This window comes from Thalassotalea ganghwensis (genome assembly GCF_053485795.1).
Genome location: NZ_JBQRUM010000005.1, coordinates 1 through 115343, shown reverse-complemented (window position 1 = coordinate 115343; position 115343 = coordinate 1). Strand labels below are relative to the sequence as shown.

Below are 115343 nucleotides of genomic sequence, written 5' to 3'. Positions count from 1 at the left end.
ATAGGGTATTTAACCCCCGTGTTTCGGTGTTGACAGGCGATGCCCAAGCCCACTCATAGTCACCAATAACAACATAATCGTCTTCAGTTAAATCACTATAGATCAAGCCAGCTTTGGCCTGCGTAGTTATAAGAAAACAGATTGCAATCAAAGATTTGAAAATAAACTTAACCACTAAATACCTCATATAATGATAGACTTCATTATTTTTAATTTAACAAAGCAAAAATCAAACCAAAAATAAAATACCAAATAAAAACAATAAGATAAGTTAAAACGAAAGTTTTAGAATTGTATAGATGTAAAATAACTCGACATTAGAGGCCTTTAGCTTCGACCGCTATTTTTCTAGAGGTGATCACACCAGCTATTTGGCATTGGCCTTCGCTGGTTAACTGATAATAAGGCACCTCATTAACTACATCTTGATTGCATGTTACAAAAGCTTGGCAATTGGTGAGTCCTCGCCCTTGCGCGTTTGTAGCAGCGAAGCTAAACGTTTGTGCCGGAGCAAGGCAAGCTCGAGCAGGACTGCTCAGCGGAAAGACTTGTTGAAGTTGACGTTGCATCCCCGATTGTGCCGCCTGAAACGCCCTAGTACCCATCACTTCATAGGCGATGCTTTCCGCTTCGGTTGATAACATTTTTATCAGTGCTACACCTAAGAGACTGATGACAATAATGACAAAAATAGCCACCACTAACGCACTACCATTTGCAAAAGATTTTCTAGTGAGTTTCTGTCTAGGGAACATTGGCCACCTGTATATCATTACTAAAACTGATCTCTTCATCTTTTAATACAAAGTGAAAATACACCTGAACCTGACCATTGCGATATTGACTAGGATTCGACACACGAAAGAAGCTTCGCCCATCCAGATATTCAGCCATCAATACTGCCGTACCATCCGGAACCTCTGCATTGTAATCATAATAGTTTTGATAACGCACCAATTGTTTCCCTTCTAATCCGTCTTGAAAACAAAACGCCACGGGGTCGTCAATAAAGTATATTCGTTGAGTTGGAGAATCTTGTTCAAATAAATGCCGCTCACTTAAGGTAATTGTCCATTGCTTGTTGACTTTTTTTTCTAATCTATCGACACCCTTTATTTTTTTTGACAACACGCCATAGGTTTCAGTGTCATCAAGTGGATAGACGGCTGCGGTTAAATCCGTAGAAAACTCGCTATCATCAAATCGTACCACTGTGACTTCATCACTGGCTGGCTCTGGCGCTACCGGAATGTCGAGATAACTGGCACTGGCTTTTATGGGTCTAAACTCTAAGCATTGATCGTCTGCAATTATTCTTGGGCTATTAGGCAAGGCTAATCTAAGCTCACGATTTAAACGTTCTATCGCAAAACGCGCATTGCTGATTAACTGATCTCTATCGCTACTTTGTACATAAATTTTTGTACCAATATTGAGAAAACGGCTTAAACTAACAGATAACACCCCAAGGATAATTATCACCATTATCATTTCTACTAAAGTAAACCCTTTGGCATTTGGCAACTTATTCATTAAAAATTCGCCCGGTAAGTAGAAAAATCGATAGCAAATCCTGTTGGTGTGATCACGGTAACGCGAATTAGTTTAGCGGTATAATTATTGGCATTAGTTGCGCAATCACCATCGTAATCACTGTCGTTACACACCTCTATCTCGACTGAATAACCCAAATATAAACTAAGATCGTCATTTTGTGAGTTTTTAAAAAAGCCGCTACTACCAGCGTTGCTAATCCCAATGCCGTTAAAATCATCGACATCGTCGAGTATCGTGCGGTCAGTGCCATCACCTTCGCCTGATTCTCTGCCCATAACATTCGAGCATTGTTCGCTACTCTCGACAACTCCACTGTCATCAGCATCTTCATTGCAACGATATCTGCCGCCGGCACGATCTGAGTTTTCATCAAATGCATAAGCGCTGATTTCATTAAGTAATGATTGCCCCAATTCTGCCGCGCGTATTTGATGCACTTGGTCGCCGCTTTGCTCTATCGCTGGATACAAAAGATTGGTGAGTATCGCAAATGAAATCGACAGCATCACGATACCAACGATGGTTTCTAAGAGAGTAAACCCTGAAACATGATAAGGCGATCTACAGCGCATGGATATAACCTTCTGATTCAATTTGAATATGCAAACTCTGTTCACCGCTTACCGTTATCCGGCAAGGATTTATATCAGTGCAAGGTACGCGATTGCCTGCCGCATCTATTAAGCGACCCAAGTGATCAAAAGAGACATTGTTTAAAAAACCACTGAATGCAAAGGTAACATTGTGGTTATCGTCGATAAACACACTGGTATTGCTTTGAAAATCATCATTGCCTTGATCTGCCAACACGCCTGCATTGCAATTATTGGCTTGAGCGGTATCGGTTTGTGATAACCCTATTGCCTTAACTGAAAAAAATACCTGCTTACACACTGGAACTCCAGATTGCTGCATCACTCTTAATTGAATTGCGCGTAAAGTAGTTATTACTTCGTTTCGATAGGTATATTCCTCAAAGCCATTGGATGAGAAAAACTTGGGTATGACGGTAACCATCATTATCCCCATAATAATAATTACAGTGACCAGTTCGATCAAGGAAAACCCATGTTGGGTTTTCTGGTGATGATGACAATAAGTTCTACTCATAGTGAGTTATTATACGCAAGGATTGACCTTTATTATCGGGCGCTCACCTTGCACTAAAGGCGCCTGATAATAAACGATGCAATCATCATTAATAGAAGTAGGCACAGGCCTACCATCATCAAAATAAATCACAAAAGTGGTAAAGTTAGTGCCGATATCAACGCCTTTATAGCGTTCATCCCAACCAGCTAACTCCTTAAAAACATGCGGAAAACCAAGAGGGTAACCGTAGCCAATTAGAACCTCCAACCCTTCAACAGTAACAAATGTTTTATTATTTGGATCAAAATTCTTAGCGATATTATGGTTTCCTTTCACCAATGACTTACCATAGATTAATGCGGCAACCCCTTCTAAGGAGGCTTTTATGGCTTCTAAAGTCGCCGTTTCAGCCTCAGGTTTTAAATTAATATACCTTGGCAAGGCGGTTGCCGCCAAAATACCTAGGATGACAATCACCACTATTAGTTCGATTAACGTAAAACCTTTAGCTTTCACTGTAAAACCTACAAAATCTCTAGTCTAAAAACAAACAAGGAGGGCTGAGCCCTCCCTGAATTCATCCTTATCATCTGTGTAACCGACGACTAACAATCATCCAAAACTGTTTCAACCACAGGCGTTGCACCAGCACCTGCTTCAGTATAAGTCACATGACAATTATCTGCATCGGTTGCTTCACTGTGTTGGAATTCACCAGTGGCCGCATCGTAAGTAATTGCTGATTCTGCATCAAATTGAATTAAATCTTCAATACCACACCCCTGAGTTGCTATAGTTCCACATGGGTCATCGCCACCACTTCTTCTTGAAACCGTGCCATCTTGAGGAGCTCTTGTTGGGTAACCATTAACCGTTGCGTAAAATACGCCGTTAACTTGAACTGCTCCATCTAATTCATTGGTAACAAGTGCTTTAGCGTTAATCATATTCGCGGCACTGTTAACACTACCTTTTACCCCTTCAACAACAGCGGCTCTCGCATCGCCAGTCAAATCGATAAAGCGCGGTGCTGCCGTTGCTGCTAGAATGCCAAGAATGACAATAACGACGATAAGTTCAATTAAGGTAAAACCTTTTTGTTTTGATAAATTTTTCATAATACACCCGTTAACATTTTTTATTGGCTTCAGTATTCACTGAAGCAGTCTACTCAATTAAGTAACAAAAAGGTTACTTCTACTGCTATTTTTTATTATTATCCGTTCAATGCTCGCCATTAACATCCATAACAACGGCGGGTCTACTTTATTTTTACGATTAGTTATTAATCGTTATTGCTACTGCACTGGTTGCAGGAAAGTAACTAAAAAAGTTAGTTTGATTTTCGGCATCACCTGGAGTCTCATAGGCGCCATTATCACTTTTATTTAGCGTTTCTTTTAAGTGATAACGACATTCTGTATCTGCACCTGTCTCATGCTTGGTAACAAAATATTGAAAATCATCAATATCATCGCTATCGTCAGTTAATGTCGGTGGCTGCTGCAAAATGGTATTCCAAACATCAATACAATTAGCTTCATTGAAATCATTACCTAAGGTATTACCGTCGTTTTGACCACCAACCGAGGCTACAATATACCCTGCTCGAATGCCTGCATCATTATCAGCGGTCGTTAATAAGACATTGGTACCGTCGTAATTAACAACATTGCGTCCGCCCGAGGTTGGACGACCTTCAGCTTCCCATTGCGCACGCGCTAGCGATACCCCAGTGGCAAAGCCCCCCGCCATACCTTCGATATTAGCTTGTTTGGCTTGATCGGTTAAATCAATAAACTTTGGGATCGCAGTAACGGCTAAAAAGCCCAAGATAACCACGACAATAACTAGCTCAATTAAGGTAAAACCCGACTGTTTTTTCATAACAACCTCAAACTCTTCTAATTATTTTAATTCTAACAACGTTTTACAAAAAAAGTCACTTATTTACCGGACAATTTTTATAAATTGATAAACTTACTTTTCAAAGCGTTCAAAAGCCAAAAATTATAAAATATAATCAACAACTTAAGAAAAGGTTAACTTTTTACCACTTCACCTTTTTTTGGATAATATTGAAAATATTCACCATTGTTGATGACATAACGACAGTACCTTAATCGTTCTTGACTGTTCTCATGCACTTCAATGGCAGCAATGGGTTTATTCATAAACACTAAGGGTGTATTCATCACCATTCGCCATATTGCAACGCAACTTCCATTATTTTCATCACTATCCACCCAACCTAGCGCGTTGACTGTTACTTTCCTTTTGCTGGTTGGCTTTTCGCCCTCTTTTAGCCATACCTCTTTAGGGTTTTTATCCATGTACCATTGCGCTCTAATCGCTGATACTTGGCTCAAAAACTGATTAGCAATTGCGCTAAACCCTGCTTTAGCAATCGGCTCTTCTTGTCGTACGAAGTAATACCAAAAACTTGCCATCATTAACCCGAGCATAACAACAATAACAATTTGCTCGGCTAGCGACTTCTCCCTTTTGGCAATAACAGCTCTTTGCGACATTTTACTCCGCCTTAAATGACTACCCTTTAAAGGCTGACATCATATCCCACATAGGGGTAAATATACCCAGTGCTAATACTAACACCATCGCAGCAACGATAGCGATTAAGATCGGCTCAATACGCGCAGTTAACGTTCCTAACTCGTAATCAACCTCTCGTTCATAATAATCACCCACTTCTTCGAGTAACTCATCAACCCGACCCGTTTCTTCACCAACAGCTATCATTTGCAATACTAACGGTGTGAACAAAGTACTTGCCACAGCAGAGCGTAATAAGCTTTCGCCACTTTCAATGCCAGTGCGCATAGCGACAATTTTCTGTTGCATAAAGGTATTGTCTACCGCTTCAGACACTAAGGTTAAACCATTAGTCATCGGCACGCCTGCCTTTAAGACAATAGCGAAACTATGAGAAAAACGCGCCAGAATTGAGCGTTCGATAATTGAACCGACAATCGGTAGGCGTGTTTTAAGCCTATCCCAAGTGAAACGCCCTTTGGTGGTCTTTAAATAATAACGGGTACCAAAGTAGCAGCCAATGACCATCACTAACATGATTGGCCAATAATCAAGGAAAAAATTGGAGCTGGTGATCAAGGCCCTTGTTGCCCAAGGCAATTCAGCGCCGAGTTTAGAAAACATATCGGCAAAGGTTGGGATCACCCAAATATTTAAGATCACAATAGCAATGGCTAATGCTATTAAAACAAATGACGGGTAGCGCAACGCAGTTTTAATACGTTTTCGTGTCTCTTGTTCACGTTCAAAGTAACTGGCTAACTTGGCAAAGGCGTCATCAAGCTTACCGGTATTTTCGCCAACGTGAATTAACGAAACAAATAAAGGAGAAAAAAGCTGCGGGTGGCGGTTCAATGCCGATGATAGCGCGTATCCCCCTTCTAGCTGCAAAGCAATTTCTGATAATGCTTGTCTAAGTTTTGGTGAACTGCTGGACTCAGCCATACCATGTATTGCTCTAAGTATTGGAACCCCTGATCGAACCAGAGCATACATCTGGCGACAAAAAACAATCAAATCATCAAGCTTAATCGCTTCAAAGCCAAGTAGTTCACCAATATCGATTTGACCAATATTTCCCGCACCACCCACAGAGGTTGTTTCGGTGATCATAATAGGAATAATGCGCTGACGTGTTAACTGCTCAGCCACCGAGCTGCTACTAGTCGCTTCCATCGACCCTTTAACTTGTTCGCCATTGGCATTTCGCCCTGTATAGTTAAATGCGGCCATAATAACGCTATCCAGTTACCTCAACAGTTTCCACCAATCGTAATACTTCTTCTACTGACGTTACGCCCTCGGCAGCATAATCAAAAGCTGCCAAAGATATCGGTTTAAAGGTTGGGTTCGCCTTTGACAATTTGGTGAACTCTTCAGCGTCGTCACGTTTTAACGCAGCCATCATCGCTTCGTTCATCTCAAGTAACTCGAAAACACCAATTCGGCCCTTATAACCCGTATACTGACATGACTGGCAACCTTTCCCTTGTTTAAAGTGCGTCTGCTTTGCTTGATCACCGGCAAGATGAGTCAGCCATAGCAACTCTTGCGCTGTTGGTTGATAATCAATCGTACAATGCTCACAAATTCGGCGCACTAATCGTTGAGCGATGATGGCGCGCAATGAGCTACCGACCAAAAATCCGGCCGCGCCCATATCAATCAAACGCAGCGCACTGGTGATCGCATCGTTAGTATGTAAGGTTGATAACACGAGGTGACCCGTTAACGCTCCACGCAAGCCAATTTCGACGGTTTCATGATCACGCATCTCACCGACCATAATGATATCAGGATCTTGTCGAAGCGAAGTTCTTAATACACTAGAAAAAGTTAAGCCAATTTTGCTATTAACCTGTACTTGATTGACTCTCGGTAATCGGTATTCGACTGGATCTTCAACCGTAATAATTTTCTTGGATGCCTGATTTAATTCACTCAGTGCGCCATACAATGTCGTGGTTTTACCACTACCTGTTGGTCCTGTGACTAACACCATGCCATGTGGTCGACTAATTTGGTGACGCACTCTGGCAACTAAGTCAGCGGGCATCCCAGTTTCATCTAAAGAGAGCAGCCCTGCTGATTGATCGAGCAAACGCATAACCACTGACTCACCGTGCTGCACCGGCATGGTAGACATCCGCACGTCGATATTATGGCCCTTAATGGTCAAATTAAATCGACCATCTTGAGGTAGGCGCTTTTCTGAAATATCTAAACCAGCCATTAATTTAAGTCGAAGCACCATGGCGGCGGCAATTTTGCTTTCTTTTAAAACGTTTTCTTGCAGTACACCATCGATACGTTGTCGAATGCGTAATTGTTTTTCATCTGGCTCAATGTGAATATCTGAAGCACGCATTTGTACCGCATCTTCAAATACCGATTGCAACAGCTTCCCGACAGTTGCATCGCCGCCTTCATCAATAAAGGATGTTGACACATCAAAATCAGAGCTTTGATCGTATTCTTCTTCTAATTGACTGGCGAAGTTTTCAATCTCTGCGGTACGACGGTATAAACCATCAAAAGCTTCAAAAAGCTGGGATTCCATCACCACCGCAAGCTTTAATTTTTTTGGTGATAGCATTTGTTCGAGTTGATCTAGACCACTCAAATCAGCGGGATCACTCATACCAATTAATACCGCGTCGCCTTGGTCTTCAATAATCAACGCTCTTAATCGTCTAGCGTGAACCTCTGGTAATAATTTCGCGACGTCAGCAGGAATACGACGTTGACTAATATCTAGAAATGGAACATCAAGCTGCTGCGCTAAAAATTCAAGGAGTTGTTTTTCTGTTAAATATCCTAATTCAATCAGGGTATCACCAAGCTTACGACCGGTCGTTTTTTGGCTGTTGAGCGCCTGCATCAATTGCTCATTGGAAATAATATGTTCGTGAACGAGCAAATCGCCCAAACGCATTTTTAATTTAGGGGCTGCCATGCTTACTCTCCTAACTCGTTAAGACGAGATTTTATAAACTCGACACTACTGACCGACAAGTCATCATACTGCAGGGCGTTTTGATAACTTTCTCTTGCTTGGTTAAATTTGCCATCGCTGTCATAGGCGACAGCTAATCCCAACCACCATCGCCCTACTTCAGGTGCCAATCTTGTTAGCCGCTGATATGCTTGTTGGGCACTCGCAAAATTTGCCAATTGTTGGGATATCGAAGCGAGCATCGTCTGGTATTCAATATCATTAATATCGCTTGCCCCATTAAGCACATCATAGGCTTGTTGATTCAACCCTTGACTTAAGTATATACGTGCCATCATCAATCTAAAATCAGCATTGCGATTGTCGCGCGCTAAACCCTGAGCAAGTAGATTGATGGCCGCATTATAATCTTGACGACCAAACCACAATGCAGCCAATTGTTTGCGTGCCTGATGCTGATTCTCATCGAGTAATAATACTTCTTCAAACAATGCTTCAGCTTTGTTTATTTGTTGTTGATCTATAGCTTGCTGCGCTTGCTTAAGTTTAACGTCGATCAGTTCCTGCGCTGACAATTGCTTACTCGAGATAGATAGCGTTCCTTTAGATGCGGACGAATTGATGACATTGTCTTTTGAAGCGCTTCCACCTGCTATAAGATTAGTCGACTCATTGCTGGTAGGGTCTGCTTTTTCGTTAGTCGGTTTGCTTTGCTGATGCGAAAAGCTTTCATTGTCATTAATTGGTTTAATTTGTTGTCGCTGACTATTCTTAGGTTTCTCGCTATCCAAGCGAGATAATGGTGAAGAATTTTGCGGCTCTGTTTTCACGACCTTTGCGACGTTTTCAGCACTGTTATTCGTGGTGCTTGTCGTGTCAATTTCAGTTTCTCTTTGAGCAGTATTTACATTCTCACTAGGCTGCTCAACATTGTTAACATTAGCCGTTGATAACGAAATATCTTTTTTACTAACTTGCTTTTCAGTATCAGCCTTTGTTGGTTGACTCACAGTCGCTTGGTTTGGTGATGAAACATAACCACTTAGGTACTGCCATCCAATAACAGCTATTGCGATAGACAACAAGAACGCTAAGATGATCACCAGCCATTTATTGGTCGAGCTATGGGCAATAACCACCTGAGGAGCGTTTGCTTGACCTTGTCCTTGCTCATACTGTCGTTTATCAAGATCTTTAAGCATTTGATTGATGACACTCATGAAGCTTTTCCCCACCACAAAATAACAGCAAGGACAGTCAAAGCAAGAACAGCTGAAGCGACAATAAAAATGTGATTTAACCTAAGTTTTCTTTGCGTCCCTTCGGTATCTTTAACCGCTGCCACTAGATGTGCCCGTGTTATTTGATACTGACCTTGGCCAAAGCTTAACATCAACATTTTATGACATAAAATATTAACCAAACGTGGTATGCCCTCACTGTATTTTGCAATCTTTCGACATATATCTCGGGTAAACAAGGCTGCTCCTTTATAACCGGCAACTTGTAATCGGTGACTGATGTAGTGCTCAACTTCGTCACTGGTCATCGGGCGCAATTGATAAGAAAAGGAAATACGTTGCTTCAATTGCCTAAACGCCTTTTCATTTAAACGTTGATCTAACTCTGGTTGAGCAAATAAGACCACCTGTAATAGCTTACGCGTTTCTGTCTCTAAGTTAGTAAATAATCGCAACGCTTCCAAGCTTTCACTAGGCAGAGCTTGGGCTTCATCTAATATCAGCACCACGGAACGTCCTTCATTATGTAATTCAAGTAAGCGAGATTGAATTCTTTGAGTTAATAACTGCACAGACATTCGTTGTGCTTGTTTAACCCCTAATTCCACCGCAACCGCACGTCTTAACTCATCAGGTTTTAAATAGGGGTTGGGAATATAAGCCGTTACAAAATGTTCAGGAATTTCATTAAGTAACTTTCGACACAATAATGTCTTACCGGTACCAACCTCGCCGACAACTTTAATAAAACCTTCGCCACTTTTTAACGCGGTTAATAATACGGCAAACGCCTCATCATGAGGCGCTAAACCCAAGTAGAAGCTGGTATTCGGGGTTAGTGTAAATGGTAATTCATTGAGACCGAAGTGATACAAGTACATAAGATACTTAACCAAGAACTCGCATACGATTTACTTACTTTGCTCTGGAAACCACTGCTTCAATAACGCCCGGGCATCTTCAAGTTGGTTACTCCATGTGTCTTGACCAACGACCACAGGTTTTAACATAATCACCAACTCTTTTTTAAGTGTCGCCTTACTCTTACTTTTAAACAGTTCCCCTACTAATGGGATATCGCCAAGCAAAGGTGTTTTCGAATTCAAATCTGCCGTTTGCGTTTCAATTAAGCCACCGATGACAATAATCTCACCAGATTTGGCTCGTACCACGGTATCAGATTCTCGGACACTACTTTGCGCTAACGGCAACTGATAATCTTGACCATCCAAACGAATCGATTTGTTTTTTTCTTTTACAGTAGTGACTGACGGGTGAACATGCAAAATAACTTCACCATTGGCATCAATCTGCGGGGTAACATCTAAAGCAATACCAGAAAAGAAAGGTGTAAGCTCTATTTCAGGTGTCGTCGTAGTGGCAGTGCCTGTTGTTGTCGTGCTGGAGACTTCGGTGACAAAAAATTCATCATCACCGACTTTAATCACCGCTTTTTGATTATTGGTTGCTGTTATCCGAGGGCTAGAGAGAACCTGTACATTACCCTGCGTTGACAACAGCTGTAATACACCTGAAAAATCAGCGTTTTTAAAGAAACTGATCCCAGTAACACCACCAATAGCGTTAGAGATCAGGTTGCCTTCTATCGTGCCATCGGTTTGAAAAGAAAGTTCTGTGCGATTATCACCACGATGCAAACTTCCTAGTATGCCATCCCAGCGCACCCCTTGTTGGTAATCGTCATTAAGCGTAACCTCTAAAATCTTTGCTTCGATGATCACTTGGCGGCGCAACAGCTTTTGTGCACCGAAAATAAAATCTTTAACAGATTTTATTTCATCCGGATAAGCTTTGACGGTAATTAATCCTGATTGCGGCGAGACAATAACAGAACGTCCAGACTCTGGCGTTGCGCCAATCAAATCTTCTAAGTTTTGTTCAAGCTCTTTCCAAAAATCAGAATTATTAGCCGTAAAAACATTGGTGCCATTAACATTCATTTGGCCCATTTGACTGTTCTGGCCATTTCCACCATTCGAGTTATTACTGCCATTATTACTATTGTTGTTATTTTGGTTACGGTTATTGCCGTTTTGACCACCATTACCATTGTCAACATTGGCAACACCACCTGAGTTAACACTCATTGTCGAGTAACCGCTTCGCGTAATAAACAGGTAATCTAATGGAATAGTTTCGGTGCGTATGCCCGCTGGATAAACCTGAATAACTTTGCCATTGGCCCGAATATCATAGCCATATAACTGCTCAACGACTTCTAATACTTCATTTAAAGTAACGTCTTTTAAATTCAGAGTAATATTGCCTGACACTCCAGGATGAAGCGCAATACTAAGATTGGAGTCTTCAACCAAGGCAGCAAAGAATTGTTTAGCGTCGACTTGACTTGCTGCAATCTCCAGTCTTTTTTCCGATAACAAACCTTGTTTAGCTTGCGACAAGTTTTGCGCGATCAACTCTTGCTGAACTGAACTCGGTAACTGTTGCAATGGCTTAGGTTGCTGCTTAACTTGCGACTCTTGAATCGCCTTATCTAATTCAGCATTTACTTGCTTCGGTGGTTTAGGCGTGCTTTGGCAACCAGCAACGACTAATGCAATCGCAGTGATTGCGATACCTGATTTGACGTTTTTTAGATTCATAATTCTTTTCATTGAGGACTCGCCACGACTTGTCTAAACAGCGACAATTCAATTTGATTTTCAGCTGTTGCTAAAATAACTTTATTTTGATTAATTTCTTTTATTCGGTACTGAGCGATAACATCACCTACTTTGAGCAGTCTACCATTGATAATCGCTATTTTTTGCTGACCTTGATTAATAATAGACTCTAATTTCAGTGTCTTTTTTTGCTGGGTCAATTTACTCGTTAGGCTCTTTGACAATGGTTGAGTTGGATCCCTTTCTTGAGCAGAAAAAGCGATAAAGCTAACGAAAACAACGACTATGCAGACTAACCTATACACCAACAAACTCCTGCTTGGTACTCAAGCTATATAACTCAATTTCAACCTCACTGAGTGGATACTCAACCAATTGATAATCAAATCGTTGCCAAAAAAAGCGATACTGCATTTGCTCTAATTGCTTTAAATAGTCTCGCAATTGAAAATATCGTCCAGAAAGCTTTATTCTTAAACCATGTTTATAAAGCACTAATGGCTCCAACGCACTTTCTATTGGTAACACCTTATCATTTGATTGATGACTTGATTCATTAGGTTGATTTTCTGCATTACCTTTTTCCCCTGATACAGGTAATGCCATCGGCTCTGCCCCAATAACCTCAAACGATAATAACTTGACACCTTTTTGCAAAGCTAACAATTGTGTTAAAGCAAATCTCATTTGGACAGGATCAATGAGATCAGAGGTCAACGTTAAGAGCGCAATATCGACTTGTTGCAGGTCACGCTCATAATCGTGAATGGTTCGGGTAATCTTTTCATTCGGATCTTCTTGTAACGCTTGTTCAAAAACACCAATGGTTTGCTGTTTCGTCGCGATAGATGTTGTCAGTCGTTTAATTTCTTTTTGATGAGCACTAATACGTTGCTGGTTTTCATCTATTAGTAACGTATGCGTAATAAAAACTATCGCAATCAACCCGGTAATTAAGATTAATAATTGCTCACGCAGGGTTATTGATAAAAAGCGCTGGCTATAACTTTGCCACAAAGCCTTCATCGTGCCCCCCCTTGAGTTCGTGTTTTTGAGCTAACTTGAAAGCTTGTTAACCCAAGCTCATTTTCATTTAGAGAAAAAGTAGAAAACGTTTTACCTGCAAGAAAGTTAGACTCTTTAAAGCCTGCGAGCCACTGTGGAACAGCGTCTGGGGTTTTAGCCATGCCACTGAAACTCAATTGTTCTTGGAATATAAATACTTGCTCTAAACTCACGTCTTTATGATGATGTTCTGCTAATTCACTCATCGCAGAAGAAAAACCGCTAACGAAAACTTTGCTTTGATCTGTGAGTTGTTTATGTAATGCCTGTTTGTTCGCGATGACAACTTTGAGATTTTCTAAACGCGCCAATAACTTGGGATCGGCTCGATTTTCACTCACCTGTTGCTGCAAGTTGTCAAGCAATTGCTGTTGCTGGTTATGTTGTTTAGTCAAAGTACTTCGTTTATTACTATGATCATTGACCTTTACTTGACTAAAAATCGCCCAAAAAACAAAAGCTAGAAGAACGATACCCCAGATGAGAAACACACGAGTTAACGTTAATGGTGGCTTTTTGGGTAAGAGGTCTGGTTGTAGTAAGTTAATCGTTAATTTAGCCATCTAATGCTCCCGTTGCTTCAGAGCTAACTAACGCGCCATAACAAGCACTATAGGCTTTATTATCAATAACCTGCTCTGAAAGCGCAAAAATGTTAACGGGGAGATGAGTGTTTTCTGCTAGCTTTCTGGCAATCAATGCCTCTTGCTCTGCAGGAATTAACACCTGTATTTCTCTAATCGGGGCTTGTTTTAATTGTCGCTCGTAATAATCTACTGAACGTTGGATCTCCAAGCTTAATGCGTCAATGATGCCTGAATCTAACTCTTCAGCGCTTTTTTCACCAATTTTAGCCATCCCCCTAAGGCGACGATAAAAATATAAACGCCCTTGTTTAACAATTAACACCAGCATTTCTTCGTCAGGTTGTTGACACACTAACAAGCAAGCATTTTCACTTTCTGGAATTAAACTAGCAAACGCAAATTCTTCTATCGATATAGATTTTACGACAATGTCTTGCTTATCAAGAGTTTCAACAATGGGTACTAAATCAGATTTCGCTGCGCAAACCACATGAAGTTTTTCTATCCCACCCGCCATTGTTGGGCCGTCAAAATAATCTAGCACCATATCATCTGGCGCAATAGAAACTAGGTCTTTAATTTGCCACTTCAATGCCTCTAGAAGTTCTTGTTCAGGAATCTTTGGCTTATCGACTTGCACGATCTGACTTTGTTGTGCTTGTAAAACCAAGTGGCATTGATGAGGAGAAGAAAGGGAAGTCGATAAGACCTTTAACGTATTGACATAATTTTTATCAATCGCTTCTAATACGGCAAAAGTCGCTTTGTCCTGCGCATTTAGCGCACAATACGCTATCGCATGTTGACGAAGGCACAGCCCTAGTAAGTTATGTGCATCGCTTTTTGAAAATATCGAGCTTAATCGCATTATCTTGTATCGTTGTTAATAATTATTGTTAAAGTAAACGAACTCGCTAACTTTCATTATCGCTGATTGTGTGCCTTGCGCAAGTATTTTCCTTATAATAGCGCTAAATATATCAGTAAAATCATTCACTTTTATGCAAAAACTGTCGCCATTACAGCCACTTTTACATCCATTTTTTGACCACCATAACTTAAAGGTGTCAATTAAACGTGATGACTTAATTCACCCTGTCATATCGGGAAATAAATGGCGAAAGCTAAAATATAATATAAATCATGCGATTAACACCGGCTATAAGGGTATTTTAAGTTTTGGTGGCAGCTATTCTAATCACATTCATGCACTTGCCTTTGCTGGCAAAAAATATGCTTTACGCACGCACGGTATCATCCGCGGCGAACAAGCTCACCAAGATAATTTTACGTTAGCATCGGCAAAGCGTTGGGGAATGGAGCTGACATTTGTCGATCGAAAGACCTATCGAAAACGCTCTGAATATGAATATTTACAATTACTTAAAGAGCGTCATTCTGAATTATTTATTGTTCCTGAAGGTGGTAGTAATCAGTTAGCGTTAACAGGTGTTGGCGAAGTTATCACAGAACTCGATCAGCAATGTAGTTACGATACATTAATAACGCCTATTGGCAGTGGCGGGACTTTAGCTGGCCTTATCAATCAAGATGACAATCGTCACCAACTACTAGGGATTGCTGTGCTTAAACAGCAAAATTATTTAGTTGAAGAAGTTAATACGCTTTTGGGTAATGATAATCACAAAGACAATTGGCAGATACTGAATGAGTTTCATTGTGGCGGCTACGCCAAGTTCTCAAATCAAGATTTAACGCTCATTCAGGAATTTAGTCAGCTGACAAAAGTTCCGTTTGAGCCCATTTATTCCGGCAAGATGATCCTTGCGCTTTTATCACTTATTGAGCGAGGCTACTTTAAAAAACGTCAACATATCGTATTACTGCATACTGGAGGTCTTCAAGGCTTAGCTGGCCTTAAAGAACAAGGGAGAATTAGCGAACAAGGTTGGCAAATTCCGCCTGCTCTAGAGGGTGAGTAAAAAAGTGCCCTTGGCCTCCATCCACCCCCAATCTTAACAGTGTTTGCCATTCTTGCTCTGATTCAACCCCTAGCGCAAAAATCGCGATACCTAACGGCTCTGTGATCACTTTAAGGCTTTGAACAATGATCTGATTTTCTGGCTTTTCATGAATATTTCCAATCAGGCTTGAATGCAATTTAATAAACGAAACAGGACAACTTTTAAGGTATTGAGTACTCACCACGTACTGGCCGACTTTATCAACTAATAATTTAACGCCAAACTGCGTTAACTTAACCAAGATAGGTTTCAATGATGATAAACAACTCATCAATCGATATTCACTCACTTCAATAATCAGCTTTTCAGCTATATCTGGATTTTCAATGATCACGGCATACAACTTTTCTTGGAACTCAACGTTTAGCAATGATTCAACTGACAAGTTTAAACTGCATGACTGTTGCTGGCTTTCATAACGTATAAGTTTGCAAACTTGCTTAACAATCAGCAAATCCACTTGTTCTGTTAACCCACACTTATGCACCATGGGCATAAATATTCGCGCACTGATCAACTTACCTTGATTATCTCTTAGCTTAGCCAATACTTCATAATGGATAGTCGCACTGTTTCTAGCTGAAATTACAGGCTGAAAGAAAATCACAAAAGCATTCCGAGTGATAACTTTGGTTAAAAAAGTACGCCATTTTAAAGACCCCTGCGCTTGAATAATTTCACCAGGCTCGTACATAAACCATTGTGCAGGCCCTTGTAGTTGTGCCGATCTTAGTGCCATATCCGCCTCAGACATCACCTGATAAGGCATATCTAAACTTTGGTAGCAGCTCAAACCTAAGTGAATAAACTCTTCATGATTGATACCAACCGGTAAAGAAATCGTCATAAAGTTTTTTAACAACCTTTCTGCCAATTTCTCTCCTTGCTCGACGGTCAGTTCAGGTAAAATCAACGCAATTTCATAAGGCTGTCTTCGAGCAATATAATATTTGGGGAATGATTGTAATCGATATTTTATGATCGAAATAATACTTGAGAGTAATGTTAACGCCTGCCCTCGACCATACATGGTTTGAACAACTTCTCCCTCTTTAAACTGAATGAAACAAATAATGCCATAGCTATCTTCTTCTTTTAGCAAGGCTTCTAAACGCGCATTAAAAAACTCGCGATTACCTATGCCGGTATCTTTATCAAGCAAAGCTTTTTCACGAAAGATTTGGTAAAAGGTCGTTTTATCTTCATTTTCCACCAGTAATTGTTGCTGAAGTTTAGCAATGGTCACGCCAACCGGATTGACGACATCTATTGGGTTAATAACATTATTTCGATAATTGCTTTCTGCCCATTGTTCTAGTCGAGTAACAAAACTTAATTCGTCAAATACTTTGTTTAAAAGCCAATAACGTATTAAAGCCAATAAGACAGTTGTCCCCGTCATCACCATGGCGATATATATCAATGAGCTAGAATCAAGTCTTAGTTGATCATCAAAGGTTAACGCTGCCAAGACTATGAGCAAAGCTGTCACAATGTTCAAGAGTGCAAATACGGCATAAAATGCTCTGCTAATTAATGTTTCAATTTTTTGCGCTGTTATCGCCATCCCACGAAAAGCCTTTCCTTTTGCTATACTGATTAAACAGTGTACTAGCTGATGAATAAATAAAGCTTGTTTAAACAAAGTGTAGTCGTAAATAACACAACTGAGATTAAATTTTAACCACGGAAAAGAAAAAACGGGACATCAAGACTTTATGAGCGACCTAATTAGTTTAACATCGAAGTTAACCAATCCCACTCTTGTTAAAGATGAAAAGTTGAGAGCCATCTGTACGCAAGCAGCGTCACGAATAACCGGTGCAGATCGCGTTAGCCTCTGGGTGTTTGATAACGACTTTAACGAAATGCATTCGATAATGTGCTTTGACACTAGGTTAAAAGAATTTTCTAATGGCCACACCATTTATAGAAACGATTGTCGTGCCTACTTTAAAGGGATTTTAAATAATGAAATCATTCGAGCACCAGATGCTCGCAACCATCGCCTAACATCATGCTTTAACGAGTTATATTTTAAACCGCTCAATATATATTCTTTGCTTGATTACATCTTGCATCAAGACTTTGAACCGGTAGGGGTAATCTGTTGTGAAAGTGTAGATAAAATTACCCAATGGACAGATCAAGATGAAGAAGTACTTAGAAAAATTGCTAGAGCTAGCTCAATGCACTTCTCGCTTACTTAATTCTCGTACTCCATGGAAATTTTAGACAAAAAAAACGCCACCATAAAGGCAGCGTTTTTTCATTAAATATAATAATTAAGCTTCAGCAATAACAATTACTTTAATGTTAGTATCTACATCGCTGTGTAAGTGAAGTGCGATATCGTACTCACCTGTTTCACGAATAGTACCTAAAGGCATACGTACTTCAGCTTTAGCAACTTCAATACCGGCTTCAGTGATAGCATCAGCAATATCTTTAGTTCCGATAGAACCAAATAACTTACCTTCTTCACCAGCAGTTGAAGCGATAGTCACTTCTGCTAACTCAGCAATTTTTGCTGCTTTAGCTTGTGCTGCACTTAGATCTTCTGCTAATTTTTTCTCTAACTCAGCACGACGAGCTTCAAAGTGCTCAACGTTTGCTTTAGAGGCAAATACTGCTTTACCTTTTGGTAATAAGTAGTTACGAGCGTAACCAGACTTAACAGTTACCTTGTCACCAAGGCCGCCTAATTTGGCGATTTTATCAAGAAGAATTACTTCCATTTTCAAAACCCCTTATTAGGTTACTTATGTAAATCTGTATATGGTAATAATGCTAAGTAACGAGCACGCTTGATCGCACGACCAAGTTGACGTTGGTATTTAGCACTTGTACCAGTAATACGGCTAGGGACAATTTTACCACTTTCAGTGATATAGTTTTTCAACGTAGCGATATCTTTGTAATCGATTTCGCTAGCGCCTTCCGCTGAAAAGCGGCAGAACTTACGACGTCTAAAAAAACGAGACATGGATTTCTCCTAATTAATCATTTCAATTTGTTGAGCATGTAATACTAATAATGGGTTACCATTTCTAGATTCGTGTCGATTTAAAAAACCGGTCACTTTAACCTTACTGCCCGACATTAACTCACGTGTTAATAGTGATAATTCGCTTGTAGCCACAACTTGTATTCTGACAAACGCTTGTCGATTAAACCCTGCTTCTTGTTGAATTGACTTGTGGTCAATTGAAAATTGGCAATGTTCGATACCTGCTGGGCTAGTTGAAAATTTTGGTGTTTTAACCACCTCTCCAACTAATACTAAGCAATTACTTATCACAGATTACTTATTCTTCGCTTGCCGCTTCTTCTTTTTCAGCAACAGCTTCTTGAGTAACCTCTTTCTTAACTTCGCGACGGTCTTCTTTAGCAGCAGCCATAGGAGATGCTTCAGTTACCGCGCTCTTTGTGCGCATGATCATGTTACGAATAACAACGTCGTTATAACGGAAAGAAGTTTCTAATTCATCAATAACAGACTGAGGCGCTTCAACGTTCATTAAAACGTAGTGTGCTTTGTGCAATTTATTGATTGGGTATGCTAATTGGCGACGACCCCAGTCTTCAAGACGGTGGATCTTACCTTCAGCAGCATTGATCAAGTCACTATAGCGCTGGATCATGCCTGGTACTTGTTCACTCTGATCAGGGTGAACCATAAATACGATTTCGTAATGACGCATTACGAGCTCCTTACGGTTGTAGTCTCTTATCTGGCTCAGCCATCACCAGTATTGAGACAAGGAACAAAAACAATAGGGCTGAATTAAGGCCGCGTATTGTAGATAAAATCACCGATGAAAACAAGCAGTATTTGAAATGATGTTGCTAATATCTCTCAGCAAGAGCAAGACTGCTCATTTTTGCTATGAGCCGCGTTTGCTTTGGGTGTTTGAGAGGGTGTGATAAATTTTTTCATGTCCTTGATGGTCATCCTCACTAAACGCTACCTCGAAACCGAGTAAATTACCTTTAAATTGATTAAGTTCGGCGATGAAGCACGTTTGAGAAAGCTTATCTTTACATCGTTTAGCGACTTCAGTAAATAATATCGCATTGAGGTACCCTTCAAAGGTGACCTGATCTATTGAATCTATCGCCGCCTGCTTAGCATCGACAATAAACTGTTTACATGCCGCCAATTGACATGAGCTTGGCTCGGGAAAGACTTCGGTAACCAAAACACTAGCGGGTACTTTTATCCATTTAAAAAGATCTTTGCTTGAAATAAAAGAAACACTGACATAGAACGGGTTGAAATTCTGTTGGGCTGCAAGGTTTATGAAATGAGCAAGCGGTCGATATGTCCCAACAAACGCTACCGCATCAATATCATAGTTCTGCATAATATCTAACGACAACTCAATATCTTCCGTGTTGCGACGATAACGGGTGGTCACCACGGGTTTTAAGCCATAACGCTGTAACTCTTTCAAATAACCTTCTTCAACCGCCAAGCCAAATTCATCAGCTTGAACCATCAGTGCAATTTTCTTTCGTTTAACGGTATTAATCAAATAATCTATTTGACTGGCGGCTTCTTGCTGATAGCTGGCACGAAGGTTGATGATATTTTGACTTACCGGCGTTCTTAAAAAATCAGCTCCTGTAAAAGGGGTAATGTAAGGAATTTGATGTTTTTGCAACAATGGCATAATCGCACTTGAGGTTGGTGTTCCGACAAAATTAAACAAGGCAAATACATCACGGTCTTCAATAAACTTTTGCGTATTACTAAAGGTTTTGTATGGTTCATAGCCATCATCTAAGCTTCTTAGCTCAATCTTGCGACCAAAGATGCCACCCTGTTGATTTATTTTATCAAAATAGAGTTGAGCTCCTAAGTTTAACTTTTTCCCTAAGCTTGCCGCGGGGCCAGTCAAAGCATTGGAGCTGGCTAATACGATTGGTGGTTTTTCAAGAGCAGCAATCGGCGCACTCACCATGAGCATCATCAATGCATATATCGCTACTACAATGTTTTGCTGCATTACGGCTACTAACCCTCTATTACGTTAAAAACCAATGCTATATCAGATTAAAGCACATAATGACGAAAAAGTAATGGTTCGTTGATATCAAGCAACGTTAGCAGGTCAGGAGCTTGCTGACATACTTCGTTGTCGAACAATTTCGAATAAACAAATACCGGTAGCAACTGAGACATTTAGACTCGAAACACTTCCGGCCATCGGTAGTTTAACTAACTGGTCGCATCGCTCGCGCGTTAGTCGCCTCATCCCTTTACCTTCTGCTCCCATCACCAATGCCATCGGCCCATTGAGTGATACTTCATACAAGGATTGCTCTGCTTCACCTGCTGTGCCGACGATCCAAACCCCCATATCTTGTAATTGTGTCATCGTCCGCGCTAAGTTAGTTACTTGTACTAACGGTACAGTTTCTGCTGCACCAACGGCAACTTTTCTCACCGTAGCCGTTAGCCTTGCGGCATTATCCTTAGGCACTATTATCGCCTGTACACCGGCGGCATCGGCATTTCGCAAACAAGCCCCTAAATTATGAGGATCGGTAACGCCATCTAAAATCAGTAGAAAAGGATCGTTTTGTTTTGCTTGTGCACTCGCTAAAATACTTTCCAAATCATTTTCAGTATAAAGCTTGCCTGGTGTCACACGGGCAAGCACACCTTGATGTTGCTCACCGTTACTTTTATCGTCGAGTACTTTACGATTAACCACTTGGGTATTAATTTTATATTTACGCGATAAATTTATAATCGAGTGTAATCGTTCATCTTCTCGCCCTTTTAATAAGAACAACTCAATAAAACGTTCAGGTGAACGCTTTATTAACTCATTTACCGCATGAATACCAAACACTAATTCTTCATTTTTTGCCATACTATTTTTGAGCTACCTAAACTTAATTAATACCTACGTAACATGTGTGGTAAGTTACCTACGTTTTTTCTTTGCCTTACGGGCGTTTTTACCCGGCCGACTCTTGCTTGTTTTACTACTTTTGGTTTTCTTGTGTTTTTTGCGATCATCAGACGCCTTGCCTTTAGCATGGGCACGACCTTTTCCTGAACCTGGCCTGTCATCTCGAGCAGAATTTTTACGAAGTTTCTTGGTGGTATTTTCGGCAACACGCTTTAGAGGCTTAGCTCGACTAATGACAGCATTTTCGCCAGATAAAACAAGATCTATTTTTTTCTCATCAAGATTCACTGCCGCCACTTGCACTTCCAAAACATCACCCACGTGATATTTAGCTTTCGATTTTTCACCAGTTAAACACATGCGAACATCATCAAAATGATAGTAATCATGTGGCATAGAAGTCAGATGCACCAAGCCTTCAATATGCAAATCAGCAAGACGAACAAACATACCAAAATTGGTAACGGTAGAGATAACACCAGTAAAAGTATCGCCGACATGATCTTGCATAAATTCACATTTAAGCCAATCAGAAACATCTCTAGTAGCGTCATCAGCTCTACGTTCAGTCATTGAACAGTGCTCACCCAGTTCAATCACGGCCTCTTTACTGTAGTGATGAAAGCCTTGGTTCGCCGGCGTTGATTGTTGTTGCTCTAGAATATATTTGATAACTCGGTGAATTACCAAATCGGGATATCGACGAATCGGCGAAGTAAAGTGACTATATGATGCTAGCGCCAATCCAAAATGGCCAATATTATCACTTTGATAAAAGGCTTGTTTCATTGAACGAAGCAACATGGTTTGAATAAGCTCTTGATCGGGGCGCTCTTCAATTTGTGCTAAAATAGCACAGTAATCCTTAGGTTCGGGCAAGCCATCTTCACTATCACTGTGTGGCATCGCAATGCCAAGCTCAGCTAAATAAGAAACAAAATTATTAAATTTTTCCTCACTAGGTTTGTCGTGAACACGAAATAATCCCGGCTGGTTGTGCTGTTCAACGAATTGCGCTGTAGCAACGTTAGCGATGATCATGCACTCTTCGATAATTTTATGAGCATCATTGCGAATTAATGGCTCGATTGATTCTATTTTTCGATTGTCATTAAAAATAAACTTTGATTCATTCGTTTCAAATGCAATAGCGCCACGTTCAACCCTAGCGGTCATCAATGCCAAATATAGTTGATAAAGATTTCGTAAATCATCAACTAATGGCTGATGTTCATCGATGAGCGATTGGTCACCGTCTAAAATTGCTGCGACTGACGTATAAGTAAAACGCGCTTTAGATTGCATGACTGCAGGATAAAAACGACTTTCGACAAGCTGACCTTGTGCATTGATTTCCATTTCACAAGTCATACATAAACGGTCAACGTTGGGATTGAGAGAGCACAAACCATTCGAGAGCTTCTCTGGTAACATTGGGATCACTTGGCTGGGAAAATAAACCGAGTTTCCGCGCGCGATCGCTTCGTCATCTAACGCAGTATCTGGACGAACATAATAGCTAACATCTGCAATCGCTACCCATAAACGCCAACCACCAGAAGGAAGAGGGCGACAATAAACGGCATCATCAAAATCACGCGCATCTTCACCATCGATGGTCACTAAATTCAATGCGCGTAAATCTTCACGATGTTCTTTTGCCGACGCTTCTACCTCATCAGGGATTTTAGCGACTTCTTCATCAATTTCTGCCGACCATTTATAAGGTAAATCGTGCTCACGTAAGGCAATTTCAATTTCCATCCCAGGCGCCATGTGCTCACCTAAAACTTCCACGACCTTGCCGACAGCGTTGGCTCTTTTCGACGGACGCTGAACTATCTCAACAACAACAATTTGTCCTTGGCGAGCACCAAGTTTTGCTTCAGCGGGAATTAAGATATCCTGCTGAATACGCGCATCATCGGGAACAACAAACGCAATATTATGATCTAGGTAGAAACGACCAACAATGGGGGCTTTTCTTGGCTCAATAATGTCAACTATCTTGATCTCTTGCCGACCTTTTCTATCAGAACGGTCAACAAGAATCGCCTCAACAATATCTCCATGAAGCACTTTTTGCATTTCATGAGATGAGATAAATAAATCTTTTGGTTTAGCTTCATCAGACTTGCGATCAGGCTCGAAAAAACCAAACCCTTCTCGGTGACCAATTACTTTACCTGTTAATAAATGACTGTGCGGAGCGATAATATATTGTTTGAATTTATTAAAGATAATTTGCCCTGCATTTTCCATCGCTCGAAGTCGTCTTTTTAAGGCAATGTGCTGCTCTTCGTCATGGTAATTTAACGCCTTACAAATCGCCTTAAAATTAGGAGGGGTGTGCGCTTGTTCTATTATCGATAGCAATAACTCTCTACTGGCAATCGGTTTATCGTATTTTTGTGCTTCGCGCGCTGAATTTGGGTCTTTGATAGTTGTTCTGCTTGTTTTTCGGTTCATGCCGCTAAGTATATCTTAGTTAACCAAAATCGCATCAAAATAATTAGGTTGTATTGACGGAATTTACCCTATCACCATCTCATTACTAGAATTTCCGTTTTTTGGCTTGTTCTACCACCCGATCGGGCAGTTTTTCGGCTAATTGTGTCAACAACATGGTAATTTTTTGATGTGTTTTTTTATCATCTGTGACCGAATGATGCAGCAACGAATAAAGTTCAGGGTAATCTAATGGACTACCATCTCCTTGACTATAAATTTCAGCTAGGCGAATTTGTGCCTTAAGGTTATTGAGCACTGCCGCTTCTTTGAGGAAAAGTATTGCCTTATTTAAATCTGGCTGCATAAACTTACCAATGTGATAGTAACGGCCTATTTGTTCAAGAGCTTCCGGTAAACCTTGATCTGCAGAGAGACGCATATAGTAAAGCCCTAGTTCAATGTCTTTTTTTACACAGACACCATAAGCCAGCATATCGCCCCATAAAAACTGATAAGAAGGCATTTCTGCCTTCACCGCCCGCGCTTCAATATCTTGAACAAGTTGACAATCATCAAGTACTACCTGACTGAGGTGTTTATTTTCTTTAATGAGTTCCAAAAGCTGATTGTCACTATATATCTGCACCGCTTCGAGCTGTTCGGCTTTGGCAAAATTCACAACGCTTATTAATAAAATACTTAACAAAAAAGTTTGTCGAAAAGCTAACATAAAACCTCAATATTCTGATAAGTGGCTTGACAATATTCCGCTAAAAGCGCGCACATCTTCTCGATGCAACACCAAAAATAGGCTTGATAACCGTATTTAGGCGCTAATTCCATGCCAATAATTTTAGAGATAGACCAATGACACTACTGCAAGATAATTATAGCGCTAACCTGACTTAACTCGTTATCGGCTATAACTGCCATATGTTTAATAAAATCTGGTCCGATACTCAATACAACATTACTAGCAACAACAATACCACAATGATGAAATTTTAAAGGATTCTCAATAGCGGGTTATGCGCCGCGGAAATTAAAGTATTTTCAGTACTTGACTTAACTGATGAAATGCTCAGAATAAAACCAAGTTGTCTGGAATCTAGGATAAGTATGTCAGAGCTCCAAGAGTTAATTGCTATTTCAAAAGCAAATGAAGATATATCGCGAAAACTATTTCATATTGAGACGCAAATACTTAGTTGCCAATCCAGTCAAGAGTTACTTAAAAAACTATTTTCCTTGTTACTAGACACATTCAAACTTGATGACATTATCCTACTGATGGCCGATCCAATGCCAATCAGTTATTTACTAACTAGCAAGGTGCAATCACAGTGGCATCAGGAAAATACCAAGCTTATTGCAAGCTCAACGCTGAAGAATTTTCACGAAAATAACTTACCTTACCTTACCAATGATCTCAGCCAACTAAATAGTGTTCTTCCGAGTAAATGGCATGCTCAAGCAGGTTCAATCGCTTTAGTTCCATTGACCTTAGAAGGTAAATTATTCGCTAGCCTATTGTTTATTGATAAATCTCCAGAGCGTTATACACCAACACTCGGTACGTTTCACTTAGAGCAATTGGCAGTAAAGCTAAGCCTGTGTTTGTCGAATGTTCTAATAAGAGAGCAGCTCGAATATATGGCGCATTACGATCGCTTAACAGGGATCGCTAATCGTCGATTAATGGAAAAATGCATAGAAGAAGAGTTAATTCGACAAAAACGCTATCAAGTACCATTTTCTGTGTTATTTATCGACTGTAATAAGTTTAAACAAATTAATGATACCTACGGTCATGATTGTGGTGATAAAGTGTTGTCTTATGTTGCTACTCAACTACAAGAATTGATTCGCGAAAATGATAAGTGTTTTCGTTATGCAGGCGATGAATTTGTTGTTGTTCTTGCGAGCCAGTCCTATCAGGATGCAATAAAGGCCAGTAAGCGTTTATGTGAGTTTTTTATCAACAACCCGATGCCTTATGAAAATCAAAGCTTGGCGATAACGATTAGTTGCGGTGTTGCTGCTAGCGACGGTAAATTGTCGATGGATCAATTATTAAAGAAAGCCGATGAACAGCTATATTTACATAAAAAAGTTGCCTCGTTATCAAAGATATAAAAATGTTTGGATGAGATAAAGGCTAAATAGAATGTTAGAAACCATTGATATTAATGAGCTTTGTCCCGGACATTTTGTTGTAAACATAGTTAATCAGACAGGAAACTACAAACTCACCAAAGCCGGACATATTAAAAATGAACTTGTTGTTAAAAACTTAGTTCATAAAGGCGTCTTACAAGTTCAAATAGACACCAGTAAAACTAAAACGTTTTCGATCGGGCAATTAGATTACGAAAGTCAAACCTTTGTACCCGATATCAGTAAAACCAGCGCTGTATTTGAAATTGATAAAGCAAAAGCGATATTCAACCAGTCAAAAAAAATTCAACGTAAAGTCTTTAACGATGCCTTTTCAGGAAAACCCATCGACATAAAACCGGTACATAATGTTACCGAGCAAACCATTGACGCTATCTTTAAAAATCCTGACGCACTTGCTTGCATTATTAACTTACGCAATAAAGATGAGTACTTGCTTGAGCACTCAGTCTCTGTTTCGGTGCTAATGACGATATTCGCCAAGTACCTCAAAATAGAAAAGTCGATTATCCAAGATTTAGCCATTGGCGCGTTTTTACATGATGTCGGGAAAATCATGGTTCCAGAAGAGATACTCAACAAACCTGGTAAATTGACCGAGGAAGAATTTACCGTAATGAAAACGCACGTGAATCACTCAATTGATATCATTGAAGCCACAGAGGGTATATCCCCGTTAAGCTTAGAAGTTGCGAGGCTACACCATGAAAAACTTGATGGCAGCGGTTATCCATTTAGTGTCCCTGGCAAGGATATTTCAACATATGGGCGCATGATCACCATTTGCGATATCTTTGACGCATTAACCGCACACCGGTGCTACAAAGATGGCTACAGTCATATGAAAGCCTTTAGTATCTTAAAGAACCTTGCCGACAGTGGTCATTTGGATACGCGTTTAGTGAACTTATTTATCAACTGCATGGGCATCTTTCCGGTCGGCTCTTTGGTTGAATTAAAATCGAATAAACTCGCTATTGTAGAAAAACGCAATGTTGACGTACCAACCAAACCGAAAGTAAAGGTGTTTTACAGCCCTAAACACCATCATTATGTTGAAGCCAAACAAATAGATCTCGCCAAAAGTAACGACACTATTATCAAAGGGGTAAGAGCCGATGAATTTGATCTCGATATGAACAAAATCATCGACTTTTTATTAACAGAAGCGTAAAGCTTAAACTTTAAACAAGCTCAACCTCTCTAGCGCCTACTGACGAAAATCGACACCACTATTGGCAGCAAAGTGCGCGAACATAGTATAAATAGCAGTTGCTTGTTTGAGCGCTTTCGGCTCGACTTTATCTAGTGTGTCATTTGCCGTGTGGTGATAGTCGAAATATTTGCTGCCATCTGGAGAAAAATTCATACTTGGCATGCCCGCTTCACTTAATAACCTCATATCTGATTGTGCTTTCGCGTCATTTTCTTGAGCCAACGCTACACCCAATGGCGCGAGATATCCCGCTAACTCACGAACTGCATTAAGACTAGAAGCACCAACTCCTGGCGTCATTTTGTAGATATGGCCGACACCAAAGTCCCACTCTGCTCCCATAACGTGTCGACTCATTTCCTCTTTATGATCAATCATATATTGTTTAGCACCCAACAGCCCGACTTCCTCAGCAGCGAATAGAATTACACGAATGGTGCGTTTTGGTCGCTCAGGTAACTGAGCAATATGATAAGCGGCTGCCATCACCATACCGACACCCATACCATCGTCCAGCGCACCAGTGCCAACATCCCAGCTATCAAGGTGAGCACCAATAGCAACGATCTCATCTGGTGATTCACTGCCAGTGATTTCACCAATCACATTTGCAGATTTCGCGATTTGTTTTTCATCAATCCGCGCAGTCAGTTTTAAAAATAGACTGACCGGTTTATCGCGCTTTAAAAGGTTAACAAGTAAATCAGCATCTGGATTAGAAACACTCGCTGCTGGAATTTTATTAATCCCGTCTTGATAACGCATAATGCCAGTGTGGGCTAAGCGGTTATTATCGGTGCCAACTGAACGGATAATCAAAGCAGAAGCACCTTTTTGTGCTGCAACGACTGCACCACGAACCCGAGCACCAACAGCTTTATCATAACCGTCGCCATCGATATGCGCCTTCATACGATAAGAAATAAACGCAATTTTACCATTTAAAGCGTTATCTTCAGCCGCTTCTAATGCCGCTAAAGTCTCAAAGTGAACAATGTCTTTAGTGATACCATTAGCTGAAGTACCTACACTGCCGCCAAGTGCTATTGCAGAAAGCGTATGAGGATAAGGTGCCGTGACCTTTGCCTCAACGTCACCTCGATGCCAAAGTGTACCGGTAACTGGCTCTTGCCACACCTTATCAAAGCCTAATGACTTCATTTTATTCATCGCCCATTGGATCGACTTTTTGTCCCCTTCCGAGCCCATAAGACGATGACCAACCTCAGTCGTTAACGATTCGATCAATTGATAAGATAGTTCTGAATTGAGCGCCGTTTGCTTAAGGGACTCTAGCTCCTTTTGTTGAGTTGAATTCAGTGTTTGAGCATTGGTATGCACGGCTACTAAGGCAACTAAACTCACTAACCCTGTTGTTATTATTTTTGGTAGTAATTTCATTAATATTTCCTATTGCTAAATTATTAAATGCTTATTTAAGCCGCTGACTTTAATTGTTTTATTTTTTTCATGAATGAAAAAGTGCCATGTTGGCTACGCTGCTCTCGACGTAAATCTCGAACGGCGATCAAACAAGGTGTTAAGACTAACGTCAGTACGGTCGCAAATGCTAAGCCTCCGGCAACAGCTGTCGCTAGTTGCGTCCACCACTGTGTAGATGGCGCTCCAAAGACAACACTACGACTAAAAAAGTCGATGTTTATTTGCATGACCATTGGTAACAACCCTAGTATCGTGGTAATCGTCGTTAACATCACAGGACGAAGACGCTGAGCACCAGTTCGTAATATAGCATCAAGCACGTCATGTCCTTCGTCTCTCAAGGTATTATAAGTATCAATTAGTACGATATTGTTATTGACAACAATACCTGCCAAGGAGATAACGCCAATGCCCCCCATGACAATACCAAAAGGCTTCTGCACTAAAATTAGCGCTAAAAACACGCCGACGGTGGAAAAAACGACGGCACTCAGTATTAAAAATGCTTGGTAAAAACTATTAAATTGGGTAACCAAAATAATCGCCATAACAAAGAGTGCAACACCAAAAGCATTAACCAAAAACGCCTCTGACTCCTGCTGATCTTCGTTTTGTCCTTTAACCACTAATTCAACAGACGGATCAATTCCCAATGCAGGGAACTGTGCTTTTAGTTTCGGCAGCTCTTTAATCAATTGAGCTCCACTCACTAAGTTTGCTTGAATGGTCACCACGCGTTTACCATCGACTCGACGTATCGTGTCAACTTTTGGCGCGGCCCTTCGCTCAACGAAGCTGCTTACCGGTACCAAGCCTTGATTGGTTTTTAAGCGAATAGTATCTAGGCGGCCAATATCTCGTTCATCCACAGGAAATCGAACACGAATATCAAGTTCATCATCAACATCATCAGGTCGATACTCGCCCAATTTTAAACCATTAGTGACCATTTGTACTGTCGCGCCAACGAGTGCCGCATCTGCTCCATAAGTCGCGGCAAGAGAGCGGTCAACTTTCAGTTGCCATTCAATCCCCGGCTTGGGAGAAGTATCCTCTAAATCTGTAAAATTACCATTTGCTATCAGTGCATTACGGATAGTTTTAACGGCTTCAGAAAGTTGTTCAGGAAAACGTGAGCTCAACTCAATGACTAAGTCTTTACCACTTTGAGGGCCTTCTTCATTTTTACGTACTTCTATTTCAACCCCAGCCAAATCGTCAGTACGCTGGTGAATTTCCGCGATGGTTTGATCAGCTGGACCACGATATTGCCAGTTGATGAAGTTAACCTGAAAAGTGCCAACAATATCATTGCCACCGGTTCGCGTATAAAGTGTTTCTATTTCCTCTAAACCTAATACCCGAGCTTCAATTTGCTTCATGATATCGTCTTTTTCGACTATCGATAAATCACCATGAGAGCGCACAACCATAGTGGCACTATTAGGTTCTATATCAGGAAAAAATACTGCGCCAAGCCCCGACGCTCCGTAGACAAACATCACAGATATAGCAATAAGAATTGTCGCGATAATCACCTTCCAAGGATGAACAATCGCTTTACGAAGCAGAGCAATATATTTACCGGTAAAACCAGATAGCTGGTCAAGTTCACCTTCTTCTGCTTGCAGCACCTGCGCTTTTTCTTCGGCACTAATCACGCGAGGTCTACCAAACACCGTACCTAACGTCGGCACAAAAATTAACGCCATCGCTAAAGATGCGGTTAATACGGCAATCAAGGTGATTGGCAAATACTTCATAAATTCGCCCATCATACCAGGCCAAAACATTAACGGCGCGAATGCTGCTAAAGTCGTTGCTGTTGAAGCAATAATTGGCCATGCCATTCGTTTCGACGCATGAGCATAGGCTATTTTTCTCGGCTTACCTTCACTCATCTCGCGGTCGGCAAATTCCGTAACGACTATCGCACCATCAACGAGCATCCCAACCGCCATTATTAAACCAAATAACACAACAATGTTTACGGTTAATCCGGAGATCGCTAGCACTAAGATCCCCGTTAAGAAAGCGCCAGGAATTGCTAAACCTACCAAAAGCGCAGTGCGCGTGCCAAGGGCTGCAATAACCACAATCACCACCAACAAGACAGCAGATAATACGTTATTTTGCAGATCGGATAAGGTATCTTTTACGTCAATTGACTGATCACCAACATAATCTACCGATACTTGATTAGGCCATCGTTGTTTCTCTTGATTAATTAGAGCTTTAACATTGTCAACGGTATGAATAATATTCTCGCCCGAGCGCTTTTTAACTTCTAACGAAATTGAGCGATTACCATTGAGTCGAGCAAAACTAGACGGATCTTTATACGAGCGTCTGACGGTAGAAACATCTTGAAAAGTGATCACTCGTTCGCCTTTGACTTTTACAGGAAGTTCCAGTAAATCCTGAACAGACTCAAACACCGATGGTACTTTTACCGCAAAGCGACCTTTGCCGGTATCCATCGTACCTGCTGGTACCAGACGATTGTTGCGCTCTACTAAGTTATAAATATCGTTTTGGTCAAGACCATAGCTTTCCATCAACAGTGGATCGACGACGATTTCAACCATATCCTCTCGATCACCACCAATGTCAACTTCAAGTACCTCCTGCAGGCCTTCAATTTTATCTTTTAAGTCTCGCGCCAACGTTAAAAGGCCCCGTTCTGAAACCGGTCCTGATAAAATAACGGTTACTGCAGGCACTTGATTAGCCATGGTCACTTCATTCACCACAGGCTCTTCTGATTCTGACGGTAGCTTAGCTTTGGCTAAGGTGACTTTATCACGGACATCAGCAAGTGCTTCTTTAGGATCAAAGCCAGCGACAAACTCTAGGGTCACTGAAGCATGACCTTCACTCGCACTAGACTTCATTTCTTTAACGCCAGCCAGTGACTTTAATTCTTTTTCCATTGGCCTAACAAGCATACGCTCTGCGTCTTCAGGCGAGATACCATCATGAACCATTGACACATAAATAATCGGAATGGTGACATCAGGGTTCGCTTCTTTAGCGATATTTTGGTAAGTGATCGCACCTGAGATTAATAACAAAATAAATATCAAGAGTATCGAGCGAGTCCGCGATAGCGCACCATCTATAATGCCTAACATAACCTATCCTTATTCTGTTAAGTTTGCGCTATTAAAGATCGCCTCAACACGATCACCATGCCTAACAAAACCTTGCCCTAAGGTAATGATATCCGCTTGTTCACCTAAGCCCGTTAACCAAATTCCGTCACTACTGCTTTTAACGATGTTGATCGGTGTAAATACAACATGCTGGTCAACTACGGTTTTAACGCCGATATTACCTTGCTCATCTAAGGCTAATAGCGCCGGTGATATTTTTATTGCATTTACCTGTTTTAGTGGCAATAAGACTTCACTGCTAATACCTGCCACTAAATTTTGTTGATTGTTTTCTAAAGCAATTTCAATCTTAAACGTGTTAGTACTTTCTTCGGCAACACTCGATATATACCGAACGTTTCCGTCTATTTCCCCTCGATTCAACAGACGGACTTGCGCCTTTTGACCAATGGAAATATCAGGAACTTGTTTCTCGGTAACGTAAGCCCTAACTATCAAAGGATTTAGATCGGCAATTAATGCGAGCTGATCGCCGCTTTTAACATAATCACCTTGTTCGACATAACGATTATTAAGTATCCCATCGTAAGGTGCGCTTACCGTTGTTTTATCAATCATCAGGGTTAAGCGTTTAATTTCAGCATGAATTGCCGCTAGGTTAGCTTGTGCTTCGGTAAACTGCGCTTGTCCCTGAAAGCCATTCGCAGCTAGTTTTTTCGCCCCTTCAAATTCTATTTCGCGTTGCTTTAATAGTGCTTGTGCTTTGGCTAACTGGTCGGGTAAATCATTCAATTCCAGGCGGAGTATGTCATCGCCCTTATTTAAAAATTGCCCCCGCTTAGCAATCACTTGTTCAACCCTACCAGCGATCTCAGCTTTAAGTGTCGTTACTCTGCTTGGCTCAGTGCGACCATAAAGTTCAATGGTGTCATTAACCAATTCTGCCGAAAGTGATTCAACTTTAACTTGGGGAATAATTTCAGTTACTGTAGCTTCTTCTGTTGTATTTTCCTGTGCTTGCATGCTTCCCGAAGCCATCCAAAGAATTAGTGTCAGTGTAATAAAAATCGCAATAAGATAAGGGCGCTGAGCTAACCATTGCTGGTTTATTTTTGGTTGAGTCATGATACATTCCGTTATATGAGAGGTAAGGCAGTTGCCTAATAATGATACTGTAAAACCCATTGATAAAACTAGTACAGCAATGCAACAAAATGTGACTAATTAGGTGTCTAGGATTTATCGATATTATTATACTTTAAGTATAAAAAAACCGGCATAAGCCGGCTTTAGAATTATTAATAATAAACGAGCATTATATTGAGAAAGAAGCGCCACAGCCACAGGTTGTAGAGGCGTTAGGATTATTAACAAGGAATCGGCTCCCCTCAAGACCTTCAACATAATCTACTTCACCGTCAACCAAGTACTGTAGGCTCATCGGGTCAACGACCATAGTCACGCCTTTTTTCTCAATGGTCATGTCACCTTCGTTTACCTTTTCATCAAAGGTAAACCCATATTGAAAGCCCGAACACCCGCCCCCAGTCACATAGACTCGCAGTTTCAAATTAGGGTTTTCTTCTTCTGTGATCAAAGCAAGCACTTTACTTGCGGCAGCATCAGAAAATTTAATCGGTAATTCGGTTGTCGACATATCACTCTACTAAAATTAGGGTCAATCAAAGTGCTAATTATCTTAAACTTGACCTATTTAATCAAGTATTAGCGCCGAGCTTTGTGGACTATTTTGTAATAAGCTAGCCCATTGATGACTGACATTAACTTTTTGGTACGCCTGCCATGAGGTTTTGTTGAGAATCGTCGCTAATTCTACCTGTTCAGCATTAAACCCTTCAGGTAAGGTAAATTCGCCCTCAAAAATTTGAAAATATTTAAAACTAAATGCCAACGACTTATCGGTTAAATCAGAAATATCCGTGAGTAAGTAACTAACTGGTTGCTGGTTTTGGTTTCCTTTAAAACGCACCTCTAAACTGCCTTTCGCAAATCGTTTTTTTACTTGCTGCTGAACTAAAACGATTTGAAAGCGATAGTGATTTAAACTGCCTGTCGGCTCTATGGTAAAACTATCAACAACAACACCATCAACCTGCTTTTCTGGCGCCATCACCTTTTCGTAAAACGCCAGTTCTTTTTTAACGTTAAAGTGCTCTCGTTCAGTATCGGTGAGTAACTGCTGCATACGTTGACTCGCCATTCGTTCTACTTCTAACTCAACCTCTAAGGTGTGTATCCGCTTGACTAAATCCACTTGCTGAGCATAAAGCTTATTCAATCGCGCTTTTTGTGATTGAATGGTTTGCTTTTGATAACCACTGAAAAAATTGCCTAGTCGATAACCGCAAAATAAGCAGGTTGCAATAAGAGCAAGCAATAAAATTGCCGAACGAAATGCTCCCAATTTTTGAACGACAGTATTTAAATTTATTTTTGCTAACCAACTCATTTGAAAAGTTTTATGTTAAGTTAATATAATTGCAGCCGACTATACCATTAATGACGACAATGTCTCTAATATCGCTTAAAAAACACTTAGCTTTGCCACAAACTTCGTGGCAGATATGTTTATTGGCAGCGATTGGCGGAGTCGCATCTGCACTACTGATCACGCTTTTTTCTATCAGCATTGATGCACTACAGAGTCTTTATCTACAGCAGAAAGAGGATTATACCAGTTTAAGTGCATTAAGTCGTTTTCATTTGCCGATTATCGGCGCAATATTAATTTTATTGTCGGCATACGTTACTGGCTACCAATATTTACGTTCTGGTATACCTTTTGTTTTGCATCGCTTAAAAGTTGCCCATGGTGTCATACCATTTCGCAACACTCTGAATCAGTTCATTGGCTCGGTTATTGCGCTTTCATCGGGCTTCTCTGTTGGTAGAGAAGGCCCAGCTGTGCATTTAGGTGCCGCTTGTAGCAGCTTTATCGGTAGTTATTTAAAACTTCCCTTCAACACGATTCGAACATTGTGCGCATGTGGAATAGCTGCAGGTATAGCAGCAAGCTTTAATACCCCTGTCGCTGCGGTAATTTTTGTGATGGAAGTGATTTTACGCGAGTACAAAGTTCATATTTTTATTCCGATTATGATCGCCGCCATTGTTGGCTCACTGATCACCGAGTATGCTTTGGGGACAACGCATAAATTCGCTTATTTTGGTGAGCTCGCTGTGTCTGTCAGTGATTATGGTTTAGTGGTCGTCCTTGGAATAGTTTTAGGAGCGATTGCTGCGGCATTTAATCGTCATTTGACCTTTATTATCAAACACGCCAATCGTTATCATTTAATGTTGCGATTTTTAGTTGCAGCGCTAATTACCGGTATCTTAGGGGCTGCGATGCCATATGCAATGGGAACTGATCTCAGTGCTATTTCGTTCGCAATCGCTGACAGTGCCAGCTTTGAATTGCTATTTTATCTACTCATCGCCAAGTTTTTCATGACCATTGTCGCGTTGGGGCTTGGTGTCCCTGGTGGTGTAATAGGGCCAATTTTGAGTATTGGTGCGATTACCGGTATTGCCATTGTTACATTAAGTAATCAAATCTTTGCACAACATAATTTGCTATCCGATTTTGCGTTACTGGGTATGGCAGGATTTATGGCAGCAACATTGAATGCACCGCTTGCGGCTCTCTTAGCAGTGGTGGAATTATCTAATCAGCTTGATGTGATGGTTCCGGCGATGATTGTTATCACCTCAGCTTGCCTAGCATCTGGACAACTATTTAAAAATCGTTCAATTTTGGTGATGCAACTGGAGATTCAAGGGTTGCTCTATCGCCAGCCACCTATTGAAAAATCACTACAAAGTATTGGCGCGATGGGGGTAATGAAAGAAAACTTCGCGTTATTAGCACCGCAGGCAACGCAATTCTACGTTAATGCCTTAGCAAACGCTGACAATGATCAATTATTTATCGTCAAAGACCCTGAAAAAATCGGTTCATTTGTTTGGCTAGAATGCCAACAATCACTGGTTAACGAAAACAATATTCAACAGCATCAACTTATCGCTATGTCATCGCAAATAACCCTAGCAGAAGCCTACATTGCCTTAGTCAACCAACGAAAAGGTGGTGTTTATTTGTATGATGGTGATGATAAAAACAACATTATCGGTGTGGTTTTATTTGAACAAATCAGACGTTTTTTAATAGAAGGAAAAACAAACTAATGTTAATACTTTGGCTTAAAGCATTACACGTTTGCTTTATGGTAGCTTGGTTTGCCGGTATATTTTACCTGCCTCGACTCTTTGTAAATCATGCCGAGGCAACAAATCATGCAGTAATTGAGCAACTTAAAGGTATGGAAAAACGTTTACTTTACTTCATTACGCCTTTTATGATTTTAACCATTATATTTGGTATCAGTTTAATCACCCAATATGGGTATGCGTGGTTTAAGGTCTCGACTTGGCTTCATATAAAGCTAACATTAGTGTTACTTTTGGTGATTTACCATATTTACTGCTTTAAATTGCTGAAGGCTTTTCAACAGGATCAGAATACTCGCTCAGGTCGCTTTTATCGTATTTTTAATGAAATTCCTGTTTTAATATTATTTGCAGTGGTAATTCTAGCTTATGTAAAACCAAGCTGAACGATTGGTAAAAATGACTAAGAGGTGTTGATCTTTCGAGGCTTTACCGGCTGCAATTGATGATGCTTTTAGGCAAGGCAGAGCTGTTCTAATGCGGTTATTCCACATAAGTCAGCCATTTCACGACAATATAACGCAGAAGTTAGTATTAGTAAAAAACAGGCGTTTAAAGTGCATTCCTTAAGTAGAGCTGCTGTGCGTATTACAAGTACCGAAATTAAGAAGCGGTCTATTCGAACTAAATTTAACCGTTACCGTTCAACACTTACTCAATAATAAATCACCAAAAGTCACAGAGTGACTGTTAGTGCTGGCATTAATTATCCAGATAAATAATGCCAACCTCTTCAAAATTATGCTATATTCCGCGCCATCATTAACCTTCTCCTGCATGCATTGAGGCCCTTTATGATGACCTTTGAAGGAAGCCATATTCTTTCTGTTTCTCAATTTGACCGTGAAGCCATCGCCAAAATCCTATCAGTATCAAGCCAAATGGCACCATACGCTCTCAGACAAAAACGCTGTCATGTGCTTGATGGTGCGATATTGAATAGCTTATTTTTTGAACCGAGTACTCGAACACGGGTTAGTTTTGGTGCGGCGTTTAACTTGCTGGGCGGTTCCGTAAGAGAAACCGTTGGTGAAGAAAACTCTTCATTGAGTAAAGGCGAATCATTATTTGATACTGCAAGAGTGATCAGTGGTTACTCAGACGTTATTGCCATGCGCCACCCGAAAATGCATTCGGTTGGTGAATTTGCGCAAGGAAGTACCGTACCGGTCATCAATGGTGGAGATGGCGCAAACGAGCATCCAACTCAAGCCTTACTTGACTTGTTCACCATTCAATCAGAAATGTCTCCCCATGGTAAGGGACTTGATGGACTTCATATCGCTTTAATGGGTGATCTTAAACACGGCCGCACCGTACATTCACTGTCAAAATTGCTGAGCTTGTATAACAACATCAAAGTCACCATGATTTCACCAACCGCATTACAAATGCCAGATGATGTCATCTCAACCTTGACCAATGCTGGTCACGAAGTTGTCATTACCGATCAAATTGCCGGAAACTTAGCCTGTGATGTTATTTATCAAACCCGTATTCAGCAAGAACGCTTCCCTAGCCAAGATGAAGCTGATCTTTATCGTGGTCACTTTAGCCTCAACAAAGAGCAATACCTTCAATATTGTCAAAAACACACGGTGATTATGCACCCATTACCTAGAGACTCTCGTCCAGAAGCAAACGAACTTGATATAGATTTAAATGATCTTGAAAATCTCGCCATATTTAGACAAGCGCAAAACGGTGTGCTCGTTCGAATGGCACTTTTCGCCTTAACCTTAGGCGTTGAAAATAAACTGACACAATATGAAAAGCCAGTCACTTGGTTTTCCTCAAAAAGCAACTAACAGGTACTGTCATGGATAATTCACAACAACTCTTTAACCACGCTCAAGAAATTATTCCTGGAGGCGTAAATTCTCCGGTCAGAGCCTTTAATGGCGTTGGCGGCACCCCATGCTTTATTAAAAAAGCAGATGGTGCCTATATCTATGATGCCGATGATAAAGCGTACATCGACTATGTCGGCTCTTGGGGACCGATGATTTTAGGTCATAATCACCCCGCTATTTTATCTGCCGTTATTGAAACCGCTAAGAACGGTTTAAGCTTTGGCGCACCAACAGAATTAGAAATCACCATGGCAGAAAAGGTAAAAGCGTTAGTTCCTTCGATGGAAAAATTGCGCATGGTGAGCTCAGGTACTGAAGCGACAATGAGCGCTATTCGACTTGCTCGCGGCTATACTGGACGTGACAAAATTCTCAAATTTGAAGGTTGCTACCATGGACATGCAGATTCTCTGTTAGTGAAAGCAGGCTCTGGAGCGCTTACGATGGGTGTGCCTAATTCCCCAGGTATCCCAGAAGATTTCGCCAAACATACCTTAACGGTTAGTTTCAATAACCTCAATGAAGTAAAAGAAGTCTTTGAACAACTTGGTGAGCAAATAGCGTGTATTATTGTTGAGCCTGTTGCCGGTAATATGAATTGTATTCCACCGGTTGATGGGTTTCTTCAAGGATTACGTGCTATTTGTGATCAATATGGCAGCGTACTTATTTTTGATGAAGTCATGACTGGCTTTCGGGTTGCCTTAGGTGGCGCACAAGCGCACTATGGTGTTACACCAGACTTAACGACACTCGGTAAAGTCATTGGTGGCGGTATGCCAGTTGGCGCGTTTGGTGGTAAAAAAGCTATCATGGATTACATCGCTCCAACTGGACCTGTTTACCAAGCGGGTACCTTATCAGGTAACCCAATTGCTATGGCTGCAGGACTCGCTGCACTAACGGAATTAAGTCAAGGCGATAAACATCAGTACTTAGCCAATGCGACAGAAAAACTCGCCATGGGATTTAAAGCAGCCGCTGAACGAAACGGTATTGCCTTATCGATCAATTATGTTGGTGCTATGTTTGGCTTTTTCTTTACCGACGAAGAACAAGTAACCACTTATCAGCAAGCAACGCAATGCGATGGTGAAAAGTTTAAAAAGTTCTTTCATTTGATGTTAGATGAAGGGGTATACCTTGCGCCATCAGCCTTTGAAGCAAGTTTCTTATCGATGGCGCATACTGACGATATTATCACTGAAACATTAAATGCGGCAGATCGCTGTTTCGCTAAACTGTAACGACTCGCTTAAACCTCAACAGCAAGCTCTTGCTTTAACCAGGTAAGTGCTTGCTGCCACCCTAATTCCAATCCATGAAATAACCGTGTATTCCAACCATCATGTGCACGCAAAGCAATCAAACTTTCGGTCAGCGTTTTGCAGTTTTCATGATAATAGACAAAAGCGATCGCTTTAAGATTTTCGTGAGAAGCCACTGACAACTTTGCCTCAAAACTATAATCGTATTGGTTTACCCGATTAATCAGTAAAGCGAAATCATCAAGCTGACATTGACGAATAAATTCATGGCACTCCTCTACCATTTCCAACGACATTTTAATGCCCTGATCAACAATGATCTCTACGATATTATTGTCATGAATTTTAAAATAACCAAAACTTAATCGTCTGTTCATGATAGCGCCTTTTATTATTAGTTCATTGGAATGATGTACAACCAAAAACACATCCAGCCCTGTTAATTAATTGTAAATATAGATGTGATGTGTTTATAATTCAACCAAGATACCGTATAAAAAACGATCTTTTTTGTAAGTATTGATTAATTAATGAAATTTTTTACTTATATACCGAATAATTTTTCTAACCAATTTTTAACTTTTTTGGTAGTCGAAACTTGCTCACTGCAATCATATTGCAATTTTACCCCTGCACTAATGGCGGGCAACTTGATGGTATTAGGGCACGATTGCGCCACCGCATAACTGGTTTTTTGTTCAAATTCAGTAAGTTTCACTCCTTCAGGGAGCGTTAATGATAAATCTTGAACGCCATAGCGGTTGATAAAATCAGCGAATAATACCAAAGCACCACTACTACCGGTTAAGTGAGTGGCTTTATTTTCATCATTACCGATCCATGTTGTCACCAAGGTTTGCTGATCATAGCCAACGAACCATGAGTCTCGCTGATCATTGGTTGTTCCCGTTTTACCTGCAAGTGCTTTGTTCTTTACTCTCCAAGTCAATGACCGAGCAGTCCCTTCGGTAGTGACTTTATTTAGCGCATAATTGATAAGGTAGCTCGCTTGAGTTGAAAAGTACTGTGCTTCTATTGGCTGAAACTGCCAAATAGTTTCACCTTGAGCAGAGATGATTTTATCAATTGCATGCGCTTGAATATTAAACCCGTTTCTCGCGATCGGAAGGTAAAACTGATTGACTTGAAAAGGCGATAAATTTAACGCACCTAAGAGCATAGACGGGCGAATGGTAATATCATTGGGGTAGCCCAGTAAATGGACAACATCGGCAACATTATCAAGCCCAAGTGCCATACCTAGGTTGACCGATGGAATATTAAGTGAGTGAACCAGGCTCTCTAACAAAGTCGCAGACTGTTGATACTTACCATTGTAATTTTTAGGCTGCCAACTATCTTCTCCTTCTACGGCAATCGTTAACGGTTTGTCATCCAATTGAGTCGCTAAATTATATTCTTGATATCGCTCTAATGCCGCAAGGTACAGTGCAGGTTTAATTAAAGAGCCTATCGGGCGAGTCGCATTTAATGCTCTGTTAAAGCCGGCAAAACCCGACTCTTTCGCCCCAACAACGGCTAAAACGCCCCCGGAATCAAGCTCTGTCACTACCATTGCAACTTCTAGTTCAGCTTGTCCTTGCTGCTCTAATTCGTTTAACTTTTCTTGAACGCTTTGTTCAGCTAGATACTGGGCATGGTGAGAAAATGTGGTAAACACCCGAATACCAGCCTGTTGATCACCTTGCGAGAGAATCTTTGAAAGCTCTTGCTGCACGAGTTGCATATAAGCAGGATATTTATGCTTAGCTTTGTTAAAGCGGCGCTGTTTACGCACTGCCAATGGCTGCTTAACTTCAGTTAGGTACTCTGCTTTAGTCAAATATTCTTGTTCAAACATTAACCGTAAAATTAAATCTCGACGTTCTTTAGTTCGCGCCTGATAACGCCAAGGATCATAATAACTTGGCCCTTTGATCACTGCGACTAACGTCGCCATTTGCCCAAAACTTAATTGTGCCAAAGAACGTCCAAAATAAAACTCAGCAGCCAAACCGAATCCATATATACCGTTTGCGTAGTGTTGGCCTAGGTAAACCTCATTGATATAGGCCTCTAACAACTGGTCTTTGCTGTAGTGATATTCCAGTAATAACGCCATGATCGCTTCATTGGCCTTTCTTACCAGAGATTTTTCCCTAGAAAGATACATATTTTTGACCAACTGTTGGGTTAACGTGCTGCCCCCTTGGACGGTGCGACCTGCTCTTATGTTTTGATATAGTGCTCTTAAGATACCTAACGGTGATACCCCGGCATGATGATAAAAATTTCGATCTTCAACCAGTAAAAGCGTATCGAGTAATAATTCAGGTACTGATTGCAGCGGCACCAGCACACGATCTTCTTTATTTTCCGGAATAATACGATCGAGTAATATCGGCTCTAGCGCTACTTGATGCACTTCTTGGTCATCCTTGAAGACTGAGCGCACTTGGTTCTTGTGATAATTAATCGTTAAAACACTGGCATAACTAATCCCCTCACCAAAATCAAACGCCCGTCGATATATGATTAGACGCTTACTCGATAACGCATATTCACCGGGTTTTTCTGGGTGTTTAACTCTCAGATAACCATTGAGGTTTAGTTGATGTTTGAGTGATTCAATGTTTATTTTGCTACCAGCAGAAAATTGCTCTACTTGGCCAAAGACTTGTACCGGTATTTGCCAACGTTGTCCTTCAAACTTTGCCACCACTTTGCTATCTAGATATAGCGTATAGGCGGCTATTAGCACGCTAGTTACTAAAAAGACCTTAATAAATAAGATAAAAAGCTTTCGCTTTTTTGATGGTGCCTTTGAAGTAGTGCTAGTTTCTAGAGCTTGTTTGCTCGAGTTAGTTTTTGTTTTCTTAGTCATATTATGATGATGTTAAAAATCGCTTTGTTTTATTGGTTGCAACAGCTGTTCCAGGGTCGTCTGGCCAATAGTGTTTCGGGTATTTAGATTTCATTTCTTTTTGCACATGACGATAGCTGTCTTGCCAAAAAGAACTCAGGTTTTGGGTTACTTGTATCGGTCGCTGCGCAGGCGATAAAATTTCTAATACTAACGGTTGAGGATTACTCGCAGAACCAATATAAGGGCCTTGTTGCATGCCATATAATTCTTGCATCGGTAGAGACACAATAGGATCTTGATCTGCTTGATAGCGAATAATACACTTTCTACCGGTCTGACCTAGATAGTGAGTGGGCGCTAACTTCGCTAAACCTTGCTGTTGTTGATAATCTAGCATCGATAACAACTGTTCACTTAAATTGAGCTTATCCAAGGCTTTTTTGGTCGTTATATCACTGACAAATGGTGAGAACCATAACGACATTGACGCCAATAACGCTGATTCAGAAATATCTGGTAACTTTAACGATGGTTGGTGATTAGCCAGCCAACGCCATCGATTAACAAGCTGCAGATCTTCTTTCTGCCAATTAAGCCACTCAAGTCCTTTGGCAGTTAAAAGAGCCTGCCAAAGATTTACAATATCCTCAGTAGACAATGACAATGCTTGTTTTAATTCTTTGGTGGTAATTGCACCAATTTGGTATTGTGTTTTAGCGACTATGGCTTCGCTTTGCTGATCGTATTGACAAATAGTCTCAGCCGTTTCTTCTATTAAATGCCATTTTTTAAGTAAGTTAATATCAACGGATGCAGCTAATTTGATCATTAATCGTGATTGAGTGCTTTGCAACTGGGCAACGGCAATAAAATCATGCGAAGCTAACGATTCAGCAGGTTCAAGACTCAAACCTTTACCATTGACGGCAATAAACTCGCCATGTTTAGCTCGCGCTTTCGCGAGTCTCTCTGGGTAAGCAATGGTTAGCAGTGCTCCACAATACTCAAATGGTAGAAGCTTAGTACCGGTATCATTAATGACATTTTGTAGCCTCTTCAACTGACTTTTCAAGCGCTTGTTATTATCAAATACTTGCTGCTCAACTAAAAACTCAAGCTGTAATTGTAAATTGCTTTGTCCTTGCCAACGTTGCAACTGCTCTTTGTTTTCAAGTAGCGTTGTTATATAGCAAGCTAACTGTGCTAATCCTTGACAATTAAACTGTTGCTCTAGCCTCACAGCACGAATAATCATATGCGCAAATCTAGGATGACAAGACAGTTTACCCACCTGCTGGCCATGGGCCGATAATCGCCCTTTTTCATCGATAATGCCAAGGGCTGCCAGTGTTTTCCAACCACTTTCTTCAATTGTAGCACTCGGAAAATCAAGTAACGGAAGCTGAGTCAAACTCGTGCACCCCCAGCGAGCTGCTTCTATTAACGTGGGTAAGATATCTGACTGCTGAATCGCCAAAGGTGCTTGTTGTGGACGACGCTCAAAATCTTCCTCACTGAATAAACGAATACAATGCCCAGCTTTAATACGACCAGCTCGCCCAGCTCGCTGTATTGCTGATGACTTAGCTATCATTCTAAGTTGTAATTCATTGGTTAGCGATTGTTCGTTAAAGCACGCCACTTTTTCATAACCACAGTCAATAACAACGGCAACCCCTTCAATCGTCAAACTTGTTTCAGCGATATTGGTGGTCAATACGACTTTTCTTTGACCATTTTTTGGAGTGGCGATCGCGTTTTGCTGTTGCTTGAGTGTTAAAGCGCCATACAACTTATGTAGCTCAACGGCACCGTCAAAGCGATGTTCAAGCTGCTGGTATAGGTATTCAATGTCACCTGCACCAGGAAGAAAAACCAACACGGATTCTTGAAAATCAACAACCGCTTGCTCAATAACGCTTAGCGCGTGTTGTCGCCAATTTCTCGTTGGAGGAACCGGTTGATAATGATATTGAATGGGAAAACTTCTACCGGGACATTCAATTTCTATCATGTCAGGCAAATGTTTCAATAATACTGGACTTTCAATTGTTGCTGACATAATCACTAATTGCAGCGACTCATTTAGGACTTGTTGGACATCACACAACAAAGCAAAACCTAAATCCAGTTGCGTAGATCGCTCATGAAATTCATCAAGTATTACGCAAGCGACTTGCGACATTTCAGGATTGTTTTGAATAATTTGTAGTAGTATTCCTTCAGAGATCACTTCCAAGCGCGTGGTGGCGCTAACACAAGTATCATCCCTTAAGCGATAGCCAACTTGCTCACCCACGTTTTGACCTAACTGACTTGCTAAATAGTACGCCAAGCTTTTTACCGCTATTCGCCGCGGTTGTACTAAATATATTTTGCCACTGCAATACTCATCCAACAGCCAACGCGGTATTTGGGTCGACTTACCAGCCCCGGGCTCGGCACTGATCAACACTGAAGAGTGTGCACTTAACGCTTGGATGATGCTTGACTTTTGATGTTCTATAGGTAGCAACGACATAAATTGGTTAACAAAATTCCTTTGAAATAATCTAACTAAAGCTTTGTTACTTTTGTGGAAAAATAACGCCAGTTTACACGATAACAGCGTTAAATCGCAGAGAAAAATCGTGACAAGGCAGACATATGTGTTACAACTTAAAGAGTGGCAAAAATTAAAAATAGGTGATGTTCATTGAAGTATATTAACTCAATTGTTGTAGTCCTCTCTTTGCTTAGTTTTTCAGTTCTTGCCTTGTTTAATCAAAGTGACGAGGTATTCTCCCCTTATGAAGAACTTGAAAAAACCCCATTAGCCGAAAAATTTAATGCCATTCTTAAACATCCTGATTTACCACCAAAAGAACGCATTACCAAATTAAACGATCTACAAAGTATCATAAAATCTGACGATAACCCTTATTATCGCTATGCGATTTTTAAAGGGCTTTTCAGTGCTTATAGCACAATGTCAGATCATCAAGCAGCTGCTGATGTTTTAGTGGCTATGGATAATTATGGCAAACAACATAATTTACTGTGGATGCAAGCAGACGCCCAACTTTGGCAAGCGATCACCCTGGCGCGCAATAATGATTTTAACAAAGCAAAAGCAATGTTAGTCGATGTGCTTGCCATTGCCGAGCAAACCAATTATCAACGGCTTATCGGACAAGTGTATAATACCCGTGCGGTGATAAACTCCAATCAGTCGAAGCTATACCTCGCACTGCAAGATTACCTTGCAGCATTAAAAATTTTTGAAAAAACACCTGATGACCGTTTCAATGTCATTATCACCTCTAATATTTCTGTGATTTATATTCAATTGGAGGAATGGCGAAAAGCAATTCATTACAATCAAAAAGCCATCGAATTATATGAAGAAGGTCGCTTTATCGACAACAATCAATTGGCATTGTTGTATCTAAATGCTTCGACCATTAACGGACGAATCGATGATAAAAACCTCAAAGCAGATCAAGAGCGTTACTTAAAAAAAGCACAAGGCATTGCTGAAACTACGGGTAATGAACATCTTAAAATTGACATTATTTCAAATCTTGCGGCGTTGTATTTACAGCATGGTAAATATGAGGTTGCAGAAAATCAAATTAAGCAATGCTTAAATCGAGCCAATGCACTTAATTATCCCGCGACTATTGCCCGCTGTTCTTCATTACAAGGGGAATTATTGATATCCCGAGGCAAGTTTAGCGAAGCATTGGTCCTATTTTCAAAAGCTGAGCAAACCTTCAAAGAGCTTGAAATTCTAGACTCACTAGCGGAAGTTTACCGCTTCTATTCAAAAGCTTACCAAGCAATGGAAAACTACCAACAAGCACTAGAATACAACGAACAATATCATCAGTTAATTAAAGATATCCTCTACAACAAGCGTCAACAAAAGCTATTTGCCTTAGAAGAACAATATGCCGCAGAGTCTAAGCAACAAAAAATTGCTTTATTAGAGGCATCTAATGCGCTGACAAAAGCAAAATTGGTTCAACGATCACTGAGAGAAAAAATTTGGTTGATACTGATATTGTTTGGCAGCCTGATCATGGCATTTCTAATCAGACGTCATATCATTATTCAACGTTCCAATAATCGCTTGTTAAAAAAGAACAGTAAGCTGTATCAAGAGTCTCATCACGATGCACTCACTGGATTGTGTAACCGCAGATTCCTTGAGTCGTATTTAGAAGACATGAAAAACGATTTAGGCCACTATCAACAGTCATATGCTGTTGCATTAATTGATGTTGACCATTTTAAACAAGCAAACGATACCTATGGACATGAAGCTGGAGATGAAGCGTTAAAAGCACTTGCTACTACGTTAACACAAAGTGTTCGAAGTCATGACGTCGTTGTCCGCTGGGGTGGAGAAGAGTTTGTTATCATCTTTTGCTTTAAACAAGGCGATCCTTACTTAAAAGCAGCCGAGAGAATTCAGCAAAAATTTAGTCAAAGCCCAATTACCACCTCTGCAGGTCAATTAAATATCTCGTTTTCCATGGGGATAACTCCTGCTTTATCAGCAAATACACTGGTTAATCAATGGCCTAGCTTATTAGAAGCCGCAGACAAAGCGTTATATCATGCAAAGGCGTCAGGAAGGAACTGTGTTAAGCTTGCAGAGATCAAAGATGATATTTTGGCGTGAGATAATACTGTCGTCACACTAGGGTCTGTTGATCTTTGTTTAAAATTTCTGATGAGTGATAAAATGACGTTAACCAAGGCAAACACTTTAACGCTTAGTGGGCTATTCAATAAGTTTTTAACCAAGAGTAACGTCATTTTAGCCTCAGCCCCAAGACCTTAACGAAAGTGGCAATGGCTATTTTTAATACTATCGGCATTAGCATTCGCTCATTTGGAATAACCAAACGTCGCTCACGCTGTTTTGCTGATATCAAAAATTACCCATTGCAAAAAAAATAAACAAAGACCAACAGCCACCAGGCAAGAGCAAAAACCAATGACAGAATATAGACAACGAATGTTTATCGCACTTGACCTAAACGATGCAGATAAGAACGCACTCGCTTCTTGGTATAAAGCACAAGGCACACCAATTGGCCGAGCGGTTCCTGATGAAAATTACCATATCACCTTAGCGTTTCTAGGCAGTATCGATAAACTACAGGAAAGCAAGATAACCCAATTTATCGATAGTTATCTTAGCGTCAACCATTTGCCAATCGCCCCCCATCTTTTGTTAGGAAAACTGTCACTATTTGTTAAGCCACAAGTAGCTTATTTTCCCATTGAAAATTTACCCGCTTCATTGAGTAAACTTGCACAAGCTTTAAGCCAATATGCAACATCGATAGGCTTGTTTCAGGAGCAAAGGGCGTATTGTCCGCACATCACCGTCGCCAGAAAGGTAAAATCTGTTGCTGCGATGACATTACCCAATTTCGCCATTAGTGTCTCTTCATTTAGTCTTTACCATTCTCAATCAACTACGGCAGGAGTGCACTATTCTCCAGTAAGAACCTGGCCGTTAATAAAGTGAAACATTGGTTGATTTAAAATCAAATAAGACAGCAAGACAAATAAAGCATTGATTATATTAGATTTAAAAACTTGCAAGATTACAAAAACCTGCTTACTTGGCAAATTGATAAAAACTTGATAATTGTATTTGTCCCATTGAGACAAGGAAAAGACAATGAAACTTTCAGAGCAAGGTGAATACACCATTGAACAACAAGGAAATATTTTACTGGTCGATGCTCGCGGCCCTTTTTCAATAGAGGTCACCGAAAAGTATTCTCAAGACATGCATCGAGCTTGTGAACTTTTTGATTGTCAACCTTGGGGATTACTTGCCACGTTTTATGGCAACAGTGTTTTTACGCCGGATGCAGAGCAAGCCCTCATAGAGCTTACTAAGTTTCGCGTAAAACGCGGTATGATTGCAAATGCCAGTGTTATTCTCAATAGTAACTCTGGAGATATCCAACAAATGCAGCTGCGTCGCATCTACCAAACATGCCAATTAACTTTTCACGTTTTTGCTGATATTTCGAGTGCCAAGCTATGGCTAGACGACTTCGTTGCAGTAAAACGAAGCCGCTTTACCAATACGGCGAGTTAAATGGTGGTAGATTAATGCGTTAATAACCGCGCAATAGTAGCAATACTTAAGCCAGTAGCTCCAGCCGCCCACAAGTCATTAGCGGTGCCATTGTATGCTGCCGCCAAATCGAAATGTAACCAGCCTTTTTCATTAACAAATCGAGATAAAAAGCCAGCCGCGTTGCTTGCACCACCAGGACCACCGCCAGGTATCGGTCTGCTATTAGCCGTTTTGGCAAATGAAGACGGACATTTTTCTTGATGCCAGGTTTCTAAAGGCAGTTGCCAAATAGGTTCTTTGACATCAGCTGCAGCTTTTTTTGCTTGCTCAGCGGCTTGCTCATCTAACGAGAACAACGCAGTATAATCGCCGCCGGTTGCAAGCACTGCCGCACCTGTTAAGGTTGCGGCATTGATGACCATTTGAGGTTGATGCTTACTTGCTTTTAATAGACCATCAGCAAGTACCAATCTACCCTCGGCATCGGTATTAGCAACTTCACAGGTAACACCATTTTTATAAGTTATGATATCGCCTAACTTATAGGCATGATGACTAACCATATTCTCAGCACAACATAATATGAGTTTTACGCGCTTATCTAAACCTTGTCTTATCGCTAACCCAAGAGCACCAGCAACAACAGCAGCCCCGCCCATATCACACTTCATATCAAACATACCGACACTCGGTTTAAGGCTATAGCCACCGCTATCAAACGTAATACCTTTACCGACGAGGCACGTGCTGACTGGAGCCTGATCATCTGAGCTTGGGTTATAATCTATTTCAATAAGGCAAGGAGGGTTTACACTACCTTTACCAACGTTATGGATACCAACCCAGCCCTGCTCAAGTAGCTCATCGCCAACGATTAGTTGGCTTGAGATATGTGCAGGAGCCTGTGCACTTAAATAATCTCGCGCTGCCTCGGCAAGTTTAAGCGGGGTGAGTTGTGAAGGTGTTTGATTAGTTAAATCTCTCGCCCAACTGTACACCGCGAGTTTGTCGTTAAGTTCATTGACGACTTCTGATGTGCCATTGAACTCGACGCTCGTCAGTTTATCAACACAGGTAAACCCAAGAGCAAACGCCCATTGCGCGTCTTTATCCCAATGCTCCCCTTGCAAACGAGCATGGTTTACGCCTATTTTTTCAATACGGCGAGCAGCTTTTTGAATTTGTCGAAGCGGCCATGATTGCTCATTGTCGAGATAAATATAGATTTCATCATTTGAAAACTGAACAAGATTGTCACCTTGCCATGTTGAAGCAACTTTTTCATATGAAAGGTAAATATCAGTAACTGATGACATGAAGATTCCTTAAGGTTATGTAGCTTAATCTCAACTCACTAGAAAACGCATTTTAATCAATAATTGCATTTCCATAAGTTATTTCTTTAACCATACTGCGCCACAGTTATATTTTCAATGGAGATAACGATAATTCGAAATTAGGACGTGTTGATCTTTCACAGTGAAGTGTTGTTTAAAAATAAGTATTTAAATCTCAGCATATGTAATACGCCTAGAGGCTCAGTGGTGAACAAATAACAACGAGTAAAATGTAGTTAAGTGAGTCCAAAAGACAGCATTGAAATAGTATTCCCCCTAGGTTTTACTCCTGCGCATTGATTCAAGTATGATAACTTGCAAAATCAACCACAAAGGATAGCCCGTGAGTCTGACGCTATCATTAGAGAAAGCGACGCTTATCAAACGTTACAAACGTTTTTTGGCCGATGTCACATTAACTAACCATCAACAAACGACCATCCATTGCGCTAATACAGGTGCGATGACAGGTTGCGCCCAGCCTGGTGATACCATTTGGTATTCAACGTCAACAAATACTAAACGAAAATATCCGTACAGTTGGGAGCTCACCCAAACCACTCAAAACCATTTTATCTGTGTCAACACACACCGTGCTAACCAACTGGTTGAAAACGCATTAGTTACACAACAACTTCCGCCATTTAAAGGTCACCAAGCACTTGAACGCGAGGTAAAATATGGACAAGAAAACAGTAAAATCGATTTCAAGTTAATCGATAAACAAGGGCAAGAGACCTATATAGAGGTTAAAAGTGTCACCTTGTTAACACAGAACCAAGGTTATTTTCCTGATGCGGTTACCACAAGAGGTCAAAAGCATTTACGAGAATTAATTGAAATGAAGCAGCATGGTCACCGAGCCTGCTTACTTTTTGCGGTTATGCATTCTGGGATCGATTCAGTCCGGCCAGCCAAGCATATTGATCCAGCCTACTCCGAATTGCTGTCTTTAGCCTATCAACAAGGGGTTGAACTTTATGCCTATCAATGTTCTTTTAACGAAATAAAAGACGGTTTTTCACTAAACATTGATAAAGCACTTGAGGTGATTTTACCCACAAATTCTAGGCTTGAGGGCAGATAAAGATTGACGTCACCTATAAAAACTTGCTAAAAGAGCAAACTTGCAGATAAATACTTTTGATTTCAGAAAAACGCTTTCTTATTAACTTATTGATTAGATTGAAAAAGAAATTAAATATTAAGAATATCCTTGATTTTTATTTACTGTAACACAATATAGTTCTGATATTTTTGGTCTATTAAGATAATTGGCACATGCAATCAACAAGTGTAATCCACTTCATTGATCGAGTAAGTTTGTAGGAGAATGAGCATGCCAGACAAAAAAGCATTGGGTATTTTGGCGTTAGCTGGTGTCGAACCATACCAAGAGCAGCCTAACGAAGAATACATGAACGACAAGCAGCTTGAGCACTTCAAGAAAATTCTTGAAGCTTGGCGAACTCAGCTACGTGAAGAAGTAGACCGCACAGTGACACACATGAAAGATGAAGCGGCAAACTTTCCTGATCCTGTTGACCGTGCAGCGCAAGAAGAAGAGTTTAGTTTAGAATTACGTACGCGTGATCGCGAGCGTAAGTTAATCAAGAAGATCGAGAAAACACTTCAGCTAATTGAAGATGACGATTTTGGCTTTTGTAATTCGTGTGGTATCGAGATTGGTATCCGCCGTTTAGAGGCACGTCCAACTGCAGATTTATGCATTGAATGTAAAACATTAGCTGAAATAAAAGAACGACAAATGGCTGGCTAATATCGGTTTTAAATGAACGAAGCCGATAAAAATAGCGCTCAGCGACCTTATCGAGGTCGCTTTGCCCCTTCACCGTCAGGGTTGCTTCACTTTGGCTCCCTCATTACTGCCCTTGCGAGTTTTCTTGACGCCAAAGCCAACAATGGTAAATGGTTGGTTCGAATTGAAGACATCGATCCCCCAAGAGAACAACCTGGGGCTAGCAAAGAAATCTTAGCAACACTCGAAGCATACGGTTTAGCTTGGGATGAAACGGTATTTTATCAAAGCCAACAAAGTGAACGATATCGTGCACTTTTGCACCGGATATTAAAGAGCCATCACGCGTATTATTGCCAATGCACTCGAGCTGAAATAAAAGCAATGGGTGGAATATATCAACAAATTTGTCGCCACCAGCTTCGCTCTTCTCATCATGCAGCGATTCGCTTAATCAACGACCATGGTATCAGTCAATTTGACGATATTTTTCAGGGACATGTTTCCATCGACGATGCTTTTGCCAACGAAGATTTTATCATTCACCGTAAAGACGGTTTGTTTGCTTACCAACTCGCCGTTGTTGCAGATGATATTTATCAAAATATAACCCATGTGATTAGGGGCTCTGATCTGCTAGCGCCAACGGTTAGACAACTGACCTTATTCAATATGCTAGGTGCGCCCTCTCCACAATATGGTCATATACCGCTTGCCGTTACACCTCAGGGATATAAGCTCAGTAAACAAAACAAAGCACCTGCCATCGACAACCAACGGCCGCAAGCCGCTTTAATCGCCGCATTAGATTATCTAGGACAGCAGCCGGAGCAATCAATGAAGGAAGAACCAGTATACGCAATTATTCAGTGGGCTATTAATAACTGGTCGCGCAGCAAGGTACCCAATAAGCCAGAAATCACCATAGAATAATTTTCGCTACTGGTGGTTTTTCATTCTCTTTTTCCCTCAACTAGTATATGATTGCGCGGCAATTTCTGATGTATGTTTAAAGGACAGAGCTATTAAAAAAGTCATCAATTTGTGTAAGAAAGTTTTTAGTAAAAAACCTGCAAATAAGGCAACACCCTCAAAATTAGATTCTCCCGCTCAGGTGCTTAGTCGTGACCAACATCCTGTTTCACGAAAGCTTATCAGTGCTAATGCACTTAAAGTATTGTATCGCCTTAATAATGCTGGTTTTGATGCCTATCTTGTTGGCGGTGGTGTACGCGATATACTGCTAGGCTTAACGCCTAAAGATTTTGATATTGCTACCATCGCGACCCCTGAAGAAATTAAAGGTTTGTTTCGCAACTGTCGATTAATTGGTCGTCGCTTTCGTTTAGCGCATATCGTCTTTGGCAGAGATGTCATTGAAGTTGCGACTTTTCGAGGTCATCATGACAATGCCAGTAAAAAGCAGCAACAGTGTCAAAAAACATCAAAACAAAGTGAACATGGCATGTTATTGCGTGACAATATATACGGCAGTATTGAAGAAGATGCTGAGCGTCGCGATTTTACTATCAATGCACTTTACTACAGTGCAAAAGATTTCACCGTTCATGATTTTGCCAATGGCATTAAAGATATCCAACAGCGAAAAATTCGCTTAATTGGCGATCCCGAGACCCGTTACCGAGAAGATCCGGTCAGAATGCTTCGCGCTATTCGTTTTTCAACAAAGCTCGACATGAACATTGACAAGGCGACGGAGCAACCGATTAAATCGTTAGCACCACTACTTGCTAACATTCCCCCAGCAAGAATGTTTGAAGAATTTAATAAACTGTTCTTATCCGGTAAAGCCTCGCAAAATTTTGAGCTACTGAGACATTACGGTTTATTTACCTATTTTTTCCCGATCGTAGAACAAACACTCAGTACCGAACAATGTTTATATACCGGTAAGTTTATCAGTGTTGCACTGCAAAATACTGATAATCGAATTAATGATGGCAAACGTGTAACGCCAGCATTCTTATTTGCGGCTATGCTCTGGTATCCACTGCAACAGAAAATAGCACAATTAAAAGCGACGACTGATCTAACGCCACAAGATGCTTTCTTTGCCGCCTATCATGAGATAATGTCAGAGCAGCAGCGCAGCATTGCAATTCCTAAACGCTTTCAAGCGGTCATGAAAGATATCTGGATTTTACAAGACAAACTAAATCGCCGTGAAGGTAAAAAAGCGTTCAAGACCCTTGAACATGTTAAGTTTAGAGCAGCCTATGATTTTCTGTTGTTACGCGCTGGTGTTGAAGGCAACAACAATCAAACCGAGTTAGAGTTACTCGCGCAATGGTGGACAGATTTTCAAAACTGTAGTTACGATACCCAGCAGCAAATGATCAAAGCCATTGGCCAAAAAACATCTGCTCGTCGCCGTCCTCGTAAACGTCGTAAACCGCAAAGTAAACCAAAAACAAGTTAGCAAGGGTTACCACTATGGCATTAGCATTTATCGGACTTGGCAGTAACCTCGACAATCCAGAGCAACAAATAAAGCATGCAATAGAGGCTATTGTATTAATACCACAATCAAATATTGATAAATTATCTTCGCTTTATTTTAGCCGACCGATGGGGCCACAAGACCAACCCGATTATATGAATGCGGTATTATCACTGGAGACTTTGCTTGCCCCGTTAGCCTTATTAGATCAATTGCAGGCTATTGAAAACAAAGCAGGTAGAGTTCGAAAAGATAATCGTTGGGGCGCACGCGTACTGGACCTCGATATTTTGCTTTATGACCAAGAGGTGATCAACAATAGTCGCCTCACTGTCCCGCACTATGGCATGCATGAACGAGAATTTGTTTTGCTGCCCTTGGCAGAAATATCGCCTAATTTAACCTTACCTGATGGACGGCGTATTTCAAAACTTGCTAATGAAATTGATCCGAATGGCTTAAAGATCCATAGTAAATTATGCTAAAACAGTAACTCAGTTATACTAGTAACCATTATTTAAACTACCAATCATTACAAGGTCACTAATGGCAAAAATTACCACCGCAACCTTACGAAAAATGAAAGCACAAGGTGAAAAAATATCAACAATAACCGCCTATGATGCAAGTTTTGCTAAATTATTTGATCAAGCAGGTATCCACGCGATATTAATTGGCGATTCCTTAGGGATGGTTTTGCAAGGACAAGACGATACCTTACCTGTCGATATCGAGCATATGGCATATCATACGCAGTGCGTAAAGCGTGGTGTGGAAAACACACTGATCATAAGTGATATGCCCTTTATGAGCTATGCAACAACTGAACAAGCCTACCAAAATGCGGCAAAGTTAATGCAAGCTGGTGCTAGTATGGTCAAAATAGAGGGTGGCGCTTGGTTGGAAGACACCATTAAAGGCCTAGTTGAGCGCGGCATACCTGTGTGTGCTCATTTAGGATTAACACCTCAATCGGTTAACGTTTTTGGTGGTTTTAAAGTACAAGGGCGAGCTCAAGCGCAAGCAGAGCAAATGATTGAGCACGCTAAACTATTAGAAAAGGCTGGAGCACAGCTCTTAGTGCTTGAATGCATCCCCGCCAGTTTAGGTAAAGCCATTTCTGAAGCGATAGACATCCCCACGATAGGCATTGGCGCAGGAAAAGATACCGATGGTCAAATTTTGGTTATGCATGATGCCTTGGGTATCTCATGTAGCTATATGCCTAAATTTTCTCGTAATTTTCTCATCGATACTGGCGATATTAAAAAAGCAATTGAGCTGTATATTTCTGAAGTTTCTAATGGAAACTTTCCTGGTGAAGAACATATTTTTAAGTAATGACAATGAATACTGTTAATGAAATTAGTCCATTACGCCAGCAAATTAACGACTGGCGTAAGCAAGGACTCACGATAGCCTTTGTGCCTACGATGGGTAATTTACACGCGGGTCATATATCCTTAGTCGACGAAGCGCATAAACATGCCGATAAAGTCGTTGTCAGTATCTTTGTTAACCCAATGCAATTTGGCGTAAATGAAGATATTGAGAACTACCCAAGAACGCTCGTAGACGATCAGGCTAAACTGGTAGCAGCGCAAGCGGATTTGCTATTTATACCGACGCCAGAAATTATTTACCCGAAAGGTCTTGATAAGCAAAGTTACGTTGAAGTGCCTAATGTCTCTGAAGGATATTGTGGTGAAAGTAGGCCAGGTCACTTTAGAGGCGTGGCTACTGTCGTATGCAAGCTATTTAACCTTGTGCAGCCAGATATCGCCTGCTTTGGTTTAAAAGATTACCAGCAGGTACAAGTTATCCAAACCATGGTTGAAGATCTTTCAATGCCTATTCGTATTCTTCCAGTGGCGACTGTAAGGGAAGAAAGTGGATTAGCGTTAAGCTCTCGAAATAATTACTTGACGGAAGAAGAGAAAAAAATCGCTCCGGCTTTACATCAAAATATGCAATGGCTCGCTGAACAAATTAAAACCAATAATGACTTTATTGGTCTAGCGAAAAAAGCGGCTAGCTTTATTGATAACGCAGGATTAAAGACCGATTATATACATATCTGTCACGCTCGTACGTTGCAACCTGCAAGTGAAGATGACAGTGAATTGGTTATTCTTGCTGCGGCGCATTGCGGTAAGGCGAGATTGATTGACAACATCCAAGTCTCCTTGAACAAACGCTAAATTATTATCCGCAGCAGTGCTGACTTAGCAAAAGGCCAAGCGTCTTGCTTGGCCTTATAATTCTTTCAATCGAAAGTTACTCGTAAGATCTTTCTAACCACATTATTTGCAATTTCAAGTCTTCAATTTCTTTCTTAGCTTGCGCGAGTTGCTGTTCAACACTTGAATAATCATTAACAGTTTCATCAGCTTGTACAGATGTTTGAGCTTCTGTGTGCATTGTACTCTCCCAAAACGGTAACATTAGGTGAATTATTACACAACCGCTTACAAATGAAAAGCAAACGAAAGAAAAAAGTTACAAATCGTAAGTTAATTATTCTAAAACAAAAGAAAAAAGCTTAATTGAGCATTGCCCATGCCCTAAATAAATTAAAATTAGCGTAATACCTAAACGGTTGTTGCGTTTGTCATCTCGATAAGTTCAGGAAAAAACTTTACGCTTTCGCGGGCAATTTCTGTTTGCTCTTTTAATACTTCTTTCAAGATCTTTTTGGTGGTCAATGGATTGGCTAGTACGACACGAAACACCAGTGTCTTGCGGTTGTGATAACGACTTACTTCAATACGAGTTCTCGATACAAATGACTTACCATTCTCACGTTGCCTTTTTTGAATAAACTTAGTCAACTGATCTAATAACTCATTGATCGCTTGTTCTTGTTCGAGCGAACAGGAAGCTAAATAGTGCTGAACTTGTTTGGGATTATAGCGATAGGTTAACAAACATAATTCTGGCTCAGTGAGCAATTCGAAGTCTTCATGAGCTTTGATCAACTCAGCGTAGTACGTTGCTTTTTCTATACCTTGATTAATTAACAATTCATAACCCGGGCGGCTAATAATATGAAGACTAGCATAAACTAACATCGCCATACCTGGACGAGAGCCTTCGAGAGTATGAGAGCCTAAATCTTTTGAACCTTTACGCAAAATATACTCTGCATGGTGTTCAATAGCAGCAACAGATGCCGGGTTTTTAAAGACAACAAGCCCTGCCCCCATTGGCACATACATCTGTTTGTGCGCGTCGATAGTGACAGAGTCAGCTAATTCAACTCCTTTTAAAATATGTCGATATTTATTGGACAGTAGGGTTGCTCCTCCCCACGCTGCATCGACATGAAAATGGCAGCCAAATTCTTGCGCTATTAATGCCATTTCATCTAACGGATCAACATTACCTGTCTCAGTTGTACCAGCAACACCGACAATACTGAGAATACCAATATTGCTATTTTTCAACTCCTGACATTTTGTCCTGAGCTTTTTACAATCCATACGATTATGTTCATCGGTTGGGATCGCAATAACACTTTCTCGGCCAATTCCTAATACATCAGCCGATTTTTTCAAAGAATAGTGACCACGATTAGAAACGAGAATAGCAAGGCCGTCGTATTGGTAATGATTCAATGCGGCATACAACCCTTGTTGTGCTACGCCTTTAAAATCACCATCAGCCTTCAGTAAGTTATTTCTTGCCACCCATAATGCGGTTAAGTTGGCAATAGTGCCACCTGAACAAAAAGCCCCTAAAGAATGATCAGCGCTATGCATCCACTGCTGGTAGAAGCCTTCGTCTTCTTTATATACCAAACGATGCATCATGCCGAGAACTTGCCGTTCTAACGGCGTAAATGCTTTCGATGTTTCTATTTTAACGAGGTTTTGATTTAGACCGACCATCAATTTTGACAGGGGTAAGATAAAATACGGCAAAGCCGAGGTCATGTGGCCTATAAAACTGGGGCTAGAAGTGTGTACGGATTTTGCTACCAGTTTATCTAATAAATGGTGCATATGATCAGAGACATAGGCTGGCTGCTCAGGGATAAGCGAATTGGCGAAATCTTTTTCGATGTCGGTCAATAAATGATCCTGAGCTACAATATGCTCACCAAGAAACCCCGCTAAATTTTGCGATATTTCTTGTTCAATCTTACCTAATGTTGAATCAGGCGCTTCTGGAATGGTAAAAATGCGATGTAGCGATTTTTCTGTCGCTTTTGCCGCACGTTTATTAACCGGCATATGTCTTCACTTAATGTCGCCAACTAAATAGCTATCCATTTAGATTAGCTGAGTTTTCTTTGTTAAGTGCGGCACTTTAATAAAAATCGTTACAAATGTCTCGTATTTTCGTCTTAAACCGTATGTTTAGAGCAATGTTGCAATGTAAACTAAACCTAACTCTACCAAAGCCAAACTGCTTAATGCCATCATTAACACATTCTTTTTGATATTGTCGTTCATCTTTCGTACTCCTCGTCTTTAACTAAACACAAGAATACAATTTCCATACCAAAAAATTTAAAATACTGTTTTATTTATATTTATTAAAAATCACAACGCAAAGAAGGTTATTAATTGTAAAAAATGGCTAACGTTGATTAGTCAAAATCACCAAAATTTATTCACAATGCTTATGTAATTTGTAACTGCCAACATTGCTGTCCACTGGCAATGAACTTAGCTTCAAAAGGCGTCAGTGGCTGTTGGTTGTCGATATTAACCTCTTCTATTTCCCCATTTCTTCCCGATAATTGCGCTGCCATTAAGAACTCTTCTAAATACAAACGCCAATTACTGCGCAAGATTAACGTCTCTCCGAGTGAGATAATTTCCGGAAATACCGCACAGCCATGCCAGCGTCGCTGTAAATGCTTTGCTTTAGGCCAAGGGTTGGGGTAGAGAATATAATGTTTAGCAACGTTCCAATGATGCTCTACCGCAAGTCGATAAAAATCATTCAAGTCAGCTCTGACAAGAACAAAGTTATCTACACCATGTGTTTCTGTTTTATCGAGTAGTTCACTGTCGTTTCTTGTTAAACGATGTGCTGATTTATCAACACCGATCACCAGCGCGTTTGGATTTAACTTTGCCAATAAGCGAGTGCTTTGTCCTACACCACAGCAAGAATCAAAGATGATATCCCCCTTATGGGCTTGAACACGCTCATTTACCGAATCAAAAGCTTGCTGAGTATGAGCTTGTATTGGCTTTCTTGAACGATTTGCCAAGTGTTTATTGACAACCTCGGCTAATTTTTCATGAATACCCGGCTGATTAGTGACGATGGGTTTTGAATCACCAGTCTGAATTTTTTTTTCGTTCATCGTTTAACTTCTCAACCCGATACCTTTGGTAATTAGTGTCATGGCGATAGTGAATAGACTAATGATAAACACCGCCAACACCCCAAAAGCCAACGTCAAATCAACATCACTGATACCTAAAAAGCCATACCGAAACGCATTTACCATATAAACAATAGGGTTTAATTGAGAAACCCCCTGCCAAAACTCAGGTAATAAACTTATTGAATAGAACACTCCACCTAAATAAGTTAATGGCGTTAATACAAAGGTAGGAATAATGGAGATGTCATCAAAACTTCCGGCAAAAATCGCATTAATTAAACCACCTAATGCAAATGTTGCAGAAGTCAAAGTAACCGTTAGCAAAATCACCCAAAGGTTATGAATTTGAATATCGACAAAAAGCAAGGCGATTAACGTTACGATCAGGCCTACCAGTATCCCCCGCGCCATACCGCCACCGACGTAACCGGCAACAATAACCCAATTTGGCACAGGCGCTACCAACATTTCTTCGACATTGCGTTGCCATTTAGCACTAAAAAATGAACTGGCGACATTAGAGTATGAATTGGTAATAACACTCATCATGATCAAGCCAGGAACAATGAACGACATGTAATCAAATCCGCTCATCTGGCCAATTCTCGAACCAATCAACGAGCCAAAAATAACAAAGTATAAACTGATGGTAATAGCTGGTGGCACTAGGGTTTGCACCCAAATACGTAGAAAGCGATTCGTTTCTTTATAAAGAATACTTTTTAACGCAATAACATTACGAACAGACGACATAGTTACGACGCCTCCTTATTATTTAGGGCCGCAGACTTGTCATTCCCAATTAAAGAAACAAACAGCTCCTCGAGTCGATTACTTTTATTACGCATGCTTTTAATACTGATCCCTTGTTCTGTTAATTGACTAAATACACCATTGATACTTTGTGATTTTTTCACATCGACTTCTAGCGTATGTTGGTCTATTTGACGACTATTAAAGCCGTCTAATGGCTTAACCTCAATATCTTCAGTAAGGTCTAAGACAAACGTTTCCAAATCAAGCTTAGCAAGCAGTACTTTCATTGAGGTATTCTCAACGATTGTACCACTGTTAATAATAGCGATATTTCGACACAGCATTTCTGCTTCTTCTAGATAATGGGTGGTCAATATAATGGTAATGCCTTGTCGATTAAGTTCGCGAAGAAACTCCCACATTGAGCGCCTTAACTCTATATCTACCCCTGCTGTAGGTTCATCGAGGATCAACATTTTTGGCTCGTGCATCAAAGCTCGAGCGATCATTAAACGACGCTTCATTCCGCCCGATAACATGCGAGCAGCGTCATGGCGCTTCTCCCATAAATCGAGCTGTTTTAGATACTTTTCAGCCCTTTGATAAGCCAAAGAACGTTCAACACCATAATAACCAGCCTGATTTACCAAGATTTCGATGATTTTCTCAAATTGATTAAAGTTGAATTCCTGAGGTACTAGGCCTATGTGACTTTTCGCTTGCTCTAAATCAGTATCGATATCATCACCAAACACTTTGACACTTCCACCGGACTTATTCACCAAAGAAGTAATCACGCCAATAGTGGTTGATTTACCTGCACCATTAGGGCCAAGTAGTGCGAAAAAATCACCTTGTTCAACGCTCAGATCGATGCCTTTAAGTGCGACAAATCCACCTTTGTAGGTTTTTTTTAATCCAGTGATCTCTAGTGCTTTTTGCATGCAAATATCCTTTATACCAATTGCATTAAATAGTTAATCAACTTAACGCTATGTTAGGGAAGTAATCAGCTCTTAGGAGCGTACTTAAAAGGCTTACTTGCAGTGTTATTAATTTTTACAATGGAATACCATTCGCTAAAATCAATACTTACCTCTAAGCCTTTTAATGTTCGCAGAATGATCAAATATCACATTTAATTGGTATTAATCATTAATGTTTAGCTAAATTGGGGCAAGTTAGTCAAATTCAATATCGTTTTACAAGAAAGGCAATAAATTAGCAGAGCTTTTTACTGTTTATAGGCAAGCAAAGCTTACGTTAAGTCATCAATTAATTTCGACCAATAACATTGCCAAGCCCTTGTATACAATTTAAAGTGTTGCCACTATTTTTGACTCAAGTGGATAATAAATGAAAAAAATCGTTCATTGGTTAGCCTTGACAACGATCGCTGTTTCAATAACAGCTTGTCAGAGTACTACCACACAAGAGCCTGCTTCAAAAAGCGCAACGCTAGCTAATGCTCAATTAACTGTTGATACTATCTATAAAGAGAATGCTTTTCGTTCTGATTATATTGGCCGCATTCGCTGGCTCGCTGATGGCAGCGGCTATACCGCGATAGAAGATTCAAACGCTAAGAAAACCACTGAAGAGGGTAAAGAAGTCAGTATCGGTAAAGATATTGCTTTTTATAATCCTGAAACCTTAGAAAGAACGGTTTTGATCAGTGCCGAACAGTTAACACCAAAAGACAGCGAAGCGCCGGTCTCTATCGATAATTATATTTGGTCAGACGATAGGCAAAAATTACTCATTTATACCAACAGTAAGCGTGTTTGGCGTTCAAATAGTCGCGGTGATTACTGGGTGCTGGACTTAAAAACAAATCAATTATCACAACTAGGTAATGGTTTAGCTAAACCAAGCACCTTAATGTTTGCAAAGTTTTCTAGTGATGCATCAAAAGTTGCCTACGTGTTTGAGAACAATATTTATGTTGAAACCTTAGCTTCTGGCAACATTAAGCAACTCACCAAAGATGCTGGTAACGGTATTATTAATGGTTTATTTGATTGGGTATACGAAGAAGAATTTTCGATTCGCGATGGTTTCCGCTGGAGTCCTGATGGCAGTAAAATAGCCTACTGGCAATTAGATACGTCGGGCAGTAAAGACTTCATCATGATCAATAATACCGATGAACTTTACCCGACACTAACAAAATTCCCTTACCCTAAAGTCGGTGAAACTAATGCCCTTGCCAAAGTTGGGATTGTTGACCTAGAGACGGCGAAAACCGTCTGGAGCAAATTACCGAATAATTCGCGAGATATGTATATTCCTCGTATGAACTGGAGTGGCAATAGCGAAGAAGTATTGGTACAACACCTTAACCGCAAACAAAATACCAATAAGCTATATCTGACTAACGCCAATAATGGCAAAGTGGAATTGATTTACACCGAAAAAGATGAAAAGTTCCTGGATGGAATTACTGACGCAAAATGGATTGATAACGGAAAATACTTTATTTGGACAAGTGAAGCCGATGGTTGGCGTCATTTTTACAAGATATCTCGAGACGGGAAAACCAAACTCGATTTAACGCCCGGCAATTTTGATACCGTTAGTTTAGAAACAGTAGATGAAAAAAGTGGTTGGTTGTATTACATCGCATCTCCTGAGAATGTTGGTCAACGTTATTTATTCCGCTCCAAATTAGATGCTAGCACAGTGAATGAACGCATTACTCCGGAAAGCTTCGCTGGTTCAAACAGTTATCAAATGTCAGATGATGGTCAATGGGCAATTCACTCCCATTCAACTTTTGATCAACCGACACAAAAACGTTTAATCAAGGTAGAAGGTCATCAAGTTAAACACATGATGATGGACAACCAAGAACTGATTGAAAAGCTCGCCAAGTTAAACAAAGCCCCGACGGAATTTTTCCAAGTGAAAGCTCGCGATGGTGTGGTTTTAGATGGTTACATCACTCGACCTCATGATTTTGACCCTAATAAAAAATATCCGATTATTTTTTATGTTTATGGCGAAGCTTGGGGACAAACAGTTCAAGATCGTTGGCGCGGCAATGCCTACCTTTGGGATCAAATGTTGGCAGATCAAGGCTATTTAATTGCTTCTATTGATAACCGTGGCACGCGCGCTCCGAAGGGCAGAATGTGGCGTAAAGAAGTTTATGGTGCAATTGGCGTACTATCTTCTCGAGACCAGTCCGATGCTTTAACAGCAATGGCAGAACGCTGGGATTATATCGACACAGATCGTGTTGCTATTTGGGGACATTCAGGTGGTGGTTCGATGACATTGAACATGCTATTTAGATACCCAGACCAATATAAAGTGGGTATATCTTTAGCGCCAGTGCCGGATCAACGTTTATATGACACCATCTATCAAGAGCGTTATTCTGGGTTATTGTCAGAGTATGAAGAGGGCTACAAACAAGGCTCACCAATCACTCACGCAAAAAACTTAAAAGGTAAGTTACTACTCGTTCATGGCACAGGTGATGACAACGTGCATTACCAAGGAACGGAGCGATTAATCAATGAATTGATTAAACACAATCGTCAATTTGACTTTATGTCATACCCTAATCGTAGTCATGGTATCTATGAAGGTGAAGGAACAACACTGCACCTTAAAACCATGATGACCAATTACTTTAACGATCATTTATAGCCTAGTCGTTACCCTACGCAAAAGCCCGCTACTTAGCGGGCTTTTTAATTAATAAGTGGTCAAAATTACTAGCTAGGTGCTATTTCCTCACAAATACCAAAACATAAACAAAAATAAAAACAATACCTTAGCTTATTTGGAAAAACTGGCTTCAATATTGCGTAATTCTCTAAAGATTATTGTTACGATTAGCAGTGGAGTGAAAATGAGAGAAACACTAGAACAAGAGTTATTCGGAGAAGATAAAAAATCGTCTAAATCTTGGAAAAATATCAGTATCTGGCAACGTGGCCTTGCCATGTTATTATTTGGTTTTATTGGCGGGTTTGTGCGTTTTGTTATTACTTTGATCGCCATTTTTCAATTCATCGCCATGCTGCTGACGGAGCAACCAAACAAGCAATTACAAAAGCTTGGCCAGAACTTGAATCATTATGTATATCATATCAATCAGTTTTTAACTGCCAACACTGACACTTATCCTTTCCCTTTCAGTGCTTGGCCTGACGCTAATATCAGTCGTGTACCACCGACAAACAAACCATAGCTATTTTTCAGCCGAAAATGCAATAAAGCCAAAAACATAAGCGATAAAATAAGCCATTAAGGGTTTCAGACTAGGAAAATCTTAATGGCGATCTATACTGAAGAACACTTGAGTGATTAAATTTTTGGAAACTAATTTTTCTTTTGAATAATTGTGTCATTGATCACCATTTCACAATATAAAATAAGATTAACTATACACAACATTATTTACTAAATAAGAGAAATATGTGAATGATTAGATGGTTATTGCTCGTATTGATGGCAATGACGACTTGCAAAATTTGTGCATACGACACCATCACAATTAGTACCTCTGATTGGCCACCTTATGTATCTGAACATCAGCCACATGGTGGTTACATAACACAAGTGGTAAGAGAAGCGTTTGCTGAAGTAAGTGTTGCTGTGAAATTTGAATACGTCCCTTGGTTAAGAGCATATGAGTGGACTAAACGCGGTCAATATGATGCTCTGTCATATTGGTACAATGACGAAAAGCTTAAAAATGATTTTTATCTGAGTGAACCACTATCGACGGAAAAAGTCGTATTTTTTCGATTAAAGTCAAAACGGCCCATCACATGGAATAGGTTTTCTGATTTTGCTCATTTAACCATGGGGTTGACTCGTGGGTTTGCTTACACAAAAGAGTTATGGCAATACGCAGCAGATAATAAAGACAGAGTATCTCTTGTTATGTCTGATGAGCAAAATTTTAAAATGCTCTTGGCAGAGCGAGTCGACCTATTTCCAGCACAAGAAGTCGTAGGGTGGCACTATATTCATAACCTAAGTAACAAAGAAAAAGCTAACCAAGTCGAAACGATGCACCCCCCACTATTCATACACACTGGTCACTTGTTATTCCCAAAGAAAAACAAAAAAAGTGTCAAGCTAGTTGAACAATTTAACAAAGGTTTATCTATGTTAAGAGCTAAAGGTCGATTACAAGAGTTAAACGAAAGACTCAATCAAGGATATTACTCGAAGTAAATAAATATTTTAGTAATTACAGTTTGTAAAAAGTGTGCTATCGCCTCTATGTGTTTTGCCAAGCGCCTATAACATTATGCCAATACACCCAGCTACTTCTAATGTAGCAACGTTGGTTAAAATCGATGACTCTGCCTCTGATGCATCCCTAAAAATTCTCAAAATAAAACAACTAGGTACTCAAAAATCAAGGGAACATTCATGACATTTGGTGATCAGATCTATCGCCAAACAAAAATAACCAACCGGAGACACTATGAATGTTGCCCTATTTTGAATAATATGATGACACTTGTTTCCTCCTTAATATGCACTTGCTGAAAACATAGAAAGTTACCTCTCCACCAAATAAATGGAGCAGAACAAGTTTTTTTCAATAAATTCATAAAAAAATCCCTCGATATTCATCCAGGGATTTATGTAGGAAAGGCAGCTTAATGCCGGCCTCTAAAATTAACTAGCAATATAGGTTTACTTACCCGCTCTTGAAACATACTCACCGGTACGCGTATCAACTTTTACCACTTCTCCGATTTGTACAAATAATGGTACACGAACCACAGCACCTGTAACTAAGGTTGCTGGTTTTCCGCCAGTACCTGCGGTATCACCTTTAAGGCCAGGATCGGTTTCAGTAATTTCTAATTCAACGAAATTGGGAGGAGTTACGGAAATCGGGTTGCCATTCCAAAAAGTAATCGTACACAGATCACCTTCTTTTAACCATTTAACTGTATCACCAACCGCTTTGTCATCGGCAGCAACTTGCTCAAAGGTTTCGTTATTCATAAAATGCCAAAATTCACCATCAGCATATAGGTACGCTAATTCGGCATCCATAACATCAGCACCTTCACAAGATTCACCTGATTTAAAGGTTTTTTCTAGGACTTTACCTGAGATAAGCTTACGAATTTTTACACGGTTAAACGCTTGACCTTTACCTGGCTTAACAATTTCATTTTCTAAAATGTTGCAAGGCTCGCCATCAATCATTAACTTGAGGCCGTTTTTAAATTGGTTTGTACTAAAAGTTGCCATAAAATGTTCTCTTAATCTTAAATACAAAGAGCTAAACTTGAAATGCCGCAAATAATAACCCAAATTAGCCAACAATTGCACACTTCTTGGCAAAAAGAATTAGCTAACGTCATCACTGATCCTAAAGAGCTCTTAACCAACGTCGGTATTCAACCTCAAAGGTACCTTGAACATTTTTCAGCACGTAAGTTATTTCCTGTTAGAGCACCCCGTCCCTTTGTCGGCCGAATCGAAAGGGGTAATATTAATGACCCACTACTTCGACAAATAATGCCGCTGTCAGAAGAGTTTATTCAAACCAAGGGATATCTACTCGACCCTTTGCAAGAACACGATACCGTCGCTGAGGGCTTGCTGCATAAATACAAGCATCGTGTGCTGATGGTAGTCAAAAGTGGCTGTGCAATTAACTGTCGCTACTGTTTTCGTCGACATTTTCCTTATGAAGATAACAGCCCAAATAAACACCGTTGGCAACATGCATTGAATTATATTGCTCAGCATCAGGAAATTAACGAAGTCATTTTCAGTGGTGGCGATCCATTAATGGCTAATGATGAACACCTAAGTTGGTTAATCAATCAAATCGAACAAATATCACATGTGCATCGACTTAGAGTTCACACGCGTCTGCCGGTCGTGATCCCACAACGTATCACCGAGAAATTAGTCGCGTTACTTAGCCAAACTCGACTTAAATCGACAATGGTATTGCACATCAATCACGCCAATGAAATAGGGCAAGATGTTATTGATGCCATCGAGCCCTTGTGTCGGGAGCGAATTCCGTTATTTTGTCAGAGTGTTCTGCTAAAAGGTGTTAACGATGATGCCCGAACGCTGTGCCAGTTAAGTGAAAAGCTCTTTGATCATGGCATTATGCCCTACTACTTACATTTATGTGATAAGGTGCAAGGTGTAGCCCATTTCGATATTAGCGAAGAACAAGCTATCGAAATAACTAGACAAATGATGGCGATCTTACCCGGTTTCCTTATGCCTAAAGTGGTAAGAGAAATTGCTGGCGAGGCTAACAAAACTCCGCTAAATTTGGCATAATAGCAGGCTAAATTTATAGTAGTTAGTGGACTTATGACCCAATCGATAAACCAAAAACTTGTTGAAAACATTTCAATTATTTTAAAAAAATCACTCGCAGCTGACGCAACATTAGCCGATTTACGAGAAAAGAAAATGGCGGGTTTTGAAGCTGTTTTTAAAAAAGACGCTGGCTTTAATTGCTCGGCTAATACCTTTCAACCCTATGTTGAAGAAGTTGCCGATGAGTTATTACTGTGGCAAAAAACGCAAGAGCAAACGCTGCTGATAAACCTTGTTAAAAAAATTGAGCAATTGTTTACTGTGTTAGCAAACTTTGAGCAAAGCTATCATCAGCCATAGACTTTCAATTGTGAGCTGTGTGTGTTGTAGCAGACAACTTTAACATTATTAGGTTCATCAACTATACTGGTTAAACGAATTATCATCGAGGAGTAGATAATATTTTCCATCAACAAAAAGGCAATGAAAAAGTCATCGCTTAAATCATTGGCGCTTAGCACCTTAACTGTCGCAGTATTGAGCGGCTGTGGCGGTGGTTCAAGTAATGATTCAACAAACACCCCTGATTTACAACCACCAAGTTCATCTAGTGACGTCTCTTTTAACTTAGGATTATCGGATGCGCCTGTTGATGACGCAGAAGCCGTTGTTGTAACCATTGAAAGCATTACCTTTAAAGTGGAAGATGGAGAGGATATTGTTTTTGAAACATTTTCCAACGAAAGCGAAGGGATTGTTGATGCTGAAACGATCACTCTCGATTTGTTGCAATTCCAAGGAGGCGCACAATTTAATGTCCTTGAAGGAGCAACAATTGAAGCGGGCAACTATGAGCAAATATTTATTGATATCCTAGATGAAGACATTGTACTCACCTACTTAACCGAAATAGGTGGTGAGAATAAACCTATTAAAGTGCCAAGCGATAAATTAAAGCTTGGTGGCATTGATTTAAGTAATGTAGAGGGCGACCAACAACTCACCGTTGAATTTAATCTAAGAAAGTCGCTAACCTACAAACCCGGTCCAGATGAATACAACTTAAAACCAAGCGGGGTTAGAGTCGTCAATAATAGTGAAGCGGGTACTTTATCTGGTAGTGTTGACTTTGATACTATTAACTTAAATGAAAACTGTGTTGCCGATAATCAGATGATTTATGTTTTCGAAGGGCATGAACTCAACCTTCTTAGCCTGATCGATAATGTAGAGGTAGAATTGGCGAACAATGGCGCACCAGAAGGTTCAATATCACCGTTTGATAGCACGACAGCAAGCTTTGATGAAAACTCAGCCAGTTATCGCTACGAGATAGGCTTCTTACCTGAAGGGGATTACACCGTAGCATATGCCTGTGATGCGGGAGCACAAGGAGATGATCCAGAGATTTACGACGGCGACATCCTCATTCCTAACCCAGTTAGCGAAATAAAAGAAATATCCATCGTTAATGGCGAAGAAACTGAGCAAAACTTTCCAGTCACTGAATAGTCAACAATTTATGCGTCAAGAAACTCTTGACGCATATCCATTAATTACTAATTATTTATTATTGGCGCGAATGTATTATCAAACCATTCTGTTAACAAAGCTAACTCATGGTGATAAGGTTTTTCATAACGTCTTTGATCTCTAAACTTAAAGTTTTTAGGCTTTAGTTTCACACTTCTAGATACCAAAAGTGTGTTATCGCTATCAATCATTTGAAATGAAAGCTCAATGGCTGGGGGCGTAGACTGACCAATTAATCTTAATCTCTTACTGTGTGAATAGGTGATCATTCCAGCCAAATCGACGTTAGATACATTAATAAATAATGACTTATCCTTTGGCAGTTTTTCAGATAACTTCTGTAAATGTCCTTCAAAAACGCCTTTTACTTCGTCAGTAAATGTGTATTTGTTTTCATTAGCCGGTTTAATATCGGTAAATGTTGCAGGGTCACTCCAAGAAACCTGAATATTGAACGCAAAAGCATTAAACGACAGCAGTGTAACCGTGGATAACAAAACTAATATTTTCATTGTTATAATCCTTAATAATATTTAATAATCCATTAACATTAGAAATAATAAAATGTAATTTTGAAAGCTCGATTTGTAAACAATTGTGTCTACTCAAGAAATGTCTTTGAAAACCACTCATCAAGCATTTTTTTCTCGTAAGATAATATTGAATGACGATACTTTAGCGAACGCCCAGTCATAAAATTGATATCTTTTAAGTTTACTTCGCCTGACATTAGCGTTTGCTGTTGCCCAGAGACTAACTCAAAATTCATGGCAACACGAGGGTAATACATATCTTTCACTATACGAACTCTCTCAATGCCTCCAAGGTGAACATCCCCGGCTAAATCTAAGTCGTTTATGGTGATTTTTAATAATTGCTCATCTGGTAACTTAGCGGCCAACTTCTGAAAGTGATTTTCTAATTCCTCAAAGACGCTCTTCTCAAAATTTTTTTGATGCCCTTCTCCTGCATAGATATCTCGATAACTTTCAGGTTTCTTAAAAGAAATTTCCAATTTAGCGGCGTTTACTGAGCCACATAACGACAAACAACCTAAGATTAACCCCATTAAAAAACTATTTTTCATCAAAACCTCCCATTCTTTCAAACCATCATACTAAAGCTTATCTGAAAATAATATGAACAGTTTTAGTGGTGATGTACTTCAATAAAATGTTTTGTAATATAGCGCACTAAAGAGGTTTTCTACTTTTGGAGACATAAAATGACCCACAAAGCAGTTGACCCAAACCAGTACCAAAGATCACGGTAAGGCACTTGGTCGTTGCTGAACAGTTGTCATAAAAAAGATTTCCGTTTAAGTATGGAAAGTTTGCGCTCGAAAAAATATTAGTAAGTTAAATAAATTAGACAAGAAAAACCAAATACAACTGAGAACATTAAATTAAAAAGCCCGAATATTGCTATTCGGGCTTTTGTAAGCTTTTGATAAAGCTATGTATAAAGCGGCTAAGCTTACATCATTCCACCCATGCCGCCCATACCGCCCATGCCACCCATATCAGGCATTGCAGGAGCGTCTTTTTGTGGTGCATCGGTAACCATACATTCAGTGGTTAACATTAAACCAGCCACTGACGCTGCAAATTGTAATGCACTGCGCGTTACTTTAGCTGGGTCTAAGATACCCATCTCTAACATATCGCCATATGTACCATTACCAGCATTATAACCGAAGTTACCTTTGCCGTTACGCACTTCGTTTAGCACAACTGACGCTTCATCACCGCAGTTTGTTACGATTTGACGAAGCGGTGCTTCCATCGCACGTATTGCAACATTGATACCATGAGTTTGGTCTTCGTTAGCACCTTCAAGGTCTTTAATTGCTTCACAGACGCGTACTAACGCAACACCACCACCGGCAACAACACCTTCTTCAACCGCTGCGCGAGTCGCGTGTAATGCATCTTCAACACGCGCTTTTTTCTCTTTCATTTCAACTTCAGTTGCCGCACCAACTTTGATAACAGCAACACCACCAGCTAGTTTAGCTAGACGCTCTTGAAGCTTCTCTTTATCGTAGTCTGACGTTGATTCTTCAATTTGACCACGAATTTGCGCAACGCGCGCTTCAATGTCAGCTTGCTCACCAACACCATCGATAATCGTGGTGTTATCTTTAGAGATAACAACACGTTTGGCTTGACCTAAATCTTCTAACGTTGCTTTCTCAAGCTCCATACCGATTTCTTCTGAAATCACAGTACCAGCAGTCAAAGTCGCGATATCTTGTAACATCGCTTTACGACGGTCACCAAAACCTGGCGCCTTAACCGCAGCCACTTTAACAATGCCGCGCATGTTGTTAACGACGAGTGTCGCTAACGCTTCACCTTCAACATCTTCAGCAATAATTAATAACGGCTTACCTGCTTTAGCAACCGCTTCTAAGGTGCCTAATAATTCACGAATGTTAGATACTTTTTTATCAACCAATAAGATGAATGGGTTTTCTAACTCAACCGCCCCACTTTCTTGGTTGTTGATGAAGTAAGGTGATAAGTAACCACGGTCAAACTGCATACCTTCAACAACATCTAACTCGTCAGTTAGTGCTTGACCTTCTTCTACGGTAATAACACCTTCAGCACCTACTTTTTCCATCGCTGTAGCGATAATTTTACCCACGGTTTCGTCTGAATTAGCTGAAATAGTACCTACTTGCTCAATAGCTTTATTGTCAGCGCATGGCGTTGATAAGGTTTTTAACTCTTCAACTGCTGCTAATACCGCTTTATCGATACCGCGCTTAAGATCCATCGGGTTCATACCTGCGGCAATTGATTTTAAACCTTCGTTTACGATAGCTTGTGCTAAAACTGTTGCAGTTGTAGTACCGTCACCAGCTTCATCATTAGCTTTAGACGCAACTTCTTTCACCATTTGTGCGCCCATGTTTTCAAACTTGTCTTCAAGTTCAATTTCTTTGGCAACCGAAACACCATCTTTAGTGATCGTTGGTCCACCAAATGATTTATCTAGAACAACATTACGACCTTTAGGTCCTAACGTTACTTTTACTGCATCTGCAAGGATGTTAACGCCTTTCAACATTTTTACACGAGCGTCATTACCAAATAATACGTCTTTTGCTGCCATTTTCTTTTCCTTTAAACTTTTACATTAATCTAGGGCATTCAACCCTAGATACAATCATGAGATTAGGGATTACTCGATTATTCTACGATCGCTAAAATATCGCTTTCTGAAAGAATCAACACTTCTTCACCGTCGATTTTTTCAGTTTTCACGCCATAACCTTCATTAAAAATGACTTGATCGCCAACTTTCACATCTAAGGCTCTTACATCTCCGTTTTCTAAAATACGGCCATTGCCAACGGCAATAACTTCACCGCGAGTAGACTTTTCTGCTGCACTACCAGTTAAAACAATACCGCCAGCAGATTTAGCTTCTACTTCTTTACGTTTGATGATCACGCGATCGTGTAATGGACGAATGCTCATTTATGGTCTCCTGAGACTAAATTTCAATTAAAACCAAAGGGGTTAAATTTTCTTTGTTTCAAAGATGGGGGCGGTTCAATACTTAACAAGGTCTAATTTTAATTTTTTTTAATCCTTGCGCTCATATTCTCCATCCAAGGTTTTTCCTTGATGCGCTTTACCCTGCTCAGGCACATCACTTTCTTGGTAAAAATGCTGGCTAGTGGTATGAAAGTGCACATGAGTATTCGCTGAAGCGACAAAGTGCTTTTGCAATTTTAAGATCAGTGACTTTCTCACCACAGGCACTAACAAAGCTAAACCAATAATATCAGTGACAAATCCTGGTGTTACTAAAACAACGCCAGCGACAAGTAACAAAACACCGCTAATAATGTCATCTGAAGGCACTTGCCCCATGGCCGTTTTTTCTTGCACCGACCTTAACGTAGCCATGCCTTGTTGTTTTACGTACTTAGCGCCAAACCAAGCGGTTACAATAACAATTGCCATCGTAGGCCAAAAGCCTAAAAAGCTACCAACTTGTATTAATAGTGAGATTTCTATGATCGGAACAATAATAAATAACAGAAATAGAATGCGAAACATTAGGGCACCAATTAAAAAAGATTGAAACTGATATGGGGGTTACTCGGTCTATTTCAACTATTGGCTTTGTCACCAGTCATAAGCTATCGATTTTTGCTTATTCTGTGCTACTCTTGTAACGTCATTAATTGATTTAAGATTTTGTTAAGGCACCTAAGTTAATGTTTGAAATTGTCTTATGTACTTGTCCAAATGAAGACGTTGCTGAGCATATTGCAAAATGTTTAGTAGAAGAACGGTTAGCTGCTTGCGTTAATTTATTATCTAACGTTAAATCTATTTACCGTTGGCAAGACAAAGTTGAATGTCAGGTTGAGGTGCAGTTAATGATTAAGTCTACCAAAGATAACTTTAATACGTTATCAGAGCGTATCAGAGAACTTCACCCCTACGATATTCCAGAAATTGTCGCGATGGTTGTTCACCAAGGCGATTTGCAATATTTAAATTGGATCAATGAGTCGTTAAAATAATTCTATGAAAAAAACAATGTTGTTGCTGATTGCTTTGATAGCAATCTCTTTTAATAGTGCCTTTGCTTATGCTCAGGATTCTATTTTTGATACCTCTTCTTCGTCTCTTTTTAATAACCAAGACGAGTTCTTAAGCCCAGATCAAGCCTTTCAATACAGCTTTTATCAAAAAGATAGCTTGTTAACTTTGTCTTTCAACATCGCCGAAGGATATTACTTATACAAAAGCAAATTCAAATTTACTGCTGATAATGCCGTGATAAAGCCTGTATCTTTACCAACAGGTAAATCGCATGAAGATGAGTTTTTTGGTGTTCAAGAAATTTATGTTGGCGAAACAAATTTTCAAATATCATTTGAAGATATTGGGGAAAACGCGACCTTATCAATTCGTTATCAAGGCTGCGCCGAAAAAGGGTTATGTTTTCCTCCAGAAATAAAAACCATCGAGTTATCACCAATGGATTCTTCATCGGCATCTAACACCACGATACTCGGGGCGCTAACTGAAAATGAAGTAAATACCAATACCACTGATGGTCCTCCTACAACAGATAATACCAGCGAACAATATCAACTTGCCAACATGCTAAAAGGAGATAATTTATTATTAACTTTAGTCGCGTTTTTTGTTGGCGGCTTATTGTTATCGTTTACTCCATGTGTTTTTCCAATGTATCCCATTTTAACAGGAATTATCGTTGGTCAAGGCGATAAGCTAACGAATAAAAGCGCTTTCAAATTGTCGTTCATCTACGTTCAGGGCATGGCAATTACCTATACAATATTAGGTATTGTTGTCGCGCTTGCTGGTGCTCAGTTTCAAGCCATGTTTCAACACCCCGCCGTTTTGATCACCTTAAGTGTGATTTTCATCCTGCTCGCAATGTCAATGTTTGGGGTTTATAACCTTGCATTACCAAATTCATGGCAAAATAAGTTAAACCAACTGAGTAATAAGCAACAAGGTGGCTCTGCTGGTGGTGTGTTTACCATGGGCGTTATTTCAGGATTAGTTGCTTCACCTTGTACAACCGCCCCCTTAACTGGTGCGCTACTTTATATTTCTCAATCAGGTGATGTTGTTTTAGGAGCTTCTGCGCTTTACGCGTTAAGTTTAGGGATGGGTATCCCGTTACTGATCATTGGTAGTTCAGGTGGTAAGTTACTACCGAAAGCGGGTAACTGGATGAATATCATAAAGAATATATTTGGTTTGTTATTGCTTGCCGTACCAATTTTCTTATTAGAAAGGTTACTTGCTGAACAAATCGTTTCATTACTATGGAGCGCATTATTGATAATGACCGGTGGTTATTTCTTCTGGGTTAATCACAATAGTAAAAAAACACCGTGGCTAATTGTCCGTGCAGTGATTATTTTTGCAATATTATTTTTTGGTGTACAAAAAGCGTTAACTGTAATCTTGCCAACTCCAAGCACTAGCCAAGAAACCAGCCACGGAGAATTTATTGATGTCACTTCGCTGAGTGAACTAGAAGCGAAAGTAGCAGACGCCAATGCACAAGGCAAAACCGTTATGGTCGACTTATATGCCGACTGGTGTGTTGCATGTAAAGAATTTGAGCAATACACCTTTCCTGATGCTAACGTTAAAAAAGCATTAGCTAACACTATGCTAATTCGGATAGACCTTACCGATACCGGCAGCAAAAGTAGCGTTGAATTAATGAAGCATTTTAATGTTTTTGGTTTACCATCGATTTTGTTTTTCAACACCTCAGGTGAAGAGTTAACAGAAGCGCGTGTAACCGGGTTTGTCGGTGCTGAAAAGTTCGCTGAACATATCAATAAAATATTTAACTAAAGCGCGCTAAAGGAAGGCCTAGGCCATTGCTCGGGTCTTCCAGTAGCCATCAACAATATGATTATCAATAAAGCTATCTATATCTACTTCTGGGATAGGTTTTGAAAAGTAATACCCTTGAATAATATCACATTGATTCTCAGTTAAACTGCGAAGTTGCGCACTGCTTTCAACGCCTTCAGCGACTACTGTAAGGCCCAAGTTTTTAACCATGGCAATAGTCGACATAATGATTTGGTAATCCGCGTGATTTTCTAACATGCCGAAAACGAAACTTTTATCAATTTTGATGACGTCAACTGGCATACGTTTTAAATAAGCTAAAGAAGAATAGCCAGTACCGAAATCATCAATCGCAAAAGTAAAGCCTAAGGCTTTCATCGCGTCCATAGTTTCTATTGCTCTATCGAGATTAGTCACCAAGGTTTGCTCGGTTAACTCAAGTTCAAAGCAATCAGCACTCAAAGAAAACTCTTCTAATAAAGACGTTAAGTATGTTGGAAGATGAATGTCGATAAACTGACCTGCTGATAAGTTAATAGCAATACGTACCCTATCCAACCCCTTATCTCGAAGTTGAGCCCTTAATTCAAAGCAACGCCTGATCACCCAATAGCCCAACTCAATCATGTGTTCAGAGTTTTCTAAAATCGGAATAAAGTCATCTGGAGAAACCATGCCTCTATCGGGGTGATTCCACCTCAGCAGTGCTTCAAATCCATAAAGACGTTTATCTTGTGCAGAAAGCTGTGGCTGTAAACTGAGGCTAAACTGGTTTTTCGACAGCGCTTGCCTCACTTCACTTTCCAACATTACACGCTGCGCAACACGCTTATACATATCGGCATGATAAATATGTAACCTAGCGCCACCGGCTTCTTTCGCCTCATACATAGCGATATCAGCATGACTCACTAACTGCTCTGGTTTAATCAATTCATCTTGAGTAAAAGCAATACCGATACTGGTTGATACATAAAAAATGCTGGTACCTATTTTGATCGGTGCCTTAAACCGCTCCAAAATTTCTTGCGCTACGGCTACTGCGTCATCTACGTCATCAACATGGCCAAGAATAACGACAAATTCATCGCCACCAAACCGGCAAGCCACATCAATATTTCGAATACTTAAACGAATACGGTTGGCGGCTTCGATCAGTAACTTATCCCCCTCACCATGCCCGTGACTATCGTTAACTTTCTTAAAATCATCCAAATCAAGAAACAGCACAGCAACACCACGTTTAAAACGTGCAATGTTAGCAACCGCTTTACGCAATTGATAATTAAGCATATTACGATTAGGCAGACCAGTTAATAGGTCATACATCGCAATGTTTTCTAATTCTTTTGTTTTTTGTTCGACTTCAATATTTAACTGCTCTAGCTCAAAGCTAAGCTCAGTTGCAGCATTAGTCACGATATCTAATTCGTCAGAAAAGAAACGTTTACGCCTAAATTTTATTCCTCGAAACTGCTCAAACTCTTTTAAGGCAAGTAAAGGCAAAGCGCTCGATAGCATTAAAATTCGGTTGGTAAATGGACTTGCAACGAAATAGACCAATATTGCCAGGGTAATAAAAATAAGCAACGCTGATAGTAAAAACTGTAATCGGTAATCTTGGTAACTCTGCTTTAATGCCGTAACATCATCAATTAGTGCAATAAAATATTGTTGCTGATCATTAGCAAACAGTGGCATTAAATTAATGAGATAACTGCCTGAAGTATTATCGAGTTGCAAGCCACTTTGTTTTACTTGCTCAACTAAAGTATTTGACTTTTCATGTTCGATAAACAACGCATGCAGTAACTCTTGATTTGAAGCAGATACTTTGCTGAATTCCCGTATTTGGGCGAGAGGCATATTGGGAAAGTTGATAATTGCCACTTCACTTTTTAATGCCTGATTAATATCGTAAATAATATCGACTAAAGAGACTGATATAGCGAGATAAGCTACCTCTCGATCAAAGTTAAGAATGGGTACAACCGTAAGCTGCTCACACACTTTCGAACAGTACAAGTAATCAATTGGCTGCTCTAATTGCTTCGCCTCATCAATCTTATCCTTAACATAGGCGGGTAGTTGCTTGCTTTGAAATAGCAACTCATTTTTATCATTGATCAACCAGGCATTTTTGACGTTAAAATTAAACTGCATTGCATCAAATTGTGCAGCGAGTTCCTCTGAAAGTTTAGAAAAATCTTTTTCCGACTTAATATTCACTAAATCAGCAAAAGATTCCTGCCAGAGCCTGAGTTTATCTCTAACATGCTGAGAATTTATTTGAAACTGCGTTTGCCCTTGTTTCAAGGTATCGGTTTGATATTGTTTGAACTCTTGATTCAAACGAGACAGCGACATCACCGAGATACCGGCACTAAGCAACATTAATGCACTAACGACAAGTAATAACAGTTTTATTGGTACACTGACAAAGATCTTTTTCATGGTTAAAACCAATATGTCATTTGTACAGATGAAATTTGCCAATATTCACTTTTATTGACAGTTGGATCTGGAATGACAACAGGCGTCAATCGAGCAGTACCTTTAATCCAATGTTGCTCTAGTTGAAGTTTTAAATTAGGCATTAAATCGACATTTATACCGACGGTAAAATCTCGTTGATAACCAAAGTAATGCGGAATAAGCCCTTCGGTCGCCGCTTCCAGTTTGCTACCATTCTTATCGTTTTTATCGGCCCAATAATGTTCATAGCGCGTTAGTAATTGCATTGTATTAGATAAACGATACTGACCTTGAACATAGCCACCTTGACCTTTTGTCCCGCGAACAAAACCTTGATATAAAACGTTTTTTAATATCATCTCCTCTTGCAACAATTCAGCACTTAGCGTCCAGTTTTGCCCTTGATATTCTGCATTCATGTAATGACGAGTCAATTCAACTTCACCATCAACGAAATAATCATTTTTACCAGCTTCATAACTAAAGGTTGCATCTGTTATCGCGATGCCAAAACGCCAATTTGCAAGTGCTGGACGATAATAAATACTCGCCTGTAAATCATCATCATGATCTAAATCCCCACCGGAGAACTGCCCCATGATAATACGCGTTTGTTCTTTGGAGGTTGGCGAACTACCAGAGCTAAGATTAAAATCAAAGTCGCCATAATGCTCACTGCTATAAGTGCTTTTTATTGCTAAGCCGTCTCCACCAACCGACATATCGCGGGTTGCATCAAAATACACAGATTGCGGTAAAATAATGCTGGGGCGAGTCATTGGCACATCTCGTGTACTCGAATATAACCAATGGAAATTTTTAAATCGTCCAAAATACAGATTAGTTTGCCAGTGTTCATTACTAAAGACATTCCAATCAATTAACAAGTAGTCAATTCGAACTCCCTCGTTATAACGATTACCTCCATTTAAATATACTGCTTGCCCCGTGGCTCTTAAATTATCAGTCAGTTGATACGAGCCATTAATGCCTAATTCCGTAAGTTTTGGAGATACCCCGTCATCGTCATCAACAAAATTACTTCCATCCACAGCAATCAAACCTTGAGAAACAAACCCATGATATTTAAATTCACTCGCGTGTAATGAAGTGTTAAACATCATACTTTGCCCAAGTAACAGGCTCATAAGTGTTGTTATTGGCAAGGTTGAGCGAAAGTACCTGCTACTCTGTGATCGTAATGACATTAACATCGTCTTCCTCAATTCCTTTTTCTGCATAACCAATGGCGCCAGGTGTTTTTTTAACCGCTTGAATTAATGCTTCTAATGATTGAACGCTTGTAGGGGCAACCCCTAACCCGGAGAAGGTTAACTTATTCCAAATTCTGTCGAGCTGATATGAAAAAATTTTCAGATTATCTTTACAAAAGCGTTGATGAATTTCTGTCTGGGAAGGCAAAACGAAAACGGTGATCGGCTGTCCGTTAGCCCATTTTACTTGACGCATTGAATAAATTCTTCGTAATTGAGAAGAGCTTAACTCGACCACCTTTGCCGACGGGTGCACGATAACTTCCACGCAATAGACTTTAGTGGATAACCCAAGCAAAAATGTGAAGAACAATACCAAAGCAAAACGATTGATAACGATTTCCTTATCAAAAGACAAAAATCAGCGTTAATCTACTTAAAATAACCTACTAAGGTCAACCGATATTATTTATTAAATTTCATATACATATCAGCTTTTGCCTTATCGATTAAAGTTTAGTCAATTGTTTTTAAAACACCAAATAACAAATGATTTGCAAATTATCATGCTGCTACGTAAATCTAAGCACCAAGAGATTAGACCACTATTTTGCTGCTAATTTCTGCGAAAACTCTATAATATGCAGCAATATTATATTTTTCATCAGAAATCCATCGAACCTGTTTCCAAAAAGCTCGTTTTATGTAATGATGACCACCACTTTTAATTTTAGTGACTTTATTGGCGACAATGGCTGCAAAATTTAACATTTTAGTACTTAATGGTCCAAACCTAAATATGCTAGGCAAAAGAGAACCAGCTATTTACGGTGCATTAGGTCTCAATGAAATTATAGATGCTTTAACAGTGAAAGCGAATGCAATGGAAATTGACCTCCACCATTGCCAGTCCAATAATGAAGCAACACTAATTGATGCTATTCATCAAGCGTTCGAAAAAATAGATTTTATTATTATTAACCCGGCAGCTTTTACCCATACTAGTGTTGCGCTTCGAGACGCACTGTTGTCGGTTAATATTCCTTTTATTGAAGTACATTTATCAAATGTACATGCGCGTGAGTCTTTTAGACATCACTCATATTTATCCGATATTGCGCTCGGTGTCATTTGTGGTTTAGGTGCTCAAGGTTATGAATACGCACTTTTGGCTGCTAAGCAATATTTAAGTAATCAACTAACTGATTGAGTGCTCTATTAGAAGAGTATTTTTAGGTTAATAAACAAAATTTAAACACAACAATAGGTGTCTCATGGATATTAGAAAAATCAAAAAACTTATCGAACTTGTTGAAGAATCAGGCATAAACGAGTTAGAAATTTCTGAAGGTGAAGAGTCTGTACGCATTAGTCGTGGTGGTACTATCGTTGCTCAAGCGCCTGCTGTTCAACATATCCCTGCAGCCGCACCTGCACCAGCAGCTCCTGCTGCGCAATCTACAGAATCATCAACGTCTGCTGCACCTGCATTATCAGGCCATGTAGTTCGTTCACCAATGGTTGGTACATTTTATTCGGCAGCTTCTCCTGATTCACCTGCCTTTGTTGAGGTAGGACAGCACGTTAATGCTGGCGATACGTTATGTATTGTTGAAGCAATGAAAATGATGAATCAGATCGAAGCAGATAAGTCTGGTGTCATTAAAGAAATCTTAGCTCAAAACGAAGATGCGATTGAGTTTGACCAACCGCTATTCATCATTGAATAAGCCCAAACCAATAAGGGTAATTCCATGTTAGATAAAGTAGTTATAGCCAACCGAGGCGAAATTGCGTTAAGAATTCTTCGCGCATGTAAAGAGCTCGGTATCAAAACGGTCGCTGTTCATTCAACAGCTGATCGTAACTTAAAGCACGTACTGTTAGCAGATGAAACCATTTGTATTGGTAAACCTTCTGCTACTGACAGCTATCTTAATATCCCAATGATTATTACTGCCGCCGAAGTGACGAATGCGGTAGCAATACATCCAGGGTATGGTTTTTTAGCTGAAAATGCAGATTTTGCTGAACAAGTAGAAAATTCAGGTTTTACGTTCATTGGCCCTAAAGCAGAAAGTATTCGCTTAATGGGTGACAAAGTATCTGCTATTAAAGCAATGAAAGCAGCCGGCGTGCCTTGTGTTCCAGGTTCTGATGGTCCATTAACTGACGATGACCAACTTAACTTAGCTCATGCAAAGCGCATTGGTTATCCTGTTATTATCAAGGCTTCTGGTGGCGGCGGTGGACGCGGTATGCGCGTTGTTCGCCAAGAATCTGAATTACTTGATGCGATAAAAATGACCAAAACAGAAGCTCGTGCTTCATTCAATAACGATATGGTTTACATGGAAAAATTCCTTGAAAATCCACGTCACGTTGAAATTCAAGTTATGGCTGATGGTCAAGGTGGAGCTATTCATTTAGGTGAGCGTGACTGTTCAATGCAACGCCGTCACCAAAAAGTGGTCGAAGAAGCTCCAGCACCAGGTATTACGCCAACCATGCGCGCGCAAATCGGTGAACGTTGTTGTCGTGCTTGTATAGAGATTGGGTACCGTGGCGCAGGTACATTTGAGTTCTTGTATGAAAATGGTGAGTTTTATTTCATTGAAATGAATACTCGTATTCAAGTAGAACATCCGGTTACTGAAATGGTTACTGGTGTTGACTTAATCAAAGAACAACTTCGCATAGCCGCAGGTCAGCCACTTTCTTATACCCAAGAAGATATAAAAATTTCTGGGCATTCTATTGAGTGTCGTATTAACGCTGAAGATCCGCGTACTTTCATCCCTTCACCTGGGAAAATCACACGATTCCACCCGCCAGGTGGTATGGGTGTTCGCTGGGATTCACATGTCTATGCTGATTATTCGGTACCGCCTCATTATGATTCAATGATTGGTAAGCTCATTACCTACGGTGATAACCGAGATGTTGCTATCGCGCGCATGCGCAATGCATTAAACGAATTAGTGATCGATGGTATAAAAACCAATATTGCCTTGCACAAAGACATCCTAAACGATCAGGGCTTTGTCAATGGCGGCGCCAATATTCATTATCTAGAGAAAAAGCTCTCTGAATCTGAATAACCAATCAATTTAAGCGAGTAAAGCTCTGCCATTGCAGAGCTTTTTTATTTCTAGTATTTTATAAAGCTTGCAATCAATAGTTAGCGGATCATGAGTAAAGAAGAAAAGATTATTTTATTGGAAAAGCCCGAACCGCCAGCAGATGGAGAGTGCTGTGATAGCGCTTGCACACCTTGTGTTTGGGATACCTACTACGCCGCAAGAAAAGCATGGCGTTTGCAACAAGCAGAGCTTAAAGCCAATCAAGAAAAAAGCGAGTCAAAATAAGGCTCGCTTTGTTCAGTTAGTCGGTTATCTCTTTGGTGTGTTAATTAAACCATTGATAACAGTTGTTTAACGAGTTTATTTATCCCGCTTGCCGCTTGGCTAACAGAGGTTGCTAACATATACGCTGGTGTCGAAACCACTTTATGTGCATGGTCTATGACAATATCATCAACTGAACAATCAACATGGCTTAACCCTAAGGTAGATAGAGAGCTTGCTACGGCTTGATCATCACCTATCGTTCCTTGCACACCCTCACCATAAATAAATCCTAGTAATGCTGGGGCGATACACATATAACCGGCGGGCTTTTTGGCATCAGCAAATGACTTTGCAGCAAGAAGAATTTGCTCATTTATCTGACACTTTTCACCATGTATCGCAAAATCACATAAGTTTTTCGCCACACCAAAACCGCCGGGAAAGATAATGGCATCAAATTCAGCGACCCTTAATTCAGTTAAATTCTCAATATCACCGCGAGCAATTCTTGCGGATTCAACTAAAACATTGCGGTGCTCATCACGACTAACTTCACCCGTTAAATGATTGATCACATGATGCTGTTCTATGTCAGGTGCAAAGCAACGATAAGTCGCTCCATGTTGCTCTAATGCTAACAAGGTTAATACGCTTTCATGAATTTCACTGCCGTCATACACACCGCAGCCACTTAAAATTATCGCGACATTTGCCATTAACACTTCCTTCATTAAAATCAATTGACACCTGTTATACTAAAATTCGCCACAAACTTAAACCAGATAACGATAAAGATCGACATCAATCTGTTGATATCGCTCTGTATAAGTCACTATTAGAGCAATAATTTTACTGCGGACAAATAGTCCAATTGACTGGGCATATGCTCTGTGCCGATCTCATATTGGCAAGCGAATGAACAAAATCTTGGTCAGTGAGCACGCGAAAGCTATGAGCTGCAGCAAAATGTTTTGGCGAAACTTCCAGTGATTCAAGTCGCTTTTGTAATCCATGAAGCGCTTGGTAACCTTGCGGCGAACCAGTTTCATCTCTGGAAAAGTAAGTATCTGCACTAAATAATACTTGCTCGTTATTAAAGTATGTCACTAAGCTATATTCTGCATGGCTATTAGGATAATTAATTGCCTGCACCTGACCATTAGCCAACGATAACTGTTCTTCTACGAATAAAAGACGCTCTTTTGCAATAGTTTCACCGACAATAGACTCTATTGTCGCTAAATGTTGCTGCTTAGTAACCAAGATTGCCCCGAGATCGAACGCTTCCTTCATACCACCTAAATGATCAAGATGGTGGTGACTGACCACTAAATATTTCAATGGCTTTTGTAAGTTATACTTATCTTGAACAAAGGCTAATCGTTTACTCAGATCTTTGTAGCCACCTGCACCAACAAAATAGTCGCCAGCATCTAAAAAGATACTAAAGCCCCAATCTTGGCCAACCAAATATAGCTTGTCGTCAATTTGCTTAGCTTGCATTGCTGAAAAGTCTATCCCTTTGCCAGCTTGACGATAATCTTGAGGTAATTCAAATGTCTCTTTAACCGCTAAGTTAGGGATAAATTCTCTGTGTGTAAGCACGGAATAAGGTGCCCCACCACGCGTGACAAAAACGCTGTTGGCATATAAAAGACCATCGACATTTCGATAGTCACTAAAGCGGTAACTAAACACTTTACCAGACCAATGTGGCCGCTCTAGTTTGGCAATTCGAAAATCGCGCTGATTTATTAACAAGGTCAACTTAGGATAACCTTGTCTTTCCAAAAGCACTTGAAAATGTGGGGCTCCATATAAGTTTTTGTCATCTAATCGAGTAATTTGAGTTTCTTTATCTTTGATTAATAACGCCAGCGCAGTATCCAAATGATAAGAGTAATGGCGCTCAGTTGAAATAAAATTGAGATTAGGTACTTGCGATAAGGTTTTGTCACTGTGATTAAGACGATAACCTTGATTACCATCAAAAAGTTGCTGACGAACAGAAAAGCTATCTTTATCACCAGTTAGCCACTTAAAGTCTTTTCTTTGCTTTGCTAAATCAACAGTCAATTGTGCACGAGCATGCTCAAGATCAATTTCATCAGCACTGTAACTTTGCCCTTCTCTAAAACTCTTGTAGTGGTCGGTTAACTGATAACTTGATAGTGCTAACAGTGAATCCCCGCCGTAGGCTTGCACAACCTTTTTGATCAATTGATGATTTTCTGTTGATGTATTTATCGTTTGTGAAGCAAATAATGTAAGGCTAGACAACGATAGTAGTGTGCCTAATGTTAATTGTATGAAGCGCATATTATCTTCCTTGTTTTGTTATTGAAGCTAATTTAATCAGCAGCGTTTACAATGCACATTCCTTTGCGATAGATGACGGCTGATAATCGACCGATGACAAGTACTCGCTTTTATTTACATTTTGTAACGGTAGATTTGCAGAGCTCAACAAATTACCATAAAAAAGCCAGTGTAAAACCGGGCTATTGAGTCAACTTGGAGCTGCTATTTTAGGATAGTGGCTCTTTATTATTTTATACACTTGAAAAGTAACGAATAAATCTTTATTGCAAGCTTAATTCCATAGTTAAAATAACTGAAATAATGTACGATTAGTCAGTTTTTTCAATGAGTTATTTAAAACTTGTCAAAACCTCCTATAATATTGGCTATAGGAGTGGTAATTATGACGAAATATGTCTTCTTAGATACGGAAACCACAGGTTTAGATCCCCATAAAGGCAACCATAGGATCATCGACCTAGCCTGCATAGAATATGAAGATTCCACTCCCACGGGACATGTATTCAACCTCAAAATTAATCCTGAGGGCAAAAAGTCCGTTAAGAGCGCTTTTCGAGTTCATGAAATCCTAGATGAAGAATTAGAAGGCCAACCCACCTTTAGTGATATCCATCAGCAATTCATTGAATTTATCAAGGACAGTCACCTCGTTATCTTCAATGCAGCTTTTGATTTACGGTTTTTAAATGCAGAGTTAAACCGAGTTAATTACCCTTCAACGGTGTCTGATATTTGTGCTGAAGTCACTTGTGCAATGGAGCTTGCTAAGAGCAAATTCGGTGTTAGAAAAATCAGCCAAGATGCGGCTTGCTTACGATACGGCATTGATATTTCAAGGCGAACTAAACACAGTGCGCTACTTGATGCTTCTTTATGTGCAGTGCTGTTTTTCAAATTACTTGATGATACGGTTGAGCCGCTAAAATCAACACCACAACAGAATAAGCATACGCCAACCAAAGCCATATCCATTCCAAGAGCTTATAAAAACAAGGAAACTGGCATATATACCCAGCTTAACTTTTGTAAAAATCCAGAATGTAAGAATTTTGGTGTCGTAGCTAAAAACCCTACTTACAAAGTAAATGGTAAGCTTAAACGGGGCTTAGGTAACGAATACAAGCTTACATGGAGTGACGATAAATCTGAGCAACTGCTCACTTGCAAATTATGTGGTCACAGTACCACCATGTTACACAATCGTTGTTTTGAATTAGAAGTAAAACGTCTTTCAACCATATACGAGCCAGTCGAGCCAACGTGTCAGAATAAAGCTATCCCCGGACAACCTAAGACGTTTCGGCACTACTATATCCCACTATCTCCTAATAATAGGCGTGGCATTAAAAAGCAAAAGCCTCGGTGTAAAAACAGAGACAAGGGAATTTATACTCACCCCGAACTCTACAAATTAGATGGGAAAGCCCAGCCTGACCGCATTGTCGAGCGCATTGTCAAAAAGCCACTCAAAAAAGGTGGTAAGCCCGTCACTCAAATAATCAAGGAAGAAAAGCTTGGCTCACAATTTCTTACCTGTCATGCATGTGATAGTAAGATAACTGTTAAGTTAAACCCAGCAAACCGTCATTATCGAGATTCAGATAACGTTAAAATCTTCAAAGATTTAATGAATAAAGACATCTTTAATCGCATGATGGACAAGCATGAACTGGGGGCTAAGGTTATCTACGACAAAATCAACTTTTTCTACGAGCAAGCCTTAGCCTTTGACCATTATCACTCACAGATGATTGACCATGCGGTAGCAACCAGAACACTGAATCTTAGTTCAGATAGACAGTTCTATTTAAGTAACTGGGGCGACCATAACATGCCAAAACCTACGCCCATCGTGAATACAACAACGGTCGATAATCAATCAGGCTTTGTATTCGTTTCCAATGTGAATTTTGATTTCACCAGTGATTATCTAGAGATAAACAAAGAGCATCGAGAAAAGAAAGAGCTGGAAAAATTTCCGTATTACAGACGTTACGCGTAATACGTATTAAGCAATGATGATGTTAATGTTCAGGCACCTGAGCATGAACGCACTGTTGACCTCCAGCTACCACCCAAAGGATTACTGGTACAGCAAACGTATAGCGTATTGGCTCACTTTGCTTTACTTAAACAAAAGCTCAAATATGCCAATCAAGTTAACTTATACGCAGATAATGATTCAGGTATTAAATTAGCCGTAGGAGCTATTTTTAACGATTGGATAGCACGCAATAAGCTTTATGCCTTTCAAATCTCAGCAGAGAAAACAGGCAGCGCTCAGTATCTAGATGAAGACGCATCTAAACGATTCAGAGAAGTTCGAGCGAACGCAAAAAAAGAAAACCCAGACATCACCAATGAAGACATTAAGAAAGTACTTTGGGAAGCGCAATTATCAAACCGAGTTCGTGTCGGTAATGCTAAATCAGAATGGCTAATCAACCCTAATAGTAAATCACGTTTAGCGATGTTGTTGCCACTTGGCGATGTAAAGAGCACGAACCCAAAAACTAGTGGCAAGTATATTAGCCAACGCTTCACTTCATGGTGTTGATAATTGGTTTCAAATTCTACGCAGACACATTAATCTTTTAGAACGTCCCGTCACTAGTGCCACCAACGCAAAACGCTGGAATGCCTATGCTGGCTATAACCCTGAATGGATGGTAAAACTGATTGAAATTAAGCGCGTATATTTCAATTATTGCATGACCAATGAACGCACCATTAACAGAAATTTCAAAGGTAATAACAAACCTAAACCGTCTACACCAGCAATGCGTTTAGGCTTAACAAGAAAGCTATATACCGCTGAGGATTTGTTGTCATTTAGCCTAGATAAAGTTCGCATTGATGAAGTGTATCGTAACAAAACCGAACATCAGCCAAGCTTTATGAGTAACCGATTTTAGTGTCAGGTTATTTTACAATTGTGCAAAACTGAAATCACCAACACTCACTAACTTACTGTTTTTTTTTTGCAAGTTATCCAACTGGCACAGTGCTTGCCTTTGTCCAACAAGTATTTATTTTTAGCTTTATTAAACACCTTCCAACCTCGATGGAAAGGGATTAAAAGGAAAACTCAAATGAAAAATATATTTTTAAAGGGTGTGGCTGCTGCATTTGCTTTGGCTGTTAGTGGATTTGCTAATGCTGGGTTGATTATAGAGTCAGAACCCAATGATACGATAGCGACTGCGCAAAATATTGATAGCTACTTTGATTTGGCATTTGATATAAACATTGAAAACTCATTAGGAATAAATACATCTACATTAATTCCACATGTAGAAATACAGGGAACACTTAGTGATACGGCTTCATATGATGTATTCAGTTTTTGGGGGACTGTAGGCAGTACTGCAATTTTCGATATTGACTGCGGCGCGAGTACATTTGGATCTTGTACGAATAACGGCGGTTTAGATGCCTTTTTGAGACTTTTTGATCCATCTGGTAACTCTATTGCCCAAAATGATGATGTCTGGCTCAATATAGATACTGGTTCAAGCGCAAATGGAACATTAGATTCATATATTGAACTGACCTTGCCAACAACAGGACTATTTGCAATTAGAGTTGGCAGATGTTGCGAGAATCCTGTAGGTATAAATGGTGATTATGTATTAAACGTATCAGTAGAAAATCACTCAACTAGTGTACCAGAGCCATCAAGTATGGCGATACTTGCTATAGGTTTATTGGGATTAGTTTCCCGTAAATTTAATAAGCAAGCTTGATCCTAAAACTTAGCTATAAGAGAAACACTGATCGCTATGGTTAGTGTTTTTTGTTTTTAGATATATAAAAGCATAGTAAAACCCACATAAACGCTTTCAAATCCATTCGTTAACTAACTGAATAATCTAACTAATCGTAAATTTTGAAGTTATTTTAATGTTTTCTTTTAGCCTAGTTTCAATTGAAAAATAAAGAAAATATTTTCTGAAAGTAAAAAGCCGCTTTGTTATTTCCACAAAACGGCTCCAAGTTGACTCAATAGCCCGGTGTAAAACTGGCTTTTTTATTAAGCATTAACGGCTAATGTTATTCTCTTACAAGTTTAGCCACCAATTGGCGACCCAGGCGGTAACTTAATCTCTGATGCTGGTGTAAACATTTTTCCTTGAGATAAGCTGTAATCTATCTGATCCACCAATAAAATAAATTGGGCTGCCATCGCTCGATATTTTTTATCTTTAGCGTGCTTCTCTAACCAAGCTTTTAAATCGGTTAACTCAACGAAGGTTTGCGCTCTTACTTCACTAACCAAAGAAGGGTTATGCCACAGTGAAAGTAAGTGCTCAACAACCTGCTGGTTAACCCTTTGTTGAACTAAAGTCGCTAAACCTCTGTTTGGCATTTGCTTGATCGTTGATGATATTAGCATCTCATAAAGCTCCGCTACGCTTGGAATATCATCTTGGATAACTGCTTGCTGTGCTAAACGAGCCAATCTTTCACGATGGAGTAAGTAAGATAATGTCTGTTTAGCACTGGCCTCAGCTGCCGACACAGGATCAAAAGTGATCCCAGTATTACTGGTAAAACTTTCACGATCTCGAGAGTAACCGTAAGCTTTAGGTGGTATTAACTTAATAATACGCTCAGGTAAGGTTAACACTTCAGGAGAAAGTGTTTGAAGTAGCGCCTTTATAGCTTGACGCTGCTGGTTACCACTAACCCATGTTAATTCAGAAGGCTCATTAAGGCTTCGCATTTGGTATCGATAATCAACCCCTGCAATGAGTTTAGCTGCTGCTTCTACTTGATAGCGATGAAAATTATAAACTGGCACTAACACTTGCTCAATTTCAGACAATGGCGCGCCAACCGGGATACTGTTTAAACCAAAGTTCTCAAGCGCCTTTTCTCTCACTTTTAACACACGAATAAGCTCGTTGGCGGCGTTTTCTCCGTTATCCCATAAATGTCCGGTATTGTGTGCACCAGAGGCAGGCCTTGCATCAGGATCAGATACATAAAGTAATCCACTTTGCTGCGCACTGCTAATCACTTTGGCAAGATAGTTCGCTTCTTTTTCAGTAGCGATATCGGCATAACCGTAGGCGATAACATGTTTATCCCACAGCCCTATCTTATCGTCATAGGCGTTTTCAAGACTGATTTTATCATTGACCAACTCAATTAGAGGATGAGGATAATCCATCACTGAGGCTCTGTTATTAACGCTTGCGGCAAAGTTATGAGCAATTCCCAAAGTATGACCCACTTCATGAGCAGAGAGCTGCCTAATACGGGCCAGTGCCATTTCTTTCATTTCGCTGGTATCGACATTTTCTTCATCAAAAGGAGAGGTCAAGCCTAAAGCAATCAAGTAATCCTGACGAACTCGCAGAGACCCTAACGTAACATGCCCCTTGATAATCTCACCTGTGCGTGGATCAATCACAGAAGAGCCGTATGACCAACCTCTTGTTGCTCGATGTACCCACTGAATAACGTTATATCGAATATCCATTGGATCCGCATCTGCTGGCAACATTTTCACTTGAAATGCGTTTTTGTAGCCTATTGCACTGAACGCGTCATCCCACCATAACGCCCCATCAAGCAAAGCACTCTTTACCGGCTCAGGTACACCAGCATCAAGATAGTAGACAATGGGTTCAATCGCTTCACTTACCTTTGCTAATGGGTTTTTCTTCGCTAATCGATGACGAGGGATCACACGCTTAACAATCGGCTCATCAATTGCTGTGGCATAATCCGCATAACTATGTTGCCAAAATCCGCTATAGGGATGAAACGTACGTGGCTGATAACCTGGCTCAGGCAATTGAATTAATGAATGGTGTAAGTTTACGGTAACCGCGCTATTATCTGGCGTAACGCTGCGTAAGTAAGCACCGGCACCAGATCCTTTATAAGTGACTGTCGCTTCTAACTCTGTATTCTTAGGGAATGCTTTACTGCGCTCCTTAAAGACAAAACTTCTACTTGAATCAACCGAAAAACTCCCTTGCTTCCGTTGTTTCAACTTCTCAGAGATACCATGGATATCTGATAATAAAAATGGCGTATAATCAATCAACACCTTAGTCGATTGCTTGTCTTCGTATGCGACTTCAAATCCCCAAATAATCGAACTCGCAAAAGCTTCCTCCATCGCCAACTTCTCAAGTTGATTATCGGTATCAGCGCGATAATAGGTATTTAGCTGCCTAAGCACCACTTTGCTGCCGACACGTTCAAACCTGACAAGTCGTGTATCGCCCAACTGACCGCGATCTAAGCCAATATCATTCGAACCAACCCCTCGCGGTAAGCTACTTTGAAACAAAAACTCTTTTTCAAAATCAGAAATTTGCAAAAACACTTTTCCAGAGCTTTGCTCTAAATAGAACGAAAAATAGCCCTGATGCAGCTCGTTTTTACTAATAAATTCTTCATAGTTATCAGTTGCATAACCATTAAATGTTATTATCGTGATAGCAATGCAAAACAATCGAAGTAATCTCATAATATTCCTTGTTTTTGTAAAAGCGTTATTTTTTTATACAGAAGATAGCAAGATTATTGTTATAATTGTAAAAATTTTGTGGATAAAGACGTTTACCCACGTACGAACAATAACAACAATACGCACTCAATCTTGGCTTCTTTGATTAGAAGGGGCTAAGCATAATATAAAATATACAAATTAAACAAACGATAATTAGGTATTAGCATGCAACGACTCGCACCCGCTCTACGAGCAGATGATGTCCCTCTAGATCTTATTTCTTTGATAAAAACTATTCTTGCCGCGACAAAAGAAATTTCTTTTCGTGTTAGCCAAGCACAATTGGGTGGCCTGTTAGGCTCTACTCTTGATGAAAATATTCAAGGAGAAGTTCAAAAGAAATTGGACGTTGTTGCCAATGAATTATTTAAAGATATTCTATTAGAATCAGGGTTTGTTAAAGCCATTTCCTCTGAAGAAGAAGAGACTTCGGTCGCTGGCGAAGATAATGGTAAATACATCGTTTCGTTTGACCCTTTAGATGGTAGTTCCAATATCGATATTAATTCACTGATTGGTACAATTTTCTCTATCCACAAAGCAAAGCCTGAATTGGCCGCCGATGATCCTGAACACTTCAAACAACCAGGTCATGCACAAGTGTGCGCGGGCTATGTTTTATATGGTCCGTCAACCATGCTGGTGATGACTACAGGTAAAGGTACTCACTTTTACGTCCTAGACCGTACACATGGTGGCTACTTATTGGTTGAACGTAACGTTCAAGTACCGAAAGATACCCAAGAATTCGCTATCAATATGTCTAATCAACGCTTTTGGCATCCGCCAATGCAAAATTATATAAATGATCTTGTCGCTGGTGATACTGGCCCAAGAGGTAAAAATTTTAATATGCGCTGGATTGCAGCGATGGTTGGCGATATCCACCGCGTGTTAACTCGTGGTGGTATATTTACATACCCAGCAGATACTAAAAATCCTGAAAAGCCCTATAAACTGCGCTTGATGTATGAAGCAAACCCAATGAGTTTCTTAATTGAGCAAGCAGGAGGAAAAGCAGTGACTAGTGAAGGTCGCATTATGGAGATTGAGCCAAACGATATTCACCAACGTGTGGAAGTCATTATGGGCTCAGAAAATGAAGTAAATGCCTGCTTAAGCTACTACAGCTAAGGGTAAAACAGCATTTAAAGGCAACTTCGAACGTTTATAACCAATAAAAAGCCGCTTATACCAATAAGCGGCTTTTTATTATCATCGTTTATTTGTTAAAATATCGCCAATTTAAAACTATTTTGTTATGTCATAAAGAGAACACTATGCCAAACTATGTTGTCGGTCACAAAATCCCAGATTCTGACTCTATTTGCTCTGCTATTGCCCTTTCTTATTTAAAAACGACCTTGGGTGAAGAAACTGTTCCTGCTCGTTTGGGTGAGTTATCACCTGAAACATTATTTATTCTTGATAAATTTGGTTTTGAGCAACCTCAACTTAAAACCAGTTACGCAGGTGAAAGTTTGTATATCGTCGATCACTCTGATCGCGTTCAAGGCCCTGATGATATTAATGAAGCAACGATATTAGGCATTATTGATCATCACAAACTAGGTGATATCACCACTTCTGCACCATTAGAGTGTTGGATACGTCCTGTTGGTTGCACTAATACCATCATTAAAATGATGTATGATTTTCATGATGTTGAAATTCCAAAAAATATTGCTGGTGCGATGATGTGTGCCATCTTAAGTGATACCGTTATTTTCAAGTCACCTACTTGTACCACTGCAGATATAAAATGCGTAGAAGCTTTAGCTGAAATCGCCGGTATCGAAGACCCTAAAGCCTTAGGCATGGAAATGTTCAAAGTGAAATCAGCTGTCGAAGGCACGCCTGTTCGTGATTTAGTATTACGTGATTTTAAAGATTTTGATATGAACGGTAACCTTGTTGGTATTGGTCAATTAGAAGTCATCGATTTAGCAATTTTCGATAATATGAAAGAAGCACTTGAGGCTGATTTAGCGGCACTAAAAGCGGAAGGAAATCGTCATAGTGTGATCTTACTCTTAACCGATATCATGAAAGAAGGCTCTGAGTTTTTAGTGGTGAGTGATGACGAAAACTTAACCGAGAAAGCTTATGGCAAAGTCACTGAAAATGGTCGCGTATGGATAGACGGTGTATTATCACGTAAAAAACAAGTGGTACCACCTTTGCAAGAATCCTTTGCTTAAATCAAACCATTGATAAAATGTTAAAAAGCTCAGCTTCTGCTGAGCTTTTTATTCTCTATAGTGATAGTAATAAAAACAAGGAGATGTATGAATATCCCAAACAGTGAACGACTCAGTTACCGACTAATGGATGAAAGTGATGCGGATCTCTTTTTTGAGCTTGATCAAGACCCTGAAGTGATGCGCTATCTTAGCGGCGGCAAGGTAACGAGCAGAGAAGATATTGATAATGTTTTTATGCCGAGAATGAGAGCTTATCGTGACGAAAAAAAAGGCTGGGGTATTTGGCAAGTTAATACGAAAGAAAATAATGAGTTTTTAGGGTTTATTTTAGTCAGACCAATGTATTTTTTTTCTGATCATACCGAGTTTGATAATCTTGAGTTAGGTTGGCGTTTTTTCAGAAAAACGTGGGGTATGGGCTATGCCAGCGAGGCGGCTATTCATATAAAAAATCATTTTGCACAAGATAAATCATATAAAGCATTTAGTGCCATTGCCAGTGAAGAGAACCTAGCTTCTGTTGGGGTAATGAAAAAAATCGGTATGGAATATGTGAAAACTTACTACCATGAAGATCCAGTATTTACTTGTGACGTGGTCTACTATCAAATGAAAAATCAATAAGCTAGTTTGCAAATATTGTAGGGTAATTGTAAAAACACGTTAATTTCCTGTAATAAAACCGCTGATACGACGACTATAACGATAATTTCTAATGATAGAACCTTCGTTTCAGGGAGTTTTAATGAAGCTAACCGTAAACAACATACGCAAGCAATACAGCAATGTCACTGCGATAAAACAACTTAACTTTATAGTCAATGAAGGAGAAATTTTCGCTTTACTTGGTCCTAATGGTGCAGGTAAATCTTCGTTAGTCAGAATGCTAACTGGGTTTACACAACCAGATTCTGGTAGCATTTCATTGGAGATGGATGGGAAATACTATTCACATATTCCCGCGCACACCTTAGGCTACCTTCCTGAAGATAGGGGCTTGTATCCTGAAAAATCGGTCATTAAAAACCTAATTTATTTTGGTCAGCTCAACGGGATGGAAAAAAAAGATGCGCTTGAAAAAGCCCGTTTCTGGCTAGAAAAATTTGATTTAAGTGAACGACATGATGACCCATTAAAGTCACTTTCTAAAGGTAATCAACAAAAAGTACAACTTATCACTGCGGTGCTCCATCAGCCGAAATGGGTAATACTTGATGAGCCATTTTCTGGCCTCGATCCGGTCAATCAAGAAAAAGTCGTCGAGTTTTTGTCAGAGCTCAAGCAACAAGGAATGACGGTTATTCTTAGTGCTCACCAAATGGCGATGGTAGAAAAGCTTGCCGATAGAATGTTACTTATGAATAAGGGCGAAGCGGTATTTTATGGTGACATTGATGCAATTCGTCAGCAAGCCAATAGCCAAGCGAGGTTAACGGTAACCTATCAAGCACTGCCCAGTGAAGAGCAAATCACCACCACTTTAGCGCAGCTAAATCATTTCATCGATGCGCCTAACGCCATCACTCTAGAGCTTACTCATCAGCAAAACTTCAATGACGTTCTAAGTACGGTTACCCAACTTGGCAATGTGACGGCATTGCAAAGTCAAAAAATGGATTTACACCAACTTTACTTAAATGCCATTGCTGCACATGGAGGTCATCATGAATAAACACAATCAATTATCTCAAATTTGGCTAGTAACTCGCTGGGAATTCGCACACTTCTTTAAGTGGAAGCAAGAAGTCATTTCAAAAGTGATTTTGGTGGCCATCGCCTTGTTTATTCTATTGTGGGAACAAGTTAAAGGAGAATTTACCACGGTTTACCAAGTTGCGATTCCAGCTTCTATTTCCTTAGAAAATAATGATGAGCAATTTAATTTTGTTTCCACAACTGAATCATTTGAACAGTTAAAGCAGCAAATGATAGAAACAGAAACATGGCATGCAATTGTTACCAAAGAACGCGCTGCTGGAAGTAAAACTGCATTAACCGTTTATAGCCTTGATAAACAAAGTTGGTTAAATGATCTCAACCAAGTATTAAACCAACAGTTTGGCCAGATCTACGCGAACACGTTAGGTTTAAAAGAGGAGCAAGTAGCACGTTTAAAACAACCTACTCAAATAGAAAACCGTTACTTTGACGATAAAGTAAAGTCAGATGAGAATGTCGGTTCATTAACGGCTACGGGGATGATTATCCTGTTAGCAATCGGCGTTTTCACCTCATTTGGTCAGTTATTTGTCAGCATTACTGGCGAAAAACAGCAACGAGTAACCGAACAACTCTATTCATGTGTTAGTCCACAAACATGGATAGATGGCAAAATCTTTGGTCAAATATTACATGCGATAAAAGCGATGTTTACCAGCGCTATTACTGCCCTATTAGGCTATGCATTTTTTAATGTCGTTCTTGCCGGCAATAGTTTCGATTTATCAATTATAGAGTGGTCGTTATTGCCTTGGTTATTGATCTTCTCTTTACTTGGTCTTTATTTTTGTACCGCCTTTATTGCAGCAATTGCTGCAGCTATCGATGATCCCAATCACAGCGCGAAAACCAGCATCATGTTGCTACCGCTCGTACCAATTATCATCACCTTTTTAACCATGGATAGTCCATCTGGCTGGGCATTAAACTTTTTAAGTTACTTTCCGCTAACTTCGTTCGCTGCCATGCCAGTAAAAATGTCGTTAATTGACGTACCAATATGGCAACCGATTATCTCAGCGTTATTAAGTTTAGCTTTATGTTTATGGATGCGTAAAAGTGCGGCAAGACTATTTAAAATGGGCATGACCATGTATGGTAAAGAGCCCGGTGTTAAAGACATGATGAAATGGGCGCTTAGCGAAAAATAACGGTCAGCAGTTGTTACTAATCCATGCTTAAATGAGGTAACTAGGTTACCTCGTTTAAGCACATTTCTTACCTACCCCTTGACGCGATACTGGATATAAAGACAGTAAACCTTTACACTAATTGTTATTAGTTAGCCTTTAAAACCAACTAGCCTTTTGATGAAACTCTATATTGCAGAAAAACCCAGTCTCGGCCGAGCAATTGCCAATGCGCTGCCAAAACCCCATAAAAAGCACCAAGGGTATATTGAGCTTGCTAATGGCGATGTCGTCACTTGGTGTATAGGTCATCTGTTAGAGCAAGCGGATCCTGATGCTTACGATGCCAAATTTAAGAAATGGTCGCTTGAACATTTGCCTATTGTTCCCGATAAATGGCAACTTAATGCAAAAACTAAGACTCGTAGTCAATTAACTATCATTAAAAAGCTCATCAAACAGGCCAAAATATTAGTGCACGCAGGTGACCCTGATCGTGAAGGACAACTACTGGTTGATGAAGTAATCAATCATCTCGGTGTTAGTGACGCCAAAAAAAGTACAACACTACGATTATTGATTAACGATATGAACCAAGCTGCTGTCGTAAAAGCGCTCAATAACCTTCAATCAAATGCTGACTATATGCCATTATCGATTGCAGCACTTGCTCGAAGTCGCGCCGACTGGCTTTATGGAATAAATTTAACCCGAGCGTTAACCATTCAAGGACAAAAAGTGGGGTATCAAGGAGTATTGTCGGTTGGACGCGTGCAAACACCTGTTCTAGGGTTGGTAGTTAAACGAGATAATGAAATTAAACATTTTACGACTAAACCTTACTATCAAGTCGACGCATTACTCCATACCGATAAGCAAGAAGCGTTTGTTGCTCGCTGGCAACCGAGTGACGCATGTCAACCATACATGGATGAAGAAGGCCGTGTGTTAGTCAAAGCGTTAGCAGAGAACGTGGTCAGCCGCATTAGCAATCAGCAAGGAGAAGTCACTGACATAAGTATTCAAGATAAACAGAATAAGCAACCCTTGCCGTTTAATTTATCTTCTTTGCAGATCAGTGCCGCTAAACGTTTTAATATGAGCGCCAAACAGGTGCTTGATGTTTGTCAGCAGCTTTATGAAAAACATAAAATTATTACCTACCCTCGCTCGGATTGTCGCTACTTGCCGAAAGCTCAGTTAGCGCAAGCAGCTAATATCGTCGGATTTCTAACAAAATATCCTGATGTAAAACGAGAGGCTAGTGACGCGGATTTATCGATAGTTTCCTCGGCGTGGAATGACAAAAAAGTTGGCGCTCACCATGCAATTGTGCCGACAGAGAAATCACCAATAAACCTTTCGCTATCGAATGCTGAGCAGAATATTTATCAACTCATTGCTCGGCAATATCTAGCACAGTTTTATCCAAACTATCGCTATCAGCATCAAAAAGTTTCAATCACTATTGCAGGTGGACTGTTTGTAGCAAAAAGTAATACCGTCCAAGAATTAGGCTGGAAGGCTTTATTTAACAGTAAATCAGTACAAGATAATGATAACCTTCAAACCAATTTACCTCCTCTAACGAAAGGGCAGCTATTGACCTGTCACCAAGGAGTACTCAAAGAGAAGCTAACTCAACCGCCACAAGCATTTACCGATGCAACGCTGTTAGAAGCAATGACGGCCATTAGTCGCTTTGTTGAAGACAAATCCCTTAAATCGATCTTAAAAGAAACAGATGGCCTTGGAACAGAAGCGACTCGTGCGGGTATTATTGATTTATTATTCAAGCGAGGTTTTTTAGTTCGTAACGGAAAATCCATCCATGCGACAGAAGCGGGTGTAGGTTTGATTAATGCGCTTCCGAAACAATGCAGCACTCCCGATATGACCGCTCATTGGGAATCAACCTTAAACCTGATCAGTGAAAAGCAAGCGAGCTATCAGCACTTAATGGTGCCACTGACGTCAACGTTGACGGCATTAATCGATAAAACCGCTAGTGAATTACCAAAAAGCTTACAAGGGGTAAAAGCGGTAGCAAGACAACCTTTTAAAAAGCGGAGGAATTACCGGAAAAAGGCCACTGTCTAACTTTTTAACGTTGAAACAGCGTAAAAATAAAAAGCCAACTCATCACTATGTAGTTGGCTTTTCATCAACGATAATATTAGGAAAACTAAACTCGTTCAAATACCGTTGCGATACCTTGGCCTAAACCGATACACATCGTTGCTAAGCCAATGTTAACGTCTTTACCTTCCATTAAGTTAATCAAGGTTGTTGAGATACGAGCGCCAGAACAACCCAATGGGTGACCCAGTGCAATTGCACCTCCATTGAGGTTGATCATATCATCCATTTTATCTTCTAAACCTAATGCACGTACACAAGATAACGCTTGCGCAGCAAAAGCTTCATTAAATTCTGCCAATTGAATATCACCAAGTGATAAGCCCGCTTTTTTCAGTGCTTTTTTCGTTGCAGGTACGGGGCCAAAGCCCATGGTTGACGGATCACATCCAGCAACTCCCATACCGCGGATCTTAACACGAGCGGTTAATCCCAACTCTTTGGCTTTATCTGCCGACATCACCAGCATGGCAGATGCGCCATCTGATAACGCAGATGAAGTACCGGCAGTTACTGTACCATTAGCAGGGTCAAATACAGGGCGTAAACCAGATAGGGTATCGACCGTCGTTTCAGGACGAATCACTTCATCATGCTCAATCAATGATAAGGCTCCGGCTTCATCATGGCCTAAGGTAGGTACAATTTCTTTTGCCCAGCGACCTTCCAACGTTGCTTGATGAGCACGTTGGTGTGAGCGGGCACCAAAAGCATCTTGTTGCTCTCGTGTCACGCCATGTTGCTTACCTAACAACTCTGCCGTTAGCCCCATGTTACCTGCTGCACGCGAAATGTATTTACTTAGTGCGGGGTCAAAATCAACATCATACATCATAGGCACGTGACCCATATGCTCGACACCACCAATTAAATAAATATCGCCTTGCTCAGCCATGATGTTGGTTGTGGCATCATGTAAAGCCTGCATTGATGAACCACATAAACGGTTTACCGTCACAGCGCCAACATGCTTTGGAATATCGGTTAATAACTGTGCATTGCGAGCAATATTAAAACCTTGCTCTTTAGTTTGCTTAACGTTACCCCAGATAATATCTTCAATTAACGCCGGATCTAAGTTAGGGTTCCGCACCAATAATTGCTGCATTAAATGGGCTGAAAGTGCTTCAGCTCTAACATTTCTAAACACGCCAGCTTTAGAGCGCCCCATTGGTGTACGAATACAATCGACAATTACGACTTCTTTCATGGTGTTCTCCTTTGCTTAAGCTGTTTTAACATCAGTAGTGAAATATGACTTACCAGATTGAGCCATCGCTCTTAAACCGTCGGTAACTTGATAAATCTCGCCAAGATGCGCGTATTTATCAGCCATGGCAATAAAGTTATCCAGTCCTAACGTTTCTAAATAACGGATTGGCCCTCCTCTAAATGGCGGAAAGCCTAAGCCATAGATGAGTCCCATATCTGCCTCGGCAGCACTATCGACAACTCCCTCTTCTAAACAACGGACCACTTCGTTGATCATTGGTACCATAAGTCTGGCTATAATCTCTTCACTTTCAAATGCTTTGCTTTGCACCCCAAACAATTCGTATGCCGCTGAAGCTGCAACTTTCGTTGGCTTACCACGTTTATCCTTACCATAATCGTAGAAACCACTGCCGTTTTTCTGACCTAAACGCTTAGCATGATATAAAGCACTCACAGGGTCATTTTCAATTTTTGCCATGCGAGTTGGGAATCCTTCAGACATAACCCCTGTACAATGATCAGCAGTATCAATGCCAACCACATCAAGAAGGTATGCTGGTCCCATCGGCCAACCAAATTGTTTCTCCATGACTTTATCAACAGCAGTAAAATCAGCGCCTTCTAATACCAACTGACTAAAACCAGCAAAATATGGGAATAAAACGCGATTAATGTAAAATCCTGGACAATCATTTACCACGATTGGTGATTTACCCATTTTGGCTGCGTATGCAACCACAGCGGCAATCGTTTCATCAGAGGTTTCTTTACCTCTTATCACTTCCACTAAAGGCATTTTATGAACGGGGTTAAAAAAATGCATACCACAGAATTTATCTTTGCGTTTAACGCTTTCTGCTAATAAATCAATGGAAATAGTCGAGGTATTAGAGGTTACTATTGTATCTTCGCTAACACTGTCTTCTACTTCCGCTAACACTGAGGCTTTGATTTTGGGGTTCTCAACTACTGCTTCAACGACGATATCAACATCTTTTAAGCCATCATAGCTAAGGGTGGGGGTAATATTGTTTAATACGCCAGCCATTTTCTTAGCATTAATACGACCTTGGTCGGAAAGTTTTGTTAAAATTCCGGCCGCTGTCGTTAATCCTAAGTCCAACGCTTGGTCATTAATATCTTTCATAACGATCGGCGTGCCTTTATAGGCTGACTGGTAAGCAATACCTCCGCCCATGATACCTGCACCCAGTACTGCAGCTTTCTTAACGTCTTTTATTGCTAACTTACTCGCTTTTTTCGCTTTACCTTTGATCACTTGATCAGCAAGGAATAATCCAATCTGTGCTGTTGCCGCGTCAGTTTTGGCAAGCTCAGCAAAGCCTTTGTTCTCACAGGCCATCGCCCCAGCTCGATCGAGTTTAGCGGCCGCTTCAATGGTATTAACGGTTAGCATTGGCGCTGGATAATGTTTACCCGCTTTCGCCGCTATCATGCCTTTACATGTAGAAAAGGTCATTAACGCTTCAACATCACTGAGCATCAAGGGTGCTAACTTAGGTTGGCGTTTTGCTCGCCAATCCAATTTATTATTTATCGCATCTTTTAACATTTTTAATGCAGATTCTCTCAATGCTTCAGGTGCTACAACAGCATCAAGAGCACCAACGGCTAATGCCTGTTCTGGTTTCCACGATTTACCTGTGCTCATCCATTCAACCGCGTTATCGACACCAATAAGGCGAGGTAATCGAACGGTGCCACCAAAGCCAGGCATTAAGCCAAGTTTTACTTCTGGTAAACCGATTGAACAGCTGGTATCAGCAATTCGATAGTCACACGCTAAGGTCATCTCACAACCACCACCTAAAGCAAATCCATTAATGGCCGCTATAGTTGGTACGTTTAAATCCTCAAAAGAATCAAAGACATCTGAACCTTGCTTGATCCAAGGAATTAGCTCATCAACTGGTTTTTTAAATGTTTCTAAAAATTCGGTAATATCTGCGCCGACAATGAAACTTGATTTAGCGGACGTTACTAAAACACCTTTTGCTTGTGGACATTCATTAATTGCTTTAACAACCGCTCTAAAATCTTCAAACGTTGCTTGATCAAACTTATTGACTGAACCTTGCGCGTCAAACTTAAACTCTACAATGCCGTCGTCGAGTAACTCTGCACTGAGACTGTTGCCCTGAAATAACATGCCTTGTCTCCTCACCTTTAGATTTCTAAATTGGGTTTCTAAATATTCAGTTGCTTCTAATAATAGTTGAATGAGTGTGCCTTGAAAGAATTCTAAAAGCAAATTTTTTAAACGCGCGTTTTAATTATGTGTATTAATCTGATTGGTTTCGAAAACAGGAAAAAATGACTATACTGCACAACATTAAGATAATTAGAACTTTAGCTGCTATTGCTACAGTAATATTAGGGAAAATTTTAGTTGGTTACCATCAAGCGTTCCATTATCAATAAAAAGCTTTATTGGCTTTTATTTGGATTATCTTTCAACTTTAGCGCTATCGCTGGCGATGATATTTTTGAGCTATCGTTAGAGCAGTTGATGCAAACTCCAGTTACTATTGCCACGGTCAGTGAATCATCAGTGCTAAAATCGCCAGCAAGTGTTTCTTTAATTTCAAAAGATGACTTGAACGCTTTGGGCATTAGCACATTAATCGAGCTATTTGATTACATCCCTGGATTTTATTCGGCTTATAACTCTGTTGAAGGTAATGACTCTTACATGGTCAGTCGAGGTCATGCACAAAAATATGCTAACACGATTCTTTTTCTTGTTAATGGTCAACGGATAAATGAAGATTATACTGGTGGTATTAACTACCTTATTCGGAATTTAAAGCTCTCGCATGTTAAAAGAATAGAAGTCATTAGAGGACCTGGTTCATCATTATACGGAGCTAATGCCTTTAATGGTGTTGTCAATATTATTACCGAAGTAACATCGAGCATTAGTGCGTCGATAGGAAATTTAGATTCTTATCGAGGAAGCTTTGGCTGGCAAACGCATCTCAACGATTGGAATATAGGCTTATCATTTGAAACAGAACAAGAAAAGGGTGATACCTTTAATTCGGTATTTGATCGATTCGCGCTTGCACAACAAACCTCAGATCCACGAAAAAGCCATCAAGCAATGCTAATGGCAAATTACCAAAATTTTCATTGGCTAACTTTATACAACGATTATCAATTTGAGCAATTTTATCTCTTTAGACGCCTTAATAATGATGTAAACCGATTACAGCTCAATAACCTGCTTCACCAAGCAAGCTATGTTGAAAATTTTTCCTCGGGGCAAAAATTACATTTAAAGGGACAATGGCGAACTGGCAAACGTCGCTCCCTTGCTATGCTGCAACCACAAAACGACGACATTTTTAACTACGCTCCGCTGCTTTTTGGTGAAAATTTTTCCTTTGAGAATAAGCAACTGAATGTTGACTATATCTACCCACTAAATAGTGATTTTGAGATATCCTCAGGTGCTCAATGGAGTTTAAGTGAGCTTCCAGATGGCGCAATCAAAAGTAACTATAACCTTTATGGTGACCTTGAATATTTAAATGATGTCACCGTATTTGGTGAAAAAGAGCAACGAATAGTCTTAGATGTCAAAAGAAAAACCTTAAGCGCATACGCACAGCTAAAGGCTCATCTATCTCCCCAACTTACGGTAACTTCGGGTGTAAGATATGACAGTTATAATGATATCGAAAATCGCGTAAACCCAAGATTAGCTTTGGTTTATGAGACGTTAGGTAATGGCATTATAAAGCTTTCTTATAACGAGGCGTATCGCGTTCCCTCGCTGGGCGATTTATATGATGAAGAAAATGGCTTAGTTGACGGTAATCAGACATTAAAACCAACGGTGCTTAAATCAGCAGAACTAAATTACCAATTAGCCAACGACAACCTTTTCTTTTCATCGACGCTGTTTAGCAATCATATTAGTGATCTTATTGGTTTTGATACCAGTGGTACCGTCAGTAAACTTGCCAATATATCGAGTAATAAAGCTGTGGGCATTGAAACAGAATGGCGTTGGACACTAAACAACAACTGGCAACTATTTGGCCATTTTACCCAACTGCTATCTAACCGTTCTAAAGCAGAATCACCTGGTGAGCGCATACCCAGTGAACTTATTCCCTCAGAGCTGTTATCACCGAAAAAATATGGGCTGCTGGGCGTAAAATGGCAATATAACAATAGTCTAAGTGGTGATGTGCAATTTCACTGGCGAAGCAAAATAGCGACCTTAAGTAACCATAGCTCTTTATTAACAACCAATATGAACATCCGTCATCAAGTTGATAGTGAAAATGAAGTTAAACTCAAAGTGGCCAATCTATTTGATAAACAATACGCCCACCCGACCATTACCACCATAGGGAATGCTGATAATATGCCGTTAAGAGAGCTTCCAGCTCGAGGTCAGCATTGGGTCATTGAATATACTTATCACTTTTAAGGCCAGTCGGCGTAATTATCATTGGGAGAAATGCTCGTTTTACGATAAAATTTAGTTTTGTAAGAGCATCCATTTATTCCAATGAAACAATCTACTCGCTTTAACTCACCCGAAACCTTGCTACTTGCTATGGCATTTGTGATGCCGCTCGTTTTTTCTGTGTGGATGGTATTGCTCAACAACTTTGTTATTGAAAAAGCGCAATTTACCGGTAAGGAAATCGGCATTTTACAAAGCCTGAGGGAAGTTCCTGGCTTTTTGGCGTTTACCGCTGTTTATTTATTGTTGTTTATTAAAGAGCAACGTTTAGCAATCATTTCCTTATTTATTACAGCACTTGGTGTTGGCCTAACTGGCTTTTTTCCTTCAGTGATTGGCCTGTACATAACCACTGTGATTATGTCTGTAGGCTTTCATTACTTCGAGACGGTTAATCAATCATTAACCTTACAATGGATTGATAAAGGTCAAACTGCGCACTTTATGGGCCGTTTATTATCAGCAAAATCCATTGCCTCACTACTTGCTTTTGGCAGCATTTGGCTGCTCATGGAGTATTTTACTTGGTCGTATCAAATGACTTATGCATTCTTTGGTACCGTGGGCGTAATCGCCGCACTTTGTCTGCTCATATTGTTTAAGGAATTTCCTCAGCATACCGAGCAGAATAAGAATTTAGTGTTACGGAAAAATTATTGGTTATTTTACGCCTTAACATTTTTCAGTGGTGCTCGCCGGCAAATTTTTGTTGTTTTTGCTGCTTTCTTGATGGTGGAAAAATTTGGTTATAGTGTTTCTGAAATTAGTGCCTTATTTCTTATTAATTACGTATTTAACTGGTTGTTTGCTGCAAAAATTGGCAAGTTCATTAGTGTAATTGGCGAACGCAGGGCCTTAAAAATTGAATATATTGGCTTGATCCTACTTTTTATTGCCTATGGGTTAGTTGATAACAGCATACTTGCCGCTATCTTATATGTTGTTGATCATTTGTTTTTTGCATTGGCGATCGCCATAAAAACCTATTTTCAAAAAATCGCTAAAGCTGAAGATATTGCGGCAAGTGCTGGTGTAAGTTTTTCGATTAATCATATTGCCGCGGTTGTTATTCCTGCGTTGTTAGGGATGGTTTGGATCATCAATTCTTCGTGGGTGTTTTATGTAGGAGCTGGCTTTGCTTTTTGCTCTTTGGCGTTATCTCACCTTATACCGAATCATCCAGAGCAAGGGATCGAGTTTAGCTATCTAGAATCAAGTAAAGAAAAAGGCGCTACGGTTTAACCGTGCGCCTTCTCTATTAAGCTATAGCTCTATAAGGCAAAAGACTTGAATTACTATCTATTTGTTTCTAAGAAAGCTAAAAACTCGTCTTCCGGCATCGGCTTCGCATAATAAAAGCCTTGTACTTCGTCACACGCCAGAGCTTTAAGATGCTCTTCTTGTGCTTGTTCTTCTATGCCTTCCGCGATTACGGTAAGATTCATTTGCTTACCTAAATTTATAATGGTATCGGCGATAATAGCTTGTCCAGGCTCGGCAATTTCGGTGATAAAAGAGCGATCCACTTTAAGGCGATCCAGCGGTAACTTCTGCAAGTAGCTCATTGATGAGTAACCGGTACCAAAATCATCTAAGGCAATACTAATACCTTGTTTTTTCAACTCGGCTAACGCATCAACCACGACTTGTGGTTCATCCATCAAGATGTTTTCGGTTATCTCTAGTTCTAGTTTATCGGGTTTAACTTGGTGACGTTTTGTCGCCTCAATAATACTCTGCACAAAATTATCACGTTTAAACTGCGGAATAGATACATTCACTGAAACACCAACGTCATCAAAACCTTTGTGCTCTAGCACTTTGATGGTTTGACACGCTTGGTTTATCACCCAATCTCCGATATCAATAATTAACCCAGAATATTCGGCTAACGGAATAAATACCGCCGGAGAAATAAACTTCCCTTCGGCAGTCTTCCACCTTAGTAACGCTTCAGCACCAATAACCTTTCCTGTCGAGAGATTTAATTGTGGCTGATACCAGAGTTCTAGACGATTGTCAGCAAAGTCTGTACGCAACTGACGGATCATTCCTAAGCGCCACAAGGTCTTCTCTTCCATTTCTTGTTTATAATAGACAAAATGGCCTTGATTACTTTTCTTAGCGAGATTTAACGCAATATTTATTTGGTTTAACACTTTTACGCCACGTGAACCGGCATCTTCTTTAGTGCAAAGCCCAAAGCATGCTTTAACGGGTAGGTTCTGCTCTCCTGCACTAAAAGGCTCAACAAATAACTCGTTTAAACGCTCTGGGTTCACAACGTCCTGTGGCCCAATAATACCAAAAACGTCTGCGCCGACACGGGCAAACTTGCAACGTTCACTCATCGCCTTCATACGCGCAGTGACCGACATTAATAATTGATTACCTAAATCTTGACCGAGGCCATCGTTAATATCACTAAAGTGGTTCAAGTCAATTAAGCCAGCCACTTGCATCATGTCAGTACTTTGACCAAAGTCATCGAGCAGATTTAAAAACTCCAGCCTGTTCGGCAACTCTGTCAACCAATCTTTATAAGCCGCATTTCGAAGCTTTTGAAATAGGTGAACATTCTCGTAACCAACAGAAATATTGGTTAAAAACACTTCAATTAGTTGCTTATCTATTTCACTCAGTGGGTTGGCGAGTTCAACAAAAATGACCGCTCTAAAACCACCGCTTGATAAATACAAACAGGTTTGCTGACCTTCAATATGATGTTGTTTTTGCTGAAAGCAGTTTTTAATGACATTTTCTTTATGCACATCTTCAAAACTACTAATTTTTCGATTAACAATATCGTTTGTTAATCCATCCTGAGCCAAGATGTACAAACTTAAGTCATCTGCAGCTTCGACAATGCCTTGTCCGCGTGCACAGAAAACGCCATTTTCAATTTCAATTAAGTTTTTAAGCTGGTCTAATACGCCGGCGGCATATTTATTAACAGAGTGAAGTTCAAGCAACTCAGCTGAAGCTGCGATGATTTTTTCTAGTCCTTCTCTATTTTGGGTGACGGTATCAATTTGTTGATAGGAACGAATGGCAGCGTAAACGGTTGTCACTAATTTACGACGGGTTAATTCAGTTTTGGTTTTATAATCATTAATGTCATAGTCTTTAATGACACTTTCTTCGGGTGCATAGCCAGGTTGACCTGTTCGTAAAACTATTCGAATATCGGCTCTTTTTAAGGTTTCACGGATATGCTTGACAACGTTAAGGCCTGAATCGTCGGTTTCCATCACAACATCTAACAGAACTAAGACAATATCTTCATGTTGTTCAATTAGCTGACAAGCATCGCGACCAGAATAGGCATGAATGTACTCAAGGCGTTTACCAAGAACAACTAAATCAGATAACGCAAGCTGCGTTACCGAATGAATTTCAGGATCATCATCAACAATCAACACTTTCCATGTTTCTGCATTAGAGTCATCTAAAATTTCATCTTCACCACTATCATCGATAAACAAAAAATCGTCGTTAGTATCTTCAGAAGCCTGCATACTACCCTCAAATAACTGACAGGTCGCCAGTTAACATTATAAAAAGTATCTTTAAAATATTTTTTTTAATAATCTTATTAAATTACATCATAAAAGTCAGTTTGATAATATTCAACAAAACAATTCAATAAAATTGCCTATCGATTGCCGCTAACAGCATAAGTTTAGGTAATTATTTTCATCTTTACACATTTTTATGTGGTTTTTTACAAAAATAATCCACTCTTAGCACTATTTCGGTTATGGTTAATTTAGCGAGTTATTGTGCAAGATGCGAATAATTTATTTCATCATCATGAGGCAAAGATGAAAGTTGGCAAAACGAGTACCCCGATAATTACTGAAGTTGGTAAAGTAAAACATACCCAACAAACTGAAAAGATCGAAGTAGAAGAACCAGCAAAGCAACAGGCGAAAGCCTCAAAAGCGGGGCCGTCATCACAGCTACAATTATTAAACTTAGCAAAGCAATTTGTCCTTGATGGCGCACTACTGTCACCGGAAAATAAAGCTCCACTTGAGGATAGAACGCAAAAACGTGAAAGGTATTTGCGCTTAAGAAAGCAACAGAATCTTGAAGCAATAATTGCCAAAGCAATTCAGTATTGTTCAGACAGTGAAATAACCGATAGAGCAGACATTGATTGGTTTAATAGTTTTACCGAGTTTGCCGAAGGTGTTAGTAACCCAACGATGCAAGATTTATGGGCTAAGATACTTGCCTATGAAGTTACTAAACCGGGATCATTTTCATTAAAGACGCTAAAAGCCTTTCGCACGATGAGTATAAGTGAAGCGCGGCTGTTCGCAAAAGCCTGTGCGGTTGCCGTTAAAGGTAGTAACCATAAAAGTTATCGAATCATCTCTGGCTCATACCAATTGCCCGGAGTCTTTAACTTTTTTAGCAAAGAGAGACAACGCACCATAAGTTTAAGTCGTTTTGGCTTAAGCTACTCAGAGTTTTTAACCTTAGCAGATAATCACTTACTGTTTATGCAAGAAACTGAAACTGCACCAATGGCAGTCAATGAAACAATTCACTTTTATTGTAATGGAGAACCGTTGATATTAACGGCAAAACAAAACAATTGCTTGTTAAGCTTTTATAAATTTACCGGTATCGGCGTTGAATTGGCTAACTTAATACCTGATGAAGTTGATAATGAGTATTTAACCGTGTTGAAACAACAAATAGGACTTCATTTTGATATAAAGCCCTAAACCTTGTTGATTAGATGCCATCACCATCCGTGTGCAAGCCACATTCGCGTTGCATACCGTTAAAACGGGTTTCGCTTTCATCCATACCTAAAGTCAGGGGTTGGGTACTATGCACATCGCCTACCGATACATAACCTTTATCCCATAGCGGATGGTATGGCAAATTATGTTTGGTCAAATACTGGTGAACATCGCGATTAGACCAATCAATAATTGGATGCACTTTAAAACGCCCTCTTAAAATGCTAACTACCGAAAGATTTTCTCGATGAGAAGACTGTTGTCGCCGAATACCAGAAAACCATGTACGAGCATTTAACTGGCTTAAGCCCCTTTCAAGCGGTTCAACTTTATTTCGACGATTATAAGCTTTTAATGAATCTTCATCTTTAGCCCATTCTTCTCCATACTTCGCCAATTGCCACGCGGCACTCTCTTTTGCGCTGAAAACTTGTAAGTTCAAGTTCAGTTTATCGGTAAGCTCATCGATAAAACGATAAGTTTCTGGAAACAAATGCCCGGTATCCGTTAGCAAGACCGGAATATTTGCGTCTATCTGGGTGAGCATGTGCAGCATCACGGCAGACTGAATACCAAAACTTGACGACAAAACAAACTCACTAGGCAAGTTTTCCATCGCCCACTCTACGCGTTGCTCTGCACGTTGCTGCTCTAATAATTCATTCCATTGATTCAGCCAAGGCTCCGGTAGAGAAGCAGGAAAGCGGTTACTGATCGCCGCTCCATTGGCTGTTTGCGTCAAATTAGTCATGAAAATCTCGCTTACTGACGATAACTTCCTTAATGATGCCAGCACGAATAACAAAATCACCGAAGGCTTCTTGGCTTTCTCTTTCTGCTACCCAACGTTCAACTAGCTGATCAATCTCAGTCAGAATTTCTTGTTCAGTTAAATTTTCTTTATACATTTTAGGCACACGTGTCCCTTCAGGATTACCACCTAAATGCATGTTATACTTACCCGGACCTTTACCTACTAATCCTATTTCGGCTAACATTGCGCGACCGCAACCGTTAGGACAACCCGTAACTCTCAAAATAATGCTTTCATCTTGAATGGCATGTTTTTCCAAAATAGCTTCAACATCCGTCACTAACCCTGGTAAATAACGTTCAGCTTCAGCCATTGCTAGTGGGCATGTAGGAAATGCAACACAGGCCATTGAATTTTTACGTTGATTACTAACGCCATCATCCATTAAGCCATGTTGACGAGCGATTGCTTCGATTTGCGCTTTATCTTGTTCGTTAACGTTGGCAACAATAAGGTTTTGATTAGCCGTCATACGAAAATCACCGCTATGTATTTTGGCTATTTCAGCTACCCCAGTTTTTAGCGGTTTGCCGGGATAATCAAGTAAGCGTCCATTTTCAATGAACAAGGTTAAATGATGCTTGCCATCAAAGCCTTGCACCCAGCCAATGCGATCGCCTCGACCTGTAAATTCATAAGGACGACTTGCCTCAAAGGTAATACCCGCTCTTTGCTCAACTTCAGCTTTAAATACCTCGGTACCAACACGGTCAAGAGTATATTTAGTCTTCGCATTTTTACGGTTAACTCGATTTCCCCAATCACGCTGCGTTGTAACCACCGCAGCAGCAACATCTAAGGTTTTATTTAATGGAACAAAGCCAAAATCATCCGCTTTTCGCGGATACGTAGACTTATCACCATGAGTCATGGCTAAACCGCCGCCAACCAATACGTTAAAACCTACCAATTTACCGTTGTCAGCTATCGCAACAAAATTTAAATCATTTGCATGAACATCAACGTCATTCTGTGGTGGGATCACTACCGTTGTTTTAAACTTTCTTGGTAAGTAGTTTGAACCTAAAATTGGCTCTTCATCAGTACCTTCCACTTTTTCGCCGTCGAGCCAAATTTCCGCATAAGCACGTGTTTTGGGTAACAAGTGCTCACTAATTTTTTTCGCCCACTGATAAGCTTCTTGATGTAATTCTGACTCTACAGGGTTAGTGGTACACAAAACGTTGCGGTTAACATCTCCTGCTGTTGCTATTGAGTCTATGCCAATACTGTTTAACGTTTGGTGCATCAACTTAATGTTAGGCTTTAATACACCGTGAAACTGAAACGTTTGCCTTGTCGTTAAACGAATACTACCGTAACTGGTATGCTCTTGAGCAAACTTATCAATCGCTAACCACTGTGTTGGGGTAATAATACCACCAGGCATACGTGCCCTAAGCATGACGTTGTGTAAAGGCTCAAGCTTTTGCTTTGCGCGCTCTGCTCTAATATCGCGATCATCTTGCTGATACATGCCATGGAAACGAATAAGCTGAAAGTTATCTGCAGTAAAACCACCAGTAACAGGATCTTTGAGATCTTGCTCAATCGTGCCTCGCAAGAAATTACTTTCACGCTTTAAGCGCTCATTGTCAGCTAACTTACCTTCTACCACTAGTGGGCCATTGGCTTTAATTGAGTCACTCATTAGTAAACGTCCTTCTGATAACGCTTCGCGTTACGTAAATCTTTCAAATATTCTTCAGCTTGCGCTTCTGTTTTTTGACCTTCACAAGCGATAATTTCAACCAGCGCTTGCTCTACATCTTTAGCCATTCTGCTCATGTCACCACATACGTAGAGATGAGCGCCTCGCTCTAACCATTGGTAAACTTCACTGGCGTTCTCTTTTAAGCGGTGTTGAACATAAATTTTCTCTTGCTGATCACGAGAAAAAGCAAGTGATATCTTCGTCAGTAGTCCAGACTTAAGGTATGACTGCCATTCAACCTGATACAAGAAATCTTGAGTAAAGGTTTGATCACCAAAAAATAGCCAGTTATCACCCTGAGCATCAGTCGCTTCACGCTCCTGCATAAAAGCTCTAAAAGGAGCGATACCTGTACCAGGACCAATCATGATTACCGGTACATTGCCGTCTGTAGGCAAGCGGAAATTGTCATTATGCTCGATAAACACTTTAACTTTATCGCCATCTTGTAAACGCTTGCCCAAATAGCCAGAAGCGCCTCCGGCTCTGACTTTTTCATTTCTGTTGTATTCAACCAAACCAACGGTTAAATGTACTTCTTCTTCAACTTCTTTTTGACTGGAAGCAATAGAATATAGACGAGGGGTGATCTTTCTTAACGAATCAACAAATGCTTGCGCATCAACTGGGTTTTCTAACGTCGAGACAACATCAACGACTTGATGCTCACCAGCAAAAGCTCGCAGTTTATCACCGTCATTAATTAGCGTTAGTAAGGTAGCGTCTTGGCTTAATTCCGCCCAAAACTTAACAAAATTTACGGAGGTTTGAGTGATTTCAAGCTTTTCAATTAGCGCTTGTTTTAACGTTAACTGCTCACCTGAAATTTCTATTAAAGTATCACCAGCTAATGACAATTTTGACAAAAGCTCTTCGACAAGTATTGGATCATTTTCGAACCAGACGCCTAACGCATCGCCAGGCTGATAAACTAAACCAGAATCTGAAAGGTCAATCTCAATATGACGAACATCTTTAGCTGAATCACGACCAGTGATTTTTTGGCTTAAGGCAAACTCTGCTTGATAAGGGTTTTGTTTACTGTACGCAGAACTTGCTCCAACCGTAGGCATTGCGACAACATTGCTTTGCTGATTATCACTCGCCACTAAGGTTTTTGCTTTTTCTATTATGTCTTTTGTCCATGCATTTGCCAACTCTTCATAGTCAACATCACAATCAACTCTTGGCGCCATTTGTTTAGCTCCAAGTTTCGATAAAAACTCATCAAAGTCCTTACCGGTTTGGCAAAAATATTCATAACTGGTATCACCAAGCGCTAAAACGCTGTAGTGAAGTTCTGGTAATTGGGGTGCTTTTTTAGACGATAAAAATTCATGTAACGCAATAGCATCATCGGGCGGCTCGCCTTCACCATTGGTGCTGGCAACAATCAACAAGTGACTAATGTTCTTTATCGCCTTTGGTTTTATTTCAGCCATGCTTTTGCATTCGACACTTATACCAGCAGCGCTAGCTTGTGCAGCCAAGACCTTGGCAACACCTTTCGCATTGCCTGTTTGTGAACCATACAATATCGTCAATGTTGAAGCAGCTTGCGTTGATTGCGCTAATACCGCTCCTACTTGAGTACCTCCTGCATTTTCCGCCTGTGCAGCTAAGTACCCGCTCGCCCATGCCAATTGCAATGGCGACAAACTACTCGTTACTTGCTTTAACGATGTCAACTGCTCGCTATTTAGCATGGTTTGATTTAAATTTTGTTGTTCTGGCAACATAGTGTCAATTCGCCTATTTCAAAATAATGCTGCAAGTTTAATCAGTCTTTGAACGTTTGAAAAAGAATAGAAGAGGCTTTTTTATTCCATAATAGAATATTAAAAATAAGATAAAATAAACTAAGGGGTGAGTGGTCGAAATTATGGGATGTATTGCAAGCACTTAGCTTCGATACCAAATAAGACGCGTTATAATAAGAATAGAAGTAATGAATTTTGCGTATCTATGTTTAAAGAATTGTTCAACAGATTACCCGGCTACAAATTTTGGTTAGCAAATACTCTGTTCTGGTTGGTGCTAAACACCATTTCCGCAGCTCATACTCACCGCTGGGAAGTACAAAATAAAGAACATGCGCGCATGTTTTATGAAGTATGGCTATATTACCTTCCATGGTGGGGAAATTGGATTTTCATCGCACCGGTAATCATCGCAGCAACCTCGATGATATCTTTGGATAAAAATTCGCCACTGCGTTTTACCTTAAAAAGTTTGTTTGTCGCTTCCGTAATATTTGTTGTTTATTGGGGCGTAACAATGTTAGAAGTTATTTTACTAAAAGGTAAATCGATTAACGCTGAAACGATTAGCACAGCATTTGATTCTTTGCTACGCAGCCCACTTTATATGGATGTTTTAGTTTACATTGCTGTGTTTGGAACTGGGTATGCAATGTCATATCATCAAAAAGTAAAACTGCAACAGCAAATAAATGAACAACTCTCAAAGCAACTGCTAGAGGTAGAGTTACACTCTCTTAAGTCTCAGCTCAATCCACACTTTTTATTTAATACCCTAAATACCATTTCAAGCCTTGTGCGCTTAGACGAACGCAATACAGCAATAAAAGCGATTAGTGAGTTAAGTAAAATGTTACGGAAGGTCCTAGAAAATCGTAATAATCAAGTGATATCGCTGAAAGACGAAATGGAGTTTATTGAAAGCTATTTGGCGATACAACAACTGCGTTTTGAAGATAAATTAAAAATCAGTGTTAATGTCAGCAAAGGATGTATGCAAAATGAAATCCCCTTTATGTTGTTGCAAACCTTAGTCGAAAATGCAGTACAACATGGCTCACAATTAGAGACCAACGAAAATCATATTACCTTAGATATTAACTGTAATGATGGCCAGCTCTATATTAGATTGGTAAATATCGCTCCGGAGACTGATGAGCATAAAGGCTTTGGTATCGGTTTAAAGAACTGCCAACAGCGTATGGAAAAACTTTATCAAGATAAATTTTCATTAGAGCTTAAAGAGCTTCAAGATGGATACTTTGAAACGTCATTAACATTACCACTGAGAGAATATCATGCTTAATGTATTAGTCGCTGATGACGAAAAACTTGCACGCCAGACCGTTAAACTGTTACTAAAAGAGCATGCAGATATTATTAATATCTATGAAGCAAAAGATGGCATAGAAGCGTTATCAATAGCAGAGCAGTATAATCCAAATGTTGCGATCCTAGATATTCAAATGCCAGGTAAAACAGGCATTGAGGTCGCATCACAGTTACCAAAGGGGATCGCGGTGATCTTCTCTACCGCTTATGATAAATATGCAATAAAAGCGTTTGATATTAACGCTGTTGACTACCTATTAAAGCCCTATGATGACGCGCGTTTCTCACAAGCAATTAATAAAGTGAGAGAAGACTTAATTAATAAAAAAGAAATTGATTACTCATTAATTTCTGATTATATCTCTATTGTTTCACAGCAAACGGAAAAAGATTATCAGGAAAAGCTCATTGTAAAAGATACTGGCAGAATACGTATTGTAGAAACTCAAGACATTAATTATATCTTGGGTGCTGGTAACTATGCGGATATTTACTTAAATGATGGCTCTCACATTCTCCATAGAGAAACACTCTCGGCGTTAGAGGCATCGCTTGATCCAAACTTATTTAGCCGTATCCATCGCTCCACCATTGTTAATAAAACCAATATAAAAGAGCTCAGTACTCAGGACAACGGTGATTATCAAGTTACGCTAAAATCTGGTGATGTCCTAACCTTATCCCGACGAAATAAGATCAAATTGAAAGAACTATTAAAGTAGTTTTCCGGTGTTATTTGGCTGTGTAATTGATTTTGTTTAAAATTTATAAAAAACAGATAGCAAGAGACAAACAGCAAAAAGCCCGACACGTATGTATCGGGCTTTTTTCAATAGGAGTCTAGCGATGACCTACTCTCACATGGGAACTCCCACACTACCATCGGCGCGACTGCGTTTCACTTCTGAGTTCGGAATGGGATCAGGTGGTACCACAGTGCTATTGTCGCTAGACAAAA

104 protein-coding genes and 1 rRNA gene (1 of these 105 running past the window's edge) are annotated in these 115343 nt (G+C 40.0%); 45 read left to right on the top strand and 60 right to left on the bottom strand.

Annotated elements, in window-relative coordinates; genetic code table 11:
- The 18 genes from ACSLUH_RS06915 to ACSLUH_RS06830 form a co-directional block, all read right to left on the bottom strand.
- Nucleotides 1–106 carry the start of a hypothetical protein gene (locus ACSLUH_RS06915; RefSeq protein WP_448565571.1) on the bottom strand. It extends 422 nt beyond the left edge of the window, so only the first 106 of its 528 coding nucleotides appear in the window; its start codon is at nucleotides 104–106; its stop codon lies off the left edge, out of view.
- 211 nt (nucleotides 107–317) lie between these two features.
- The gene (locus ACSLUH_RS06910) at nucleotides 318–755 is read right to left on the bottom strand and encodes a PilX N-terminal domain-containing pilus assembly protein (RefSeq protein WP_448565570.1); all 438 of its coding nucleotides are present in this window, start codon (nucleotides 753–755) and stop codon (nucleotides 318–320) included.
- A complete protein-coding gene (locus ACSLUH_RS06905) occupies nucleotides 745–1533 on the bottom strand; it encodes a PulJ/GspJ family protein (protein ID WP_448565569.1) in 789 nt (262 codons plus the stop codon). Before ACSLUH_RS06905 ends, ACSLUH_RS06910 begins: the two co-directional genes overlap by 11 nt.
- Nucleotides 1533–2129, bottom strand: a complete 597-nt coding sequence (locus tag ACSLUH_RS06900; protein ID WP_448565568.1) for a type IV pilus modification PilV family protein — start codon at nucleotides 2127–2129, stop codon at nucleotides 1533–1535. The genes ACSLUH_RS06905 and ACSLUH_RS06900 overlap by 1 nt, the downstream gene beginning before the upstream one ends.
- The gene (locus tag ACSLUH_RS06895) at nucleotides 2119–2667 is read right to left on the bottom strand and encodes a prepilin-type N-terminal cleavage/methylation domain-containing protein (RefSeq protein WP_448565567.1); all 549 of its coding nucleotides are present in this window, start codon (nucleotides 2665–2667) and stop codon (nucleotides 2119–2121) included. The genes ACSLUH_RS06900 and ACSLUH_RS06895 overlap by 11 nt, the downstream gene beginning before the upstream one ends.
- 9 nt (nucleotides 2668–2676) lie before the next feature.
- Nucleotides 2677–3165: a type II secretion system protein gene (locus ACSLUH_RS06890; RefSeq protein ID WP_448565566.1), complete on the bottom strand. Its 489-nt coding sequence runs from the start codon at nucleotides 3163–3165 to the stop codon at nucleotides 2677–2679.
- A gap of 89 nt (nucleotides 3166–3254) precedes the next feature.
- Entirely contained in the window at nucleotides 3255–3767 is a 513-nt protein-coding gene (locus tag ACSLUH_RS06885; RefSeq protein ID WP_448565565.1) for a type II secretion system protein, read from the bottom strand.
- Nucleotides 3768–3927: 160 nt separating this feature from the next.
- Nucleotides 3928–4536, bottom strand: a complete 609-nt coding sequence (locus tag ACSLUH_RS06880; RefSeq protein ID WP_448565564.1) for a prepilin-type N-terminal cleavage/methylation domain-containing protein — start codon at nucleotides 4534–4536, stop codon at nucleotides 3928–3930.
- A 155-nt stretch (nucleotides 4537–4691) separates the two neighbouring features.
- The gene (locus ACSLUH_RS06875; protein ID WP_448565563.1) at nucleotides 4692–5180 is read right to left on the bottom strand and encodes a hypothetical protein; all 489 of its coding nucleotides are present in this window, start codon (nucleotides 5178–5180) and stop codon (nucleotides 4692–4694) included.
- A gap of 19 nt (nucleotides 5181–5199) precedes the next feature.
- Entirely contained in the window at nucleotides 5200–6435 is a 1236-nt protein-coding gene (locus tag ACSLUH_RS06870) for a type II secretion system F family protein (RefSeq protein ID WP_448565562.1), read from the bottom strand.
- 7 nt (nucleotides 6436–6442) lie between these two features.
- Nucleotides 6443–8158: a GspE/PulE family protein gene (locus ACSLUH_RS06865; protein ID WP_448565561.1), complete on the bottom strand. Its 1716-nt coding sequence runs from the start codon at nucleotides 8156–8158 to the stop codon at nucleotides 6443–6445.
- Between the two features lie 2 nt (nucleotides 8159–8160).
- Nucleotides 8161–9378 carry a tetratricopeptide repeat protein gene (locus ACSLUH_RS06860; protein WP_448565560.1) on the bottom strand — a complete coding sequence of 406 codons (1218 nt, stop codon included), beginning with the start codon at nucleotides 9376–9378 and terminating at the stop codon, nucleotides 8161–8163.
- Entirely contained in the window at nucleotides 9375–10280 is a 906-nt protein-coding gene (locus tag ACSLUH_RS06855; RefSeq protein WP_448565559.1) for an ExeA family protein, read from the bottom strand. The genes ACSLUH_RS06860 and ACSLUH_RS06855 overlap by 4 nt, the downstream gene beginning before the upstream one ends.
- 30 nt (nucleotides 10281–10310) lie before the next feature.
- Nucleotides 10311–12023, bottom strand: coding sequence for a pilus (MSHA type) biogenesis protein MshL (gene mshL / locus ACSLUH_RS06850; protein ID WP_448565558.1), 1713 nt, complete (start codon nucleotides 12021–12023; stop codon nucleotides 10311–10313).
- Between the two features lie 8 nt (nucleotides 12024–12031).
- Complete coding sequence (locus ACSLUH_RS06845) at nucleotides 12032–12349, bottom strand: agglutinin biogenesis protein MshK (RefSeq protein ID WP_448565557.1); 318 nt, start codon at nucleotides 12347–12349, stop codon at nucleotides 12032–12034.
- Nucleotides 12342–13070, bottom strand: a complete 729-nt coding sequence (locus ACSLUH_RS06840) for a GPW/gp25 family protein (protein ID WP_448565556.1) — start codon at nucleotides 13068–13070, stop codon at nucleotides 12342–12344. Before ACSLUH_RS06840 ends, ACSLUH_RS06845 begins: the two co-directional genes overlap by 8 nt.
- A complete protein-coding gene (locus tag ACSLUH_RS06835; RefSeq protein ID WP_448565555.1) occupies nucleotides 13067–13672 on the bottom strand; it encodes a PilN domain-containing protein in 606 nt (201 codons plus the stop codon). The genes ACSLUH_RS06840 and ACSLUH_RS06835 overlap by 4 nt, the downstream gene beginning before the upstream one ends.
- The gene (locus ACSLUH_RS06830; RefSeq protein WP_448565554.1) at nucleotides 13665–14564 is read right to left on the bottom strand and encodes a hypothetical protein; all 900 of its coding nucleotides are present in this window, start codon (nucleotides 14562–14564) and stop codon (nucleotides 13665–13667) included. The genes ACSLUH_RS06835 and ACSLUH_RS06830 overlap by 8 nt, the downstream gene beginning before the upstream one ends.
- A 133-nt stretch (nucleotides 14565–14697) precedes the next feature.
- Between ACSLUH_RS06830 and ACSLUH_RS06825 the strand changes: the two genes are divergently transcribed.
- Nucleotides 14698–15639: a 1-aminocyclopropane-1-carboxylate deaminase/D-cysteine desulfhydrase gene (locus ACSLUH_RS06825; RefSeq protein ID WP_448565553.1), complete on the top strand. Its 942-nt coding sequence runs from the start codon at nucleotides 14698–14700 to the stop codon at nucleotides 15637–15639.
- On the opposite strand, the gene ACSLUH_RS06820 is transcribed toward ACSLUH_RS06825, so the two are convergent.
- Complete coding sequence (locus ACSLUH_RS06820; RefSeq protein WP_448565552.1) at nucleotides 15593–17248, bottom strand: EAL domain-containing protein; 1656 nt, start codon at nucleotides 17246–17248, stop codon at nucleotides 15593–15595. The genes ACSLUH_RS06825 and ACSLUH_RS06820 overlap by 47 nt on opposite strands.
- Nucleotides 17249–17399: 151 nt before the next feature.
- On the opposite strand from ACSLUH_RS06820, the gene ACSLUH_RS06815 reads away from it, so the two are divergent.
- Complete coding sequence (locus tag ACSLUH_RS06815) at nucleotides 17400–17891, top strand: GAF domain-containing protein (protein ID WP_448565551.1); 492 nt, start codon at nucleotides 17400–17402, stop codon at nucleotides 17889–17891.
- Between the two features lie 75 nt (nucleotides 17892–17966).
- Here the strand turns inward: ACSLUH_RS06815 and rplI are convergent, their stop codons facing one another.
- From rplI to ACSLUH_RS06775, 8 genes are all read right to left on the bottom strand, one after another.
- On the bottom strand, nucleotides 17967–18419 hold the full coding sequence (gene rplI, locus ACSLUH_RS06810) for a 50S ribosomal protein L9 (RefSeq protein ID WP_448565550.1): 453 nt from the start codon (nucleotides 18417–18419) through the stop codon (nucleotides 17967–17969).
- A 20-nt stretch (nucleotides 18420–18439) separates the two neighbouring features.
- Complete coding sequence (rpsR, locus tag ACSLUH_RS06805; RefSeq protein ID WP_074500237.1) at nucleotides 18440–18667, bottom strand: 30S ribosomal protein S18; 228 nt, start codon at nucleotides 18665–18667, stop codon at nucleotides 18440–18442.
- Nucleotides 18668–18676: 9 nt separating this feature from the next.
- On the bottom strand, nucleotides 18677–18982 hold the full coding sequence (gene priB / locus ACSLUH_RS06800) for a primosomal replication protein N (protein ID WP_448565549.1): 306 nt from the start codon (nucleotides 18980–18982) through the stop codon (nucleotides 18677–18679).
- Between the two features lie 7 nt (nucleotides 18983–18989).
- A complete protein-coding gene (gene rpsF, locus ACSLUH_RS06795) occupies nucleotides 18990–19385 on the bottom strand; it encodes a 30S ribosomal protein S6 (protein ID WP_448565548.1) in 396 nt (131 codons plus the stop codon).
- Between the two features lie 183 nt (nucleotides 19386–19568).
- On the bottom strand, nucleotides 19569–20693 hold the full coding sequence (locus tag ACSLUH_RS06790; protein WP_448565547.1) for an ABC transporter substrate-binding protein: 1125 nt from the start codon (nucleotides 20691–20693) through the stop codon (nucleotides 19569–19571).
- A 105-nt stretch (nucleotides 20694–20798) separates the two neighbouring features.
- Nucleotides 20799–21566 carry a 23S rRNA (guanosine(2251)-2'-O)-methyltransferase RlmB gene (gene rlmB, locus ACSLUH_RS06785; RefSeq protein WP_448565546.1) on the bottom strand — a complete coding sequence of 256 codons (768 nt, stop codon included), beginning with the start codon at nucleotides 21564–21566 and terminating at the stop codon, nucleotides 20799–20801.
- 54 nt (nucleotides 21567–21620) lie between these two features.
- Nucleotides 21621–24077, bottom strand: coding sequence for a ribonuclease R (rnr, locus tag ACSLUH_RS06780; protein ID WP_448565545.1), 2457 nt, complete (start codon nucleotides 24075–24077; stop codon nucleotides 21621–21623).
- Nucleotides 24078–24162: 85 nt separating this feature from the next.
- A complete protein-coding gene (locus tag ACSLUH_RS06775; protein WP_448565544.1) occupies nucleotides 24163–24738 on the bottom strand; it encodes a tetratricopeptide repeat protein in 576 nt (191 codons plus the stop codon).
- 440 nt (nucleotides 24739–25178) lie between these two features.
- Here ACSLUH_RS06775 and ACSLUH_RS06770 point away from each other — a divergent pair, with 440 nt between their 5' ends.
- The gene (locus tag ACSLUH_RS06770; protein WP_448565543.1) at nucleotides 25179–26195 is read left to right on the top strand and encodes a DUF484 family protein; all 1017 of its coding nucleotides are present in this window, start codon (nucleotides 25179–25181) and stop codon (nucleotides 26193–26195) included.
- Nucleotides 26196–26226: 31 nt separating this feature from the next.
- Nucleotides 26227–27411 carry a cyclic di-GMP phosphodiesterase gene (locus ACSLUH_RS06765; RefSeq protein WP_448565542.1) on the top strand — a complete coding sequence of 395 codons (1185 nt, stop codon included), beginning with the start codon at nucleotides 26227–26229 and terminating at the stop codon, nucleotides 27409–27411.
- A 36-nt stretch (nucleotides 27412–27447) separates the two neighbouring features.
- Here ACSLUH_RS06765 and ACSLUH_RS06760 read toward each other — a convergent pair whose 3' ends face one another.
- The 5 genes from ACSLUH_RS06760 to ACSLUH_RS06740 form a co-directional block, all read right to left on the bottom strand.
- Nucleotides 27448–28854, bottom strand: a complete 1407-nt coding sequence (locus ACSLUH_RS06760) for a M20/M25/M40 family metallo-hydrolase (protein WP_448565541.1) — start codon at nucleotides 28852–28854, stop codon at nucleotides 27448–27450.
- Between the two features lie 35 nt (nucleotides 28855–28889).
- Nucleotides 28890–32030, bottom strand: coding sequence for an efflux RND transporter permease subunit (locus ACSLUH_RS06755; RefSeq protein ID WP_448565540.1), 3141 nt, complete (start codon nucleotides 32028–32030; stop codon nucleotides 28890–28892).
- A 9-nt stretch (nucleotides 32031–32039) separates the two neighbouring features.
- Nucleotides 32040–33137 (bottom strand): efflux RND transporter periplasmic adaptor subunit, encoded by a 1098-nt coding sequence (locus tag ACSLUH_RS06750; RefSeq protein ID WP_448565539.1) that lies wholly within the window; start codon nucleotides 33135–33137, stop codon nucleotides 32040–32042.
- A 190-nt stretch (nucleotides 33138–33327) separates the two neighbouring features.
- Entirely contained in the window at nucleotides 33328–33669 is a 342-nt protein-coding gene (gene erpA, locus ACSLUH_RS06745; protein ID WP_448565538.1) for an iron-sulfur cluster insertion protein ErpA, read from the bottom strand.
- A gap of 57 nt (nucleotides 33670–33726) precedes the next feature.
- Entirely contained in the window at nucleotides 33727–34482 is a 756-nt protein-coding gene (locus ACSLUH_RS06740) for a DUF6776 family protein (RefSeq protein ID WP_448565537.1), read from the bottom strand.
- Between the two features lie 59 nt (nucleotides 34483–34541).
- Between ACSLUH_RS06740 and ACSLUH_RS06735 the strand changes: the two genes are divergently transcribed.
- The 4 genes from ACSLUH_RS06735 (at nucleotide 34542) to hemL (ending at nucleotide 39363) form a co-directional block, all read left to right on the top strand.
- A complete protein-coding gene (locus ACSLUH_RS06735; RefSeq protein WP_448565536.1) occupies nucleotides 34542–36221 on the top strand; it encodes a chloride channel protein in 1680 nt (559 codons plus the stop codon).
- On the top strand, nucleotides 36221–36649 hold the full coding sequence (hemJ, locus tag ACSLUH_RS06730; protein WP_448565535.1) for a protoporphyrinogen oxidase HemJ: 429 nt from the start codon (nucleotides 36221–36223) through the stop codon (nucleotides 36647–36649). Before ACSLUH_RS06735 ends, hemJ begins: the two co-directional genes overlap by 1 nt.
- 408 nt (nucleotides 36650–37057) lie before the next feature.
- Nucleotides 37058–38071 (top strand): aspartate carbamoyltransferase, encoded by a 1014-nt coding sequence (locus tag ACSLUH_RS06725; protein ID WP_448565534.1) that lies wholly within the window; start codon nucleotides 37058–37060, stop codon nucleotides 38069–38071.
- 11 nt (nucleotides 38072–38082) lie between these two features.
- Nucleotides 38083–39363: a glutamate-1-semialdehyde 2,1-aminomutase gene (gene hemL, locus ACSLUH_RS06720; protein WP_448565533.1), complete on the top strand. Its 1281-nt coding sequence runs from the start codon at nucleotides 38083–38085 to the stop codon at nucleotides 39361–39363.
- A gap of 8 nt (nucleotides 39364–39371) precedes the next feature.
- On the opposite strand, the gene ACSLUH_RS06715 is transcribed toward hemL, so the two are convergent.
- From ACSLUH_RS06715 to hrpB, 3 genes are all read right to left on the bottom strand, one after another.
- Nucleotides 39372–39761 carry a hypothetical protein gene (locus ACSLUH_RS06715; protein ID WP_448565532.1) on the bottom strand — a complete coding sequence of 130 codons (390 nt, stop codon included), beginning with the start codon at nucleotides 39759–39761 and terminating at the stop codon, nucleotides 39372–39374.
- Between the two features lie 167 nt (nucleotides 39762–39928).
- Nucleotides 39929–42268 carry a penicillin-binding protein 1B gene (gene mrcB / locus ACSLUH_RS06710; RefSeq protein WP_448565531.1) on the bottom strand — a complete coding sequence of 780 codons (2340 nt, stop codon included), beginning with the start codon at nucleotides 42266–42268 and terminating at the stop codon, nucleotides 39929–39931.
- Between the two features lies 1 nt (nucleotide 42269).
- Complete coding sequence (hrpB, locus tag ACSLUH_RS06705; protein ID WP_448565530.1) at nucleotides 42270–44771, bottom strand: ATP-dependent helicase HrpB; 2502 nt, start codon at nucleotides 44769–44771, stop codon at nucleotides 42270–42272.
- 174 nt (nucleotides 44772–44945) lie between these two features.
- On the opposite strand from hrpB, the gene ACSLUH_RS06700 reads away from it, so the two are divergent.
- The 3 genes from ACSLUH_RS06700 to ACSLUH_RS06690 all read left to right on the top strand — a co-directional run bounded on the left by ACSLUH_RS06700 (nucleotide 44946) and on the right by ACSLUH_RS06690 (nucleotide 48362).
- On the top strand, nucleotides 44946–46919 hold the full coding sequence (locus ACSLUH_RS06700; protein ID WP_448565529.1) for a tetratricopeptide repeat-containing diguanylate cyclase: 1974 nt from the start codon (nucleotides 44946–44948) through the stop codon (nucleotides 46917–46919).
- Nucleotides 46920–47237: 318 nt separating this feature from the next.
- On the top strand, nucleotides 47238–47777 hold the full coding sequence (gene thpR, locus ACSLUH_RS06695) for an RNA 2',3'-cyclic phosphodiesterase (RefSeq protein ID WP_448565528.1): 540 nt from the start codon (nucleotides 47238–47240) through the stop codon (nucleotides 47775–47777).
- Between the two features lie 156 nt (nucleotides 47778–47933).
- A complete protein-coding gene (locus ACSLUH_RS06690; protein WP_448565527.1) occupies nucleotides 47934–48362 on the top strand; it encodes a hypothetical protein in 429 nt (142 codons plus the stop codon).
- Between the two features lie 11 nt (nucleotides 48363–48373).
- Here the strand turns inward: ACSLUH_RS06690 and pepB are convergent, their stop codons facing one another.
- Nucleotides 48374–49660 carry an aminopeptidase PepB gene (gene pepB / locus ACSLUH_RS06685; RefSeq protein WP_448565526.1) on the bottom strand — a complete coding sequence of 429 codons (1287 nt, stop codon included), beginning with the start codon at nucleotides 49658–49660 and terminating at the stop codon, nucleotides 48374–48376.
- 364 nt (nucleotides 49661–50024) lie between these two features.
- Between pepB and sfsA the strand changes: the two genes are divergently transcribed.
- From sfsA to panC, 7 genes are all read left to right on the top strand, one after another.
- Nucleotides 50025–50768 (top strand): DNA/RNA nuclease SfsA, encoded by a 744-nt coding sequence (sfsA, locus tag ACSLUH_RS06680; RefSeq protein ID WP_448565525.1) that lies wholly within the window; start codon nucleotides 50025–50027, stop codon nucleotides 50766–50768.
- A 252-nt stretch (nucleotides 50769–51020) separates the two neighbouring features.
- Entirely contained in the window at nucleotides 51021–51461 is a 441-nt protein-coding gene (gene dksA / locus ACSLUH_RS06675) for an RNA polymerase-binding protein DksA (protein WP_448565524.1), read from the top strand.
- Nucleotides 51462–51473: 12 nt separating this feature from the next.
- Entirely contained in the window at nucleotides 51474–52373 is a 900-nt protein-coding gene (gene gluQRS, locus ACSLUH_RS06670) for a tRNA glutamyl-Q(34) synthetase GluQRS (RefSeq protein ID WP_448565523.1), read from the top strand.
- A gap of 91 nt (nucleotides 52374–52464) precedes the next feature.
- Nucleotides 52465–53880 (top strand): polynucleotide adenylyltransferase PcnB, encoded by a 1416-nt coding sequence (pcnB, locus tag ACSLUH_RS06665; protein ID WP_448565694.1) that lies wholly within the window; start codon nucleotides 52465–52467, stop codon nucleotides 53878–53880.
- 14 nt (nucleotides 53881–53894) lie between these two features.
- Nucleotides 53895–54386 carry a 2-amino-4-hydroxy-6-hydroxymethyldihydropteridine diphosphokinase gene (gene folK / locus ACSLUH_RS06660; RefSeq protein ID WP_448565522.1) on the top strand — a complete coding sequence of 164 codons (492 nt, stop codon included), beginning with the start codon at nucleotides 53895–53897 and terminating at the stop codon, nucleotides 54384–54386.
- 61 nt (nucleotides 54387–54447) lie between these two features.
- Nucleotides 54448–55242, top strand: coding sequence for a 3-methyl-2-oxobutanoate hydroxymethyltransferase (gene panB / locus ACSLUH_RS06655; RefSeq protein ID WP_448565521.1), 795 nt, complete (start codon nucleotides 54448–54450; stop codon nucleotides 55240–55242).
- 5 nt (nucleotides 55243–55247) lie between these two features.
- Nucleotides 55248–56102: a pantoate--beta-alanine ligase gene (panC, locus tag ACSLUH_RS06650; RefSeq protein ID WP_448565520.1), complete on the top strand. Its 855-nt coding sequence runs from the start codon at nucleotides 55248–55250 to the stop codon at nucleotides 56100–56102.
- Between the two features lie 76 nt (nucleotides 56103–56178).
- Here the strand turns inward: panC and ACSLUH_RS06645 are convergent, their stop codons facing one another.
- The 5 genes from ACSLUH_RS06645 to ACSLUH_RS06625 all read right to left on the bottom strand — a co-directional run bounded on the left by ACSLUH_RS06645 (nucleotide 56179) and on the right by ACSLUH_RS06625 (nucleotide 60948).
- On the bottom strand, nucleotides 56179–56322 hold the full coding sequence (locus ACSLUH_RS06645) for a hypothetical protein (protein WP_448565519.1): 144 nt from the start codon (nucleotides 56320–56322) through the stop codon (nucleotides 56179–56181).
- A 170-nt stretch (nucleotides 56323–56492) separates the two neighbouring features.
- Nucleotides 56493–58136, bottom strand: a complete 1644-nt coding sequence (gene panP / locus ACSLUH_RS06640; protein WP_448565518.1) for a pyridoxal-dependent aspartate 1-decarboxylase PanP — start codon at nucleotides 58134–58136, stop codon at nucleotides 56493–56495.
- A 392-nt stretch (nucleotides 58137–58528) separates the two neighbouring features.
- Nucleotides 58529–59224 (bottom strand): tRNA (guanine(46)-N(7))-methyltransferase TrmB, encoded by a 696-nt coding sequence (gene trmB, locus ACSLUH_RS06635; RefSeq protein ID WP_448565517.1) that lies wholly within the window; start codon nucleotides 59222–59224, stop codon nucleotides 58529–58531.
- A gap of 3 nt (nucleotides 59225–59227) precedes the next feature.
- Complete coding sequence (locus ACSLUH_RS06630; protein WP_448565516.1) at nucleotides 59228–60001, bottom strand: ABC transporter permease; 774 nt, start codon at nucleotides 59999–60001, stop codon at nucleotides 59228–59230.
- Between the two features lie 2 nt (nucleotides 60002–60003).
- Nucleotides 60004–60948: an ABC transporter ATP-binding protein gene (locus tag ACSLUH_RS06625; RefSeq protein WP_448565515.1), complete on the bottom strand. Its 945-nt coding sequence runs from the start codon at nucleotides 60946–60948 to the stop codon at nucleotides 60004–60006.
- 412 nt (nucleotides 60949–61360) lie between these two features.
- On the opposite strand from ACSLUH_RS06625, the gene ACSLUH_RS06620 reads away from it, so the two are divergent.
- The 3 genes from ACSLUH_RS06620 (at nucleotide 61361) to ACSLUH_RS06610 (ending at nucleotide 65203) form a co-directional block, all read left to right on the top strand.
- Nucleotides 61361–63661, top strand: coding sequence for a S9 family peptidase (locus tag ACSLUH_RS06620; RefSeq protein WP_448565514.1), 2301 nt, complete (start codon nucleotides 61361–61363; stop codon nucleotides 63659–63661).
- Between the two features lie 205 nt (nucleotides 63662–63866).
- A complete protein-coding gene (locus ACSLUH_RS06615) occupies nucleotides 63867–64208 on the top strand; it encodes a DUF4389 domain-containing protein (RefSeq protein WP_448565513.1) in 342 nt (113 codons plus the stop codon).
- 233 nt (nucleotides 64209–64441) lie between these two features.
- Entirely contained in the window at nucleotides 64442–65203 is a 762-nt protein-coding gene (locus ACSLUH_RS06610) for a substrate-binding periplasmic protein (protein WP_448565512.1), read from the top strand.
- Between the two features lie 471 nt (nucleotides 65204–65674).
- Here the strand turns inward: ACSLUH_RS06610 and efp are convergent, their stop codons facing one another.
- A complete protein-coding gene (gene efp / locus ACSLUH_RS06605) occupies nucleotides 65675–66244 on the bottom strand; it encodes an elongation factor P (protein ID WP_448565511.1) in 570 nt (189 codons plus the stop codon).
- Nucleotides 66245–66286: 42 nt separating this feature from the next.
- On the opposite strand from efp, the gene epmB reads away from it, so the two are divergent.
- From epmB to ACSLUH_RS06590, 3 genes are all read left to right on the top strand, one after another.
- A complete protein-coding gene (gene epmB, locus ACSLUH_RS06600) occupies nucleotides 66287–67303 on the top strand; it encodes an EF-P beta-lysylation protein EpmB (protein ID WP_448565510.1) in 1017 nt (338 codons plus the stop codon).
- Between the two features lie 33 nt (nucleotides 67304–67336).
- Nucleotides 67337–67645 carry a hypothetical protein gene (locus ACSLUH_RS06595; RefSeq protein ID WP_448565509.1) on the top strand — a complete coding sequence of 103 codons (309 nt, stop codon included), beginning with the start codon at nucleotides 67337–67339 and terminating at the stop codon, nucleotides 67643–67645.
- Nucleotides 67646–67768: 123 nt separating this feature from the next.
- Complete coding sequence (locus tag ACSLUH_RS06590; RefSeq protein ID WP_448565508.1) at nucleotides 67769–68797, top strand: DUF4382 domain-containing protein; 1029 nt, start codon at nucleotides 67769–67771, stop codon at nucleotides 68795–68797.
- A 47-nt stretch (nucleotides 68798–68844) separates the two neighbouring features.
- Here the strand turns inward: ACSLUH_RS06590 and ACSLUH_RS06585 are convergent, their stop codons facing one another.
- The 5 genes from ACSLUH_RS06585 to ACSLUH_RS06565 all read right to left on the bottom strand — a co-directional run bounded on the left by ACSLUH_RS06585 (nucleotide 68845) and on the right by ACSLUH_RS06565 (nucleotide 72897).
- Entirely contained in the window at nucleotides 68845–69330 is a 486-nt protein-coding gene (locus ACSLUH_RS06585; protein WP_448565507.1) for a DUF3016 domain-containing protein, read from the bottom strand.
- Between the two features lie 89 nt (nucleotides 69331–69419).
- Nucleotides 69420–69905, bottom strand: a complete 486-nt coding sequence (locus ACSLUH_RS06580) for a DUF3016 domain-containing protein (protein WP_448565506.1) — start codon at nucleotides 69903–69905, stop codon at nucleotides 69420–69422.
- 389 nt (nucleotides 69906–70294) lie between these two features.
- On the bottom strand, nucleotides 70295–71941 hold the full coding sequence (gene groL / locus ACSLUH_RS06575; protein WP_448565505.1) for a chaperonin GroEL: 1647 nt from the start codon (nucleotides 71939–71941) through the stop codon (nucleotides 70295–70297).
- 77 nt (nucleotides 71942–72018) lie between these two features.
- Entirely contained in the window at nucleotides 72019–72309 is a 291-nt protein-coding gene (locus ACSLUH_RS06570; RefSeq protein ID WP_448565504.1) for a co-chaperone GroES, read from the bottom strand.
- A gap of 108 nt (nucleotides 72310–72417) precedes the next feature.
- Nucleotides 72418–72897, bottom strand: a complete 480-nt coding sequence (locus tag ACSLUH_RS06565) for an FxsA family protein (protein ID WP_448565503.1) — start codon at nucleotides 72895–72897, stop codon at nucleotides 72418–72420.
- 161 nt (nucleotides 72898–73058) lie between these two features.
- On the opposite strand from ACSLUH_RS06565, the gene cutA reads away from it, so the two are divergent.
- Together cutA and ACSLUH_RS06555 are read left to right on the top strand one after the other, a co-directional pair.
- Nucleotides 73059–73370: a divalent-cation tolerance protein CutA gene (gene cutA / locus ACSLUH_RS06560; protein ID WP_448565502.1), complete on the top strand. Its 312-nt coding sequence runs from the start codon at nucleotides 73059–73061 to the stop codon at nucleotides 73368–73370.
- A 4-nt stretch (nucleotides 73371–73374) separates the two neighbouring features.
- Entirely contained in the window at nucleotides 73375–75198 is a 1824-nt protein-coding gene (locus ACSLUH_RS06555; protein ID WP_448565501.1) for a protein-disulfide reductase DsbD, read from the top strand.
- 18 nt (nucleotides 75199–75216) lie between these two features.
- On the opposite strand, the gene ACSLUH_RS06550 is transcribed toward ACSLUH_RS06555, so the two are convergent.
- The 3 genes from ACSLUH_RS06550 to ACSLUH_RS06540 form a co-directional block, all read right to left on the bottom strand.
- The gene (locus tag ACSLUH_RS06550; protein WP_448565500.1) at nucleotides 75217–77655 is read right to left on the bottom strand and encodes a bifunctional diguanylate cyclase/phosphodiesterase; all 2439 of its coding nucleotides are present in this window, start codon (nucleotides 77653–77655) and stop codon (nucleotides 75217–75219) included.
- A gap of 2 nt (nucleotides 77656–77657) precedes the next feature.
- Complete coding sequence (locus tag ACSLUH_RS06545; RefSeq protein WP_448565499.1) at nucleotides 77658–78800, bottom strand: hypothetical protein; 1143 nt, start codon at nucleotides 78798–78800, stop codon at nucleotides 77658–77660.
- A gap of 61 nt (nucleotides 78801–78861) precedes the next feature.
- A complete protein-coding gene (locus tag ACSLUH_RS06540) occupies nucleotides 78862–79308 on the bottom strand; it encodes a hypothetical protein (RefSeq protein WP_448565498.1) in 447 nt (148 codons plus the stop codon).
- A 333-nt stretch (nucleotides 79309–79641) separates the two neighbouring features.
- On the opposite strand from ACSLUH_RS06540, the gene aroQ reads away from it, so the two are divergent.
- From aroQ to ACSLUH_RS06520, 4 genes are all read left to right on the top strand, one after another.
- Complete coding sequence (gene aroQ / locus ACSLUH_RS06535) at nucleotides 79642–80100, top strand: type II 3-dehydroquinate dehydratase (RefSeq protein WP_448565497.1); 459 nt, start codon at nucleotides 79642–79644, stop codon at nucleotides 80098–80100.
- A 64-nt stretch (nucleotides 80101–80164) separates the two neighbouring features.
- Nucleotides 80165–80620: an acetyl-CoA carboxylase biotin carboxyl carrier protein gene (gene accB / locus ACSLUH_RS06530; protein WP_448565496.1), complete on the top strand. Its 456-nt coding sequence runs from the start codon at nucleotides 80165–80167 to the stop codon at nucleotides 80618–80620.
- A 24-nt stretch (nucleotides 80621–80644) separates the two neighbouring features.
- On the top strand, nucleotides 80645–81991 hold the full coding sequence (gene accC, locus ACSLUH_RS06525) for an acetyl-CoA carboxylase biotin carboxylase subunit (RefSeq protein ID WP_448565495.1): 1347 nt from the start codon (nucleotides 80645–80647) through the stop codon (nucleotides 81989–81991).
- A 90-nt stretch (nucleotides 81992–82081) separates the two neighbouring features.
- Nucleotides 82082–82258, top strand: a complete 177-nt coding sequence (locus ACSLUH_RS06520) for an oxidoreductase-like domain-containing protein (RefSeq protein ID WP_448565494.1) — start codon at nucleotides 82082–82084, stop codon at nucleotides 82256–82258.
- 44 nt (nucleotides 82259–82302) lie between these two features.
- On the opposite strand, the gene elbB is transcribed toward ACSLUH_RS06520, so the two are convergent.
- Together elbB and ACSLUH_RS06510 are read right to left on the bottom strand one after the other, a co-directional pair.
- Nucleotides 82303–82956, bottom strand: a complete 654-nt coding sequence (gene elbB / locus ACSLUH_RS06515) for an isoprenoid biosynthesis glyoxalase ElbB (protein ID WP_448565493.1) — start codon at nucleotides 82954–82956, stop codon at nucleotides 82303–82305.
- 133 nt (nucleotides 82957–83089) lie between these two features.
- Nucleotides 83090–84559 (bottom strand): MBL fold metallo-hydrolase, encoded by a 1470-nt coding sequence (locus tag ACSLUH_RS06510; protein WP_448565492.1) that lies wholly within the window; start codon nucleotides 84557–84559, stop codon nucleotides 83090–83092.
- A gap of 385 nt (nucleotides 84560–84944) precedes the next feature.
- On the opposite strand from ACSLUH_RS06510, the gene ACSLUH_RS06505 reads away from it, so the two are divergent.
- The 4 genes from ACSLUH_RS06505 to ACSLUH_RS06490 all read left to right on the top strand — a co-directional run bounded on the left by ACSLUH_RS06505 (nucleotide 84945) and on the right by ACSLUH_RS06490 (nucleotide 88308).
- The gene (locus ACSLUH_RS06505) at nucleotides 84945–86564 is read left to right on the top strand and encodes an exonuclease domain-containing protein (RefSeq protein WP_448565491.1); all 1620 of its coding nucleotides are present in this window, start codon (nucleotides 84945–84947) and stop codon (nucleotides 86562–86564) included.
- Between the two features lie 108 nt (nucleotides 86565–86672).
- Complete coding sequence (locus tag ACSLUH_RS06500) at nucleotides 86673–87119, top strand: hypothetical protein (protein WP_448565490.1); 447 nt, start codon at nucleotides 86673–86675, stop codon at nucleotides 87117–87119.
- A complete protein-coding gene (locus ACSLUH_RS06495; RefSeq protein ID WP_448565489.1) occupies nucleotides 87079–87477 on the top strand; it encodes a hypothetical protein in 399 nt (132 codons plus the stop codon). The genes ACSLUH_RS06500 and ACSLUH_RS06495 overlap by 41 nt, the downstream gene beginning before the upstream one ends.
- A 177-nt stretch (nucleotides 87478–87654) precedes the next feature.
- Nucleotides 87655–88308 (top strand): pre-peptidase C-terminal domain-containing protein, encoded by a 654-nt coding sequence (locus ACSLUH_RS06490; protein WP_448565488.1) that lies wholly within the window; start codon nucleotides 87655–87657, stop codon nucleotides 88306–88308.
- A 323-nt stretch (nucleotides 88309–88631) separates the two neighbouring features.
- On the opposite strand, the gene ACSLUH_RS06485 is transcribed toward ACSLUH_RS06490, so the two are convergent.
- Nucleotides 88632–91052, bottom strand: a complete 2421-nt coding sequence (locus ACSLUH_RS06485) for a zinc-dependent metalloprotease (RefSeq protein ID WP_448565487.1) — start codon at nucleotides 91050–91052, stop codon at nucleotides 88632–88634.
- Nucleotides 91053–91259: 207 nt separating this feature from the next.
- Between ACSLUH_RS06485 and ACSLUH_RS06480 the strand changes: the two genes are divergently transcribed.
- From ACSLUH_RS06480 to ACSLUH_RS06455, 6 genes are all read left to right on the top strand, one after another.
- Nucleotides 91260–92228, top strand: coding sequence for a class 1 fructose-bisphosphatase (locus tag ACSLUH_RS06480; protein ID WP_448565486.1), 969 nt, complete (start codon nucleotides 91260–91262; stop codon nucleotides 92226–92228).
- 146 nt (nucleotides 92229–92374) lie between these two features.
- Complete coding sequence (locus ACSLUH_RS06475; protein WP_448565485.1) at nucleotides 92375–93295, top strand: manganese-dependent inorganic pyrophosphatase; 921 nt, start codon at nucleotides 92375–92377, stop codon at nucleotides 93293–93295.
- 87 nt (nucleotides 93296–93382) lie between these two features.
- Nucleotides 93383–93922, top strand: a complete 540-nt coding sequence (locus tag ACSLUH_RS06470) for a GNAT family N-acetyltransferase (protein ID WP_448565484.1) — start codon at nucleotides 93383–93385, stop codon at nucleotides 93920–93922.
- Nucleotides 93923–94043: 121 nt separating this feature from the next.
- On the top strand, nucleotides 94044–94970 hold the full coding sequence (locus tag ACSLUH_RS06465) for an ABC transporter ATP-binding protein (RefSeq protein ID WP_448565483.1): 927 nt from the start codon (nucleotides 94044–94046) through the stop codon (nucleotides 94968–94970).
- Nucleotides 94963–96168: an ABC transporter permease gene (locus tag ACSLUH_RS06460; RefSeq protein ID WP_448565482.1), complete on the top strand. Its 1206-nt coding sequence runs from the start codon at nucleotides 94963–94965 to the stop codon at nucleotides 96166–96168. The genes ACSLUH_RS06465 and ACSLUH_RS06460 overlap by 8 nt, the downstream gene beginning before the upstream one ends.
- A 159-nt stretch (nucleotides 96169–96327) precedes the next feature.
- Nucleotides 96328–98247: a DNA topoisomerase III gene (locus tag ACSLUH_RS06455; protein ID WP_448565481.1), complete on the top strand. Its 1920-nt coding sequence runs from the start codon at nucleotides 96328–96330 to the stop codon at nucleotides 98245–98247.
- Nucleotides 98248–98332: 85 nt separating this feature from the next.
- Here ACSLUH_RS06455 and fadA read toward each other — a convergent pair whose 3' ends face one another.
- Nucleotides 98333–99496: an acetyl-CoA C-acyltransferase FadA gene (gene fadA, locus ACSLUH_RS06450; RefSeq protein ID WP_448565480.1), complete on the bottom strand. Its 1164-nt coding sequence runs from the start codon at nucleotides 99494–99496 to the stop codon at nucleotides 98333–98335.
- A gap of 15 nt (nucleotides 99497–99511) precedes the next feature.
- On the bottom strand, nucleotides 99512–101671 hold the full coding sequence (gene fadB, locus ACSLUH_RS06445) for a fatty acid oxidation complex subunit alpha FadB (RefSeq protein WP_448565479.1): 2160 nt from the start codon (nucleotides 101669–101671) through the stop codon (nucleotides 99512–99514).
- A gap of 240 nt (nucleotides 101672–101911) precedes the next feature.
- Here fadB and ACSLUH_RS06440 point away from each other — a divergent pair, with 240 nt between their 5' ends.
- Both ACSLUH_RS06440 and ACSLUH_RS06435 read left to right on the top strand, forming a co-directional pair.
- Nucleotides 101912–103966, top strand: coding sequence for a TonB-dependent receptor plug domain-containing protein (locus tag ACSLUH_RS06440; protein WP_448565478.1), 2055 nt, complete (start codon nucleotides 101912–101914; stop codon nucleotides 103964–103966).
- A gap of 81 nt (nucleotides 103967–104047) precedes the next feature.
- Nucleotides 104048–105247 carry an MFS transporter gene (locus tag ACSLUH_RS06435; protein WP_448565477.1) on the top strand — a complete coding sequence of 400 codons (1200 nt, stop codon included), beginning with the start codon at nucleotides 104048–104050 and terminating at the stop codon, nucleotides 105245–105247.
- Nucleotides 105248–105300: 53 nt separating this feature from the next.
- On the opposite strand, the gene ACSLUH_RS06430 is transcribed toward ACSLUH_RS06435, so the two are convergent.
- A complete protein-coding gene (locus tag ACSLUH_RS06430) occupies nucleotides 105301–107523 on the bottom strand; it encodes a bifunctional diguanylate cyclase/phosphodiesterase (RefSeq protein WP_448565476.1) in 2223 nt (740 codons plus the stop codon).
- Nucleotides 107524–107787: 264 nt separating this feature from the next.
- Here ACSLUH_RS06430 and ACSLUH_RS06425 point away from each other — a divergent pair, with 264 nt between their 5' ends.
- Nucleotides 107788–108744 (top strand): TIGR03899 family protein, encoded by a 957-nt coding sequence (locus ACSLUH_RS06425; protein WP_448565475.1) that lies wholly within the window; start codon nucleotides 107788–107790, stop codon nucleotides 108742–108744.
- Between the two features lie 10 nt (nucleotides 108745–108754).
- Here the strand turns inward: ACSLUH_RS06425 and ACSLUH_RS06420 are convergent, their stop codons facing one another.
- The 3 genes from ACSLUH_RS06420 to ACSLUH_RS06410 are packed head-to-tail and all read right to left on the bottom strand — an operon-like array spanning nucleotide 108755 to nucleotide 113032.
- Entirely contained in the window at nucleotides 108755–109516 is a 762-nt protein-coding gene (locus ACSLUH_RS06420; protein ID WP_448565474.1) for a phosphoadenylyl-sulfate reductase, read from the bottom strand.
- Nucleotides 109509–111230, bottom strand: a complete 1722-nt coding sequence (gene cysI / locus ACSLUH_RS06415) for an assimilatory sulfite reductase (NADPH) hemoprotein subunit (RefSeq protein ID WP_448565473.1) — start codon at nucleotides 111228–111230, stop codon at nucleotides 109509–109511. Before cysI ends, ACSLUH_RS06420 begins: the two co-directional genes overlap by 8 nt.
- Nucleotides 111230–113032: an assimilatory sulfite reductase (NADPH) flavoprotein subunit gene (locus tag ACSLUH_RS06410; RefSeq protein ID WP_448565472.1), complete on the bottom strand. Its 1803-nt coding sequence runs from the start codon at nucleotides 113030–113032 to the stop codon at nucleotides 111230–111232. Before ACSLUH_RS06410 ends, cysI begins: the two co-directional genes overlap by 1 nt.
- A gap of 226 nt (nucleotides 113033–113258) precedes the next feature.
- Here ACSLUH_RS06410 and ACSLUH_RS06405 point away from each other — a divergent pair, with 226 nt between their 5' ends.
- Nucleotides 113259–114359, top strand: coding sequence for a sensor histidine kinase (locus ACSLUH_RS06405; protein ID WP_448565471.1), 1101 nt, complete (start codon nucleotides 113259–113261; stop codon nucleotides 114357–114359).
- On the top strand, nucleotides 114352–115107 hold the full coding sequence (locus ACSLUH_RS06400; RefSeq protein ID WP_448565470.1) for a LytR/AlgR family response regulator transcription factor: 756 nt from the start codon (nucleotides 114352–114354) through the stop codon (nucleotides 115105–115107). The genes ACSLUH_RS06405 and ACSLUH_RS06400 overlap by 8 nt, the downstream gene beginning before the upstream one ends.
- A 116-nt stretch (nucleotides 115108–115223) precedes the next feature.
- On the opposite strand, the gene rrf is transcribed toward ACSLUH_RS06400, so the two are convergent.
- Nucleotides 115224–115338, bottom strand: a 5S ribosomal RNA gene (gene rrf / locus ACSLUH_RS06395).
- Nucleotides 115339–115343 lie beyond the last annotated feature (5 nt).

Excerpts from the sequence above, each read along its gene's own strand:
- ACSLUH_RS06910 (WP_448565570.1), bottom strand. The coding sequence starts at position 755 with ATGTTCCCTAGACAGAAACTCACTAGAAAATCTTTTGCAAATGGTAGT.
- ACSLUH_RS06905 (WP_448565569.1), bottom strand. The coding sequence starts at position 1,533 with ATGAATAAGTTGCCAAATGCCAAAGGGTTTACTTTAGTAGAAATGATA.
- ACSLUH_RS06900 (WP_448565568.1), bottom strand. The coding sequence starts at position 2,129 with ATGCGCTGTAGATCGCCTTATCATGTTTCAGGGTTTACTCTCTTAGAA.
- ACSLUH_RS06895 (WP_448565567.1), bottom strand. The coding sequence starts at position 2,667 with ATGAGTAGAACTTATTGTCATCATCACCAGAAAACCCAACATGGGTTT.
- ACSLUH_RS06885 (WP_448565565.1), bottom strand. The coding sequence starts at position 3,767 with ATGAAAAATTTATCAAAACAAAAAGGTTTTACCTTAATTGAACTTATC.
- ACSLUH_RS06880 (WP_448565564.1), bottom strand. The coding sequence starts at position 4,536 with ATGAAAAAACAGTCGGGTTTTACCTTAATTGAGCTAGTTATTGTCGTG.
- ACSLUH_RS06875 (WP_448565563.1), bottom strand. The coding sequence starts at position 5,180 with ATGTCGCAAAGAGCTGTTATTGCCAAAAGGGAGAAGTCGCTAGCCGAG.
- ACSLUH_RS06870 (WP_448565562.1), bottom strand. The coding sequence starts at position 6,435 with ATGGCCGCATTTAACTATACAGGGCGAAATGCCAATGGCGAACAAGTT.
- ACSLUH_RS06865 (WP_448565561.1), bottom strand. The coding sequence starts at position 8,158 with ATGGCAGCCCCTAAATTAAAAATGCGTTTGGGCGATTTGCTCGTTCAC.
- ACSLUH_RS06860 (WP_448565560.1), bottom strand. The coding sequence starts at position 9,378 with ATGAGTGTCATCAATCAAATGCTTAAAGATCTTGATAAACGACAGTAT.
- ACSLUH_RS06855 (WP_448565559.1), bottom strand. The coding sequence starts at position 10,280 with ATGTACTTGTATCACTTCGGTCTCAATGAATTACCATTTACACTAACC.
- mshL (WP_448565558.1), bottom strand. The coding sequence starts at position 12,023 with ATGAATCTAAAAAACGTCAAATCAGGTATCGCAATCACTGCGATTGCA.
- ACSLUH_RS06840 (WP_448565556.1), bottom strand. The coding sequence starts at position 13,070 with ATGAAGGCTTTGTGGCAAAGTTATAGCCAGCGCTTTTTATCAATAACC.
- ACSLUH_RS06835 (WP_448565555.1), bottom strand. The coding sequence starts at position 13,672 with ATGGCTAAATTAACGATTAACTTACTACAACCAGACCTCTTACCCAAA.
- ACSLUH_RS06830 (WP_448565554.1), bottom strand. The coding sequence starts at position 14,564 with ATGCGATTAAGCTCGATATTTTCAAAAAGCGATGCACATAACTTACTA.
- ACSLUH_RS06825 (WP_448565553.1), top strand. The coding sequence starts at position 14,698 with ATGCAAAAACTGTCGCCATTACAGCCACTTTTACATCCATTTTTTGAC.
- ACSLUH_RS06820 (WP_448565552.1), bottom strand. The coding sequence starts at position 17,248 with ATGGCGATAACAGCGCAAAAAATTGAAACATTAATTAGCAGAGCATTT.
- ACSLUH_RS06815 (WP_448565551.1), top strand. The coding sequence starts at position 17,400 with ATGAGCGACCTAATTAGTTTAACATCGAAGTTAACCAATCCCACTCTT.
- rplI (WP_448565550.1), bottom strand. The coding sequence starts at position 18,419 with ATGGAAGTAATTCTTCTTGATAAAATCGCCAAATTAGGCGGCCTTGGT.
- rpsR (WP_074500237.1), bottom strand. The coding sequence starts at position 18,667 with ATGTCTCGTTTTTTTAGACGTCGTAAGTTCTGCCGCTTTTCAGCGGAA.
- rpsF (WP_448565548.1), bottom strand. The coding sequence starts at position 19,385 with ATGCGTCATTACGAAATCGTATTTATGGTTCACCCTGATCAGAGTGAA.
- ACSLUH_RS06790 (WP_448565547.1), bottom strand. The coding sequence starts at position 20,693 with ATGCAGCAAAACATTGTAGTAGCGATATATGCATTGATGATGCTCATG.
- rlmB (WP_448565546.1), bottom strand. The coding sequence starts at position 21,566 with ATGGCAAAAAATGAAGAATTAGTGTTTGGTATTCATGCGGTAAATGAG.
- rnr (WP_448565545.1), bottom strand. The coding sequence starts at position 24,077 with ATGAACCGAAAAACAAGCAGAACAACTATCAAAGACCCAAATTCAGCG.
- ACSLUH_RS06770 (WP_448565543.1), top strand. The coding sequence starts at position 25,179 with ATGTCAGAGCTCCAAGAGTTAATTGCTATTTCAAAAGCAAATGAAGAT.
- ACSLUH_RS06765 (WP_448565542.1), top strand. The coding sequence starts at position 26,227 with ATGTTAGAAACCATTGATATTAATGAGCTTTGTCCCGGACATTTTGTT.
- ACSLUH_RS06760 (WP_448565541.1), bottom strand. The coding sequence starts at position 28,854 with ATGAAATTACTACCAAAAATAATAACAACAGGGTTAGTGAGTTTAGTT.
- ACSLUH_RS06755 (WP_448565540.1), bottom strand. The coding sequence starts at position 32,030 with ATGTTAGGCATTATAGATGGTGCGCTATCGCGGACTCGCTCGATACTC.
- ACSLUH_RS06750 (WP_448565539.1), bottom strand. The coding sequence starts at position 33,137 with ATGACTCAACCAAAAATAAACCAGCAATGGTTAGCTCAGCGCCCTTAT.
- erpA (WP_448565538.1), bottom strand. The coding sequence starts at position 33,669 with ATGTCGACAACCGAATTACCGATTAAATTTTCTGATGCTGCCGCAAGT.
- ACSLUH_RS06740 (WP_448565537.1), bottom strand. The coding sequence starts at position 34,482 with ATGAGTTGGTTAGCAAAAATAAATTTAAATACTGTCGTTCAAAAATTG.
- ACSLUH_RS06735 (WP_448565536.1), top strand. The coding sequence starts at position 34,542 with ATGTCTCTAATATCGCTTAAAAAACACTTAGCTTTGCCACAAACTTCG.
- hemJ (WP_448565535.1), top strand. The coding sequence starts at position 36,221 with ATGTTAATACTTTGGCTTAAAGCATTACACGTTTGCTTTATGGTAGCT.
- ACSLUH_RS06725 (WP_448565534.1), top strand. The coding sequence starts at position 37,058 with ATGATGACCTTTGAAGGAAGCCATATTCTTTCTGTTTCTCAATTTGAC.
- hemL (WP_448565533.1), top strand. The coding sequence starts at position 38,083 with ATGGATAATTCACAACAACTCTTTAACCACGCTCAAGAAATTATTCCT.
- ACSLUH_RS06715 (WP_448565532.1), bottom strand. The coding sequence starts at position 39,761 with ATGAACAGACGATTAAGTTTTGGTTATTTTAAAATTCATGACAATAAT.
- mrcB (WP_448565531.1), bottom strand. The coding sequence starts at position 42,268 with ATGACTAAGAAAACAAAAACTAACTCGAGCAAACAAGCTCTAGAAACT.
- hrpB (WP_448565530.1), bottom strand. The coding sequence starts at position 44,771 with ATGTCGTTGCTACCTATAGAACATCAAAAGTCAAGCATCATCCAAGCG.
- thpR (WP_448565528.1), top strand. The coding sequence starts at position 47,238 with ATGACAGAATATAGACAACGAATGTTTATCGCACTTGACCTAAACGAT.
- ACSLUH_RS06690 (WP_448565527.1), top strand. The coding sequence starts at position 47,934 with ATGAAACTTTCAGAGCAAGGTGAATACACCATTGAACAACAAGGAAAT.
- pepB (WP_448565526.1), bottom strand. The coding sequence starts at position 49,660 with ATGTCATCAGTTACTGATATTTACCTTTCATATGAAAAAGTTGCTTCA.
- dksA (WP_448565524.1), top strand. The coding sequence starts at position 51,021 with ATGCCAGACAAAAAAGCATTGGGTATTTTGGCGTTAGCTGGTGTCGAA.
- gluQRS (WP_448565523.1), top strand. The coding sequence starts at position 51,474 with ATGAACGAAGCCGATAAAAATAGCGCTCAGCGACCTTATCGAGGTCGC.
- folK (WP_448565522.1), top strand. The coding sequence starts at position 53,895 with ATGGCATTAGCATTTATCGGACTTGGCAGTAACCTCGACAATCCAGAG.
- panB (WP_448565521.1), top strand. The coding sequence starts at position 54,448 with ATGGCAAAAATTACCACCGCAACCTTACGAAAAATGAAAGCACAAGGT.
- panC (WP_448565520.1), top strand. The coding sequence starts at position 55,248 with ATGAATACTGTTAATGAAATTAGTCCATTACGCCAGCAAATTAACGAC.
- ACSLUH_RS06645 (WP_448565519.1), bottom strand. The coding sequence starts at position 56,322 with ATGCACACAGAAGCTCAAACATCTGTACAAGCTGATGAAACTGTTAAT.
- panP (WP_448565518.1), bottom strand. The coding sequence starts at position 58,136 with ATGCCGGTTAATAAACGTGCGGCAAAAGCGACAGAAAAATCGCTACAT.
- trmB (WP_448565517.1), bottom strand. The coding sequence starts at position 59,224 with ATGAACGAAAAAAAAATTCAGACTGGTGATTCAAAACCCATCGTCACT.
- ACSLUH_RS06630 (WP_448565516.1), bottom strand. The coding sequence starts at position 60,001 with ATGTCGTCTGTTCGTAATGTTATTGCGTTAAAAAGTATTCTTTATAAA.
- ACSLUH_RS06625 (WP_448565515.1), bottom strand. The coding sequence starts at position 60,948 with ATGCAAAAAGCACTAGAGATCACTGGATTAAAAAAAACCTACAAAGGT.
- ACSLUH_RS06620 (WP_448565514.1), top strand. The coding sequence starts at position 61,361 with ATGAAAAAAATCGTTCATTGGTTAGCCTTGACAACGATCGCTGTTTCA.
- ACSLUH_RS06615 (WP_448565513.1), top strand. The coding sequence starts at position 63,867 with ATGAGAGAAACACTAGAACAAGAGTTATTCGGAGAAGATAAAAAATCG.
- ACSLUH_RS06610 (WP_448565512.1), top strand. The coding sequence starts at position 64,442 with ATGATTAGATGGTTATTGCTCGTATTGATGGCAATGACGACTTGCAAA.
- efp (WP_448565511.1), bottom strand. The coding sequence starts at position 66,244 with ATGGCAACTTTTAGTACAAACCAATTTAAAAACGGCCTCAAGTTAATG.
- epmB (WP_448565510.1), top strand. The coding sequence starts at position 66,287 with ATGCCGCAAATAATAACCCAAATTAGCCAACAATTGCACACTTCTTGG.
- ACSLUH_RS06595 (WP_448565509.1), top strand. The coding sequence starts at position 67,337 with ATGACCCAATCGATAAACCAAAAACTTGTTGAAAACATTTCAATTATT.
- ACSLUH_RS06590 (WP_448565508.1), top strand. The coding sequence starts at position 67,769 with ATGAAAAAGTCATCGCTTAAATCATTGGCGCTTAGCACCTTAACTGTC.
- ACSLUH_RS06585 (WP_448565507.1), bottom strand. The coding sequence starts at position 69,330 with ATGAAAATATTAGTTTTGTTATCCACGGTTACACTGCTGTCGTTTAAT.
- ACSLUH_RS06580 (WP_448565506.1), bottom strand. The coding sequence starts at position 69,905 with ATGAAAAATAGTTTTTTAATGGGGTTAATCTTAGGTTGTTTGTCGTTA.
- groL (WP_448565505.1), bottom strand. The coding sequence starts at position 71,941 with ATGGCAGCAAAAGACGTATTATTTGGTAATGACGCTCGTGTAAAAATG.
- ACSLUH_RS06570 (WP_448565504.1), bottom strand. The coding sequence starts at position 72,309 with ATGAGCATTCGTCCATTACACGATCGCGTGATCATCAAACGTAAAGAA.
- ACSLUH_RS06565 (WP_448565503.1), bottom strand. The coding sequence starts at position 72,897 with ATGTTTCGCATTCTATTTCTGTTATTTATTATTGTTCCGATCATAGAA.
- cutA (WP_448565502.1), top strand. The coding sequence starts at position 73,059 with ATGTTTGAAATTGTCTTATGTACTTGTCCAAATGAAGACGTTGCTGAG.
- ACSLUH_RS06555 (WP_448565501.1), top strand. The coding sequence starts at position 73,375 with ATGAAAAAAACAATGTTGTTGCTGATTGCTTTGATAGCAATCTCTTTT.
- ACSLUH_RS06550 (WP_448565500.1), bottom strand. The coding sequence starts at position 77,655 with ATGAAAAAGATCTTTGTCAGTGTACCAATAAAACTGTTATTACTTGTC.
- ACSLUH_RS06545 (WP_448565499.1), bottom strand. The coding sequence starts at position 78,800 with ATGATGTTTAACACTTCATTACACGCGAGTGAATTTAAATATCATGGG.
- aroQ (WP_448565497.1), top strand. The coding sequence starts at position 79,642 with ATGGCTGCAAAATTTAACATTTTAGTACTTAATGGTCCAAACCTAAAT.
- accB (WP_448565496.1), top strand. The coding sequence starts at position 80,165 with ATGGATATTAGAAAAATCAAAAAACTTATCGAACTTGTTGAAGAATCA.
- accC (WP_448565495.1), top strand. The coding sequence starts at position 80,645 with ATGTTAGATAAAGTAGTTATAGCCAACCGAGGCGAAATTGCGTTAAGA.
- ACSLUH_RS06520 (WP_448565494.1), top strand. The coding sequence starts at position 82,082 with ATGAGTAAAGAAGAAAAGATTATTTTATTGGAAAAGCCCGAACCGCCA.
- elbB (WP_448565493.1), bottom strand. The coding sequence starts at position 82,956 with ATGGCAAATGTCGCGATAATTTTAAGTGGCTGCGGTGTGTATGACGGC.
- ACSLUH_RS06510 (WP_448565492.1), bottom strand. The coding sequence starts at position 84,559 with ATGCGCTTCATACAATTAACATTAGGCACACTACTATCGTTGTCTAGC.
- ACSLUH_RS06505 (WP_448565491.1), top strand. The coding sequence starts at position 84,945 with ATGACGAAATATGTCTTCTTAGATACGGAAACCACAGGTTTAGATCCC.
- ACSLUH_RS06490 (WP_448565488.1), top strand. The coding sequence starts at position 87,655 with ATGAAAAATATATTTTTAAAGGGTGTGGCTGCTGCATTTGCTTTGGCT.
- ACSLUH_RS06485 (WP_448565487.1), bottom strand. The coding sequence starts at position 91,052 with ATGAGATTACTTCGATTGTTTTGCATTGCTATCACGATAATAACATTT.
- ACSLUH_RS06480 (WP_448565486.1), top strand. The coding sequence starts at position 91,260 with ATGCAACGACTCGCACCCGCTCTACGAGCAGATGATGTCCCTCTAGAT.
- ACSLUH_RS06475 (WP_448565485.1), top strand. The coding sequence starts at position 92,375 with ATGCCAAACTATGTTGTCGGTCACAAAATCCCAGATTCTGACTCTATT.
- ACSLUH_RS06470 (WP_448565484.1), top strand. The coding sequence starts at position 93,383 with ATGAATATCCCAAACAGTGAACGACTCAGTTACCGACTAATGGATGAA.
- ACSLUH_RS06465 (WP_448565483.1), top strand. The coding sequence starts at position 94,044 with ATGAAGCTAACCGTAAACAACATACGCAAGCAATACAGCAATGTCACT.
- ACSLUH_RS06460 (WP_448565482.1), top strand. The coding sequence starts at position 94,963 with ATGAATAAACACAATCAATTATCTCAAATTTGGCTAGTAACTCGCTGG.
- ACSLUH_RS06455 (WP_448565481.1), top strand. The coding sequence starts at position 96,328 with ATGAAACTCTATATTGCAGAAAAACCCAGTCTCGGCCGAGCAATTGCC.
- fadA (WP_448565480.1), bottom strand. The coding sequence starts at position 99,496 with ATGAAAGAAGTCGTAATTGTCGATTGTATTCGTACACCAATGGGGCGC.
- fadB (WP_448565479.1), bottom strand. The coding sequence starts at position 101,671 with ATGTTATTTCAGGGCAACAGTCTCAGTGCAGAGTTACTCGACGACGGC.
- ACSLUH_RS06435 (WP_448565477.1), top strand. The coding sequence starts at position 104,048 with ATGAAACAATCTACTCGCTTTAACTCACCCGAAACCTTGCTACTTGCT.
- ACSLUH_RS06430 (WP_448565476.1), bottom strand. The coding sequence starts at position 107,523 with ATGCAGGCTTCTGAAGATACTAACGACGATTTTTTGTTTATCGATGAT.
- ACSLUH_RS06420 (WP_448565474.1), bottom strand. The coding sequence starts at position 109,516 with ATGACTAATTTGACGCAAACAGCCAATGGAGCGGCGATCAGTAACCGC.
- cysI (WP_448565473.1), bottom strand. The coding sequence starts at position 111,230 with ATGAGTGACTCAATTAAAGCCAATGGCCCACTAGTGGTAGAAGGTAAG.
- ACSLUH_RS06410 (WP_448565472.1), bottom strand. The coding sequence starts at position 113,032 with ATGTTGCCAGAACAACAAAATTTAAATCAAACCATGCTAAATAGCGAG.
- ACSLUH_RS06405 (WP_448565471.1), top strand. The coding sequence starts at position 113,259 with ATGTTTAAAGAATTGTTCAACAGATTACCCGGCTACAAATTTTGGTTA.
- ACSLUH_RS06400 (WP_448565470.1), top strand. The coding sequence starts at position 114,352 with ATGCTTAATGTATTAGTCGCTGATGACGAAAAACTTGCACGCCAGACC.